This is a genomic window from Pseudomonas sp. 50_B (assembly GCF_017491625.1).
Lineage (GTDB): Bacteria > Pseudomonadota > Gammaproteobacteria > Pseudomonadales > Pseudomonadaceae > Aquipseudomonas > Aquipseudomonas danubii.
In genome coordinates, this window is sequence record NZ_JAFGYX010000026.1 from 1 (window position 1) to 89,931 (window position 89,931).

At 63.2% G+C, this 89,931-nt stretch carries 78 protein-coding genes and 1 pseudogene; 25 read left to right on the forward strand and 54 right to left on the reverse strand.

What is annotated here, in order from left to right:
* From tatB to ubiE, 7 genes are all read right to left on the reverse strand, one after another.
* Positions 1–435 (reverse strand): Sec-independent protein translocase protein TatB (tatB, locus tag J5M73_RS26565; RefSeq protein ID WP_207816486.1); only part of this gene is annotated, 435 nt, incomplete at its 3' end.
* Between the two features lie 10 nt (positions 436–445).
* On the reverse strand, positions 446–727 hold the full coding sequence (locus tag J5M73_RS26570; RefSeq protein ID WP_102862782.1) for a twin-arginine translocase TatA/TatE family subunit: 282 nt from the start codon (positions 725–727) through the stop codon (positions 446–448).
* A 25-nt stretch (positions 728–752) separates the two neighbouring features.
* Entirely contained in the window at positions 753–1,085 is a 333-nt protein-coding gene (locus J5M73_RS26575; RefSeq protein WP_011058798.1) for a phosphoribosyl-ATP diphosphatase, read from the reverse strand.
* Position 1,086: 1 nt separating this feature from the next.
* Entirely contained in the window at positions 1,087–1,479 is a 393-nt protein-coding gene (hisI, locus tag J5M73_RS26580; RefSeq protein ID WP_102862783.1) for a phosphoribosyl-AMP cyclohydrolase, read from the reverse strand.
* Between the two features lie 80 nt (positions 1,480–1,559).
* Positions 1,560–3,164 (reverse strand): ubiquinone biosynthesis regulatory protein kinase UbiB, encoded by a 1,605-nt coding sequence (gene ubiB, locus J5M73_RS26585; protein ID WP_102862784.1) that lies wholly within the window; start codon positions 3,162–3,164, stop codon positions 1,560–1,562.
* Positions 3,161–3,784 (reverse strand): SCP2 domain-containing protein, encoded by a 624-nt coding sequence (locus tag J5M73_RS26590; RefSeq protein ID WP_102882093.1) that lies wholly within the window; start codon positions 3,782–3,784, stop codon positions 3,161–3,163. Before J5M73_RS26590 ends, ubiB begins: the two co-directional genes overlap by 4 nt.
* Positions 3,784–4,554: a bifunctional demethylmenaquinone methyltransferase/2-methoxy-6-polyprenyl-1,4-benzoquinol methylase UbiE gene (ubiE, locus tag J5M73_RS26595; RefSeq protein ID WP_011058802.1), complete on the reverse strand. Its 771-nt coding sequence runs from the start codon at positions 4,552–4,554 to the stop codon at positions 3,784–3,786. The genes J5M73_RS26590 and ubiE overlap by 1 nt, the downstream gene beginning before the upstream one ends.
* A 155-nt stretch (positions 4,555–4,709) precedes the next feature.
* Here ubiE and J5M73_RS26600 point away from each other — a divergent pair, with 155 nt between their 5' ends.
* The 3 genes from J5M73_RS26600 (at position 4,710) to J5M73_RS26610 (ending at position 6,471) form a co-directional block, all read left to right on the forward strand.
* Positions 4,710–4,985 (forward strand): polyhydroxyalkanoic acid system family protein, encoded by a 276-nt coding sequence (locus tag J5M73_RS26600; RefSeq protein WP_102862786.1) that lies wholly within the window; start codon positions 4,710–4,712, stop codon positions 4,983–4,985.
* A 198-nt stretch (positions 4,986–5,183) separates the two neighbouring features.
* Positions 5,184–5,606, forward strand: coding sequence for a phasin family protein (locus J5M73_RS26605; protein WP_102862787.1), 423 nt, complete (start codon positions 5,184–5,186; stop codon positions 5,604–5,606).
* Positions 5,607–5,616: 10 nt separating this feature from the next.
* The gene (locus J5M73_RS26610; RefSeq protein WP_102862788.1) at positions 5,617–6,471 is read left to right on the forward strand and encodes a phasin family protein; all 855 of its coding nucleotides are present in this window, start codon (positions 5,617–5,619) and stop codon (positions 6,469–6,471) included.
* Between the two features lie 67 nt (positions 6,472–6,538).
* On the opposite strand, the gene J5M73_RS26615 is transcribed toward J5M73_RS26610, so the two are convergent.
* The 10 genes from J5M73_RS26615 to J5M73_RS26660 form a co-directional block, all read right to left on the reverse strand.
* A complete protein-coding gene (locus J5M73_RS26615) occupies positions 6,539–7,159 on the reverse strand; it encodes a TetR/AcrR family transcriptional regulator (protein WP_102862789.1) in 621 nt (206 codons plus the stop codon).
* A gap of 65 nt (positions 7,160–7,224) precedes the next feature.
* Positions 7,225–8,907 (reverse strand): class II poly(R)-hydroxyalkanoic acid synthase, encoded by a 1,683-nt coding sequence (phaC, locus tag J5M73_RS26620; RefSeq protein WP_102862790.1) that lies wholly within the window; start codon positions 8,905–8,907, stop codon positions 7,225–7,227.
* Between the two features lie 108 nt (positions 8,908–9,015).
* Positions 9,016–9,876, reverse strand: a complete 861-nt coding sequence (gene phaZ / locus J5M73_RS26625; RefSeq protein WP_102862791.1) for a poly(3-hydroxyalkanoate) depolymerase — start codon at positions 9,874–9,876, stop codon at positions 9,016–9,018.
* 130 nt (positions 9,877–10,006) lie between these two features.
* Positions 10,007–11,686 carry a class II poly(R)-hydroxyalkanoic acid synthase gene (phaC, locus tag J5M73_RS26630; RefSeq protein WP_102862792.1) on the reverse strand — a complete coding sequence of 560 codons (1,680 nt, stop codon included), beginning with the start codon at positions 11,684–11,686 and terminating at the stop codon, positions 10,007–10,009.
* 258 nt (positions 11,687–11,944) lie between these two features.
* Positions 11,945–12,322: a DUF971 domain-containing protein gene (locus tag J5M73_RS26635; protein ID WP_102862793.1), complete on the reverse strand. Its 378-nt coding sequence runs from the start codon at positions 12,320–12,322 to the stop codon at positions 11,945–11,947.
* A gap of 91 nt (positions 12,323–12,413) precedes the next feature.
* Positions 12,414–13,751 (reverse strand): ATP-dependent protease ATPase subunit HslU, encoded by a 1,338-nt coding sequence (hslU, locus tag J5M73_RS26640; protein ID WP_102862794.1) that lies wholly within the window; start codon positions 13,749–13,751, stop codon positions 12,414–12,416.
* 57 nt (positions 13,752–13,808) lie between these two features.
* Complete coding sequence (hslV, locus tag J5M73_RS26645; RefSeq protein ID WP_003186641.1) at positions 13,809–14,339, reverse strand: ATP-dependent protease subunit HslV; 531 nt, start codon at positions 14,337–14,339, stop codon at positions 13,809–13,811.
* Between the two features lie 198 nt (positions 14,340–14,537).
* A complete protein-coding gene (locus J5M73_RS26650; protein ID WP_016962745.1) occupies positions 14,538–15,245 on the reverse strand; it encodes an SPOR domain-containing protein in 708 nt (235 codons plus the stop codon).
* Between the two features lies 1 nt (position 15,246).
* On the reverse strand, positions 15,247–16,983 hold the full coding sequence (gene argS, locus J5M73_RS26655) for an arginine--tRNA ligase (RefSeq protein WP_102862795.1): 1,737 nt from the start codon (positions 16,981–16,983) through the stop codon (positions 15,247–15,249).
* Positions 16,984–17,194: 211 nt separating this feature from the next.
* Entirely contained in the window at positions 17,195–19,414 is a 2,220-nt protein-coding gene (locus tag J5M73_RS26660; RefSeq protein WP_207816487.1) for a primosomal protein N', read from the reverse strand.
* 299 nt (positions 19,415–19,713) lie between these two features.
* Here J5M73_RS26660 and rpmE point away from each other — a divergent pair, with 299 nt between their 5' ends.
* The 3 genes from rpmE (at position 19,714) to J5M73_RS26675 (ending at position 22,212) form a co-directional block, all read left to right on the forward strand.
* Positions 19,714–19,935 carry a 50S ribosomal protein L31 gene (gene rpmE / locus J5M73_RS26665; protein ID WP_011058815.1) on the forward strand — a complete coding sequence of 74 codons (222 nt, stop codon included), beginning with the start codon at positions 19,714–19,716 and terminating at the stop codon, positions 19,933–19,935.
* Between the two features lie 41 nt (positions 19,936–19,976).
* Entirely contained in the window at positions 19,977–20,756 is a 780-nt protein-coding gene (locus tag J5M73_RS26670) for a thermonuclease family protein (RefSeq protein WP_102862797.1), read from the forward strand.
* A 187-nt stretch (positions 20,757–20,943) separates the two neighbouring features.
* Positions 20,944–22,212 (forward strand): malic enzyme-like NAD(P)-binding protein, encoded by a 1,269-nt coding sequence (locus tag J5M73_RS26675; protein WP_102862798.1) that lies wholly within the window; start codon positions 20,944–20,946, stop codon positions 22,210–22,212.
* Between the two features lie 169 nt (positions 22,213–22,381).
* Here J5M73_RS26675 and J5M73_RS26680 read toward each other — a convergent pair whose 3' ends face one another.
* The gene (locus tag J5M73_RS26680; protein ID WP_207816491.1) at positions 22,382–24,814 is read right to left on the reverse strand and encodes a penicillin-binding protein 1A; all 2,433 of its coding nucleotides are present in this window, start codon (positions 24,812–24,814) and stop codon (positions 22,382–22,384) included.
* A 218-nt stretch (positions 24,815–25,032) separates the two neighbouring features.
* Between J5M73_RS26680 and pilM the strand changes: the two genes are divergently transcribed.
* The 11 genes and pseudogenes from pilM to hemE all read left to right on the forward strand — a co-directional run bounded on the left by pilM (position 25,033) and on the right by hemE (position 40,254).
* Entirely contained in the window at positions 25,033–26,082 is a 1,050-nt protein-coding gene (gene pilM, locus J5M73_RS26685; RefSeq protein ID WP_207166955.1) for a type IV pilus assembly protein PilM, read from the forward strand.
* Complete coding sequence (locus J5M73_RS26690; RefSeq protein WP_207166956.1) at positions 26,082–26,648, forward strand: PilN domain-containing protein; 567 nt, start codon at positions 26,082–26,084, stop codon at positions 26,646–26,648. Before pilM ends, J5M73_RS26690 begins: the two co-directional genes overlap by 1 nt.
* Positions 26,645–27,268 carry a type 4a pilus biogenesis protein PilO gene (gene pilO / locus J5M73_RS26695; RefSeq protein ID WP_115581442.1) on the forward strand — a complete coding sequence of 208 codons (624 nt, stop codon included), beginning with the start codon at positions 26,645–26,647 and terminating at the stop codon, positions 27,266–27,268. The genes J5M73_RS26690 and pilO overlap by 4 nt, the downstream gene beginning before the upstream one ends.
* The gene (locus tag J5M73_RS26700; protein ID WP_102862802.1) at positions 27,265–27,792 is read left to right on the forward strand and encodes a pilus assembly protein PilP; all 528 of its coding nucleotides are present in this window, start codon (positions 27,265–27,267) and stop codon (positions 27,790–27,792) included. The genes pilO and J5M73_RS26700 overlap by 4 nt, the downstream gene beginning before the upstream one ends.
* 191 nt (positions 27,793–27,983) lie before the next feature.
* Positions 27,984–29,243, forward strand: a pseudogene (locus J5M73_RS26705) (type IV pilus secretin PilQ family protein); the annotation flags it as partial.
* 4 nt (positions 29,244–29,247) lie between these two features.
* A complete protein-coding gene (aroK, locus tag J5M73_RS26710; RefSeq protein WP_011058824.1) occupies positions 29,248–29,766 on the forward strand; it encodes a shikimate kinase AroK in 519 nt (172 codons plus the stop codon).
* Between the two features lie 146 nt (positions 29,767–29,912).
* A complete protein-coding gene (aroB, locus tag J5M73_RS26715; RefSeq protein WP_102862804.1) occupies positions 29,913–31,013 on the forward strand; it encodes a 3-dehydroquinate synthase in 1,101 nt (366 codons plus the stop codon).
* A 10-nt stretch (positions 31,014–31,023) separates the two neighbouring features.
* Positions 31,024–32,595: an AAA family ATPase gene (locus tag J5M73_RS26720; protein ID WP_207166958.1), complete on the forward strand. Its 1,572-nt coding sequence runs from the start codon at positions 31,024–31,026 to the stop codon at positions 32,593–32,595.
* A gap of 348 nt (positions 32,596–32,943) precedes the next feature.
* Positions 32,944–37,392 (forward strand): glutamate synthase large subunit, encoded by a 4,449-nt coding sequence (gene gltB / locus J5M73_RS26725; RefSeq protein ID WP_207816489.1) that lies wholly within the window; start codon positions 32,944–32,946, stop codon positions 37,390–37,392.
* A 124-nt stretch (positions 37,393–37,516) separates the two neighbouring features.
* Positions 37,517–38,935, forward strand: a complete 1,419-nt coding sequence (locus tag J5M73_RS26730; RefSeq protein ID WP_102862807.1) for an FAD-dependent oxidoreductase — start codon at positions 37,517–37,519, stop codon at positions 38,933–38,935.
* A gap of 251 nt (positions 38,936–39,186) precedes the next feature.
* Entirely contained in the window at positions 39,187–40,254 is a 1,068-nt protein-coding gene (hemE, locus tag J5M73_RS26735) for a uroporphyrinogen decarboxylase (RefSeq protein ID WP_102862808.1), read from the forward strand.
* Between the two features lie 209 nt (positions 40,255–40,463).
* Here hemE and J5M73_RS26740 read toward each other — a convergent pair whose 3' ends face one another.
* Complete coding sequence (locus tag J5M73_RS26740; protein ID WP_102862809.1) at positions 40,464–41,741, reverse strand: MFS transporter; 1,278 nt, start codon at positions 41,739–41,741, stop codon at positions 40,464–40,466.
* Positions 41,742–41,861: 120 nt separating this feature from the next.
* Between J5M73_RS26740 and J5M73_RS26745 the strand changes: the two genes are divergently transcribed.
* On the forward strand, positions 41,862–42,761 hold the full coding sequence (locus J5M73_RS26745; protein ID WP_102863059.1) for a LysR family transcriptional regulator: 900 nt from the start codon (positions 41,862–41,864) through the stop codon (positions 42,759–42,761).
* Here the strand turns inward: J5M73_RS26745 and J5M73_RS26750 are convergent.
* The 23 genes from J5M73_RS26750 to J5M73_RS26860 form a co-directional block, all read right to left on the reverse strand.
* A complete protein-coding gene (locus tag J5M73_RS26750; protein ID WP_102862810.1) occupies positions 42,729–43,220 on the reverse strand; it encodes an excinuclease in 492 nt (163 codons plus the stop codon). The genes J5M73_RS26745 and J5M73_RS26750 overlap by 33 nt on opposite strands.
* A gap of 205 nt (positions 43,221–43,425) precedes the next feature.
* Positions 43,426–43,872: an excinuclease gene (locus J5M73_RS26755; protein ID WP_102862811.1), complete on the reverse strand. Its 447-nt coding sequence runs from the start codon at positions 43,870–43,872 to the stop codon at positions 43,426–43,428.
* A 62-nt stretch (positions 43,873–43,934) separates the two neighbouring features.
* On the reverse strand, positions 43,935–44,384 hold the full coding sequence (locus J5M73_RS26760) for a hypothetical protein (protein WP_102862812.1): 450 nt from the start codon (positions 44,382–44,384) through the stop codon (positions 43,935–43,937).
* 25 nt (positions 44,385–44,409) lie between these two features.
* Positions 44,410–45,636 carry a beta-ketoacyl-ACP synthase gene (locus J5M73_RS26765; RefSeq protein WP_102862813.1) on the reverse strand — a complete coding sequence of 409 codons (1,227 nt, stop codon included), beginning with the start codon at positions 45,634–45,636 and terminating at the stop codon, positions 44,410–44,412.
* Complete coding sequence (gene fabG, locus J5M73_RS26770; RefSeq protein WP_102862814.1) at positions 45,636–46,364, reverse strand: 3-oxoacyl-ACP reductase FabG; 729 nt, start codon at positions 46,362–46,364, stop codon at positions 45,636–45,638. Before fabG ends, J5M73_RS26765 begins: the two co-directional genes overlap by 1 nt.
* Complete coding sequence (locus tag J5M73_RS26775; RefSeq protein ID WP_102862815.1) at positions 46,361–46,834, reverse strand: hotdog family protein; 474 nt, start codon at positions 46,832–46,834, stop codon at positions 46,361–46,363. The genes fabG and J5M73_RS26775 overlap by 4 nt, the downstream gene beginning before the upstream one ends.
* Entirely contained in the window at positions 46,831–48,027 is a 1,197-nt protein-coding gene (locus tag J5M73_RS26780; protein ID WP_102862816.1) for a beta-ketoacyl-[acyl-carrier-protein] synthase family protein, read from the reverse strand. Before J5M73_RS26780 ends, J5M73_RS26775 begins: the two co-directional genes overlap by 4 nt.
* A complete protein-coding gene (locus tag J5M73_RS26785) occupies positions 48,024–48,509 on the reverse strand; it encodes a DUF3261 domain-containing protein (protein WP_102862817.1) in 486 nt (161 codons plus the stop codon). Before J5M73_RS26785 ends, J5M73_RS26780 begins: the two co-directional genes overlap by 4 nt.
* Positions 48,506–49,267 carry a class I SAM-dependent methyltransferase gene (locus tag J5M73_RS26790; RefSeq protein WP_102862818.1) on the reverse strand — a complete coding sequence of 254 codons (762 nt, stop codon included), beginning with the start codon at positions 49,265–49,267 and terminating at the stop codon, positions 48,506–48,508. The genes J5M73_RS26785 and J5M73_RS26790 overlap by 4 nt, the downstream gene beginning before the upstream one ends.
* A complete protein-coding gene (locus J5M73_RS26795) occupies positions 49,264–50,511 on the reverse strand; it encodes an NAD(P)/FAD-dependent oxidoreductase (RefSeq protein WP_102862819.1) in 1,248 nt (415 codons plus the stop codon). The genes J5M73_RS26790 and J5M73_RS26795 overlap by 4 nt, the downstream gene beginning before the upstream one ends.
* Positions 50,498–51,688: a sodium:proton antiporter gene (locus tag J5M73_RS26800; protein ID WP_102862820.1), complete on the reverse strand. Its 1,191-nt coding sequence runs from the start codon at positions 51,686–51,688 to the stop codon at positions 50,498–50,500. The genes J5M73_RS26795 and J5M73_RS26800 overlap by 14 nt, the downstream gene beginning before the upstream one ends.
* Entirely contained in the window at positions 51,682–54,024 is a 2,343-nt protein-coding gene (locus J5M73_RS26805) for a hypothetical protein (RefSeq protein WP_102862821.1), read from the reverse strand. The genes J5M73_RS26800 and J5M73_RS26805 overlap by 7 nt, the downstream gene beginning before the upstream one ends.
* Positions 54,008–54,634 (reverse strand): outer membrane lipoprotein carrier protein LolA, encoded by a 627-nt coding sequence (locus J5M73_RS26810; protein ID WP_240322068.1) that lies wholly within the window; start codon positions 54,632–54,634, stop codon positions 54,008–54,010. Before J5M73_RS26810 ends, J5M73_RS26805 begins: the two co-directional genes overlap by 17 nt.
* A gap of 50 nt (positions 54,635–54,684) precedes the next feature.
* The gene (locus tag J5M73_RS26815; protein WP_102862823.1) at positions 54,685–55,110 is read right to left on the reverse strand and encodes an acyl-CoA thioesterase; all 426 of its coding nucleotides are present in this window, start codon (positions 55,108–55,110) and stop codon (positions 54,685–54,687) included.
* Positions 55,100–56,647 (reverse strand): aromatic amino acid ammonia-lyase, encoded by a 1,548-nt coding sequence (locus J5M73_RS26820; RefSeq protein WP_102862824.1) that lies wholly within the window; start codon positions 56,645–56,647, stop codon positions 55,100–55,102. Before J5M73_RS26820 ends, J5M73_RS26815 begins: the two co-directional genes overlap by 11 nt.
* On the reverse strand, positions 56,628–57,584 hold the full coding sequence (locus J5M73_RS26825) for a glycosyl transferase (protein WP_102862825.1): 957 nt from the start codon (positions 57,582–57,584) through the stop codon (positions 56,628–56,630). The genes J5M73_RS26820 and J5M73_RS26825 overlap by 20 nt, the downstream gene beginning before the upstream one ends.
* Positions 57,581–58,339, reverse strand: a complete 759-nt coding sequence (locus tag J5M73_RS26830) for a glycosyltransferase family 2 protein (RefSeq protein ID WP_102863060.1) — start codon at positions 58,337–58,339, stop codon at positions 57,581–57,583. Before J5M73_RS26830 ends, J5M73_RS26825 begins: the two co-directional genes overlap by 4 nt.
* 31 nt (positions 58,340–58,370) lie before the next feature.
* Entirely contained in the window at positions 58,371–60,044 is a 1,674-nt protein-coding gene (locus J5M73_RS26835) for an AMP-binding protein (RefSeq protein WP_102862826.1), read from the reverse strand.
* A complete protein-coding gene (locus J5M73_RS26840; protein WP_102862827.1) occupies positions 60,041–60,586 on the reverse strand; it encodes a hypothetical protein in 546 nt (181 codons plus the stop codon). The genes J5M73_RS26835 and J5M73_RS26840 overlap by 4 nt, the downstream gene beginning before the upstream one ends.
* Positions 60,583–60,837, reverse strand: coding sequence for an acyl carrier protein (locus J5M73_RS26845; protein ID WP_016962653.1), 255 nt, complete (start codon positions 60,835–60,837; stop codon positions 60,583–60,585). Before J5M73_RS26845 ends, J5M73_RS26840 begins: the two co-directional genes overlap by 4 nt.
* 9 nt (positions 60,838–60,846) lie before the next feature.
* The gene (locus J5M73_RS26850) at positions 60,847–61,119 is read right to left on the reverse strand and encodes a phosphopantetheine-binding protein (RefSeq protein ID WP_011058851.1); all 273 of its coding nucleotides are present in this window, start codon (positions 61,117–61,119) and stop codon (positions 60,847–60,849) included.
* Entirely contained in the window at positions 61,088–61,909 is an 822-nt protein-coding gene (locus tag J5M73_RS26855; RefSeq protein WP_102862828.1) for a lysophospholipid acyltransferase family protein, read from the reverse strand. The genes J5M73_RS26850 and J5M73_RS26855 overlap by 32 nt, the downstream gene beginning before the upstream one ends.
* Positions 61,885–62,604: a beta-ketoacyl synthase chain length factor gene (locus J5M73_RS26860; RefSeq protein WP_102862829.1), complete on the reverse strand. Its 720-nt coding sequence runs from the start codon at positions 62,602–62,604 to the stop codon at positions 61,885–61,887. Before J5M73_RS26860 ends, J5M73_RS26855 begins: the two co-directional genes overlap by 25 nt.
* A 345-nt stretch (positions 62,605–62,949) precedes the next feature.
* Between J5M73_RS26860 and J5M73_RS26865 the strand changes: the two genes are divergently transcribed.
* Positions 62,950–63,720, forward strand: coding sequence for a ParA family protein (locus tag J5M73_RS26865; RefSeq protein ID WP_102862830.1), 771 nt, complete (start codon positions 62,950–62,952; stop codon positions 63,718–63,720).
* A gap of 47 nt (positions 63,721–63,767) precedes the next feature.
* Here the strand turns inward: J5M73_RS26865 and trxC are convergent, their stop codons facing one another.
* The 4 genes from trxC to J5M73_RS26885 all read right to left on the reverse strand — a co-directional run bounded on the left by trxC (position 63,768) and on the right by J5M73_RS26885 (position 66,719).
* The gene (gene trxC / locus J5M73_RS26870) at positions 63,768–64,202 is read right to left on the reverse strand and encodes a thioredoxin TrxC (RefSeq protein WP_102862831.1); all 435 of its coding nucleotides are present in this window, start codon (positions 64,200–64,202) and stop codon (positions 63,768–63,770) included.
* A gap of 78 nt (positions 64,203–64,280) precedes the next feature.
* Positions 64,281–65,231, reverse strand: coding sequence for a hypothetical protein (locus J5M73_RS26875; RefSeq protein ID WP_102862832.1), 951 nt, complete (start codon positions 65,229–65,231; stop codon positions 64,281–64,283).
* 26 nt (positions 65,232–65,257) lie between these two features.
* On the reverse strand, positions 65,258–66,202 hold the full coding sequence (locus tag J5M73_RS26880) for a hypothetical protein (protein WP_102862833.1): 945 nt from the start codon (positions 66,200–66,202) through the stop codon (positions 65,258–65,260).
* A gap of 76 nt (positions 66,203–66,278) precedes the next feature.
* Positions 66,279–66,719 (reverse strand): IgaA/UmoB family intracellular growth attenuator, encoded by a 441-nt coding sequence (locus tag J5M73_RS26885; RefSeq protein WP_102862834.1) that lies wholly within the window; start codon positions 66,717–66,719, stop codon positions 66,279–66,281.
* 284 nt (positions 66,720–67,003) lie between these two features.
* On the opposite strand from J5M73_RS26885, the gene J5M73_RS26890 reads away from it, so the two are divergent.
* Both J5M73_RS26890 and J5M73_RS26895 read left to right on the forward strand, forming a co-directional pair.
* Positions 67,004–67,300 carry a type II toxin-antitoxin system HigB family toxin gene (locus J5M73_RS26890; RefSeq protein ID WP_102862835.1) on the forward strand — a complete coding sequence of 99 codons (297 nt, stop codon included), beginning with the start codon at positions 67,004–67,006 and terminating at the stop codon, positions 67,298–67,300.
* Positions 67,297–67,698 (forward strand): transcriptional regulator, encoded by a 402-nt coding sequence (locus J5M73_RS26895; protein ID WP_102862836.1) that lies wholly within the window; start codon positions 67,297–67,299, stop codon positions 67,696–67,698. Before J5M73_RS26890 ends, J5M73_RS26895 begins: the two co-directional genes overlap by 4 nt.
* Before the next feature lies 1 nt (position 67,699).
* On the opposite strand, the gene selO is transcribed toward J5M73_RS26895, so the two are convergent.
* From selO to J5M73_RS26920, 5 genes are all read right to left on the reverse strand, one after another.
* Positions 67,700–69,163, reverse strand: coding sequence for a protein adenylyltransferase SelO (gene selO, locus J5M73_RS26900; protein WP_102862837.1), 1,464 nt, complete (start codon positions 69,161–69,163; stop codon positions 67,700–67,702).
* Between the two features lie 49 nt (positions 69,164–69,212).
* A complete protein-coding gene (gene mscK / locus J5M73_RS26905; RefSeq protein WP_102862838.1) occupies positions 69,213–72,566 on the reverse strand; it encodes a mechanosensitive channel MscK in 3,354 nt (1,117 codons plus the stop codon).
* Between the two features lie 67 nt (positions 72,567–72,633).
* Complete coding sequence (locus tag J5M73_RS26910; RefSeq protein WP_102862839.1) at positions 72,634–74,376, reverse strand: potassium/proton antiporter; 1,743 nt, start codon at positions 74,374–74,376, stop codon at positions 72,634–72,636.
* Positions 74,377–74,552: 176 nt separating this feature from the next.
* Positions 74,553–76,178 (reverse strand): methyl-accepting chemotaxis protein, encoded by a 1,626-nt coding sequence (locus J5M73_RS26915; protein WP_102862840.1) that lies wholly within the window; start codon positions 76,176–76,178, stop codon positions 74,553–74,555.
* A 192-nt stretch (positions 76,179–76,370) separates the two neighbouring features.
* A complete protein-coding gene (locus J5M73_RS26920) occupies positions 76,371–77,996 on the reverse strand; it encodes a methyl-accepting chemotaxis protein (protein ID WP_207816490.1) in 1,626 nt (541 codons plus the stop codon).
* Between the two features lie 311 nt (positions 77,997–78,307).
* On the opposite strand from J5M73_RS26920, the gene J5M73_RS26925 reads away from it, so the two are divergent.
* From J5M73_RS26925 to J5M73_RS26935, 3 genes are all read left to right on the forward strand, one after another.
* Positions 78,308–78,538 (forward strand): hypothetical protein, encoded by a 231-nt coding sequence (locus J5M73_RS26925; protein WP_102862842.1) that lies wholly within the window; start codon positions 78,308–78,310, stop codon positions 78,536–78,538.
* Complete coding sequence (locus J5M73_RS26930; RefSeq protein WP_102862843.1) at positions 78,535–78,837, forward strand: cell division protein ZapA; 303 nt, start codon at positions 78,535–78,537, stop codon at positions 78,835–78,837. Before J5M73_RS26925 ends, J5M73_RS26930 begins: the two co-directional genes overlap by 4 nt.
* 118 nt (positions 78,838–78,955) lie before the next feature.
* Positions 78,956–80,893, forward strand: coding sequence for a methyl-accepting chemotaxis protein (locus J5M73_RS26935; protein WP_115581457.1), 1,938 nt, complete (start codon positions 78,956–78,958; stop codon positions 80,891–80,893).
* A 155-nt stretch (positions 80,894–81,048) separates the two neighbouring features.
* Here J5M73_RS26935 and J5M73_RS26940 read toward each other — a convergent pair whose 3' ends face one another.
* Positions 81,049–82,851, reverse strand: coding sequence for an acyl-CoA dehydrogenase (locus J5M73_RS26940; RefSeq protein WP_102862845.1), 1,803 nt, complete (start codon positions 82,849–82,851; stop codon positions 81,049–81,051).
* Positions 82,852–83,129: 278 nt separating this feature from the next.
* Positions 83,130–87,083, reverse strand: a complete 3,954-nt coding sequence (gene putA / locus J5M73_RS26945) for a trifunctional transcriptional regulator/proline dehydrogenase/L-glutamate gamma-semialdehyde dehydrogenase (RefSeq protein ID WP_102882051.1) — start codon at positions 87,081–87,083, stop codon at positions 83,130–83,132.
* Positions 87,084–87,549: 466 nt separating this feature from the next.
* Between putA and putP the strand changes: the two genes are divergently transcribed.
* The gene (gene putP / locus J5M73_RS26950; RefSeq protein ID WP_102862847.1) at positions 87,550–89,034 is read left to right on the forward strand and encodes a sodium/proline symporter PutP; all 1,485 of its coding nucleotides are present in this window, start codon (positions 87,550–87,552) and stop codon (positions 89,032–89,034) included.
* Between the two features lie 354 nt (positions 89,035–89,388).
* On the opposite strand, the gene J5M73_RS26955 is transcribed toward putP, so the two are convergent.
* Positions 89,389–89,883 (reverse strand): DUF2165 domain-containing protein, encoded by a 495-nt coding sequence (locus J5M73_RS26955; protein WP_102862848.1) that lies wholly within the window; start codon positions 89,881–89,883, stop codon positions 89,389–89,391.
* Between the last annotated feature and the right edge of the window lie 48 nt (positions 89,884–89,931).

Sequence of the window (89,931 nt, forward strand, 5' to 3'; positions counted from 1 at the left end):
GGCTCGCGGCGGCAAAGTGGGGTCGTGGGGGGCCGTGGTGGCGGGTGTCGCCACTGGGGCCGCAGGCTCGGCAATCGGAGTCGTTGGCAGCGGCGCTTCGGTCACCGGGGCCGTTCCAGCTACCGGCGCAGAGCTTGGCGAGTGAATCGTCTGCTCGGCAATCGGTTCGACCGGAGTCGGTTGCTGCTGGGTCGGAGCGAGGATCTTCCGCGCTTCCTGCTCCAGGGACAGAATGTGCTCGTTGTGCAGTTGCCGGCGAATTTCGTCGGCCCCGATTTCACGTTCAACTTCCTGTTTTATCGCGTTGAAGCTGCGCTTCAGGCGCCCGACCCACAGGCCGGCGGTACGCGCCGCGCCAGGCAGGCGCTCGGGGCCGAGCACCAGCAGGGCCACCAGGCCCACCAGCAGCAGTTCAGAGAAGCTGATACCAAACATTAGTCAGTGCTCACGAGTCTTTGCGGGTCGGCTCTTCGACTTTTTGTGCCTGCACATCGATGGTGTGCGGCTGGTTCAGCGGAGCGCTTTGTTGTGGCTGAACCGGTGGCACGGGCTGTGCCGCTGGGGGTACTACGGGCTCGGCGGGCTTTTCGTCGTCGTTCATGGCCTTGCGAAAGCCCTTGATCGATTCGCCAACGTCGGTGCCCAGGTTCTTGAGCTTCTTGGTGCCAAATACCAGTACCACGACCACCAGGATGACGACCCAGTGTTTCCAGTCAAAAATGCCCATGCTGCGTTTCCTCTTAGAAAGTTGTTCAGGCGGACGGACGCGAGGCTTTCTCGGCGTGTCCAGACAGACCGAAGCGGCGATCCAGTTCATCGAGCACGGCCTGGGGGTGCTGACCCAACTGCGCCAGCATGACCAGGGTATGGAACCACAGGTCTGCGGTTTCATAGATCACATCGCTGCAGTCACCGCTGATGGCGGCGTCCTTGGCGGCGATGATGGTTTCCACCGATTCTTCACCGACTTTTTCCAGAATCTTGTTCAGCCCCTTGTGATACAGGCTGGCCACATAGGAGCTGTCGGCTGCGGCGTCTTTACGCTCTTCCAGCACTTGGGCCAGACGGGTGAGGGTATCGCTCATGTCAGTGTCCTGCAGAATAAATCGCGTGCGGGTCCTTGAGGACCGGTTCGACGGTTTTCCACTCGCCGTCTTCGTAGACGCGGTAGAAACAGCTGTGGCGGCCGGTGTGACAGGCAATGTCGCCGATCTGCTCGACCATCAGGATGATCACGTCAGCGTCGCAGTCCAGGCGCATTTCATGCAGCTTCTGCACGTGCCCGGACTCTTCGCCCTTGCGCCATAGCTTGCCACGGGAACGTGACCAATAGATGGCGCGGTTTTCGGCAGCGGTCAGGCTCAGGGCCTCGCGGTTCATCCAGGCCATCATCAGCACGCGCCCGGTCTTGTGATCCTGGGCGATGGCCGGCACCAGGCCGTGCGCATCCCATTTGATCTGGTCCAGCCAATCTTTCATTTTCGACTCCGACAACCGGGCTCAACCCGCTGGTGACGCCTCGGCGATTTCGACAGTTTGCCAGCAGGTCGCGCCACTGGCTATCGGCGAACGATCAGATACAAACCCACCGCAATCATGATGCCGGCAGGCCAGTGGCCCAGCTCATGCAGCGGACCACCGGCGGCCAGAACGGCGCCGCCACCCAGATGGGCGGTGCCCAGCAGGCGCAGGAACCAGTCGTCTTTGCGCTTGTGCCAGGGCGCCGGAGGGTTGGCTGCATGGGGCTGCGACATGCGTTCCAGCAGGTCGCGGGTCATGTTGGCCAGGTGGGGGAGCTGTTCGATCTGGTTGTGGATATTGCCGAACACGGCTTTCGGACTGACCCGTTCGCGCATCCAGCGTTCGAGGAAAGGTTGCGCGGTGTTCCACAGGTCCAGGTCCGGGTACAGCTGGCGGCCCAGGCCCTCGATGTTGAGCAGGGTCTTCTGCAGCAGCACCAGCTGCGGCTGCACTTCCATGTTGAAGCGCCGGGCGGTCTGGAACAGGCGCATCAGTACCTGGCCAAAGGAAATGTCCTTCAACGGCTTTTCGAAGATCGGCTCGCACACGGTGCGAATCGCCGCCTCGAATTCGTTGAGCTTGGTTTCCGCCGGGACCCAGCCGGAATCAATGTGCAACTGGGCCACGCGGCGGTAGTCGCGCTTGAAGAAGGCGAACAGGTTGCGCGCCAGGTAGTCCTGGTCTTCCGGGGTCAGGCTGCCGACGATGCCGCAGTCGATGGCGATGTACTGCGGGCTCCAGGGCTGCACGGTGCTGACGAAGATGTTGCCCGGGTGCATGTCGGCGTGGAAGAAACTGTCGCGGAACACCTGGGTGAAGAAGATCTCCACACCGCGCTCGGCGAGCATCTTCATGTCGGTGCGCTGGTCGGCCAGGGTTGCCAGATCGGTCACCTGGATGCCGTAGATGCGCTCCATCACCAGTACTTTCGGCCGGCACCAGTCCCAGTAGACCTGGGGCACATACAGCAGCGGCGAGCCTTCGAAGTTGCGCTTGAGCTGGCTGGCGTTGGCCGCCTCACGCAGCAGGTCGAGCTCGTCGTAGATGGTTTTCTCGTAGTCGCTGACCACGTCCACCGGGTGCAGCAGGCGCGCGTCGGCCGAAAGCTTTTCCGCGGCGCGGGCGAGAATGAATAGCCACGCCAGGTCTTGGGCGATGATTGGCTTGAGCCCGGGGCGGATCACCTTGACCACCACTTCTTCACCGGTCTTGAGCTTGGCGGCGTGGACCTGGGCCACCGAGGCCGAGGCCAGCGGCTCGATGTCGAAGCGGCTGAACACGTCGCTGATCTTTTTGCCCAGTTGCTCTTCGATCAGGGCCACGGATTTCTGTGAATCGAACGGTGGCACCCGGTCCTGCAGCAGCATCAGTTCGTCGGCGATGTCTTCCGGCAGCAGGTCGCGGCGGGTGGAGAGGATCTGCCCGAACTTGATGAAGATCGGCCCCAGGTCCTGCAGCGCCAGGCGCAGCCGGGCGCCGCGGCTCAGTTCCAGCGGCTTGCGCGGGAACCAGCGCCAGGGCAGGGCGAAGCGCAGGGCCAGGAGAAACCAGGGCAGAGGCAGGGCAAACAGCAGGTCATCGAGGCGGTAACGGATCACGACGCGCTGGATGCGCAACAGACGGCGGACGGCAAGCAGCTTCATGCGTTATCGCTTGGGTCAAGGGAGCGGGAAAGGCGCTCGAAGCGCGCCTCGAGACGTTCCAGGTCGAGTTTGGCCTGATCCAGCTCACGAAAGCGCGCTTCGGCTTCGCGCTGGCCCACCAGGGTGCGCGATTCTTCGGCGAGGAATTCGGCGAGGTTCTGATTCAGGCTGGCAAATCCTTGCTGATACCAGCGGGCGCGGCTGCGCACATGGCCACTGAACAGTTGGGTGGCCACGGGGCCCAGCCACCGGGACAGTTCGTATTCCCAGTCCAGCTCCAGGTCCTGGAGGATGGCCGCCAGGTCCAGCAGCACGCCGCTGTCGCCTTCCAGCTCTACTTCGGGGCTGTGCAGGATCGCGGTCTTGTCCTTGCTCAGTGCCAGGCGCATCAGGCTTGAAGCCGGTGCGCGGAGGGTGCAGTCAGGGTCCGCAGCCCACTGGGAGGCCAGCATCAGGCCTTCGTCGCTGGGCAGGATGAACAGCTGCAATGCCGGGTTGCGGCAATCCACTGCGATCACCTTGCCATTGAGGTGCTGCAGGCGCGGCAGGGCCGTACTGTCCAGACGCAACACCCGATTGATGCCGGTCTCGACGCTGGCGAGCAAGCCGCTGAGCAACATCAGGGCTTGATGCCGCGGTGCAGGGCGACGATGCCTGCGGTCATGTTGTGATAGGTCACGCGGTCGAAACCGGCCTCGACCATCATCGACTTCAGGGTTTCCTGGTTGGGGTGCATGCGGATCGATTCGGCCAGGTAGCGATAGCTCTCCGAGTCGTTGGTGATCAGCTTGCCGGCCAGGGGCATGAAGGCGAACGAATAGGCGTCGTAGACCTTGGACATCAGCGCGTTGGTCGGCTTGGAGAACTCCAGCACCAACAGCCGGCCGCCGGGCTTGAGCACTCGCAGCATGGAGCGCAGGGCGTCTTCTTTATGGGTGACGTTGCGCAGGCCGAAGGCGATGGTCACGCAGTCGAAATGGTTGTCCGGGAAGGGCAGTTTTTCCGCATCGGCCTGGACGAATTCGACGTTGCCGGCCACACCCAGGTCCAGCAGGCGGTCGCGACCGACCTTGAGCATGGACTCGTTGATGTCGGCCAGTACCACTTGGCCAGTAGGGCCTACCAGGTGGGAGAAGCGCTTGGTCAGGTCGCCAGTGCCGCCCGCGATGTCCAGTACGCGATTGCCGGCGCGTACGCCCGACAGCTCGATGGTGAAGCGTTTCCACAAACGGTGCATGCCGCCGGACAGTACGTCATTCATCAGGTCGTACTTGGCCGCTACCGAGTGGAACACTTCTGCGACTTTTTCCGCCTTCTGGCTTTCAGGAACGTTCTTGAAGCCGAAGTGCGTGGTGGGTTCGGCATCGCTGCCTTTGCGCTGATCAGTCATATCGCTGTCACCAAAAGAGAATGCGCGACATTCTAATGCCGGTGGCGGTCTTTGTCTTGGCAAGGCTGAATGTAAGATAGCGATCCGCCGGGACGTTTTGACGCACTCAGGGTCAAGATGCTTCAGGCAAGTCCCGAAACAGCAGGAGTCCTTCAATGGCCCGTATTAGTGTTGAACGTGCCCATGGCCTGGGTAAGCAGGTGGCCCGTGAAAAGGCTGACAAACTGGCGCAGAAACTCGCCGATCAATATGGCCTGGAGCCGCAATGGGCAGGGGATACCCTGAATCTCAAGCGCTCAGGCGTCAAAGGCGCGGTGCATGTGGGCGAAGAATCGATCCGTATCGATGTGGAACTGGGGCTGTTGATGTCCGCCATGAGCGGCACCATCAAGTCGGAAATCGAAAAGGCCCTGGACAAGGCCCTGACCTGAGTCCACCCGCAGGAGCCGGTTTGTCGGCGCATCGCAGGCACTGCAAGGGTGCCAGGCAAAGCGCCTCGCCGGCCAGCAGGCTCCTACATGATTTGATGACATTCGTTAGGGTGCCGATTCTAATTTTTCTCTTTAGGTTGTGCCTCAGGTCCTCTTTTCGAGGGCAGTTCCTCAAACCTTCTGCGCGTGAGGTGCACCATGGCCAAAGTAATTCTGAAGAAAAAAGTTGATGTTCAATCAACTGCTCTGAGCGAAGTCAAATCCTATGCCCGCAAGATCTGGCTGGCAGGCCTGGGTGCCTACGCCAAAGTTGGCCAGGAGGGCAGCGACTACTTCCAGGAGTTGATCAAGGCTGGTCAATCCGTTGAAAAGAAAGGCAAAAAAGTTGTCACTGAACAACTTGAAGCGGCCAACAGTCAGATTGATAGCGTTAAAGGGGATGTCAGCACTCTTAAAGGCAAAGTCGAAGTGCAACTGGATAAAGTCGAGAAGGCTTTTGACACGCGCGTCGCCAGTGCCTTGAATCGTATCGGCATTCCGTCTAAACATGACGTTGAGACACTCTCTGCTAAGCTCGATGAGCTGACGGCGTTGCTCGAACGTGTCGCGCGTAAACATTAAGGAGAACGGGATGGCTGGTAAAAAGAATACTGAAAAAGAAGGCAGCTCGTGGATCGGGAAAGTCGAAGAGTACTCCCGTAAAATTTGGCTTGCTGGTTTAGGCGTGTACTCGAAAATCGACTCTGACGGCAGCAAGCTTTTCGAGACACTGGTCAAGGACGGTGAGAAAGCCGAGAAACTGACCAAGAGCGTAGTTGGCAAGAAAGTGGATGCTGCCAAAGACTCCGCAAGTTCCGCCAAGTCGCGCATCAGCGACGTCAAGGACCGCGCCCTGGGCAAGTGGGATGAACTGGAAGGCGCTTTCGACAAGCGTTTGAACAGTGCCATCTCGCGTCTGGGCGTACCGAGCCGCAATGAGGTCAAGGCGCTGCACGACAAGGTCGATACCCTGACCAAGCAGATCGAGAAACTCACAGGTGCCAAGGTCGCGCCGGTTGCGGCCAAGACCGCTGCCGCCAAACCGGCGGCAAAACCTGCTGCCAAACCACTGGCCAAGCCTGCCGCCAAACCGGCAGTCAAGGCCGGCGCAAAACCTGCCGCCAAGCCAGCAGCGAAAACAGCGGCCGCCAAACCGGCAACCAAACCCGCCGCCAAGCCCGTTGCCGCCAAGCCAGCGGCCAAACCCGCTGCCAAGCCAGCGGTGAAAGCGGCCGCCAAACCTGCTGCGAAGCCGGCCGTGGCGAAAAAACCTGTAGCCAAGAAGCCTGTAGCAGCCAAACCGGCAGCCAAGCCCGCTGTAGCAGCCAAGCCTGCAACTGCGGCACCAGTGGCCTCGGCCAGCTCGGCGAACTCCGCCGCAGCACCTGGCCCGGCTGTAACTCCAACTGCAGCGCCGGCTCCAGCGACGCCAAGCAGCCAGTCCTGATTACATCAGGCACACAAAAAACGCCCGGCCTGCGAAGGTCGGGCGTTTTTTTATGGCGCGCTGCTGGCTATCCCTGTTCATCCAGGTAACGCAGGGCCATCTGTTCCGTGGCCAGCTTTGCCGGTGGCAGCAAGTGCGGCGCCACCAGCATCATGATCTGGTAGACCACCAGGCGCACTTCCCCTTCGCGATCGAGAATCCGTTGGTAATCCAGTGAGAACAGCAAGGTCATGGTGATCTGTTCCACCAGTTGGCCCAGGGCTTGGGTGCCGCTGACCAGTTGGCCTAGGGCCTTGAGCCGAGCCAGCAGGGAAGCCAGGGTGCGCTTGAGGGCGTTGAGCAGATTGCGAATGCCCTTGGCCAGTTTCGGCAGGCGTCCCGCAAGGTTGGAGAGGTCCTGGAACAGAAAGCGGTAGTGGGCCAGGCGCTCGACAATCAAGTGTAGGAACAACCAATAGTCTTCCGGCGCCAGTTGGGCATCGGACGGAGGGTCCAGCAGCGGTGTCAGCTCGTTCTGGAAACGCTCGAACAAGCCGAGCACCAGAGGTTCCTTGCCATGGAAGTGGTAGTAGAGGTTGCCGGGGCTGATCCCCATTTCATTGGCCACCTCCATGGTGGAGACATTGGGCTCGCCCTTCTGGTTGAACAGTTGCAGGGCACATTCGAGTATCCGGTCGCGGGTCTTCATCCTGACTTCTTGTCGGTCCATTGAGGGGTACGACTCCAGCGGCGGAGTCGTGGTGCAAAGTGTCTTCAGCGCACGCGCACGTAGGTGCCTGGAGCAGCCTCCATCGGTGGGTAGTTCTGGTTGCCCAGGGTGGTCAGGGTTTCCCGCTGCGCTCCGGAGTGTTCCTGAACCCAGGTCAGCCATTGGCTCCACCAACTACCGTCGACGTGTTTGGCGTCGTAGTACCAGGCTCGAGGGTCGCTGCTGAGCTTGTGGTTCTCCACGTAGTTGGCCTTGGGGTTGCTTGGTGGGTTGAGGATGCTCTGCACGTGCCCGCTGTTGGACAGTACAAAACGTTTCTCGCCTCCCAGCAGCAGGGTCGAGCGGTACACCGCGTCCCAGGGCGTGATGTGGTCGTTGATCCCGGCCACGCTGAAGCTGTCCACCGTGACCTTCTGCAAGTCGATCGGTGTGCCGCAGACTTCCAGTCCACCCTCGTGGCTCAGCGGGTTGTGCTTGAAGAAGTCCAGCAGATCGCCGTGCAAGGCGGCGGGCAAGCGGGTGCTGTCGTTGTTCCAGTACAGGATGTCGAAGACCGGCGGCTCCTTGCCCAGCAGGTAGTTGTTGACCCAGTAGTTCCAGATCAGGTCGTTGGGGCGCATCCAGGCAAACACCTTGGCCATGTCGCGGCCGTCCAGCACCCCTTGCTGGTAGGAGCGACGCTTGGCTGCCTCCAGGGTTTTCTCATCGGCAAACAAGGTGGCCGGGCTGTCCAGCTGGCTGTCCAGCAGACTCACCAGGTAGGTGGCGCTGGCGACCCGGCGCAGTTGCCGCTTGGCCTGCAGATGGCCTTGCAGGGCGGCGATGGTCAGGCCGCCGGCGCAGGCGCCCACCAGATTGACTTCCCGACTGCCGGTAATGGCGCGAGCGACATTCAGTGCCTCTTCGGCTGCTTCCACATAGCTCGACAGGCCCCATTCGCGATGACGCACGTCCGGGTTGCGCCAGCTGATCATGAACACCTGCAGGCCGTTCTTCAGCGCGTACTGAACGAAGCTGTTGGCCGGGCTGAGGTCGAAAATGTAGTACTTGTTGATCTGTGGCGGCACGATCAGCACTGGCTTGGCGTACTGTTTTTCGCTCATGGGGCTGTACTGGATCAGTTCCAGCAATTCATTGCGAAACACCACCGAACCCGGGGTTACGGCCAGGTTTCGGCCGACTTCGAAGGCGTGTTTGGTCACCTGGCTGGGCAATCCGTTGTTGTGCAGCAGGTCATCCACCAGGTTGCTGATGCCGCGCACCACGCTGTTGCCACCGGTGTTGAAAATCTCCTTGAGGGCCAGTGGGTTGAGCAGGGTGTTGGAGGGTGCCACGGCGTCATTGAGCAGGGAAAAGGCAAAGTGCGCCCGGGCCCGGTCGTCCTCGCTCATTGTGCTGTCGTCGATCCAGTTCCGCACTTGCTTCTGCCAGCTCAGGTAAGCCTGCAGACCCCGTTTGTAAAAAGGGTTGAGGGTCCAGGCCGGGTCGGCGAAACGGTTGTCCTTGGGGTTGGGTTTGTGCAGGGTTTCCCCCAGCAGCACGCGTCCCAGCTGGCCGCCCAGCGCTAAGGTATGACGGGCGCTGTGCAACGGATTACGTAGACTGTGGGCCGCGAGGCTGCGCAACGTGGAAAGCAGATCCCGGCCGCGCAGACCGGTGATCGCACTCTGTGCGTTGATATAGGCTGCGGGGGAGGGCAGCGAGCCCTGCGCAGGTTTGTCTTGCATGAGTCAACACTCCTTCGTCAAACCACTAACAAGCAGACCAATCCAAGACAGACAACATAGTCGGTCCTGGCCCTTCTTGCGCGCGACGATCCTGTCGACAGGTATCTTTTACTTCACGGGACGCAAAGGCTGGGGATGCGGATGCATCACTGCCCTTTGTCGTTCCTCCTGGAGGAACTTCATGATGATGGGGGCAACGGCCTCGGCCCGGGTGATCAGGAACAGGTGGCCGTCATCGATGATGTGCAGTTGGGCGTTGGGAATTCGCCAGGCCAGCATACGCATGTTGACCAAGGGGATCAGCGGATCGTCATCACCGGCCAGCACCAGGGTCGGCTGGCGGATCTTGTGCAGCCAGTGAATGCTGGTCCAGCCCAGGCCGGCGAACAGCTGCCAGTAATAGCCCAGCTTGCCGGCCGAGCGCACCTTGGCCGCGTGTTCAGCGGCCAGGTTCGGGTCGCGGCGGAAGGAGCCACCGTAGATCAGCGGGGCGATGCGCATTACGTGGGAGGGCTGCACGTAGCGCCGCGGACTGGCCATCATCCACAGCACTTTGGGCTTGCCGGGGACCATGAAAGCGCCGGCGGCGGTGGCTGCCAGCACCAGCTTCTTGCAGCGCTCCGGGTAGTCGTAGGCGAATTGCTGGGCCAGTGCCCCGCCCCATGAAACGCCCACCGCGTTGACCTGGCCATAGTCCAGGTAATCGAGCATGCGTGCGGTCAGCTTGGCCAGGCCCGGGAAACGATAAGGCCGGCTTGGGGTCGAGGAACCGCCAACTCCCGGGACGTCGAAGGCAATGACCTCCAGGTCCGGGTCCAGGGCTTGGACGAAGGGGAACACCAGCTCCAGGTTGGCACCGATACCGTTGAAGATCAGCAGCGGCGTCAAGTGAGGCTTGCCGGGGCGTACCGCAGTGCGGATGGTCTGGCCGTCCAGATCAACGGTACGGAAGATGAAAGAGTGTGGCATGCCGTAGCCCTGTGAATTGAACCATTGGAGGCGCCTTCCCGGGCGTCCTCCGGATTTCCTGAGGCCAGGCCTCGTACCAAGAATAGGGCTTGGCGGCACCTCCTGGCGCCGCGTCGTTTACTACCTGGGCTCAACGTTCGTGGACGTAGGTCCCCGGCGCAGCCTCGGCGGCTGGGTATTTCTTGTTGCCCAGAACACTGGGTGCGGCTTTCAGTTCGCCTGAGCGCTCGGCTTGCCAGGCTTGCCAGTGCAACCACCAGGAGTCGGTGTGCTTGACCGAGTTTTCCTGCCACTGATCGGGACAGGCAGGGATATCGCTGCTGGTCATGTAACGCGCTTTCGGGTTGCCTGGCGGATTGAGGATGCTCTGGATATGACCGCTGCTGGACAGCACGAACTCCACATTGCCGCCGAACAGTTGTGCCGACTTGTAGCAGGACTTCCACGGGGTGATGTGATCGTTGGTGCCGGCCAGGGAGAAAATGTCGGCCGTGACCTGCTTCAGGTCGATCGGCGTCCCGCACACTTCCAGTGCATTGGGGCGGATCAGCGGATTGTTCTTGAACATCTCGATCAGGTCGCCGTGGAACGCGGCAGGCAGGCGGGTGGTGTCGTTGTTCCAGAACAGGATGTCGAACACCGGCGGCTCATTGCCCAGCAGGTAGTTGTTGACCCAGTAGTTCCAGATCAGATCGTTGGGGCGCATCCAGGCGAACACCTTGGCCATGTCCCGGCCTTCGAGGACGCCGGCCTGATAGGAGTGGCGCTTGGCCGCTTCCAGAGTCTGCTCGTCGACGAACAGGGCTACCTGGGTATCCAGGGTGGTGTCGAGCACGCTGACCAGCAGGGTCAGGGCATTGACCTTCTTCTCCCCCAGCGCTGCATAGTGGCCCAGCAAGGCCGTGCAGGTGATGCCGCCGGAGCAGGCACCGAGCATGTTCACGTCTTTGCTGCCGGTGATCGCGGTCACCACGTCGACGGCCTCTTTCAGGGCCTCGATATAGGTGGACAGGCCCCATTCCCGCTGTGCCTTGGTGGGGTTGCGCCAGCTGACGATGAAGGTCTGCACATTGTTGCGCAGGCAGAACCGCGCCAGGCTCTTGTCCGGGCTGAGGTCGAAGACATAGAACTTGTTGATCTGCGGCGGCACCACCAGCAGTGGGCGTTCATGCACCTGCTCGGTTATTGGCCGGTACTGGATCAGTTCCAGGACATCGTTGCGAAACACCACAGCCCCTTCGCTGGTGCCCAGGTTCTTGCCGACTTCGAAGGCGTCCATATTCACCTGGCTGGGCATGCCGCCGTTGTGCACCAGGTCCTTGGCCAGGTGGGACAGGCCGTCGAGCAGGCTCTTGCCGCCGGTTTCGAAGAAGCGTTTGACTGCGGCAGGGTTGGCCGCGCTGTTGGTCGGGGCCATGGCCTCGGTCATCAGGTTGATCACGAAGTGGCCGCGGCTGATGTCCTGTTCCGACAGGCTGCTGTCGCCGATCCAGTCGTGGAGCTCTTTGCGCCATGCCAGATAGGTTTGCAGGTAGCGTTTGTACAGCGGGTTCTGGCTCCAGGCCGGATCGTTGAAGCGACGGTCGTCGCTCTCCGGTTGCAGCGTCGACTTGCCGAACATCACGTTCTTCAGTTCGAGGCCGAAATGCGCAACGTGCTTGACGCTGTGGATGGGTTGTTTGATGGCCTGGGCAAGCACCATTCGAGCAGAGGTAAGCAGATCCTTTCTACGCAAGCCGATGACCGGATTGAGCCCCAGGGTGTTTTCCGAGGCTTGGCGTTTCAGGTCATCGTTATTCTTGTTACTCATCTACGACGCTCCATTGTCCTGAGACGAGTACCGGACCTGCTGTGCAGTCACACAGCACGATGCCAGGTACTACTGCTCGGGTGACCGTTAATTGCGCACCGCTGCCTTACAGGCTCGCAAAACTCTGCAGGGAACTTGCCAGCTCCATTGGTTACCCGAGTTTAATTTTTTTCGCAAGCAGGCCATTCATTGGCCATACAGCCCAGCATTCAAACAGATGGAATTAGAAAATGCCCTCTAAACAGTCGGAGGCTTGAGTTAGAGCATCAGCTTGATGACGGACTGATTCGGGTCGCGGGTTTTTCCGGCGGCTTTGAGCTCCGCCAGATAATCGTTCCACAGATCGTCCTGGCGCAGCGCCAACTGATACAGGTATTCCCAGGTGAACAATCCGCTGTCATGGCCATCATCGAAGGTCAATTTCAGTGCGTACTGGCCAGCCGGTTCAACCTTGCTCAGGCCCACGCCTAGCTTGCCGAACTGGAGGATGGGTTTGCCGTGGCCCTGGACCTCGGCGGAGGGGGAGTGCACCCGCAGGAATTCTGCGGGCAGCTGATAGACCTCGTCTGGCCCATAGGTCAGGGTCAGGGTTTTCGAGGCTTTATGCAGGTTGATGCCGGTAGGGAGTTTGCTCATGACCTGTAGTCCTTCCGGTAGCAGCCGGCCTGCCGGCGATCGGGTTTGGCCCTATCGCCGACAGGCCGGATCCTACGTGGGTAGTGAAGGCTTACAGGATATAACGGGACAGGTCTTCGTTCTGCGCCAATTCGCCCAGGTGGCTGTTGACGTAGGCAGCATCGATGCGGATCGGCTCTTCGTTATGAGCGCTGGCCAGGTCACCGGCGCTGAACGATACCTCTTCCAGCAGGCGCTCAAGCAGGGTGTGCAGGCGACGGGCACCGATGTTCTCGGTCTTCTCGTTGACCTGCCAGGCAATCTCCGCCAGGCGCTTGATGCCGTCGGGCAGGAACTCGATATTCAGGCCCTCGGTCTTCAGCAGCTCTCGGTACTGCTCGGTCAGCGAAGCATGGGGCTCGCTGAGGATGCGCTCGAAGTCTTCCGGCGACAGTGCCTTGAGCTCCACACGGATCGGCAGGCGGCCTTGCAGCTCTGGCACCAGATCGCTGGGCTTGCTCAGGTGGAAGGCGCCGGAGGCAATGAACAGGATGTGGTCGGTCTTGACCATGCCCAGCTTGGTGTTGACGGTGCAGCCCTCGATCAGCGGCAGCAGGTCGCGCTGTACACCTTCGCGGGACACGTCGACGCCGCCGGAATTGCCGCGCTTGGCCACCTTGTCGATCTCGTCGATGAACACGATGCCATGCTGCTCGACGGCCTCCAGGGCCTTGGCTTTGAGTTCCTCATCGTTGACCAGGCGGCTGGCTTCTTCGTCGCGCACCAGTTTCAGCGCTTCCTTGACCTTGAGCTTGCGGCTCTTGCGCTTGCCCTTGCCCATGTTGGCGAACAGGCTTTGCAGCTGGTTGGTCATTTCTTCCATGCCCGGTGGCGCAGAGATGTCGACACCGCTGACTTCCGCCACTTCGATCTCGATTTCCTTGTCGTCCAGTTGGCCTTCGCGCAGGCGCTTGCGGAACAGCTGGCGGGTGTTGGAGTCCTGGGCTGGCGCTTCATCGCCGCCAAAACCGGTGCGTGCCGGTGGCAGCAGGGCATCGAGGATACGTTCTTCGGCGGCGTCTTCGGCGCGGTGGCGAACCCGGATCATCTCCTGCTCGCGGAACATCTTGATCGCCGCGTCGGCCAGGTCACGAATGATCGATTCAACGTCGCGGCCGACATAGCCGACCTCGGTGAATTTAGTGGCTTCGACCTTGATAAAGGGGGCATTGGCCAGTTTGGCCAGGCGCCGGGCGATTTCGGTCTTGCCGACACCGGTCGGGCCGATCATCAGGATGTTCTTGGGGGTTACTTCAACGCGCAGCTCGGCCGGTAGCTGCATGCGGCGCCAGCGGTTACGCAGAGCGATAGCGACGGCGCGCTTGGCATCGTCCTGGCCGATGATATGGCGGTTGAGTTCGTGGACGATTTCGCGGGGTGTCATGGACATAGTAATTGGCGGTCCTCAAGCAAGAATGAATGCCGTGGCGCGAGCGCCGTAACAGGCTTATTCCGCGAGATCCTGCTCCTCGATGGTTTGAGTGTGGTTGGTGAATACACAGATGTCGCCGGCGATGCCCAGGGCGGTCTCGACGATTTCACGGGCCGACAGGTCGGTCTTCTTCAGCAAGGCGCTGGCTGCGGCCTGGGCGTAGGCGCCACCGGAACCCATGGCGATCAGGCCGTCTTCGGGCTCAACCACGTCGCCGTTGCCGGTGATGATCAAGGAAGCGTCCTTGTTGGCGACAGCCAGCATGGCTTCCAGGCGGCTCAGGGAGCGATCGGTGCGCCATTCCTTGGCCAGTTCAACAGCAGCTCGCACCAAGTGACCCTGATGTTTCTCCAGCTGGCCTTCGAAGCGTTCGAACAGGGTGAAGGCGTCAGCGGTGGCCCCGGCAAAACCGGCGATCACCTGGCCGTGGTACAGGCGACGGACTTTTTTCGCGTTGCCTTTCATCACGGTGTTGCCGAGAGATACCTGGCCGTCGCCGCCCATGACGACTTTGCCGTGGCGGCGGACTGAAACGATGGTGGTCAAGGGGAAGTCTCCACACAGCGGGGCGAAAGTGCCCTGATGGAAACTCATATGGGGGTGGCTGAGCGTTTTTCAACTGGAGGCTGTAGCGGGGGACCGGCGGTCTTTGTTGCAAGCTGCAAGAGCTTCGCGGGCAAGCCCGCTCCTACCGCGCGTTGTGCAGGAGTGGGCTTGTTCGCGATCAATCGGGTAGCCGTCGGCTTAGCGGCTCTGGCGCTGTTGTAACAGCAGGTTGCTGAAGCCGGCGCCGGCCAGTTGTTTCTGGGCCACGGTCAGTTGTTCACGGTTGCTGAACGGCCCCACCAATACCCGGTACCAGGTTTCGTCCTTCACCGTGCCGGATTCCACCGCCACCGACTGGCCCAGCAGGATGATCTGCGCCCGTACCTTGTCGGCATCGGCCTGCTTGCGGAACGAGCCGGCCTGGAGGAAGAACTTGGTCACCGGCGCCGCCTTGGCCACCGGTGGCGCGGGCGGTGGGGTGATGCCGGCCAGGGCCGCCTGGGCCCGGGCGGTGTCGATCTTCGCCGCTTCCGCCGGGGTCACCGGGGTGGTGGGCACCGGTGGCACTTGCGGCGTCGGCAGGGTTTTCTCCGGCACGGCCTCGGGCGGCACTATCACTTCCGATTCCGGCAACAGGGTATAGAAGTCGTACTTGGGCTTCACCGGTTGCTGCGGGCTCGGCGGGGTCTTGTTGGCCTCGGCGATCTTGCTGGCTTTCTGCTGTTCGATCTTCTCGCGCTTGACGCTGTCGCCGCCCTTGCCTGGTTCGAGCTTCATCAGGAATACGATGAAGGCGCCAATGGTCAGGCCGATGGCCAGCCACAACCAGCCCGGAATCGGCTTCTTGGCCGGGGCCTGGTAACGGCTGGCGCCACGCTTGGGTGCAGGTTTTTTCTTGGCAGCCAACTTACATTTGCTCCAGGACTTTGAGGCCCAGCAGTTCCAGACCTTGCTTGAGGGTGCGACGGGTCAGTTCGGTGAGGCGCAGGCGGCTATGCATCTGCGTCGGCGTCTCGGCCGCCAGGATCGGGCAGTTCTCGTAGAAGCTGGAGAACAGCCCGGCCACGTCGTACAGGTAGGTGCAGAGGATGTGCGGCGTGCCCTTGTCGGCGACGTTGTTGAGGATCTCGCCGAACTGCGCCAGCTTGGCCGCCAGCTCCAGTTCCTGGGCCGCGTGCAGTTCGATCTGGCCACCGACTTCGCTGAAGTCCTTGCCCAGCTTGCGGAACACACCGGCGGCGCGGGTGTAGGCGTACAACAGGTAAGGGGCGGTGTTGCCTTCGAAGTTGAGCATCAGGTCGAAGTTGAAGCTGTAGTCGCTGGTGCGGTGCTTGGACAGGTCGGCGTATTTCACCGAGTCGATGCCCACTACCTTGGCGATGCTGCGCAGGTCGGCTTCCGGCAGTTGCGGGTTCTTCTCTTTGACCAGGGCATAGGCGCGCTCTTCGGCTTCGGTCAGCAGGTCGATGAGTTTTACGGTGCCGCCGTCGCGGGTCTTGAACGGACGACCGTCAGCGCCGTTCATGGTGCCAAAGCCCATGTGTTCCATCTCCATCGGATGGGTCACGAAGCCGGCCTTGCGGGCGACGGCGAACACTTGCTGGAAGTGCAGGGCCTGGCGCTGGTCGACGAAGTACAGGGCGCGATCGGCCTTGAGCTTGCCACTGCGGTAGCGCACGGCGGCCAGGTCGGTGGTGGCGTACAGGTAGCCGCCGTCGGCCTTGACGATGATCACTGGCAGCGGCTCGCCTTCGGCGTTCTTGAACTCGTCGAGGAACACGCACTGGGCGCCGTTGCTCTCCACCAGCATGCCCTTGGCCTTGAGGTCGTTGACCACATTGATCAGGTCGTCGTTATAGGCGCTTTCGCCCATGACGTCGGCCATGGTCAGCTTGACGTTCAGCAGCTCGTAGATCTTCTGGCAGTGGGACAGGGAGATGTCCTTGAACTTGGTCCACAGCTCCAGGCAGTCCGGATCGCCGGCTTGCAGCTTGACCACCAGGCTGCGGGCGCGATCGGCAAAGGCTTCAGATTCGTCAAAGCGTTGCTTGGCGGCGCGGTAGAAGTTCTCCAGGTCCGACAGCTCGTCGCTGGTAATCGGGTTTTCTTCCAGGTACGCCATCAGCATGCCGAACTGGGTGCCCCAGTCGCCGACGTGGTTCTGGCGGATCACGGTGTCGCCGAGGAACTCCAGGACCCGCGCCACGCCGTCGCCGATGATGGTGGAGCGCAGATGGCCGACGTGCATCTCTTTGGCCAGGTTTGGCGCCGACATGTCGACCACGGTGCGTTGTGCCGGGCTGGCCTTGCGCACGCCCAGGTGTTCGTCGCCAAGGGCGGCGTCCAGGCGCGCGGCCAGGGCCTGGGTGTTCTGGAAGAAGTTGATGAAGCCCGGGCCGGCGATTTCTGCCTTGCTCAGGTCTTCATGGGCCGGCAATGCGGCAATGATTTTTTCCGCCAGGTCGCGAGGCTTCATGCCGGCGGGCTTGGCCAGCATCATGGCGATATTGCTGGCGAAGTCACCGTGGGTCTTGTCGCGAGTGTTTTCGACCTGGATCGCCGGCGTCAGGCCTTCTGGCAACACACCTTCGGTGACGAGTTGGGTGATGGCTTGCTGGATGAGCTGGCGAATGGTGTCTTTCATGGTCTTCTCGTTCGACCGCTGGCGCGGCGGCGCTTTGGTGCGCGGGTGGAAAAACTGGGCATTATCCGTTGCTGAAGCGGGCTTGCCAACTATAGAGGGCTGCTGAGGGATCGGTGGTGGCTACTGGGTCCCGTCCGCGGGCGAGCCTGCTCTTGTGGGTGGGTGGCTATCTATCGTGGGAGCCGGCCTGCTCGCAAAGGCGCGATGTTGATCAATACAAATCCACCGGGTCCACATCCAGCGACCAGCGCACCTGGCGCCCGCTGGGCATCTGCTCCAGCACCAGCAGCCAGCTGCTGAGTAGCCGGTGCAGCGGTGCCCGGGCGTTGGCCTGCAGCAGCAATTGCGCACGGTAACGTCCGGCGCGCCGCTCCATCGGCGCTGGCACCGGGCCCAACAGTTCGATGCCGCCCAGGTTCTGTTCCGTCAGCAAGCGCTCGGCTTCGCCGCAGGCTTCGTCCAGAAAACCTTCGGCCTGGCCTGGCTTGTGGGCTTCGGCCCGCAGCAGCGCCAGATGGGCGAAGGGTGGCAGGCCGGCGGCGCGGCGCTCGCTCAGGGCCTGCTCGGCAAAGGCGAAGTAGCCCTGTTCGGTCAGTTGCACCAGTAGCGGGTGGTCGGCGAGGTGAGTCTGGATGATCACCTTGCCCGGTTCTTCGGCGCGTCCCGCGCGCCCGGCCACCTGGACGATCAGTTGCGCCATGCGCTCGCTGGCACGGAAGTCGCCGGAGAACAGGCCGCCGTCGGCATCGAGGATCGATACCAGGGTGACCCGGGGGAAGTGGTGCCCCTTGGCCAGCATCTGGGTGCCCACCAGGATGCACGGATGACCTTTCTGGATGGTGGCGAACAGTTGGTTCATCGCGTCCTTACGTGAGGTGCTGTCGCGGTCCACCCGTAGTACCGGGTAGTCGGGGAAGAGTATTCCCAGGCGTTCTTCCGCCCGCTCGGTTCCGGCGCCCACGGGGCGCAGGTCGACCTTGCCGCATTGCGGGCAGTGCCGGGGCACGCGCTCGACGTGGCCACAATGGTGGCAGCGCAACTCGCCGGAGCGCTGGTGCACGGTCATCCGGGCATCGCAGCGCTGACATTCAGACATCCAGCCGCAGTCATGGCAGAGCAGGGTCGGAGCGAAGCCCCGGCGGTTGAGAAACACCAGCACTTGCTGCCCGGCGGCCAGGGTCTGACCGATGGCTTGTTGCATGGGGCCTGAAATACCGCTGTCCAAGGGGCGACTCTTCACATCCAGGCGCAGGAAGCGTGGCTGTTTGGCGCCACCGGCCCGCTCGTTCAGGCGCAGCAGGCCATAGCGACCGGTGTAGGCGTTGTGCAGGCTTTCCAGGGATGGGGTGGCCGAGCCCAGGACAATCGGGATGTTTTCCTGGCGTGCCCGCACCAGTGCCAGGTCCCGGGCGTGGTAGCGCAGGCCTTCCTGCTGTTTATAGGAGCCATCGTGCTCCTCGTCGATGATGATCAGCCCGGGATTTTTCATCGGGGTGAACAGGGCCGAGCGGGTGCCGATGATGATATCGGCTTCGCCATCGCGGGCGGCGAGCCAGGCATCCAGGCGTTCGCGGTCATTGACCGCCGAGTGCAGCAGGGCGATGCGGGCGTTGAAGCGCTGTTCGAAGCGCGCCAGGGTTTGCGGCCCCAGGTTGATCTCCGGGATCAGCACCAGCGCCTGCTTGCCGGCTTCCAGGGTCTCGCGGATCAGTTGTAGGTAGACCTCGGTCTTGCCGCTGCCGGTGACGCCAGCCAGGAGAAAGGCGTGATAACTGTCGAACCCGGCGCGGATGGCCTCGTAGGCGGCGCGCTGTTCGCTGTTGAGCGGCAACTCGGGCTGGGCCAGCCAGTGTTCGTGGCGCACGCCTGGCGCGTGCTTGCGCACTTCCACCTGCACCAGGTCCTTGGCCAGAAGCAGATCCAGGCTGTCCTTGCTCAGCATCAGCTTGCTCAGCAATGCATGGGGCACGCCATGGGGATGCTGGGCCAGGGTTGCCAGGGCTTCACGCTGGCGCGGTGCACGGGCGATGCGTGGGTCATCAAGGCGGGCGCCAGGGGCAATCGACCAGAAACGCTCCTGGCGGGCCTCGGCCAGCTCACCCTGGCGCAGTAGCACCGGCAGCGCCCAGCTCAGGGTGTCGCCCAGGCTGTGCTGATAATACTGGGCGGTCCACAGGCACAGCTTGAACAGGGCGGTTGGCAGTGGTGGGGTGGGGTCCAGCAAGGCCAGCGCCGGCTTGAGTTTCTCGGCCGGGACTTCGCTGTGATCCGCCACTTCCACCAGAATGCCGATCATTTCCCGACGGCCGAACGGCACCCGCAGGCGCATGCCCGGATGCAGCTGGGCGCGCAGCACTCCGGCGGGTGCACGGTAGTCGAACAAGCGGCGCAGAGGCGAAGGCAGGGCGAGGCGCAGGATGGCGTCGGGCACGCGGGAAAATCTCGTTGAGCGGACAGTAAATAAGCCCCGGAGCCTAACAGAGGCGCTCTGGAGTGTCCTGCACAAGCGTGTACGGCTCCGGTTCCTGCGAGCTTTGAGCTGTACCGGGACGGCTGTCGTCGCTCACGGAACGGCAAACCGGGTGCTGTCAAGGCTGCTCGGGGTTTTTCTGATGGAGTGCAGTCAGGATCTCTTGCGCGATTGATGGGGTCTGGTAGAATTCGCGCCCTAATTCGTGCGGTATTCAACAATAGTGTTGGGTGGCGGCACGCTAGCCTGAGGAATACACCATGAAAGCCGATATCCATCCAGTATACGAAGCCATTACCGCCACTTGCAGCTGCGGTAACGTCATCGAAACTCGCTCCACCCTGGCCAAGCCTCTGAGCCTGGACGTGTGCAACGAGTGCCACCCGTTCTACACCGGTAAGCAAAAGACTCTGGACGTTGGCGGTCGTGTCGACAAGTTCAAGTCGCGCTTTGGTGCTTTCGGCGCAACGAAGAAGGCCTGAGGCTGATCGTTCTGGAAAGCCGTTACCGACTTTCCTCGCTGATGAAAAAGGCGTCCCTAGTGGGCGCCTTTTTTGTGTCTGCGATTTGGCTGACCACCGCTCAGGCGTTTTGCCCGGTACCAAAGGGACTGATTCCTGCAACCGTGCAGCGGGTGGTGGATGGCGACACGCTGCGCCTCAAGGATGGCCGCAGCGTACGCATGATCGGCCTCAATGCGCCGGAGCTGGCCGGTAAGGGGCGGTCGGCCGAGCCTTTCGCGGTGGCGGCGCGGCAACGCTTGCAGCAATTGGTGACGCAGAGCGGTGGTCGAGTCGGTTTGTTGCCCGGGCGTGAGCGGCGTGATCGCTATGGCCGGACCCTGGCTCATGTCTATGGTGCCAATGGCATCAACTTTGAGGCGCGCTTGATCGCTGAAGGGCTGGCCTACCAGATTGCACTGGCGCCGAACGTCGCCCTGGTGGCTTGTCAGCAAGCCGCTGAAAAACATGCGCGCCGAGCCGGGCTGGGGCTCTGGCGGCGTTCACCTGTACTGAAAGCGGAGCAGATTCGCGGTTCGGGTTTTGTTGTGCTTGAGGGGCGTGTGAGCAAGGTGCAGCGCAATCGCGGGGGTGTTTGGATTACATTGCGGGGCGCGGTTGTATTGCGCATTGCACCCAATGTCCTGGAGCGTTTTGATCGTCGCTGGCTCAAGGGGCTTTCGGGGCAGCGAATCGAGGCTCGCGGCTGGGTGGTGGAGCGCTCCCGTCGAGAGGGTTCCACATCGGGCGGGGTGCGCTGGATGTTGTCAGTGACCGACACTTCCATGGTCAGACGTCTCTGATAAAGAAAAATTGTAGACATTTTTTAATTGGATTGTGAACAGTTGAAAGCCTTGTGCACCGTGGCTCTTGGCCCAAAGTCATACGCTACAGGCCTTGACAGGGGTGACTGGGCAGTCTTGTAGGGACTATGCGACACGCGTATCCTCGGCGGTCCGTCTGTCCAACAGTAAAAAGCGGAATGCCCACATGTCTGATTTGAAAACTGCCGCTCTCGAATATCATGCCAATCCTCGTCCAGGAAAGCTGAGTGTCGAGCTCACCAAGGCCACTGCTACCGCTCGTGATCTGGCGCTGGCCTACAGCCCCGGCGTAGCCGAACCGGTACGCGAAATCGCTCGCGATCCGGAACTGGCCTACAAGTACACCGGCAAAGGCAACCTGGTTGCCGTCATTTCCGATGGCACCGCGATTCTCGGCCTGGGTAACCTCGGCCCACTGGCCTCCAAGCCTGTGATGGAAGGCAAGGGCGTACTGTTCAAGCGTTTCGCCGGCATCGATGTATTCGACATCGAAGTCGACTCCGAAAGCCCGCAAGCCTTCATCGACACCGTCAAGCGCATCTCCATCACCTTCGGTGGCATCAACCTGGAAGACATCAAGGCTCCAGAGTGCTTTGAGATCGAGCGCGCTCTGATCGAGCAGTGCGACATTCCGGTCTTCCACGATGACCAGCACGGCACCGCGATCGTGACCGCAGCCGGCATGATCAACGCCCTGGAAATCGCTGGCAAAACCCTGTCCGACGCCAAGATCGTCTGCCTGGGTGCCGGTGCTGCCGCCATCTCCTGCATGAAACTGCTGGTGAGCATGGGTGCGCAGATCGAGAACATTTTCATGGTTGACCGTACCGGTGTGATCCACTCCGGCCGTGATGACCTGAATCAGTACAAGGCCGTGTTTGCCCACGCGACCGACAAGCGCACCCTGGCCGATGCCCTGCAAGGCGCCGACGTGTTCGTGGGTCTGTCCGGTCCGAACCTGCTGAGCGCTGAAGGCCTGAAGTCCATGGCGCCGAACCCGATCGTGTTCGCCTGCTCGAACCCTGATCCGGAAATCGCTCCAGAGCTGGCTCACGCCACCCGTGATGACGTGATCATGGCCACTGGCCGTTCGGACTACCCGAACCAGGTGAACAACGTTCTGGGCTTCCCGTTCATCTTCCGTGGTGCCCTGGACGTTCGCGCCAAGCGCATCAACGAAGAAATGAAGATCGCTGCAGCCAACGCCCTGCGTGAACTGGCCAAGCTGCCAGTGCCTCAGGAAGTGTGCGACGCCTACGGCGGCATCAAGCTGGAATTCGGTCGTGAGTACATCATTCCGAAGCCAATGGATGCCCGCCTGATCACCGTGATCTCCGATGCCGTGGCCAAGGCTGCCATCGAGACCGGCGTTGCGACCCTGCCGTATCCGAAGAACTACCCGCTCAAAAGCGTGGATGATGTGTTCAACGGCTAAGCTGTTGTAGCGTCATGCAAAAAGCCCCGGCTCTCGCGAGCCGGGGCTTTTTTGTGGGCGCTTTGTGCCCTGTCATGGCCTTGCCGTAGGAGCGGGCTCGCCCGCGAAGAGGCCGGTAAACCAGGTAAGACACCCATCGACCTTCGCTGGCCAGCCGGCTCCTGCAGGCTTAGAACAGATCGATCGGTGCCGCTTCGTCCGCCGGCAACGGGCTGCCCGGAGCGACCCCATTGCCCAGCTCGTTGACTGAGGGCGGAGTGTCTTCGCTCTTGAACAGCTCGAAATAGGCATTCGGTGTGCCTGGGGTGGCCGCGCGGCCGCTGACCGGGTCGACCCGCAGGCTGAGGATGCCTTCCGGCTCCGCCTGGGTGTGCGCCGGCTTGTCCTTGAGGGCGGCGCCCATGAAGTTAATCCAGATCGGCAGAGCCACAGTGCCGCCGTACTCACGGCGTCCCAGGCTTTCCGGCTGGTCAAAGCCGGTCCACACGGTGGTCACGTAGTCAGCGTTGTAGCCGGAGAACCAAGCGTCCTTGGATTCGTTGGTAGTACCGGTCTTGCCGGCCAGGTCCGTACGGCCCAGGGACAGGGCCCGGCGTCCGGTGCCCAGCTTGATCACGTCCTGGAGCATGCTGTTGAGGATGTAGGTGGTGCGCCCGTCGATGATCCGCTCGGCGACCGCGGGGGTCTGCACGGGGGCCTGGATCGGATTTTCGCCCGCCACGGTATTGACCGTGAAGCTGTGTTCCGGCGCCGCAATGCCGCTGCTGGTGGTATCCCCGGTGGGGACGCTGGGCGGGTTGGCGCTGAACAGCATCTCGCCGTTGCGGCTTTCGATCTTGTCGATGATGTATGGGGTGATCTTGTAGCCGCCGTTGGCAAAGGTGCTCCAGCCAGTGGCGATCTCCATGGGCGTCAGGGTCGCGGTGCCCAGTGCCAGGGACAGGTTGCGCGGCAGGTCCTGCTTGTTGAAGCCGAACTTGCTGATGTAGTCGATGGTGTGGTCCACACCCATGCTCTGTAGCAGGCGGATCGATACCAGGTTGCGCGACTTGTACAACGCTTCACGCATGCGGATCGGGCCGAGGAAGGTGTTGGTGTCGTTCTTCGGACGCCAGACCTTGTCCAGGTACTCATCGACAAACACGATCGGGGCGTCATTGACCAGGCTGGCCGCGGTGTAGCCATTGTCCAGGGCTGCGCTATAGACGAACGGCTTGAAGCTCGAGCCGGGTTGGCGCTTGGCCTGCATCGCACGGTTGTAGTTGCTCTGCTCGAAGGCAAAGCCCCCCACCAGCGCACGGATCGCGCCGTTTTTCGGGTCCAGGGTCACCAAGGCGCCTTGGGCGACCGGGATCTGGCTGAACTTCAGCGAATTGTCCGCCTGACGCTGTACGCGAATCAGGTCGCCGACCTGAGCCACGTCCGCCGGCTGGCGAGGGACGGCGCCCATGCTGTTGGTGTTGAGGAACGGCCGGGCCCATTTCATGGTGTCCCAGGCCACATGCTCCTCGCCGTTGCGAGTCAGCACTTGTACGCCTTTCTTCTCGACCTGGGTGACGATCGCCGGCTCCAGGCCGCTGATGGTCCGCTGCTTGGTCAGTTCGGTGGCCCAGGCCGCCTGAGTCTTGCCTGGCAGGCGGGACTCAGGCCCGCGATAGCCGTGGCGCTGGTCGTAGGTCATCAAGCCTTCATGGACTGCGGTGTTGGCCATTTCCTGCAGATCGCTGGGCACCGTGGTGGTGACTCGGAAACCTTCGGTATAAGCGTCGCTGCCATAGCGGCCAACCATCTCGGCACGGGCCATCTCGGCGATGTACGGCGCGCTCACTTCCGGTGTCGGCACGTGATAGCTGGCGTTGAGCGGCTCGTTGATGGCTTCGGTGTAGGCCGCTTCGGTGATCTTGCCGAGCTTGTACATGCGCCCCAGGATCCAGTCACGACGCTCCTTGCTGCGCGCCGGGTTGGCCAGGGGGTTGAAGCGCGATGGGGCCTTGGGCAGGCCGGCGATCATCGCCATCTGCGCCAGGCTCACGTCGCGAATGGACTTGCCGTAATACACCTGGGCCGCAGCCTCGATGCCATAGGCGCGGTTGCCCAGATAGATCTTGTTGACGTACAGCTCGAGGATCTCGTCCTTGGTCAACTGCCGCTCGATCTGCAGGGCCAGGAGGATTTCTGTGGTCTTGCGCGAGAAGCTGCGCTCGCTGCTGAGGAAGAAGTTTTTCGCCACCTGCATGGTGATGGTGCTGCCGCCGGACTGGATGTGTCCGCTTTTGACCAATTGGGTCGCAGCGCGCATCAGGCTGCTGGGGTCAACTCCGTAATGGTTAGCGAAGTTGTCGTCTTCAGCACTTAGTAACGCATTGATGAAGTTGGGGGGAATTTCGGCGAAACGTATAGGGGTACGGCGCATTTCGCCAAATTCTGCGATCAACTTGCCGTCGCTGCTGTACACCCGCAGAGGAATCTGCAACTGGATACTTCTCAAGGCCTCAACCGAGGGAAGGCCGGGACTAAGATAGAGAAACGCACCGGAGAGGGCGAGAAGCAGCCCGCAGAACACAGCGACGATGGACCACCCGAAAAACTTCAGCAGACGAATCAAGGCTTTTGGATTTCCAGAGAAAGGAATGAATTAGGCGTCAGGGCATTCAAGGTATTCAGGGACCGACCTACGCAGCAGGAAAGCGGAAAAAAAACGCTGCGCATTATAAGCATTTTCCGCCGAGAGCGTCATTTGCCCGTCTGTCAAGACGTGGCGAACGAGTGCAATTGAGCTCAGGAAGTTCGTAAGTTACGGATAGTCATAGGGAAATGATCGTGCTTGGACTCTTCAGCAAAAAGTCGGGTTCCCTGCTGGGGATCGACATCAGTGCGACATCGGTCACGCTTCTGGCTCTGAGTCACCAGCGGCGCAGCTATCGAGTCGAGGCTTATGCCAGGGAAGACCTGGCTTCGGACCCGTTCGGGACCGATCCCGAGGCGCTGGCCAGGGTGTTGTCCCGGGCCTGGCTCAAGAGCGGCAGCCGTAGCCGGGATGTGGCTGTGGCGGTGTCGGGCGAGGCAGTGATCAGCAAGCTGATCGAGATGCCGGCCGGGCTCGGCGACGATGAGCTGGAACATCAGCTCCAGCTGGAGGCGGCCCAGTACATTCCTTATCCCCTTGAGGACGTGGCCATTGATTTCGAGGTCCAGGGCGCCGTGCCCGGTGATCCCCAGCGGGTTCAGGTGCTGCTGGTGGCCTGTCGCAACGAGGATGTCGAAGCCCTGGAAGCGCCAATGACCCTGGCAGGCCTGACGCCAAGGGTGGTGGATACCGCGCCCCTTGCCCTGCAGCGTTGTCTGGCAATGCTGACGGAGTCGTTGCCGTCTGCATCGCCCTTGGCCGTGGCGCTGTTGGACATAGGTGCGGATATGACCACGTTCTGCGTGATGCACGGCCAGCGAATCATCTATAGCCAGGAGCAGTTGTTTGGCAGTCGACAGCTGACCCAGGCGTTGGAGCGCCGCTACGCGCTGACCCTGGATCAGGCGTTGCTGGCCGAGCGCCAGGGCTGTTTGCCCCAAGGTTGTGCCGAGGACACGCTGCGGCCGTTCGAGCAAGCGTTGTTGCAGCAGGCGCATCGTTCCTTGCAACTGTTTGCCGAGTCGCCGCAACAACAGCCTGTTGAGCGGTTGCTGCTGGCCGGTGACGGCAGCCGCTTGACCGGTCTTGATGGTCGGCTAGCAGAACAAGTGGGAATCGTCACAGTCATCGCCGATCCGTTCGTCAGCATGTCCATTGCTCCCCATGTGGATGCCCGAGCGCTTGCTGAACAGGCGCCGTACCTGCTGCGTGCCTGCGGTCTGGCCCTGCGAGGGTTTGATTGATGGCCGGCATCAACCTTCTTCCCTGGCGCGAGGCCGCACGAGCGTTGCGCCGCCGACGTTTCCTCCAGGCATTGGCGGCAATGCTGGTGCTGGGTGTAGGGCTTGTGCTCCTGGCCGATGCCTGCATCGACCGGCTGATCGGTCGGCAACAGGCTCGCAACCAATATCTGAGGCAGGCGACGGTTGGCCTGGATAACCAAATTGCCACCATTCACCAACTCAAGGTCCAGCGTCAGCAACTGGTGGAGCGCATGGGGGTCATTGAGGATCTGCAAGGCAGCCGCTCGGCCAGTGTGCGGATTTTTCAGCAATTGGCCCGCAGCCTGCCCGCTGGCTTGTACTTTACCGAGGTGGGTCTGCTGGGGCAGAGCCTGAGCATTAGTGGGGCCGCGGAGTCCAATCAGCGGGTGTCCGAGTTGATGCGCAATCTGCAGTCCGCCGAGGGGTTTGCCGCACCCAGTCTGACCGAGGTGAAGCATGTTGTGGCGGCGGATCAGGGGTTGGGCAATCTGTTTCGGCTCAACGTTGGGTGGATGCCCTTGCTGCCGCAGGAGGCCCCGCGATGAGCCTGGGACATTGGTTGGCGCAGTTGCGTAGTACCGATCTACGGGAGCTGGAACTGAGCAACCTCGGTTGCTGGCCCGGGCCGATCAAGGCGCTGCTGGCGGTCTTGCTTCTGCTACTGCCCCAGGTGGCGGGCTATAGCTTTTACCTGAGTCCGCATCTGGAGACGCTGGGGCAACTGCGCCGGGAGGAGCATCGATTCAAGCTGCAGTTCGCTGACAAAGCTGGAAAGGTCGCCAATCTTGAGCGCTACCGTGAGCAGCTTGGGGCCCTGCAGGACAGCTTCTCTCTGGTGGTGCGCCAGTTGCCCAGCGAGACCGAGGTCCCAGGACTGCTGGAAGACATCAGTCGCATGGGGCAGGACAGCAGCCTGGTGTTCGAGGAAATCAAGCTGCAACCGGAGGTGGTCCGGGAGTTTTATGTCGAGCTGCCAATTCAGATCGCGGTCACTGGTGCCTATCACGACCTGGCGACTTTCGTCAGTGGCGTCGCCGGTCTGCCGAGAGTCGTCACCTTGCATGATTTTCAGATCAAGCCCGTGGACAGGGGCAATTCCACACAACTGCGCATGAGCATCGAGGCGCGGACCTACAGGTATGACAGTCGGGAGCCTCACTCATGATCGGTTCGCGTTGCTGGGTGCTCGGTTGTTTCTGTGTGGCACTGCTGGGATGTGAAGGTGGCGCTGACTTTGCCGACCTGGATGCCTACATGAGTGAGGTGCACCTGCAATCACCGGGGGCGATTGATCCGCCTCCGGTCATGCGCTCCTACCCCTCGGTCACTTATGGCGCCAGCGCGCTGCGCAGCCCATTTCAGCCACCCCAAAGAGTCGAGCAGATCACTGCTCGACAGGGCGCGAGTGCTGTCCGGCCCAATTCGCGGCGGGTCCGGCAACATCTTGAGGGCTTCGATATCGAGCAGTTGCAAATGGTCGGGACTCTGTCCCGTGCCTCCGGCCGCTTTGCGCTGTTGCGCAGCGCAGGCGGTGTCTTTCCCTTGCAGGTCGGTGATTACCTGGGGCGAAACGAGGGCCGGATCGTGGCCATCAGCGAGTCCCGGGTGGACGTGGTGGAAATTGTCGCCGATGGAGCGGGAGCCTGGCAGGAGCGGCCGCGAACACTGTCTCTGAAAAAACACTCTTAAGTGGAATCTGCAAAATGAACAGGACTGTTTCAGCCTTCGGTGTGGCGCTATGGATAGTGCTGCTGGCATCGCTGGTTGGCGCCACCGCGCTCAGGGCCTTCGCCTCTGAAGAGCACAATCGATTTGCCAGCAGCCCCCCGCTTGAGCCGGAAAACATTGGGGTTTCAGGTGAGGGCGCAACGCGTCTGCCCGGTGAAAGGCTTTCGCTGAATTTCCAGGACATCGAGGTGCGCGCGGTGCTGCAACTGATCGCCGATTTCACCGGGCTCAATCTGGTGGCCAGTGACACCGTGCAAGGCAATATCACCTTGCGCTTGCAGAGCGTGCCCTGGGACCAGGCTCTGGATCTGGTACTCAAGACCAAGGGGCTGGATAAGCGCAAGGTCGGGAACGTTTTGCTGGTGGCTCCGGCGGATGAGATCGCGGCCCGCGAGCGCCAGGAGCTGGAGTTGCAGACGCAGTTGGAAAACCTGGCGCCCTTGCGCCGGGATCTGCTGCAGGTCAATTACGCCAGGGCTGCGGATATCGCCAGGCTGTTCCAGTCCGTGACCGGTACCGAGGAGAAGGTTGGCGAACGTGGCTCCATCACCGTGGATGAGCGCACCAACAACATCATTGCCTACCAGACCCAGGAGCGCCTCGATGAGCTGCGGCGCATGGTCATTCAGCTGGACGTCCCGGTGCGTCAGGTGATGATCGAGGCGCGAATCGTCGAGGCCAACATCGACTACGACAAGAGCCTGGGCGTGCGCTGGGGCGGCTCGGTGCAAAACAGGGGCAACTGGAATGCTTCCGGGGTGCAGAGCGGCGCCAAAGGCTCTTCGACCATCGGCACCCCGGGCAGCAGTGGCAGCAATTCGCCCTTCGTCGATCTGGGTGTCACGGCCAACACCTCGGGCATCGGCGTTGCCTACATCACTGACAGCGTGCTGCTGGACCTGGAGCTGACCGCCATGGAGAAGACCGGCAATGGTGAAATCGTGTCCCAGCCCAAGGTGGTCACTTCCGACAAGGAAACCGCGAGGATTCTCAAGGGCACCGAAATTCCCTACCAGGAAGCCAGTTCCAGTGGCGCCACTTCAGTGTCGTTCAAGGAGGCCTCGCTGTCTCTTGAGGTGACGCCGCAGATCACCCCGGACAACCGCATCATCATGGACGTCAAGGTCACCAAGGATGAGCCGGATTACCTGAACAAGGTTCAGGATGTGCCGCCGATCAAGAAGAACGAGGTCAATGCCAAGGTCCTGGTCACTGATGGCGAGACCATCGTCATCGGTGGGGTTTTCTCCAATACCCAAAGCAAGGTTGTAGATAAAGTGCCATTTCTTGGCGATGTGCCGTATCTTGGCCGCCTTTTCCGGCGTGACGTGGTGTCGGAGAAAAAATCCGAGCTGCTGGTATTTCTCACTCCGCGTATCATGAACAACCAGGCGATTGCTGTGAGTCGTTGATTCTGTGCGAAATTTGATTCTTGTTGGGCCGATGGGGGCTGGAAAAAGCACCATAGGCCGCTTACTGGCCAAAGAGCTGCGCCTGCCATTCAAAGATTCCGATAAGGAAATTGAACTGCGTACAGGCGCGAATATTCCGTGGATCTTCGATAAAGAAGGCGAGCCGGGCTTTCGCGATCGTGAGCAGGCGATGATCGCCGAGCTCTGTGGCACCGACGGCGTGGTCCTGGCTACCGGCGGTGGTGCGGTGATGCGCGAAGCCAATCGTCGGGCGCTGCATGCCGGTGGACGAGTGGTCTATCTGCACGCTTCGGTGGAACAGCAGGTAGGGCGCACCGCCCGGGACCGCAATCGTCCCTTGCTGCGCACCGCCGATCCGGCCAAGACCCTGCGCGACCTGTTGGAAATCCGTGATCCGCTTTATCGGGAAATCGCCGACCTGGTGGTGGAAACCGATGAGCGGCCGCCACGAATGGTGGTGCTGGACATACTCGAGCGCCTGCAGCAGCTGCCACCCCGTTAATGCGTCGAGCGAAATGCGCTATTCTCGGCGTCGCGCCACGACCGCCAAGGTGTGGCGCAGAGCTATCGGGCAGCGTCAGAAGACCAGACGAGGCCCATCGTCAATACAAGGCACAACGCCTGCTTCCATCTTCACTGTGGGGACACATGCAGACACTTAAGGTCGATCTAGGCGAGCGCAGCTACCCGATTCACATTGGTGAAGGACTGTTGGACCGGCCCGAGCTGCTGGTGCCCCATATCGCCGGGCGGCAAGTGGCGATCATTTCCAATGCGACCGTTGCGCCGCTGTACCTTGAGCGTTTGACCCGCAGTCTGGCGCAGTTTTCGGTGATTTCGGTGGTCCTGCCCGATGGCGAGGCCTACAAGAACTGGGAAACCCTGCAACTGATCTTCGACGGCCTGCTCACTGCGCGCCACGACCGTCGGACCACCATCATTGCCCTCGGCGGCGGAGTGATCGGCGACATGGCCGGCTTTGCCGCCGCCTGCTATCAGCGCGGCGTGGACTTTATCCAGATTCCTACCACCCTGTTGTCCCAGGTGGACTCCTCGGTGGGGGGCAAGACGGGCATCAACCACCCCCTAGGCAAGAACATGGTTGGCGCTTTCTATCAGCCGAACGTGGTGCTGATCGATACCACCAGCCTCAATACCCTGCCGAACCGTGAACTGTCGGCGGGCCTGGCGGAAGTGATCAAGTACGGCCTGATCTGCGACGAGCCGTTCCTGACCTGGCTGGAAGAGAATGTCGATCGCCTGCGGTCCCTGGACCAGCAGGCGCTGACCTATGCCATCGAACGCTCCTGCGCGGCCAAGGCTGCGGTGGTCGGTGCCGACGAGCGTGAATCGGGGGTGCGTGCCACCCTCAACCTGGGCCATACCTTCGGCCATGCGATCGAGACTCATATGGGCTACGGTGTCTGGCTGCATGGTGAGGCGGTAGCTGCTGGCACCGTAATGGCCTTGGAAATGTCCGCGCGCCTGGGCTGGATCACCAGCCAGGAGCGTGACCGCGGTATTCGTCTGTTCCAGCGCGCGGGCTTGCCGGTCATCCCGCCTGAAGAGATGACCGAAGCGGACTTCCTCGAACATATGGCAATTGACAAGAAAGTGATCGACGGTCGTTTGCGTCTGGTGCTGTTGCGCCGCATGGGCGAAGCCGTAGTGACCGACGATTATCCGAAAGAGATTTTACAGGCCACGCTGGGAGCGGATTACCGCGCCCTGGCTCAGCTTAAAGGTTAATAAGATCCCGATGACTAGTTTGCACGCCGACGAGGCTTTCCTCGGCCATTACCAGTTGAGCCATGATCCTTTCGCTCCCCGGGTCCCTGGCTTCAAATTCTTTCCTGCCCAACGCAAGCCTGTGCTGGGGCAGTTGCATCACCTGGCACGTTACAGTCAGCTGCTGCTGGTAGTCACCGGCCCTCAGGGCAGTGGCAAGACGCTGTTGCGTCAGGCTCTGGTCGCCAGTACCAACAAGCAATCGGTGCAAAGCGTGGTGGTTTCCGCCCGTGGCGCCAGCGATGCTGCCGGAGTGTTGCACCAGGTAGCCCAGGCCTTGAACGTGGCCCAGGCCGAGATCGGCGCAATCCTCGCCCAAGTGGTGCAACTGGCCCTGACCGGTCAGGAAGTCTACCTGCTGGTGGATGATGCCGAGCAGCTTGACGAGTCTGCACTTGAGGCCCTGCTGGCCCTGGCGGCGGGCGCTCCGGAAGGTCGCCCTCATGTATTCCTGTTCGGCGAGTCGTCGCTGATCGCGTCCCTGGATCAGTTGAGCGCCGAGGAAGAGCGCTTCCACGTCATCGAATTGCAGCCATACACCGAAGAGGAAACCCGTGAATATCTGGCTCAGCGCCTCGAGGGCGCGGGTCAGGGCATCGAACTTTTCTCCGCAGATCAGATCAGTGATATTCACGAAAGCTCCGATGGCTGGCCGGGCAACATCAACCAGGTCGCCAGGGATGCAATGATCGAAGCCATGATCGCCAGCCGCTCCGCGGTCAAGCGTCCAAGTATGGGGTTCAACATGCCGAAGAAACACGTATTGGCCATTTCCGCTGTAGTGGTTGTGGCCGTGGCTGCAGCCTGGTTGATGCCGGGTCGCAGCAAGGCGCCAACCACCGGGGCTCCGGCCAGCGAGCAAGCGCAACTGCCCCTCGGGCAGACACCGACACCGAATGCCAATGGCAGTCCATCGGTGGAATTTGCCGGCTCGTCTCAGCCGATGCCGCTGCCGTTGGTCGGCCAGTCGCAACCGGTCATGCGCGGTCCTCTGGCTGAAGCCGCAGGCGGTATCACCGAGGGCGACGATGGGGTTCCTGTGGAAGGCTCCAGTGCCGTTCCGCCAACCGTGACCACCACCGCGCCGCCTGCTGGTGCAGTGGCCAGCCCTGCACCGACTCCGACTCCGGCCCCGACCCAGGTCGCCACCGCCAAGCCGACCCCTGCGCCCAAGCCGGTAGAGAAACCGGTTGCTGCCAAGCCGGCTCCGGCCGCCAAGCCAGCGGAAAAGCCGGTCACTGTAGCCAAGGCTGCCGGTGGCAGTTGGTACGCCGGACAAGCGCCAGGCAACTACGTGGTGCAGATTCTCGGCACCAGCTCGGAAGCCGCCGCGCAGAATTTTGTTAAGGAACAGGGCGGTGAATACCGCTACTTCAAGAAAGTCCTCAACGGCAAGCCGCTGTATGTGATCACCTACGGCAACTTCGCAAGCCGCGATGCAGCGGTCAGCGCCATCAAATCCTTGCCAGCGAAGGTTCAGGCTGGTAAACCTTGGCCTCGCACTGTCGCTAGCGTTCAACAAGAACTGGCAACAACTCGCTGAAGATTCGGCGGCCTTACCCAGGCCGCCTCTCCCGGCAACCTCAAATTTCCGCATCGGCATGCTGCCTTACCGGCCGCGTGCCTTGTGGTGTCTGCGTCACAGTAGTTTTTGAGTCGCGGCAGTCAAAAGCAAAACTTTTTGACTAGCACAGCATATCGCTTTAAAACGTTCATAAATGCGACATGAATTTGCGACAGATCGTCGTCAAATTTGTGGGGCTTTGTGTCGGTGTGTACAATGACCTCCCTTTTGCCCCCGCAAAGCTGGCGTACGTTCGGCGTGGACGGTAAGTGGTTGAATTGAAAAGAAATTTGTCTCGATAAGAGGCAGCCTGGTGAGAAAGTGTCTATGAAAGCAGGTCTGTACCAACCAGATGAGTTTAAGGATAACTGTGGTTTCGGCCTGATAGCCCATATGCAGGGCGAACCCAGTCATACCCTGTTGAAAACGGCCATTGAGGCCCTGACCTGCATGACCCACCGCGGTGGGATCAACGCGGACGGCAAGACCGGCGACGGTTGCGGTCTGCTGATGCAAAAGCCCGACCTGTTCCTGCGCGCCGTCGCCACGGAGCATTTCGGCGTCGAACTGCCCAAGCAATATGCAGTGGGCATGGTGTTCTTCAACCAGGACCCGGTGAAAGCCGAAGCCGCTCGCGAAAACATGAACCGCGAGATCCTGGCCGCCGGCCTGCAGCTGGTGGGCTGGCGCAAAGTACCGATCGATACCAGTGTGCTCGGGCGTCTGGCCCTGGAGCGCCTGCCACAGATCGAACAAGTGTTCATCGGCGGCCAGGGTCTGAGCGACCAGGACTTTGCCATCAAGCTGTTCAGTTCCCGTCGTCGCTCCTCGGTGGCCAACGCCGCCGACACCGACCACTACATCTGCAGCTTTTCCCACAAGACCATCATTTATAAAGGCCTGATGATGCCGGCGGACCTCGCCGCCTTCTATCCGGACCTGGGTGATCCGCGCCTGCAGACCGCGATCTGCGTGTTCCACCAGCGCTTCTCCACCAACACCCTGCCGAAATGGCCGCTGGCCCAGCCATTCCGCTTCCTCGCCCACAACGGCGAGATCAACACCATCACCGGCAACCGCAACTGGGCCGTGGCCCGGCGTACCAAGTTCGCCAACGACCTGATCCCGGACCTGGAAGAGCTCGGCCCGCTGGTCAACCGCGTGGGCTCCGACTCCTCGAGCATGGACAACATGCTGGAGCTGATGGTCACCGGCGGCATCGACCTGTTCCGCGGCGTGCGCATGATCATTCCGCCAGCGTGGCAGAACGTCGAGACCATGGACGCCGACCTGCGCGCGTTCTACGAATACAACTCCATGCACATGGAGCCGTGGGACGGCCCGGCCGGCGTGGTCATGACCGACGGTCGCTACGCCGTCTGCCTGCTGGACCGCAATGGCCTGCGCCCGGCGCGCTGGGTCACCACCAAGAACGGCTTCATCACCCTGGCTTCGGAAATCGGCGTGTGGAACTACCAGCCCGAGGACGTGATCGCCAAGGGCCGTGTGGGGCCAGGGCAGATCTTTGCCGTGGACACCGAAACCGGGCAGATCCTCGACACTGACGCCATCGACAACCGCTTGAAATCCCGTCATCCATACAAGCAATGGCTGCGCAAGAACGCTCTGCGCATCCAGGCCACCATGGAAGACAACGACCACGGTTCGGCCTTCTACGATGTCGACCAGCTCAAGCAGTACATGAAGATGTACCAGGTCACCTTCGAAGAGCGTGACCAGGTGCTGCGTCCGCTGGGCGAACAGGGCTACGAGGCGGTGGGCTCCATGGGCGATGACACGCCGATGGCGGTGCTGTCCCAGCGCGTGCGTACCCCTTACGACTACTTCCGCCAGCAGTTCGCCCAGGTCACCAACCCGCCGATCGACCCGCTGCGCGAAGCCATCGTCATGTCCCTGGAGATCTGCCTCGGTGCCGAGCGCAACATCTTCCAGGAGTCGCCTGAGCACGCTTCGCGGGTGATCCTCAGCTCGCCAGTGATCTCCCCGGCCAAGTGGCGTTCGCTGATGAACCTCGATCGCCCGGGCTTCGAGCGCCAGGTCATCGACCTCAACTACGACGAGAGCGTCGGTCTGGAAGCGGCAATCCGCAATGTCGCCGACCAGGCTGAAGAAGCCGCGCGCGCCGGCCGCACCCAGATCGTCCTCAGCGACCGTCATATCGCGCCGGGCAAGCTGCCGATCCACGCCTCCCTGGCCACGGGCGCAGTGCACCATCGCCTGACCGAAAAAGGCCTGCGTTGCGACTCCAACATCCTGGTGGAAACCGCCACCGCCCGCGATCCGCACCACTTTGCGGTGCTGATCGGTTTTGGTGCTTCGGCGGTCTATCCGTTCCTGGCCTATGAAGTGCTGGGGGACCTGATCCGTACCGGCGAAGTGCTGGGCGACCTCTACGAGGTGTTCAAGAACTACCGCAAGGGCATTACCAAGGGCCTGTTGAAGATCCTGTCGAAGATGGGCATCTCCACCATCGCCTCCTACCGTGGCGCGCAGCTGTTCGAAGCCATCGGCCTGTCCGAGGAAGTTTGCAACCTGAGCTTCCGTGGCGTGCCGAGCCGGATCAAGGGCGCACGTTTCGTCGACATCGAAGCCGAGCAGAAAGCCCTGGCGGCCGAAGCCTGGAGCCCGCGCAAGCCGATCCAGCAAGGCGGCCTGCTGAAGTTCGTCCACGGCGGCGAATACCACGCCTACAACCCGGACGTGGTCAACACCCTGCAAGCCGCCGTGCAGCAGGGCGACTACGCCAAGTTCAAGGAATACACCGCGCTGGTGGATAACCGCCCGGTGTCGATGATCCGTGACCTGTTCCAAGTGAAGATCCTGGACACGCCGATGGACATCAGCGAAGTCGAGCCCCTGGAGTCGATCCTCAAGCGCTTCGACTCCGCGGGCATTTCCCTGGGCGCCTTGTCCCCCGAGGCCCACGAAGCCCTGGCCGAAGCCATGAACCGCCTCGGTGCGCGTTCCAACTCCGGTGAAGGCGGCGAAGATCCGGCGCGCTACGGCACCATCAAGAGCTCCAAGATCAAGCAAGTGGCCACTGGCCGGTTCGGTGTGACCCCGGAATACCTGGTCAACGCCGAAGTGCTGCAGATCAAGGTGGCCCAGGGCGCCAAGCCCGGCGAAGGCGGCCAACTGCCCGGCGGCAAGGTCAACGGCCTGATCGCCAAGCTGCGTTACGCCGTGCCCGGCGTGACCCTGATCTCGCCACCGCCGCACCACGACATCTACTCCATCGAAGACCTGTCGCAGCTGATCTTCGACCTCAAGCAGGTCAACCCTCAGGCCCTGGTTTCGGTGAAGCTGGTGGCGGAAGCCGGTGTCGGCACCATCGCTGCCGGTGTGGCCAAGGCCTATGCCGACCTGATCACCATCTCCGGCTATGACGGCGGCACCGGCGCTTCGCCGCTGACCTCGATCAAGTACGCCGGTGCGCCGTGGGAACTGGGCCTGGCGGAAACCCACCAGACCCTGCGCGGCAACGACCTGCGCGGCAAGGTCCGGGTGCAGACCGACGGCGGCCTGAAAACCGGCATCGACGTGATCAAGGCGGCCATCCTCGGCGCTGAAAGCTTCGGCTTCGGCACCGCGCCGATGATCGCCCTGGGCTGCAAGTACTTGCGCATCTGCCACCTGAACAACTGCGCCACTGGCGTGGCGACGCAGAACGAGAAGCTGCGCAAGGATCACTACATCGGCACCGTCGACATGGTGGTGAACTTCTTCACCTACGTCGCCGAGGAAACCCGTGAGTGGCTGGCCAAGCTCGGCGTGCGCTCCCTGGAGGAACTGATCGGTCGTACCGATCTGTTGGAAATCCTCGAAGGCCAGACCGCCAAGCAGCACCACCTGGATCTGACCCCGTTGCTGGGCAGCGACCATATCCCGGCGGACAAACCGCAGTTCTGCCAGGTGGACCGCAACCCGCCCTTCGACAAGGGCCTGCTGGCCGAGAAAATGGTCGAGATGGCGCGTTCGGCGATCAACGACAAGAGCGGTGCCGACTTCGCCCTGGATATCTGCAACTGCGACCGTTCCATCGGTGCGCGGATCTCCGGTGAAATTGCCAAGCTGCACGGCAACCAGGGCATGGCCCAGGCACCGATCACGTTCCGCTTCAAGGGCACTGCGGGGCAGAGCTTCGGCGTGTGGAACGCCGGGGGCCTGAACCTCTACCTGGAAGGCGATGCCAACGACTACGTGGGCAAGGGCATGACCGGCGGCAAGCTGGTGATCGTTCCGCCCAAGGGCAGCGTCTACAAGACTCAGGACAGCGCGATTATCGGCAACACCTGCCTGTATGGCGCCACTGGCGGCAAGCTGTTCGCCGCCGGCACCGCGGGCGAGCGTTTCGCCGTGCGTAACTCCGGTGCCCACACCGTGGTGGAAGGCACTGGCGATCACTGCTGCGAGTACATGACCGGTGGCTTTGTCTGCGTCCTGGGCAAGACCGGTTACAACTTCGGCTCAGGCATGACCGGCGGATTCGCCTACGTGCTCGACCAGGACAACACTTTCGTTGACCGGGTCAACCACGAACTGGTGGAAATCCAGCGGATCAGCGGCGAAGCGATGGAAGCCTATCGCAGCCACCTGCAGCGTGTGCTGAACGAGTATGTCGAGGAAACCGACAGCGAATGGGGTCGTAACCTCGCTGAGAACCTCGACGACTACTTGCGTCGCTTCTGGCTGGTCAAGCCCAAGGCGGCGAGCTTGAAGTCTCTGCTCTCCAGTACTCGTGCGAATCCGCAGTAACGCAGCTGCAGACTACGAGCCTCAAGCGGCAAGCTTGAAGCTCGTGCGCGGTGTGCCGACTTAATGTGATTGTCTTGCAGCTTGAAGCTCGTCGCTTGAGGCTGTCGTAAAGAGGTTCCTGAACATGGCCGAACGTCTCAATAACGACTTCCAGTTCATCGAGGTCGGGCGCAAAGACCCGAAGAAGAAACTGTTGCGTCAACGCAAGAAAGAGTTCGTGGAGATCTACGAACCCTTCAAACCCCAGCAGTCGGCCGACCAGGCCCACCGCTGCCTGGGTTGCGGCAACCCGTACTGCGAATGGAAGTGCCCGGTGCACAACTTCATTCCCAACTGGCTCAAGCTGGTGGCCGAGGGCAACATCCTCGCCGCCGCCGAGCTGTCGCATCAGACCAACACCCTGCCGGAAGTCTGCGGCCGGGTCTGCCCCCAGGACCGGCTGTGCGAGGGTGCCTGCACCCTCAACGACGGCTTTGGCGCGGTGACCATCGGCTCGGTGGAGAAGTACATCACCGACACCGCCTTCGCCATGGGCTGGCGCCCGGACATGTCCAAGGTCAAGCCCACTGGCAAGCGCGTGGCGATCATCGGTGCGGGCCCGGCGGGCCTGGGCTGTGCCGACGTGCTGGTGCGTGGCGGCGTGACCCCGGTGGTGTTCGACAAGAACCCGGAAATCGGCGGTCTGCTGACCTTCGGCATTCCCGAGTTCAAGCTGGAAAAGACCGTGCTGAGCAATCGTCGCGAAGTCTTCAGCGGCATGGGCATCGAGTTCCGCCTCAACACCGAGGTGGGCAAGGACGTGACCATGGAGCAACTGCTTGCCGAATACGATGCGGTGTTCATGGGCATGGGCACCTACACCTACATGAAGGGCGGCTTTGCCGGTGAGGACCTGCCGGGTGTGTACGACGCCCTGGATTTCCTGATCGCCAACGTCAACCGCAACCTGGGCTTTGAAAAGTCGCCGGAAGACTTTGTCGACATGAAGGGCAAGAAGGTGGTGGTACTGGGCGGTGGCGACACCGCGATGGACTGCAACCGCACCTCGATCCGCCAGGGCGCCAAGTCGGTGACCTGCGCCTATCGTCGTGACGAAGCCAACATGCCCGGCTCGCGCAAAGAGGTGAAGAACGCCAAGGAAGAAGGCGTGAAGTTCCTCTACAACCGCCAGCCGATCGCCATCGTCGGTGAAGACAAGGTCGAAGGCGTGAAGGTGGTCGAGACCCGTCTCGGCGAACCGGACGCCCGTGGCCGCCGCAGCCCCGAGCCGATTCCCGGCTCCGAAGAGATCATCCCGGCCGACGCCGTGGTCATCGCCTTCGGTTTCCGCCCGAGCCCGGCGCCGTGGTTCGAGCAGTTCAGCATCCAGACCGACAGCCAGGGCCGCGTCGTGGCGCCGGAGCAAGGCCAGTACAAGCACCAGACCAGCAACCCGAAAATCTTTGCCGGTGGCGACATGGTCCGCGGTTCCGATCTCGTGGTGACGGCGATCTTCGAAGGGCGTAACGCCGCCGAAGGCATCCTCGACTACCTGGGCGTTTAAGCTGCTGCGCTCGGCAATGCTGCGCGCTGCACGCCTGCGGCGCTACGCAGAAACAGACTCGGAATGCTCATTGACAGCAGTCAACTCCGCTTCCTCGTCTGTTTTCGCCTTGCCTTGCCTTCGCTCGCGACGCTTAAACAACTGCTTGTAGTCCGCGACAAATTGACCTGATACATAAAAGGCACGGCTCTTGCCGTGCCTTTTGTGTCGCGCTCTGAGAAAATGCCCCCACTTTTTTTCCGGATGCCGACATGACTGCCCTGAAGAACGACCGTTTCCTTCGTGCCCTGCTCAAGCAACCCGTAGACGTCACCCCGGTGTGGATGATGCGGCAAGCCGGGCGCTACCTGCCTGAATACCGCGCCAGCCGTGCCAATGCCGGTGACTTCATGAGCCTGTGCATGAACCCGGCGTTCGCCTGCGAAGTCACGCTGCAGCCTCTGGACCGCTATCCACAGCTGGATGCGGCGATCCTCTTCTCCGACATCCTCACCATCCCCGACGCCATGGGCCAAGGCCTGTACTTCGAGACCGGTGAAGGCCCGCGCTTCAAGAAAGTGGTCAGCACCCTGGCCGACATCGAAGCCCTGCCGATCCCCGATCCGCAAAAGGACCTGGGCTACGTGATGGACGCGGTCAGCACCATTCGTCGCGAACTCAATGGCCGCGTGCCGCTGATCGGTTTTGCCGGCAGCCCCTGGACCCTGGCCACCTACATGGTCGAAGGCGGTTCGTCGAAAGACTTCCGCAAGTCCAAGGCCATGCTCTACGACAACCCGCAAGCCATGCACCTGCTGCTGGACAAGCTGGCGCAGTCGGTCACTTCCTACCTCAACGGGCAGATCCTGGCCGGTGCCCAGGCGGTGCAGATTTTCGATAGCTGGGGCGGCAGCCTTTCGTCGGCGGCCTATCAGGAATTCTCCCTGGCCTACATGCGCAAGATCGTCAGCGGCCTGATCCGCGAGCACGAGGGGCGCAAGGTGCCGGTGATCCTGTTCACCAAGGGCGGCGGCCTGTGGCTGGAAAGCATTGCCGATGCTGGCGCCGACGCCCTGGGCCTGGACTGGACCTGCGACATTGGCGAAGCCCGTCGACGTGTCGGCAGCAAGGTTTCCCTGCAAGGCAACATGGACCCTACCGTGCTCTACGCCAATCCGCAGGCGATCCGCAGCGAAGTCGCGCGCATCCTCGCCAGCTACGGCACCGGCAGCGGCCACGTGTTCAACCTGGGTCACGGCATCACCCCGGAAGTGAAGCCGGAGCATGCCGGTGCTTTCCTGGAAGCGGTGCACGAGTTGTCTGCGCAATACCACGTGTAAGCGCCACCCCATCAAAAACGCCCGGTCAATGCAGGCTGTGTGAAAACGTCACGAGTGAAGGCAAGACAAGGCAAAAACAGGCGAGGAAGCGGCGTTTACTGGCTGTAAATGAGCATTCCGAGCCTGTTTTTAACGCAGTATTGCCAAACGCAGTAGTTTTCACACAGCCTGCAATGCCGGGCGTTTTCGTTGCTGAAGCTTTGGCGCGCTCAGGCCGCTTCGCTGCGGGTCAGAGGGGGAAGTTTTGCGAGCTTCATGGCGATCAGTAACGCGCCTAGCAACAGCGCACTGATGAACAGGCCGATGCCGTTCCACCCCGCCAGGTGCCAGAACACCCCGCCAGCGGTGCCGGCAATGCTCGAACCGGCGTAGTAGCTGAACAGGTACAGCGATGAGGCCTGGCCCTTGGCCTTGGTGGCCCGGCGGCCGATCCAGCTGCTGGCCACCGAGTGGGCACCGAAGAAGCCGAAGGTGAACAGCAGCATGCCGATCAGCACCAGGGACAGCGGCGTCAGCAGGGTCAGGGCGATCCCCGCCAGCATCAGCACGATGGTGGCCCAGAGCACTCGGCGTCGGCCCAGTTGGTCCGCCAGGGCGCCGATCTTCGCCGAGCTGTAGATCCCCGAGAGGTAGACCACCGACAGCATCCCGACCCAGGCCTGGCTCAGCTGATAGGGATCGGCCAGCAGGCGGTAGCCGATGTAGTTGAACAGGGTGACGAAGGCCCCCATCAGCAGGAAACCTTCAAGAAACAGCCAGGGCAGACCGGCGTCGCGAAAGTGCATGGTAAAGCCGTCCAGCAGGCTGCGTGGGTGCAGCGAGCGGGGGCGGAAGTTGCGCGACTCGGGAAGGATGCGCCAGAACACCGCGGCGGCGATCAATGCCAGGCCGCCGATCACCAGCATCGCTGTGTGCCAGCTGACGAAGTCGATCAGCACCCCGGTGATCAGTCGCCCGCTCATGCCGCCAATGGCATTGCCGCCGATGTACAGGCCCATGGCCAGGCCGATGTGCTGGGGGTGAATCTCTTCGCTGAGGTAGGTCATGGCCACCGCTGCCAGCCCGCTCAGGGACAGCCCCACCAGCGCCCGCATCACCAGCACTGCGTGCCAGCTGGGCATCAGTGCGCTGGCGATGGTGCACAGGGCGGCGGCGAGCAAGGCCGCCACCATCACCGGCTTGCGGCCGATGCGGTCGGAAATGGGCCCGGTGATCAGCAGACCGATGGCCAGCATGCCCGTCGACACCGAGAGAATCAGGCTGCTCTGGGCCGCATTGATGGAAAACTCCCGGGACAGCAGCGGCATCATCGGTTGCACGCAGTACAGCAGGGCGAAGGTGGCAAAGCCCCCGGAGAACAGCGCCAGCACCGTGCGCATGAACAGCGGTGTGCCTTTCTCGATGTAGACCTCGTTGAGTTGGGCGACCACCTCGTCCAGGGGCGTAGCGGCGAGGGTGTGGGCAAGGGGGGCAACAGCGGTTTTCACGGGGACCTCGGGGGGACGCAGCCGGTCAGGCAATGGAAAAAAGCATATAGCTGGCTAATGATCATTTCCAATATATTGTTCGACCTGTTTGATAGCTTTAACGACTCAATGGAATCGCCCATGGAATTGCGTCACTTGCGCTACTTCATCGCCGTCGCCGAAGAGCTGCACTTCGGCCGCGCGGCCCAGGTGCTGGGTATCTCCCAGCCACCGCTGAGCCAGCAGATCCAGGCCCTGGAGCAGGAGGTGGGCGCCCGGCTGTTCGAGCGTACCAATCGTCGGGTCGAGCTTAGCGAGGCCGGGCGCCTGTTCCTCGAAGAGGCGCGCCTGGTGCTGGCTCAGGTGGACAAGGCGGCAGACGTGGCCCGGCGCGCGCAGTTGGGCGAACTGGGCGAACTGAAGATCGGCTTCACCTCGTCAGCCCCCTTCAACTCGACCATTCCCCAGGCCATCTTTGCCTTTCGCCAGCGCTTTCCCGCGGTGCACCTCAAGCTCAAGGAAATGAGCAGCACCCAGGTGGCCGAAGCCTTGGTGGACCAGACGATCCAGGTGGGCATCATGCGGCCCTTGCCCTTGCCGGACTCCTTGTCGGTGGTGGAGCTGCTGCGCGAGCCGCTGGTGGCGGTGCTCAGCGCCAAGCATCCGCTGGCCAGCGGCAGTGAAGAGGGCTTGCACCTGGCGGCGCTGGCCCAGGAGCCTTTTGTGTTCTTCCCTCGCAGCTATGGCAGCGGCCTGTATGCCCAGTTGCTGAGCCTGTCCCGGGAGGCCGGGTTTACCCCGCATTTCGCCCAGGAGGCGGGTGAAGCCATGACCATCATCGGCCTGGTCGCAGCAGGGCTGGGGGTCTCGGTACTGCCGGCGTCCTACCAGCGCATGCGCATCGACGGCGTGGTCTATCGTCGGCTGCTGGACCCGGAGGCCATGTCGGCGGTGTGGCTGGTACAGCGCCAGGACCAGGCCTCGCCCATGGCCAAGGCCTTTGTCGAGCTACTGACGCGCAAGACCGGGGCCACGTCCTGAGGGGCTGTTGGGGCGCACCGGGGGCTGCAGGATGACCAGGTCGCCGCGCAGGGCGACGCCCGCCATCAGCACCCCGGCGCGGCATTCGTAGGTGTTGAGGTCCTTGCGTACGTGGCGCTTGTAGTAGCTGACGATGTTGGTCACCGCGTTGGCGCCGACCCGCTTGGCTGCGGCTTGCAGGGTGATCAGCGCCGACTGCAAGGCCCACTCGCAGGCGGCGATATCGCTCTTGTTGGAGGCATTGGTCTTCTTGTGGGTAGTCACTTCGGTGAGCCGCACCTGGAGCACCGGTGGCAGCGGGTTGCCGGCCAGGTGGAAGCTCACGCTGCCATCCAGGCGCCCGGCGCGCTCGGCGTCGGCCACGACTTTTTCGAAGGGCATGTACATCAGGTTGGTGGCCTGGCTGGTGGGGCTCAGGACGGCTAGCAGGGCCAGGGCAATCAGCGCTTTCACTTGCATGGTCGGCTCCTTGACGGACGTGAAAGAAGAGCCAGCGTCGCACCGGCCCAGGTCCAGTCGCAGCGCTTGGCTCCCGCAGGCGACGGTGGCCCGGCCTGCTGTTGCGAGTGTAGACGGCGCTGGCCGGGCTCCCGAAAAAATCCCGGAAACAAAAAGGGCGCCCCACCAGGCTGTGTGGGGCGCCCTTTTCATTGTCAGCCGCAGCTCACTGGACCTTAGACAGATCCCCGCGCAGCGCGACACCAGCCATGATGGCGCCAGCATGGCACTCATAGGTGGTGGCGTCCTTGCGCTCACGGCTCTTGTAGAAACTGGCGATGTCGGTCACGGCGTTGGCGCCGACTTTCTTCGCCGCTTCATGCAGGGTGATCAGCGCCGACTGCAAGGCCCACTCGCAGGCCACCTGGTCGGCCTTGCCGAAGGCATTGGTCTTCTTGTTGGTCACGGCGCCCGGGCTCAGCACACTGACCTTGCCGGCCGGCTTGTTGCCCGCCAGGTAGAACTTCACGCTGCCATCGATCTTGCCGGTGCTGATGGCCTCGGCCACCACCTTGTCGAAAGGCAGGAACAGGGTGGTATCGCGGGCCTGGCTGATGCCGGGCAGGGTGCACAGCAGCAGGGTGGCGGTGGCCGCCAGTGTCTTCAAACGCATCGCATTCTCCATGACATTAAAGGGGGTGAAGCAGCCCTGTGACCGGGGTCACAGGGAGAGGCTCATTGCGCGGTCGGGAAGCTCTTGGCCGCGGCGTCGGACAGCTGTTGCGCGGTCCGCTCGTTCTGGTTGTCCCGCAGCTCGCGCAGGATGCCCTTGTCCAGCAGGCGTACCCAGCGGATGTAGTTCTTGTGGATCTTGCCGTCCTTGTAATCCAGGTCGCGGCTGTCGCGGTAGACGATCTTGTAGTAGCTGGCGGAGTACTGGATATCGATCTCGGCGTGGAACTGCTCACGCACGGTGATCTCGGCCTGAATCAGCTCCGGGCTGATGCGCTGCACGGTCCACTTGCGGGCCACCAGGTTCTTCAGGATCGCCTGTTTGACCTGCTCCTGGTCGGCCTGGATGGTGGCCGGGATCACTCGGTTGGGGGTGTACATGCGCTTGCTGGTGCAGGCGGTGACGCTCAGCAGGGCGAGGACGATGAGGGTGGCGCGAAACAGGGAAGACATTCCATTTCTCCAGTGAGGTGAGGCATCAGGACCAGCGGCGGAAGATCAACGAGGTGTTGACGCCGCCAAAGGCAAAGTTGTTGTTCATCACGTATTCGTGGCTCATGGCCCGGAAACCGCCCTGCAGGTAGTCCAGCTCGCCGCAGCGCGGGTCGACCTGATCCAGGTTGCAGGTGTGCACGTACAGGTCGCGGTTGAGCATCTCGATGCTGAACCAGGATTCCAGCGCGCCGCAGGCGCCCAGGGTGTGGCCGAGAAAGCTCTTCTGCGAGCTGATGGGCATGCGATTGCCGAACAGGCTGCTGGTGGCCTGGGTCTCGGCGATATCGCCCTGTTCGGTGGCCGTGCCATGGCCGTTGACGTAGCCGATGGCCGCCGGGAACAGGGCCGCATCCTCCAGCGCCAGCTCCATGGCCCGGCGCATGGTGCTCTGCTCGGGACGGGTGGTGTGCTGGCCGTCGGCGTTGCTGCCGAAGCCGACGATTTCCGCGTGAATGCGCGCGCCGCGGGCCAGGGCATGTTCCAGTTCTTCGAGCACCAGCATGCCGCCGCCCTCACCAATCACCAGACCGTCGCGGTCGGTGTCGTAGGGCCGCGGGCTGGTGTGGGGCGCATCGTTTTTCAGGCTGGTGGCATACAGCGCGTCGAACACCATGGCCTCGGTGGGGCACAACTCTTCGGCACCACCGGCAAGCATCAGCGGCAAACGCCCGAACTTGATCGCTTCATAGGCGTAGCCGATGCCCTGGCTGCCGCTGGTGCAGGCGCTGGAGGTGGGAATCAGGCGCCCGGTGAGGCCGAAGAAGATGCTGATATTGGCCGCGGTGGTGTGGGGCATCATGCGCACGTAGGAGTTGGCGTTGAGCCCTTCGGCCACCGAGTTCAGCAGCATGTTGCCGAAGGCCTTGATCTCGTCGGTGCTGCCGGTGGAAGAACCGCAGGCCACGCCCATGCGCCCGTCCTTGATCGACGGGTCGCCCAGCAGCCCGGCGTCGGCCAGGGCCTGCTCGGCGGCGCCCACGGCCAGGCGCGAAACCCGGCCCATGCTGCGCAGTTGCTTGCGGGTCCAGTGGCCGGGCACCTGGAAGTCGTCGATAGGGCCGGCCAGGCGGGTATTGAGTTCGCTGAACCTGTCCCACTCGTCCATGCGCCGGATGCCGCTGCGGTTGGCGGCGAAGCGCTCGGCGATGCTGGCCCAGTCGCTGCCCAGGGAGGTGATGCCGGCCATGCCGGTGACGACCACGCGTTTCATCAGCACAGGCCCCCGTTCACCGCCAGCACCTGGCGGGTGATGTAGGCGGCCTCGGCGGACATCAGGAAGTTCACCGCGCCGGCGACTTCTTCCGGGGTGCCCATGCGCTGGGCGGGGATCATCTTCATCAGCTCGTCCACCGGCACGTTCTCGTCGAGCATGGCGGTGTCGATCAGGCCCGGGGCCACGCAGTTGACAGTGATCTTGCGCTTGCCCAGCTCGATGGCCAGAGCTTTGGCGGCGCCGATCAACCCGGCCTTGGAAGCGCTGTAGTTGACCTGGCCACGGTTGCCGATCAGCCCCGATACCGAGGTGATGCAGACAATGCGCCCGGCGGCGCGGCGGCGGATCATCGGCATCATCACCGGGTGCAGGACGTTGTAGAAACCGTCGAGATTGGTGCGCAGCACCTGATCCCAGTCCTCTTCGCTGAGGGCCGGAAAGGCGCCGTCGCGGGTCAGCCCGGCATTGAGCACCACGCCGTAATAGGCGCCATGAGTCTCAACGTCAGCTTCCAGCGCGGCCTTGCAGGCCGCTCGGTCCGACACGTCGAATTGCAGGATGCGGGCGCTGCGGCCCAGGGCCTCGACTTCGCCCTTGACGGCTTCGGCTTCGCTGCGGCCGCTGCGGCAATGCAGCACCAGGTCATAGCCAGCCTGGGCCAGACGCAGGGCGATGGCACGGCCGATGCCACGGCTGGAGCCGGTGACCAGTACGGAGTCAGTCATGACGGGGTTCCTGTAGAAGAGGCAGGTGTTTCATGCAGATAGTCGGCGGCCTGGGGCGGACGGAACACATTCAGGCGCGCGCTGGCGGCAATGCCAGGGCCGCTGAGGTGGCACTCGAACACGCCCATGCCGTTGTCGTCTTCGAGGGAGCGCAGGGCGTGGATCTCCAGGGTGCTGCCGACGGGGAAATGTTCAACGTTGCACTCGAATTTACGGGTGCCCAGAAGAAAACCCAGCTCCACCGGCAAGCCCTGCTGGCGGGCGCGGCAACCGGCGTAGGCGGCGACGCTCTGGGCCATCAGTTCGATGCCGACCCAGGCCGGCAGGCTGCCATCGGCGCGGTTGAACAGGCCGCCGGGGCGAACTTGGAGGCGAGTGCGGATCTGTTCTTCATCAAAAGCCAGGACCTGATCGATGAGGATCATGTCCCCGGCATGGGGCAGCAACTCGGCGAGCGGCCAGTCAATCATGGGGCGTCTCCGATAATCAGGCTGACGTTGTTGCCGCCGAAGGCGAAGGAGTTGCTCATCAGGCGGCGCGGGGCATGCGGGTCCAGGCGGTCGGCCGGGGTGACCCAGCGCAGTGCCGGCAGGGCCGGGTCGGCCTGGGCGTCCCAGAGGTGCGGCGGCAGTGCCTGGGCGGGGTTCTCGGCGCTCAGGCTGAGCCAGCAGAACGCGGCCTCCAGAGCACCAGCGGCCCCCAGGGTATGGCCGCTCATGGGCTTGGTCGATGAGCAGGGCACGCCTTCGGGGAACAGCTGCGCCACCGCCAGGCTCTCCATGGCGTCGTTGTGCTGGGTGGCGGTGCCGTGCAGGTTCAGGTAGCCGATCTGTTGTGGCTGCAAGCCGGCACTGTGCAGGGCCAGTTTCATGGCCTGCAAGGCTCCTCGACCGTCGGGGGCCGGGGCGGAAATATGGTAGGCATCGGAACTGGCACCGCCGCCCAGCAGGGCAATGGGCGAGTCACGGCCCGGTTCCTTGCTCATCAGGAACAGCACCGCCGCTTCACCGATGTTGATGCCGTCGCGGTGGCGGGAAAACGGATTGCAGCGCTGAGCGGACACCGCCTCCAGGGCGGTGAAGCCGTTCAGGGTGAGCTGGCACAGGCTGTCGACCCCGCCGCACAGCACCGCGTCGCACAGGCCCAGGTCCAGCAGGCGCCGGGCGCTGATCAGGGCCCGGGCGCTGGAGGTGCAGGCGGTGGAAATCACATAGGCCGGGCCGCACAGTTGCAGCCAGTCGGCGAGGAAGTTTGCCGGCGCGCTGAGCTCCTGCTGGCGGTAGTCGTAATCCGCCGGGAATTGCCGGTCCTGCAGATAACGGGCAATGCCGCGACTGGCTTCGTCGATGCCCGAGGTGCTGGTGCCCAGGACGATACCGATGCGGCCACGGCCATAGCGTTGGATCGCCTGGCGGATGTCGTCCTCGATCTGCAGCGTGGCCTCCAGCAGCAATTGGTTGTTGCGGCTGTTTTGCGCTTGGAAGCCACTGGGCATGGGGGCCAGTGGACCGCGCACCGCCGCCACCGGCAAGGTGCGCTCGGGCACCCAGTGGCTTTCGTCGCGCATGCCTGAACAGTCGCCGGCAAACAGGCTGCGGGCGACTTCCTGGCGATTGCGGCCCAGGGCGCAAATCACCCCGAGGGCATTGAGGTAGGCCGTCATGGGGTGGCCTCGGTACTCAGTGCAGTGATGTGGTAGTGCGGGCCTTGAGGCAGGTTCAACTCGAAATCCAGAAGTTGTTGATAGTCAATCCGCCAGCGTGGGCCGAGGGTACGTTGGGCGCCTTGCTGACGAGCGCCCGGGTAGTTGGCGGCCAGTTCCGCCTCGGGTGTGAGGGCGAACAGCAGCGCTGCGAACAGCTCCCGGGCCTCCGGGTTGGGGGGCAGCAGGCCATCGGCCTGCCACTGGCCATGCACCAGGCGCTGACGGGCCTGGGGAATGCCCAATGGGTCCATCAGCGACCAGCGCAGGTCCGCGCCTTCAGCCTGGATCACCAGCAGCCAGTCCTGGCGTTGGCCATCCGCCTGGCGCTGCACATGCAACTGCAACGGCAACACCAGGGAAGGCGTGCGCTCGGGCAGCGGAGCCTGACTGACGCAAGCGCTCAGCAACAGGACACAACCGAGCAGCAGAGCGCGGATCATGCGGGCAGACCTTCCTCGGTGACCGGGGGATTCAGGGGCTTGCGGGCCACCACATTGACCAGGGTTTCCTCGCGCTGGCCCACCGGCGGCGGCTGGCGCAGGCCGAAGCGCTCCAACAGGCCGAAGTCTTTGGCGCGGCTCCACCACAGGTAAGGATAAGACACGTTCTGCGGGCCGAACTCAAAGCCCTGCCGACGAATCATCTGCAGATACTCGGCGGCGCTTTTCTGTACCTGCATCGGATGGCGGAACAGCCAGCGGATCACCCAGGTATCGATGTAGGCCTCGGTGGATTCGGCGAACAGCAGGTAGCCTCCCGGCTTGAGCACCCGGTAGAACTCGGCCAGGGCCTTTTCCTGCTCCACCAGGTGATGGAAGGTCTGGTGGCAGAACAACAGGTCGACGCTGGCGTCCGCCAGCTCCAGGGTCGCGCAGTCGCTGCCGATCAGTTCCACCTGCAGTTGCTGGCGCCGGGCTTCCTCGGCGCTGAGCTCGAGGCTGTGGGGGTCGGCGTCGAGGCCGATCAGGCGCTGCGGAGCGAACACCTGGCGCAGGTACTGGAACGACTTGCCCTGGCCGCAGCCGGCATCCAGCAGCACCGGATGGGCGGGCGGCTCGCCATCGAACAGCGAGCGCAGGTCGTTGATCGCCACCCGCAGCACATGGTGCTGCCAGGTGTGGCTGCGCAGGAACCAGAAGCCGAAGCGGGTTTCCTCGACGTAGCTGGCGCTCAGGTACTGGCTGGATGGTTCGCTCATGCCACGTCCCTCGCACAGACTTGCGACAGGGCCTTGAGCCGGCGCTTGGGCTCGCTGACGAAGGGGTTGCGCTCATCCCAGGCGTAGCCGGCGAGGATCGAGCTGATCATGCGGCGGATTTCCGGCGAGCTGCCCGGGTGGTAGATCACGTCCTGGAAAGTGCCGGCGTACCAGCCTTCGACGTAGCAGCGGAAGGTGTCGACGCCACGCTTGAGCGGTTCGGCGAACTCGCTCTGCCAATCGACGCTCTGGCCTTGCAACTGACGGTGCAGCACCGCGGCGGCCATGCTCGATGAACGCATGGCGATGGTCACGCCGGAGGAGAACACCGGGTCGAGGAATTCCGCGGCATTGCCCAGCAGGGCGAAGCCCGGGCCGTGCAGGGTGGTGACGTTGGCCGAGTAGCCGCCGATGGTCCGCGCCGGGGTGTCCCACTCGGCGTTTTCCAGGACCTTGGCCAGGCTCGGGGTTTCGTTGATGAAGCCGCGCAAGCAGGCGTCCAGGTCGCCATCGCGCCCGGCGAAGTGTTCGTCGGCGGCCACCACCCCCACCGAGCAGCGGCCGTTGCTGAAGGGGATGCTCCAGAACCAGATGTCGCGGTGTTCCGGGTGGGTGGTGATAAGGATCTTGTTGCGGTCGAAATGCTCGCAGTCGATGCGATCCTCGACATGGGTGAACACCGCCCGGCGCACCGGGAAGTTCGACGGTGCTTCCAGTTCCAGCAGGCGTGGCAGGACCCGGCCGTAGCCGCTGGCGTCGAGGATGAAGTCGGCTTCGATGCGGTACTGGCTGCCGTCCTCGCGGCGGCAGTCGAGCTGCGGCAACGGCCGCGCCACGTCCACCGCGATGATCTCCTCGCCGTAGCGGATCTCGACCCCTTGCAGGGCGGCCTGGTCGGCCAGCAGCTTGTCGAAGTCGGCGCGCTGCACCTGGAAGGTGGTGGGCTTGCCGTTACTGAAGGTGTCACCAAAATCGAAGGCGCTGTAGTGCTCGCCCCAGGCGAAGGCTGCGCCGTTCTTGAGCTGGAAACCGGCGGCTTGCACTGCCTCCAGCATGCCGGCTTCCTCGACGAAATCCAGGCAGTGGGACAGCAGGCTTTCACCGATGGAGAAACGCGGGAAATGTTGCCGCTCGACGATCAGCACGTCGTGGCCCTGGCGCTTGAGCAGCGCGGCCGCGATGGCCCCCGAGGGGCCGGCACCAATCACCACGACCTGGCGACGTTGCATTTCAACTGTTGGCACTGGGGCTCCTTGCCGGTTCGGCGATGTTCAGGTTCAGGGGGGCCGCGTTTACCGCGGCCGCAGGCGTTCGGTGCATCCCGGCCAGGGCCGGCAGCAGGGTGGCGATCAGGCCCATGAGCATCAGCGCGAAGTACAGCGCCGGGCTGATCAACTGTTGTTGCAGCAGCAGGTTGAGAAAGACGATCTCGCTCAAGCCGCGAATGTTCAGCAGCAGGCTTTCCCGCCAGCGGCTGGCGCCCTCGAAAGAGGCGCCGGCCCAGCTCAGGCCGAGCCAGTTGCCCAGCAGCTTGCTGGCAATCGGCAGCAACAGCAGCGCCGCCAGTTGCACCCAGCCGAGGCTGTCCATGGCGCTGTGCACGTTGATCTGCACGATGCCGAACGTGAGGATCAGCGGAATGGCAACCAAGGTCTGCAAGCGGTTCATCCAGGCAGCCTTTAACGGCAGCACCAGCGGCAGCTTGAGGGCGGCCATGCACAACAGGTAGCCGATGCCAAAGATCAGCGCATTGAGCTTGTAGTGCTCGGCCAGCACCAGCAGGCCGAAGAACCCCAGGCTGTGCAGCAGGGGCTGGCGCAGGCCGAGGACCCGCAGCACCAGGGGCAGGCAGGCGCCCGCCAGGGGCAGCAGCAGGCTGCTCACCTGCAGGCTGCCCTGGGCCAGGGCGAACAGGGTCCAGCAGGTCAGGTCGATGAGGATCGCGGTCTGCACCAGGCGCCGGGTAGCGGCGGGCGGGTACTGGATGTGTCGCAGGTACAGGTAAAGCACCGGGATTGCGGTAATGGCGAACAGCAGGCCCACCGCCAGGGAGCTGATCCAGGGTTGTGCCGGCAGCAGCCAGAAGGCCGTGGCCAGGCCACAGGCAAAGGGAATGCAGAAGCTCGGCACGGCGATCTTCAGGCTCTGACGGTCCAGGCGCAGGTCGATCACATCACTGAGGATGTGCCCCAGCAGCAGGGCGAAGCTCAGGCCGTAGAGGAACTTGAGCCATTGCGGCGATACCAGCTGCGCGCCGCCCAGCTGCCAGTGCGGCTCGATCCACAGCAGCATCAGTAACGGCAGGCCGAAGGTCGCCAGCAGCAGTTGGCTGACAATCGGAATCAGGCCCAGGTGGCGCCCGATGTAGGTGGCCAGGGCGAACAGGGCCAGGGCCAGCAGCCAGAACAGCAGGATCAGCATGGCGGGTTCTCTGCGGCTGGCGTCGGATGCGGCGTGTGGCCGGCCCAGGGCGCGAGGATAAAGCTGAAGGCCAGCCCCAGGCTCACCGCCAGACCGAAGTTGCTCACCGCCGGGGTGCTGGACACCGCCAGCAGACCGAACGACAGCCAGGTGGTCAGGGCCGCCAGCAAGGTGCCCAGCAGGCTCACGGCGGCGCCACCGATCTGCTCGCGCATGAGGATCGCGTAGTCGACGCTGATGGCCGTCACCAGCAGCAGGCCGAACAGGCTGAACAGGGTCAGCGGCTGGCCCAGCCAGCCGAGGCTGGCCAGGCTGCACAAGGCTGCCAGCAGCGGCAGGGCCACCAGGCGCAAGGCGCCACCGAAACCGAAGGGCAGGATCAGCAGCAGCACGATCAGCACGCAGGACGCCAGCTTGAGTTCGGCGGCGCTGACCTGGGTTGCGGCGAACACGCGGTTCAGCTCGCCCAGGCGATCCACCAGTTGCACCCCTGGCAGGTCATCGGCCTGGACCCGCAGCAGGGCAGCGTCGTTCAAGCCTTGCAGGCTGACCATGGCCGCTACGCCGCTGGCGTTGCTGCCCAGCCACAGCGGGCGATAAGGCTCGGCCAGGGGGCCGATGAGCGCGGTATCAATGTCGGCCACGGGCAGGTCCTGCAGTTGTTTCAACTCCGCTTGCAGGGCCGGCAGGGGCACCCCCAGCGCCAGCAGCGGCTGCCAGACGCCCGGCAGTTGCTTGAGGGCCTCGCGCACTTGTTGCTGCTCGGTGGGTTGGCTCACCAGTTGGTCCAGGGACAGGTAGCCCTTGAGCTTGCCCAGGCTCACCAGTTGTTGCAGGCGCAGGTCCAGGGCGCGCAGGCGTTCCAGCAATTGCTGCTGATCGGTCGCGCGCACCAGGAAGAACTGGCTGGTGGGTTGATAGCCGGTGATCCGGGCAATGGCCTGGGCCTCTTGCATCAGTTGCGGCGGTGCGCCGACCCATTGGCGAATGTCGTTCTTGCTCTCGAGCTGCCACAAACCAGCGGCGCAGAACAGCGCCAACAGGGCCAGCAACGCCGGGCTCGGCACACGCTTGAGCAGCGCGGCACGCACCCCGAGCAAGGCTTCGGCGACCCGCAGCGGCCATTGCGCCGGACGCAGTTCGACGCCCTTGAGCAGGGCCGGCAGCAGGCACACCGCCGACAGGTAGGCCCCCAGCAGGCCGGCGGCGGAGAACACGGCGATCTGGGTCAGCGCCGGGAATGGGGTCCAGGCCAGGGCCAGGTAGCCGATGCAACTGGTGATCAGGCTCAGGCTCAGCCCGGGCAGGGTCAGGCGCAGGGCCGGCCAGCTGCGCCAGGGTTTCAGGCTCCAGCTCTTGGACAGGTAATGCAGGGGGTAGTCGACGGCCACGCCAATCAGGCTTGAGCCCAGCACCAGGGTCATGACGTGCATGCGCCCGAACAGCGCGACGCAGGCCACGGCGCCGAACAGCATGCCCACCAGCACCGGGACGAAGGCCAGCAAGGCGCGCCAGCGGCGGAAGGCCAGGAGCAGCAGCAAGAGGATGCCCAGGGTGGCGCCTCCGCCAACCCAGGTGATTTCCCGGCTGGCCTGCTGCTGGCCGTTGGCGGCGTACAGCAAGCCGCTGGCGGCCAGCAGTTGTACATCGCTGTGGCCGGCCTGTTCGCGGCTGTGGTCCAGCAGTTCGGCCACCTGCAAGGGCAATTGCATGTCGAAGGCATTGCCGTTGGTGCGGGCCCGCAGGAGTACCCATTGTTTGCCATCGGCGTCGGCCACCAGGGCGCCGCTGCCGATGTCCAATTGCACCGCGCCGTGTTGCGGCTGGCTGTTCTGAATACGTCCGGTCAGGCCCAGCCAGTCATCCTGGCTCGGCACCAGGGAGAAGCCGGCAAAGGGGTCGAAGAGGCTTTGCACGCGCTGCTCGATGAACGCCTGGGGCTGGCTGATCAACTGCTCGCGGTCAGGGGCCGAGAGCATGGCCAGGCGGCCTTGCAGCAGTTGCTTGCGCAAGGCCGGCAGGTCGGCCTGCAGGTTCCACTGGACCTTCTCGAACAGCCCGCTGGCCTGCCATTGCTCGGCCAGTTGCCGGGCCATGGCCACGGCTTTTTCGCGCTCGGCATGCCCCACCAGCACCAGGATTTCCCGGTTCAGCGGTTCCTGCATGCGCTGTTCGGCCAGCAGCTCCAGGGCGTCCGGGGCGGTGCCGGGCACCAGTTCCATCAGGTTGGCGGACAGGGGCGCACCGTGGCGCCATTGCCAGGCGCCCAAGGCCAGCACCAGGGCCAGCAGGATCAGGAAGGATCGCGGCAGCCAGCGTTCACTCGGCAAAGTCATGTTGCTCCGCTTCACTCAAGGGTTGGGCACTGCTGCTGTCCTGCATGATCAGCAAGGTACGGTCGCCCTGGGCTTCCAGCAGTTCGATGCGTTGCACCAGCTCGCCGCCGTCGATGTTGATCTGGTTGAAGATCTGTTTCAGCAGCAGGGAGCGGGGGATCAGTTGCAACTGCCAGTTCTGCGCGCTGCCTTGCAGCTTGAGTTCGAAGTCACGCTGCAGGCCACTGCTGTCGCCTTGCAGCACGGCGAGGAACAGGCGGTTCTGTTCGGCACCGGCACTCTTGCCCGGAAGCATCTGCCAGCCGCCGGCATCGCGCCGGGCAATGCCGGCGGCGGTGATGCGGTAGTCCTGCTGCAACGGGGTCTGCAGCAGCCACAGCAGGCCATGGTTTTTCGCCAGGACGAAGTGGCCCTTGCTGGTCAAAGGCTGGGGCAGGGCGCGCAGGTGTTTTTCCTGGATGAAGCGACCGTGGATCACCTCCGGCCGCGACAGCTGGTCGCTCAGTTGTTGCAGATCGAAGGCCTGGGCCAACCCCGGTATCACCAGCAATACCAGTAGCGCAGGAGCGAGCTTGCTCGCGAACCGCCGCACCAGGGTGCCTGGCATCATGCAATTGGCCGACAGACCCACGATCTTCGCGAGCAAGCTCGCTCCTACCCTCATGGCAGGGCCCTGGCAACGGCGTCGGTGAAGACTTTGGGCGAGGCCAGCTGCATCTCCCGGCTGGCGATCTCCACGGCCACCTGCACCGAGCTGGCGCGGGTCAGGCGCTCGCCACTGGCCAGGTCGGTGATCAGGTAGTTGATCTTCAGGCGGTTCTCCCATTCCACCAGGCTGGCGCGCACGTTCAGGGTCTGGCCGAACACCGCGCCGCGCACGTAGCGCAGTTGCAGGTCGATCACCGGCCAGGCGTAGCCGGATTCGAGCATCTGGTTGTAGTTGTGGCCGAGCTTGTCCAGCAGGGCGCAGCGGGCGACTTCCAGGTACTTGACGTAGTGCCCGTGCCAGACGACATGCATGGTGTCGACGTCGAAGAACGGCACCTGGACCTGGGTGTCGGCGTGGATCACTCCCTTACTGCGCATGCAGCCTCCAGTGTTGTTCGGCGATACGTTGCAGGCACAGGCGCAGCTCGCGCTCCAGGGCGCGGTCCTCGATCACCGGTGGGAAGTCTGCGGCCAGTTGCTGGTGCATGGCATCCAGGGCCGGCGGCAACGGCCGGGCGTCGGCTTCCTGGCGGCGCAGCCAGACGCCCTGGTTGGCTGCGAGCAAGGTGGCGGCGGCCACTTGCTCGGTGAGCTCCAGCACGCGGATCGCGTCGCGGGCGGCGATGGTGCCCATGCTCACCTTGTCCTGGTTGTGGCACTCGGTAGAACGGGAGAACACGCTGGCCGGCAGGGTGTTTTTCAGGGCTTCGGCAGTCCAGGCGCTGGCGCCGATCTGCACCGCCTTGAACCCGTGATTGAGCATGGCGCGTTCGGCGCTGGCGCCGGACAGGTTGCTCGGCAGGCCGTGGTTGTAGCGCACGTCCACCAGCAGCGCCAACTGCCGGTCCAGCAGGTCGGCGACGTTGGCCACCAGGTTCTTCAGGCTGTCCATGGCGAAGGCGATATGCCCGCCATAAAAGTGCCCACCGTGCAGCACGCGTTCGGCCTCGGCGTCGATGATCGGGTTGTCGTTGGCGCTGTTGAGTTCCGTTTCGATAAAGCCCCGCAGCCAGTTCAGGCTGTCGGCCAGCACGCCGAGCACATGGGGCGCGCAGCGCAGCGAGTAACGGTCCTGCAGGCGGTGCAGGGGCGCGGTCGGCGCATCGATGGCCAGGTCCTGGCGCAGCCACGCGGCCACTTGCATCTGCCCCGGGTGCGGCTTGGCGGCGAACAGGCGTTCGTCGAAGTGCTCCGGGTTGCCTTGCAGGGCCACCACGTTGAGGGCGGTGATGCGGGTGGCCAGGTGCAGCAGGTAATCGGCCCGGGCAAAGGCCAGGCAGGCCAGCCCGGTCATCACTGCGGTGCCGTTCATCAGCGCCAGGGCTTCCTTGGGCCGCAGCACCAGGGGCTCCCAGCCCAGCTCGCGGTGCACGTCGGCGGACTCACGACGCTCGCCGCGGAACAGCACCTCGCGTTCGCCGGACAGGGTGGCCGCCACGTAGGACAGCGGCGTCAGGTCGCCGCTGGCGCCCACCGAGCCCTCTTCCGGGATCAGCGGCAGGATGTCCTGGTCGAGGAAGGCCTGCAGGCGCTCCAGCAGTTCCACCCGGACCCCGGAAACCCCATGGCACAGCGACTGCAGGCGTGCGGCCAATACAGCGCGGGTGGCCTGGGCGTCCAGCAGCTTGCCCAGGCCGCAGCCGTGGAAGGTGTACAGATGACGCGGCAGGGCTTCGACATGCTGCAGCGGCACCGCCACCACGCAGGAGTCGCCGTAGCCGGTGGTCACGCCGTAGATCACCCCTTCCTTGTCCAGCAGGGAGTCGAGGAACTGCGCACCCTTGGCAATCCGCTGGCGCCAGGCGGCGTCGTCTTGCAGGCGGGTCGGCACCTGGCGGTTGGCCAGGGCCAGCACGTCTTCGATGCGCAGGGGGTGTTCGCCGAAGGTTACCGGCTCATGGGTCGAGGTCGTCATCGGTCTTCCAGAATGGGTAAAAGTTGAACCATTGTTGCGGTGCCTGCAGGCAGTACTGGCCCAGGTGCTCGGCGTAGCGGGCGGTCCACTGGGCGATCACCTGCTGGCGGTCATTGCGCTTCCACTGCACGGCCTCGGCGAAGGGCTCGAGGATCACCTGGTAACGGCCCTGCTGTTTCAGGCACAGCAGCAGGTTGACCGGGCACTTGAGCAGCCCGGCCAGCAGCCAGGGGCCCTGGGGAAAAGCGGCCTGATGGCCGAGGAAATCCACCCGCACGTTGCGCCCGCCGTGCAGCGGTACGCGGTCGCCGGCAATCGCCAGCCACTCGCCGCGATCCAGGCGCTGGCTCAGTTGCAGCATGATCGCCGGGTCCAGCTCGCTGACCTGGATCAGCCGAAGGTTGCTGGCCCCGGCCTCGCCCAGCAGGCGGTTGAAGCGTTCGGCGTGCTTGGTGTGCACCAGCACGTTCATGGTCACTTGCTCGCCCAGCTCGGCCAGGGCCCGGCAGACTTCCAGGTTGCCCAGGTGCGCGCCCACCAGCAGTTGTCCGCGTTCCCCGCGCAGCTGATGGCGCAGCTGCGCCGGGTCGACGATTTCGATCTGTTCGATGCGCAACTTGCCGTTCCACACATCGAGCTTGTCCAGCAGGGCATCGGCAAAGGCCATGAACTGGCCGAACACCCGCCAGTGGCTGGGGCGCAATTCGTCGCGCCCGCTCCATTGGGCCAGGCGCTGCTGGTACTGCCAGATGCTGCGGCGGGCGCGGCGGCCGAACAGGAAGAAGTAGAAGACTATGGCGTACAGCACCGGGCTCAGCACCCGGCGCCCCAGCACTCGTACACCGAAGGCGGTGAGCTTCATCAGCCAGAAGCTGCCGCGCTCCTGATGGCCGGCCCAGTGTTCGCTGCCGGGCTCCTTGGGTTGCTCCAGGCTCATGAACGCCACCGGCGCCAGAGAATCAGCGGCAGGCGCAGCAACATGCCGAAGAACAGCTTGGCGTGCATCTTGGAAATCAGCGCGTTGTCGTGGAACAGGCGAAAGTGCGACAGGCCGTCCTGGGGGTAGTGCACCCGGGTCGGCAGCCAGTGCATGGGCTGGTTGCGCCAGGACAGGCGCACCAGGATCTCCGGGTCGAAGTCCATGCGCCGCCCCAGTTGCACCGAGTCCAGCAGGGCCAACGTGGCGGGCAGGGGATAGACCCGGAAGCCACACATGGAGTCCGGGATCTGCAGCGACAGGCTGTTGATCCAGACCCAGACGTGAGTCAGGTAGCGGGCGTACAGGCGCCCCTTGGGCACGCTGGCGTCGTACTGCGGATAACCGCAGATCAGCGCCTCGGGATGGGCCTGTGAGCGTTGGATGAAGTGATCCACATCCGCCAGGTCGTGCTGGCCGTCGGCATCGACCTGCAAGGCGTGGCTGAAGCCCAACTGAGCGGCTTCGCGCAGGCCGGCCATGACCGCGCCGCCCTTGCCCTGGTTGATGGCCAGGCGAATCAGGAATACCTGCTCGCGCTCGGCCAGTTGTTCCAGCACCGCCGCACAGGCCGGGCTGCTGGCGTCGTCCACCAATACGCAGGGCAGGCCCCGGGCCAGGAGCGCGTCGACCACGGCGGGCACGGCAGTTTCATGGTTGTAGACCGGAATGACGGCGCAGGGCTTGTGGGTCGGCGCTGAACCCTTGGCTGGCAAGCCAGCGCCTACAACCGCGAAGAGGGAAGCGTTATCCACAGTTGGCCTCCAGGATGATCCGCCCGCTGGAGCAGGGGGCGCCGTCATTCAGGAAGGCGAAATACAGTTTCTGGCGCTGGACGTCGAAGCGCAGGTTGAGCTGGATGCAGTCGCCGGGGCGCACCAGTTGCTGGAACTTCAGCACTTCCATGCCGGCGAAGCGGCCCGGCAGATCGAGCAACTGCTGACCCAGGGCCAGGGCCCAGTCCACTTGCACCACCCCCGGCAGCACCGGTGTGGCGGGGAAGTGCCCGCTGAAGTAGGCCAGGTCTGGTGGAATTGCCAGTTGCAGTTGCCATTCGTCGGCGTGCTGCACTTGCTCCAGCACTTCCGGGGCTTGTGGGCGTGGCGCCAGCAGCAGGGCCTGCACTTCGGCCTGGGGCAGCTTGCCCTGGTTGTTCAGGGGCATCTGCCGCAGCAGGCGCCAGCGCCGGGGCAGGGCCAGGGCTTCGCAATGCCCGGCCAGGTGCTGGCGCAGGGCCTGGGTCAGGTGGCGTCGGCCCTGGTTGCGCAGGGCATGCAGGCCGGACTCACTGAGTACCAGCAGGGCGCCAAGGTAGGCGCGGTTGTCTTCAATCACCCCCAGGCGTGCTTCCGCGACCCAGTCGTGCTGCTCCAGGGCCTGTTCGAGCATGGGCAGGGAGATGCGTTTTTCTTCCAGCTTGACGATGCGGTCCAGGCGGCCCAACAGCTCGAAACGGCCGTCGGCGGCGATGCGCGCGGCATCGGCCGTGTGTTCGACATGCCCGGGCGGCAGGTAGGGCGAGGCGATCAGCAGTGCGCCGTCGCTGTCCTGGCTCAGGTGCACCTCGGCAAAGGGCTGCCACAGCTCTGGCCCTTGGCGCCAGGCGATACCACCGGTTTCCGAACTGCCGAGGATCTCCGTCGGCCATTGCTGCAGGCGCTGTTGCAGCCCGCTGGCGGCCTCGGCAGGCAAGGCGCCGCCGGAGGAGAACACCCGGCGCACCGGGCTCAGGGCCGGCCAGTCGAGGTTGTCGCCCATGCGCTTGAGCAGGGCCGGGCTGGCCACCCAGGCGAATGCCGGGCATTCGCGGCTGGCCCGTTGCAGGTCTTCGGGGAACGGCAATTGACGGCGCACGAAAGGACGCCCGGCGCACAGCGGCCAGAGCACGCGGAACAGCAGGCCATAGATGTGCTGGGTGGCGACGCTGCCGATGATCCAGGCCGGGCCCAGGTCGGTGCCCCAGAGCTGTTCCAGGGCGCTGACCTCGTTGGCCAGCTGGCGCAGGTTTTTCTCGATGCGCTTGGGTTCGCCGCTGGAGCCTGAGGTGCACAGGCTCAGTTGGCAGGCGTCCAGGTCCAGCTCCGCCGGTTCCAGCGGCGCAGCCTGCAGTGGCTGCAAGGGCGGGTCCTGGTCGGTCAGCCACAGGTCGACGTCCGTCGCCCAGCGCTGGCGGGTCTGGGCCTGCAGGTCGGCGGGCAGCAACACACTGACCCCGGCGCGCCAGGCACCCAGCAGGGCTACGGCCAGGTCGACGGCATCTTCCAGGTGCAGCGCCAGGCGTCGCACGCCGCGCGCTTGCAAGGCCGCGGCCAGGCCCAGGGCCCGGGTCTGCAAGCCTTCCAGGTGGATATCGGGATGGGCGCTGACCACCCGCGGTGCTTGGGTCCTGAGCAATAGCCGCTCAAGGGCAATCCAGTTCATCTACGGCCTCGTACCCGTTGTCGTAAAAGCCACTCAATGGCAAACAGCAAACCCATCAGCCCGTAGGCGATCAGGCCGTTGTACAACGTCCACCAGCTCAGCGGCGCCCAGAGGGTCAGGGCCGCGGCGATTACTCCGTTACAAAGGAAAAACACACTCCAGGCGATGGTCACCTGGCGGGTATAACGTATGGCTTTTTCCGGCAGGTCCGGCTCGCCAAGGCGCGCCAGGCGCTCCGCCACCGGCGGGCCGTACTTCAGGCTCAGGCCGAACAGGCCGAGCATGAAGCTGCTGATCAGCACCGGGTACCAGCGCAGCAGCGCCGGGTGGTCGAACCACGCCAGCAGCAGGCAGAAGACGAGCGCCGCGGCTGCCATCCACAAGCTGCCGGGACGACGTTCCCCGGTCAGCGCCCGGGCCAGCCACAGGCCGCCCAGCAGCAGGCCGAATTGCCACGGAGCGAAGTGCTCCATACCGAAATACACCGCAAAGGGGTAAAGCAGGCCGGCCAGCAACAAGCCCAGGCCGATCAGCCGGCTCATGCGGCCGGCTGGACCAGACGGTAGACCGCCTCGACCACGTCATTGACGGTACGCACCGACTTGAATTCCTCGGCGGCGATTTTCTTGCCGGTCTGACGCTTGATGTGGTCGATCAGGTCGACGGCGTCGATGCTGTCGATTTCCAGGTCCTGGTACAGGTTGGAATCCAGGCTGATGCTGTCAGGCTCAAGCTCGAAGAGTTCGACCAGGGCATCGCGCAGAGTATTGAAGATGTCGTCACGGGTTTGCATGGTCGGTTCTCAAGCTGCCTGTTTTGCAGTGACGAACGCCGCAAGGCTCGCCACGTTACTGAAGTGGTTGCGGGTGTCCTTGGCGTCGGCATCGATCTTGATGCCGTACTTTTTCTGGATCGCCAGCCCCAGTTCCAGGGCGTCCACCGAGTCCAGGCCGAGGCCTTCGCCGAACAGGGTCTGATCGTTGCCGATGTCCTGGGCACTGATGTCTTCGAGGCCCAGGGCGTCGATGATCAGCAGTTTGATTTCAAGCATCAGATCCGGGTGTGTATCGCTCATCTCTGGCGAGCTCCTTGATGAAATAGTGGTGCAAGTGCTCATTGAGCTTGCGCGACGCCTGAGGCGCGGGGCCTTGGGCGGCAAAGGTCTGTGGGTCTATATCGGCACCGACGTGAAAACTGAAGTGCACACGGCGTTGCGGAATGCGATACCAGGGCTCGGCCTTGGTCAGGGTGGTGGGGCTGACCTTGATCACCACCGGGGTAATGATTTTCGCACCCCGCAGGGCAATCGCCGCGGCCCCCCGATGAAAGGCGGGAGCGGCGCCCGGCTGGGTACGGGTGCCTTCGGGAAAGACGATCAGGGTCTGGCCTGCTTGCAGCGCCCCGGAGGCGCTGTCGAGCATGTCCATGCTGCCGTCGTTGCTGATGTACTGGGTGGCGCGCACCGGGCTGCGGGTGAAGGGGTTGTCCCACAGGCTTTGCTTCACCACGCAGTTGGCATCGCGCACCAGGCCGATCAGGAACACCACGTCGATCAGCGACGGGTGATTGGCAATGATCATCTGCCCCGGACGGCCGAGCAGGTGGGCGCCCTGGACTTCGTAGGTGAGCACGCCGCTCTTGGCCATGAAACGGATGAACAGCCAGAACAGCCGACTGACGGTCCGGCGTGCGCGCCGGCTATGGCTCGCGGCGTCGCCAGGCAGGCAGGCCAGGAGCGGGAAAATCACCAGGCGCAGGCACAAACCACCTATTCCGAACAGTGCAAAGCTCAGACCGGTGGCCAGCAGGCGCCAGTAGTAGGCATTGCGGCCCTTGGCGCTCAGTGGTTGCGTTGCCAGGTCCATACACGATTCATCCAGGCATGTTGGCAAAAGGTCTGCGAGCCGAGCAGGGTTCGCAGCAGGTTCAGGGCATGGGGCCACTGGGTCTTGGGGATTTGACCGTCGTGGCTGTCCAGGGACAGTTGCCAGTCGTCGCCTGGGGTCAGCAACAGGCCCAGGGCATAGGGAAACGGCACGTCGTCGATCCAGCTGGCGTAGGCCTCGGGCGGCTGTTCCTCGGTGATCACCAGCAGTACATGGGGAGCGCCGTCCGCCAGCAGGGTGGCGGCTTCCAGCAGGCCGTGTTCCAGGCCGTCGCCGGCGGCGGCCAGGGCAGTCATTTCACTGGTTTCGCCGCGCATGATCGACCACAGGCCGATCACCGCGTTGTGCACCGAGAGGCTGAACTGGGTGGGCGACAGCGGCTGCTCGGCGGCCAGGTCGCTGAGGATCTCGAAGGTTCGCGGGGTTTCGCCGTGCCGGGAAATGAACACCAGCGGCAATTGCTCGAGGCCTTCGGCCAGGGGCCAGCCAACGCTGAAAGCCATGCGCGCCAGGCGACTGAGACGGCGGCGCTGCATGGCGGGCAGAAAAGACACATCGGGAGCGGCATCGCTGCTCTCGGGCAGGGTCGGCTGACGGCTCCAGGCCTGCCAGGCGTCCACGCTTTCGAGCCCAGGGGCCCATGCACGCCATTGAGCGATGTTGAACTTGATCACTTGATTTCATCCCGCCCCTGCGGGCTTCCTTGACGCGGTGTATCGCTTCGATTGGCGATTGACCTGGATGACGCGAAGGCGTCAGTGGCGCGCATTATCCCGGTGCGACTGGCTTGTAGCAAATGCTGCTTGGGCTGTTGGTCGCAAAAGCGTCGAATCTGCCGCGATCATGGGTGTCTATTTGCCACTATCGAGTTTCCTTTGCGCCCCGATCCCCCGGCGCCGAGGCTTTGCGTCGCCTGTTCCAGGGGGGGCGGAGGTTGGGAAACTCTTGTGTTGCCGAGGTAGCTAACGGGCGCACAGGACTACTACACTCGGTGATCTTTGATACACGGAGGTTTAGACATGCGGCGAGTGGTGTTCAATCAGAAAGGTGGCGTGGGCAAGTCCAGTATTGCCTGCAATCTGGCGGCGGTCAGCGCCAGCGAGGGGTATCGCACCTTGCTGGTGGATCTGGATGCCCAGGCCAACTCGACCCAGTACCTCACCGGCCTGACCGGCGATGACATTCCCATGGGCATTGCCGATTTCTTCAAGCAGACCTTGTCTTCCGGGCCCTTCTCGAAAAAGAACCAGGTGGATATCTACGAGACGCCGTTCGACAACCTGCATGTGGTGACCGCCACCGCCGAGTTGGCGGATCTGCAGCCCAAGCTTGAGGCCAAGCACAAGATCAACAAGCTGCGTAAGTTGCTGGACGAATTGGCCGAGGACTATGACCGGATCTATCTCGACACCCCGCCGGCCCTGAATTTCTATGCGGTTTCGGCGTTGATCGCTGCTGATCGGGTATTGATTCCTTTCGACTGCGACAGCTTCTCCCGTCAGGCGCTGTACGGCCTGCTGGCGGAGATCGAAGAGTTGAAGGAAGACCACAACGAGGACCTGCAGGTCGAGGGGATCGTGGTCAATCAGTTCCAGGCGCGGGCCAGCCTGCCGCAACAGATGCTCGACGAACTGATCAGCGAGGGGTTGCCGGTGCTGCCGGTGTACCTGGCCAGCTCGGTGCGCATGCGTGAATCCCACCAGGCCAGCCTGCCGCTGATCTATCTCGATTCGCGACACAAGCTGACCCAGCAATTCGTCGATCTGCACAACCTGCTGGAAAACGCCTGAACTCGGCGCCGCGGTGGCAGGAGTGCAAGTCTCCTGTCAGGGCGTGTTCAGATGCCCTGGCTGCGCAACCAGCCCAAGAGTTGCGGCAAGGGCAGGGCGCCGCTCTGGCGGGCCACTTCCCGGCCGTTCTTGAACAGGATCAGGCTGGGAATCGAGCGAATGCCCAATTGCCCCGAGAGCTGAGGGTTGGCTTCACTGTCCAGCTTGGCCAGCCGGCACTTGCCACTCAGTTGCGCGGCGGCCTGCGCAAAGATCGGCGCAAAGGATTTGCACGGTCCGCACCAGTCAGCCCACACATCCACCAGCAACGGCAGGTCGCCCTTGATCTGGCTGGCGTAGTCGCCCTGTTGCAAGTCAAAGGGTTTGCTCAGCAACACCTCACCCTTGCAGCGCCCGCACTTGGGCTGATCGCCCAGGCGCTCGCCGGGGATACGGTTCAGACCGTTGCAGTGCGGGCAGGGAATCAGCAGTGGCTCGGACATGGTTGGGCTCCGCAAACAGGGTAGAGCGCCTTAAATGGCGGCGCCCAGGGTGAATATCAAGTCGGCGCCGCCATGGCTTCACGTGCTGGGCGGGGCCAGCTCGACGCTGACCAGACGATCCATGGAGCGGCCGATGTAAAAGGTAAAGGGCCGGCCCAGGTCCATGGCCATGCCCTCGCACTTGCCCATGAAGCCTATGTGTTGCAACGGAGAAATCTCTCCATCCTCGTGGTACTGCAAGCCCAGGGAACCGACACTGAAGCCGACGCGGTCGGCCCGGCGATCCACTCGCGTGCCCCAGGAGGTCTTGATCGCGGACAGTTGGATGCGGTTGTCGAACAGCATCTGGTTGAGCGTGGGGTTGGCGAACCTGATGTTGCCGAACAAGAACTGCGCCGGTTCGCGCTTGTTGTCTTTCCACTCCAGATACACGTTGTAATCCCCTGGTCCGCTCCCGGCCTTGCTGCCCATCTGGCTGAACGGCATGCCCGGTGCCTGGAGGGTGGCCTGGTATTGGCAAAACGCCTCGTTGGGCGTGCCGGTGGCCGAGAGCTTGCCGCTGATCAATTCCTCCATCGAGTAATGAAACAGCACATCGGCGTATTTCACCGGCTCCAGCGCCAGCGAGAAGCGCCGCGGCAAGGCCATGGCTCTTTTGCGGTACTCGGGGTTGGTGTATTTCCCGATTTCCGGGGCGATCTCCAGAACGGCCTCGAAGGTGCCGGCTGCGCGCGCCTCGACAATCTCGCTGAACAGCTCCTGCAGGCGTTGGCGCTGGGTTTCGGGCACGTCGCTGTCCAGGCTGATATGCAAGGTCTTGTCGTCCTTGCGGTCCATCTCCAGGCCGATCTGGTCAGGCTCGATGCCGATCCCGGCGGCCATCTGAGTGATGGTTTCGGCGAAGTACGGCACGATCTGGGCCTGCTTGGGGTTACCCACGGTGTCCTGGAAGTGCAGGGTGAGGTAGGTCTGCTTGCAGCCGGTCAGCAGCATCAGCAGCAGGGCTGCGGTGTAGAGGCGTCGGTTCAATGGAGGTCCTTGTTACGCAATGGCGCTTAGCGGTAGTCGACGCGGGTCAAGCGATCCAGGGTCCGGCCTATTTGAAAGGTGAATGGCCGACCCAGGGCCTGCATCTTTTGATCGCACAGCGCTTGCAGCTCGTCCTTGCGGGTGTCGAAGGGCAGGGCTGAGGTCAGGGTCTGGACACCGATGGAACCGATGACGATGGCGAATTCGTCAAGGGGCACCGGCGCGGGCTGGGTGCTTTTCGAGCTGGAAGGCCAGGCCTGGATGGTTTTTTGCTGCATGTGCCGGTTCAGGTCCGGGTCATCGAAATGCACCTTGAGCGGTACCTTGGCGATGCTGCCGCTGCGGGTCAGCAAGGAGATCAGGCCACGCTCGCTGTTGTCCTGTTCAAGGGCTTCGTAGCCGATCAATTTCAAGCGCGTGGGCATTGTCAGGTGTGCGGTGATCTTGCAACTGACCGGGCCTTCGATTTCGCTGCGGTTGACGATGGCACGCAGGCTGTCGTCGTAGCTGCGGTCCAGCAGCATCTCGAACGTCGGGTCGAACTTGAGGGTGGCATCGATGCTGTCCGGCAGTCCGCTGGGGCCGGATGGGGTAACGCTGGCCTGGGCGTTGTCCAACTCCAGGTGCAGGTTCATGGAACTGGCATTGCGCGCGCGGGTGACCTGCTCGAAGACGGCCTTGAGGCGGCCCCGTTGTTCCGGGCTCAGGGAGTAGTCCAGCAGGCGCAGGTGGATCACTTTGTCATCCTCCTTGTCGCGCTCCAGGGCGATGGCATCCGGGTCCAGGCCCTGGGCGCTGAGCGCCGTGTAAATACTCTGCTTGTACGCCTCGTGCACCAACTGGTCGGAGAATTGCGGGCCGGCCTTGGGATCGGAGCGCACCGAGTCCTGGAAGTGCAGGGTGGCGAAGTCTTCCTTGCACCCGGTCAGCCAGAGCAGCAGGGGTAACAGCAGCAGGTAGCGAGTTTTCATGGTGGACTCTTGCAGGGCATCGACGGGGTTAGTGGCAGGGGCGAGCGGTGAAAGTGGCAGCCAGGCCTTCTGTGTGTCATTGGGCCAGGCGATGCCCGTTGAGGGCGATGACCACGGCGAACTTCTTGGCGATCACCACTTCGGCCTGGTTCTTGGTGGCCAGGAAATTTTCCATCGGGTAGGGGAATTCCACGGGGATGCCGCCGATCGACATGTGCTTCAGCGTCTGGGACTGCAGCTCGATGCTGTCGCTCCCGGCGCCGCCGCCAATCAGGTAGACGTGGTCGCTGACCGGCTGGTAAGACATGCCGCCGCGGCCCTGGATTCGCTGCAGGCTGGCGGTCTGTTTGGCCAGTTCGTCCAGTTCGACCTGGGTGATGGTGCGGTGCGGTTTGCCGTGCAGGCGCAGGTCCTGCAGGTTCATGCGGTACTTGGCGCGGCGGCTCAGGTAGATGATCGCCGACACCAGGCCAATGGCGGTGAAGACTCCGGCGACCAGGGTCAGGAACAGGTTCATGCGCATCCTTGCAGGTACTGGAAGTCAGGGTTGCGCATTATCCGTATCCGCTGTCGACGGGTCCATGCGCAATCTTGTGTTTGGCGTTTTTGTGCACGACGGCTGAGGCGTTGGTCGAAGCTCATGAGTCCGTCGCAATCGCTCACACACTGCTCGGCAAGCCCGTTCGTTGGCTGTCTAGGCTTGAAGCACGTGAGCACCGCTGGACTGACCGCGGATATAGCATCTTGAGATATCTAATGCTCGCATCTAACGTTAATAGCACTATGCGATAGGGACATTGCATGCACATCGTCACCGCAAAACGTATCCGGCAGGCCAAGGAGCAATGGCCGCAAGTCGCGCGGGCGCTGGATACCTGGTATCGCAAGGCCAAAGGCGCCAGGCCGGCTGATTTCGCCGACATGAAGGCCTTGTTCCCGGCGCTAGACAAGGTCGGGGGCTTTCATGTTTTCGACCTTGGCGGCAACAAACTGAGGCTGATCGCAATCGTGCGCTATGGGGGGCAGCGCCTCTGTATCAGGCATGTGCTGGATCACGGCGAATACGACAAGGGGCTGTGGAAGGAGGAATCACAATGAGTCTTCAGGTTAAGCAAGCGGCGGAGCACTGGCCGTTCGTTGCGCCCATATTGCGCAAACCCAAGAGCGAGGCCGATTACGACGCGCTGGCCCTGGCACTCGATGAGCTGTTGGACATCATGGGCGAAGACGAATCGCACCCACTGGCTTCGCTGGTGGACATCATGGGTGACTGGATCGAGGCCTACGACGAAGAGCACCATCCGATGCCGGCGGTCAGCGCAGTGGAGGTTCTACGTTCGTTGATGCGTGAACATGGCCTGACTCAAAGCGACCTGCCCGGTGTGGGCGCGCAGTCGGTGGTCTCGGAAGTACTCAGCGGCAAGCGCCAGCTCAACCTGCGGCAGATCCGCTGGCTGGCCGAGCGCTTCAAGCTGTCGATGGAGACCTTCGCCTGAGTCAGGACGAGCAGCTGATTTCCAGGTGCTTGCCCCACTCTGGCGGACGTTCGGCATACCCTTGCATGCCCTCTTGCTCCTCAAAAGGCCGGCTCAGCACCTGATGCAGGCGACGCACCTCCGAGTAATCGCCTGACTCGGCGGCGTCGATGGCCTTCTGCGCCAGATAGTTGCGCAGGATGTACAGCGGGTTGACCGCGTGCATGCGCTCCCGGCGCAGGTCCTGGCCCTGGATCGGATCGCGGGCGACCCGTTGCCGATATTGCTCGGCCCAGGCATCGAAGCCGTCGCGGTCGACGAAGTCGTCCCGCAGCCGGGCCAGCGCCTGGTCCGGCGCTTGCTCCCCCAGGCGGCGGAAGAACAGGCTGTAGTCGACGCCGCTGTTCTGCATCAGTTGCAGCAGGCGTTCCACCAGCTTCTGGTCGTCGTCCTCGGCCTGAGTGAAGCCCAGGCGCCGACGCATCAGGTCCAGGTAATGGGCCTGGTACAGCGGCAGGAACAGGCCCAGGGCCTCACGCAGCGCCTCGACGCTGATGAATGGCGTCAGGGCCTGGGCCAGGGCGCTGAGGTTCCACTGGCCGACGGGCACTTGGTTGCTGAAGGAGTAGCGGCCCTGGTCATCGGAGTGGTTGCAGATGAAGTGGGCGTCGAAATCATCGAGAAAGGCGAACGGGCCGAAGTCAAAGGTGATGCCCAGGATCGACATGTTGTCGGTGTTCATCACCCCGTGGCAGAAACCGTAGGCCTGCCATTTGGCGATCAGTTCGGCGTTGCGTTCGACGATCTCGCGGAACATCGCCAGATAGGGTTCAGGCTGCTCCAGGCACTCGGGGAAATGCAGGGCCAGCACATGCTCTCCCAACTGCTTCTGCTGTTCGGGTTTCTTGGTGTAGTAGAAGTACTCGAAATGCCCGAAGCGGACATGGCTCGGCGCCAGGCGCAGGACCATCGCCCCGCGCTCCTGTTTCTCGCGCCATACCGGGGTGTCCGAGCCGATCACGCACAGGGCGCGGCTGCTGGGGATGCCCAGGGCATGCAGGGCCTCGGAGGCGAGGAATTCACGGATCGACGAGCGCAATACGGCACGTCCATCGCCCATGCGGGAATACGGCGTCTGCCCGGCGCCCTTCAGGTGCAGGTCCCAGTGTTCTCCCGCCTGGTTGTAGACCTCGCCCAGTAGCAGTCCGCGACCGTCCCCCAGTTGCGGGTTGTAGGAACCGAACTGATGCCCGGAATAGACCATGGCCCGGGGCTCGGCCTCGGCCCACAGCTTGTGCCCGCCGAACAGTTCGGCGAACACCGGGCTTTCGGCCACGGCCGGGTCCAGGTCCAGCAGCGCCATGGCCGCCGGGCTGGCGGCCACCAGCCTGGGGTTGTCGAGGGGTTCGGGCAGTACGTGGGTCGAGAAGGCGTCGCCCAGGCGGGCGAAGCGGTTGTCGAAGGTCAGTTCGTCGAGGGCTTTCAACGGCCATCTCCCAGCAGAATGTCCGAGCATTCTGCTAGGGATAGGGGCCTTAGTCGAGTTTGCCGGGCGGCGGTTCCTGCAGCGGCTTGCCCCCGGGCACCGGGACGATGGTCTTGGCCTCCGGCTCGATGGGCACCATCTTGTATTCCTGGCCGTGGAGGTTTTTCAGGTAGACCTCCATCTGCCGGAACGAGATGTTGATGTGCTGCTTCTTGAACTCGCGGTTGATGAAGCGGTTGACCTCGTCCACCACCGGGTTGCGGTCCCCCAGCTCGCGCACGTGCATGCGCAGTTCGTGGTCCAGGGTGCTTTCACCGAAGTTGAGGAAGTACACCTGAGGCTCCGGTTCCTTGAGCACCCGCGGGTTGTCCCGGGCGGCCTTGAGCAGCAGCTCCTTGACCAGGTCCAGGTCCGAGCCGTAGTCGACGCCGAGCTTGAGGGTCACCCGGGTCACGGTGTCGGTCAGCGACCAGTTGATCAGTTGCCCGGTGATGAAGGTCTGGTTGGGGACGATGATGTCCTTGCGGTCGAAGTCGGTGATGGTGGTGGCGCGGATGCGGATCTTGCTCACCGTGCCCGACAGGTTGCCGATGGTGATGGTGTCGCCGATGCGCACCGGCCGCTCGAACAGGATGATGATGCCGGAGATGAAGTTGGCGAAGATCGCCTGCATGCCGAAACCCAAACCCACCGACAAGGCCGCCACCAGCCACTGCAGCTTGTCCCAACTGACGCCGAGGGTGGCCAGGGTCGAGACGAAACCTATTCCGGCAATGGCGTAGGACAGCAGGGTGGTGGTGGCGTAGGCGCTGCCCTGGGCCAGATTCAGCTTGGACAGCACCAGCACTTCCAAGAGGCCTGGCAGGTTGCGCGCCAGGGCTAGGGTGATGCCGACAATGATCAGCGCACCGATCACGTCGCCGATGCTGATGGGCACCATGCTCATGTTGGCGCCGGTGCCGCTGGTGTATTCGTAGAGGGTGATGTTGTCCAGGTAGGAGAACACCGTGATCAGGTCCGACCAGACCCAGTACAGCGCGGCGATGAAGCCGCCCAGCAGGGCCAGGCGGATCAGGCGCAGGGATTGTTCGTTGACCTTCTCGATGTCCATGGTCGGCTCTTCGACCACTGCGTCGCCGCTTTCCCCGGCTTCCTTGGCCGCCTGGCGTTTGCTCAGGGCCCGCTGGTAGGCCAGGCGCCGTGCTGCAACGCCGAGTCCGCGGACGAAGGTAGCCTCGATCACCAGCCAGAACATCAGCAGGTACAGGGTGTTGATCAGGCGGTCGCTGAGCTTCAGCGCGGTGTAGTAGTAGCCGAAGCACACGGCGATGAACAAGGCGATTGGCAGCAGGGTGAATAGCAGGCCCAACGCCTTGCGGAACAGCGAGGCATTCTCGTGGGCCGGGCTGCTCAGCAACAGGCGGCTCAGCAGCCAGGCCATCAGCCCGTAGCAGGTCAGCACCACGGCGATGCCGAGCACGTCATCGGCCAGGGCTGCGGGCTGGTGCTCGGCCACCGCCACCACGGCCACCAGCGCCAGGACCACCAGCCCCAGGCGCCGGACCCAGCCCTGGAGGAATTCCACCTGGGGTTTTTCCCAGCGGAAATGCAGTTCGGCCACGCCGCCGGGGGCGAGTATCCGATAGGCGGTGTAGAACACCAGCCAGGCCTGGGCGATCTGCAGCAGCGCCGCACCGAGGTTGGCGTTCTGCCCCCGGGCATCGATCTGCAGGGCATAGCCGCACAGCGCCAGGGCCAGGGTGACCGGCATCGCCAGAAGAATGTTCACCAGGATCGCCAGGGGCGTGTGCCACTGGCTGTCGCGTTTGAAGTGGCCGATGTCCTTGTGCACCTTGTTCAGGCGCGCATAGAGGTTCTTGCGCCGCCACAGCAGGGCGCCAATCAGCAGCGCCAGGGGCAGGAACAGCAGCGGCCGCTGCGCCAGACCGTCGGTCAGCTCACTGAGGCTGGAGGCCCAGGGCAGGGTGGTGACCTGTTTCTCCAGGCGCTGAGGGACGTCCTGCAGCCACTCGGCGTCCAGAGGCTTGTTGCTGGGAATCCAGAACATCTGCTCGTCGAGGGTCGCCCGCAGGCTCTGGGACGTGCTCAACAGTTGTTTCTGGTTCAGTTGCAGGGTGATGGATTCATTGAGCAGGGCGCTGAGCTCGCGGTTCAGGCGCTCCAGCAGATCGACGCGGGTCATGGCCAGCTCGATCAGGGTCCGGCGCAGTTGCGGCGTGACCTGCTCCGGCGGCTGGCTCTTGAGCAGGTTGTCGACGTAGGTGCTGGGGCTGCCCAGCAATTCGCGCTGCTGGTTGACCTCGAATTGATAAAGGCGGATATCGGCGATTTCGTCCGCCAGGTCGCGATCCAGCTTCAGGCGTGGCAAGGCCTGTTTCTGCTTGTAGAGAATCTTCGACAGCAGCAGGCTGCCCTTGAGCACGTTGATCTGCTCGTCCAGGGCCGCGTCGCTTTGGGTCACGCTGTCCAGTTGCTGTCGGGTCTGCAGGTTCTGCTGGGTCAGTTCGTTGAGGCGGTCGGTGCTCTTGAGCAGGTAGTCGGAGAGCTTGAGGTTGGTGGCGCTTTCGGTGGTCAGCAGGCTGCTGCTGCCGGCCTTCTGCGCCTCGATGGACTGCTGGGTCACGGTTTCCTGGGACTGGGCCAGGCGCTTCTGGTTGATCAGGGTTTGCAGGTCCTGGATTTCCTGCTCCAGGCGCGCGGTCTTTTCCATCAGCAGGTCATGCTGGCTGCTGCCCAGGTCCTGCAACTGGCTGTTGCCCGCCAGTTCCTGGCGGCGCAGGGGAATCAGGGCGTTGATCGCCGCCAGTTCGGCATTCAGCAGATTGCGTTGATCGGCGCCGAGCAGCTTGCCGCCGTCCTTGCCGGACTTGAGTGCGGCGTTGATCTGCAGGATGCGGGTCTGGCTGCTGCTGATTTCCGCCTGGGCCCGTTCGGGACGGGTCTGGGCGGTGATGGTCAGGGTGTTGGCGTCGGCCAGGGCCTTTTGCAGCTCGCCTTGCAAGGTGGTGCGTTCGCTCAGCAGTTGCTCCAGTTGCGACACCGCCAGCGAGCCATAGCGCTGGGCCACCGGTACGACTTTACTGGCCTTCAGGCGTGCCAGCTCGCGCTGGTTTTCCGTGGTCTGGCGCGGCGCGTTGCTCAATTGCTGGCGCAGGTCGTTGAGGCGCCGCTCGTAGTCCTGCTTGTTGTTCAGGTGATTCAGGGTGTTTTGCAGCAGGGTCTGCAGGGCCTTCTGATCGGCTTCCGGCAATTTGCGTTCGGCGATCTTGTCCAGGCTTTGCTGGACCGACTCGGCACTGGGCGGATCGCCGCCCTGTGCGGCGCCGACAGAGAGACTCAGGCCCAGCAGGGCAACAGCGAAAAATTTACGCAAGTTAGGCATAGAAGTCGGTCAAGCAACTAGAAATGGGGGGGGACGCGTCGCGACCAGGTCTGACGCGCTCCGCAGTTTAGAGGAAGAGGCCGGGGCCGGGGCGACTTCCTTCGGGGAATCTGACGCCCACTTTGCCGATCTTGTTCCCGTCCATCACCGCCACGGTCCAGATGGTGTTGTTCCACTCCACCTGGTCGCCGACCACCGGTGCACCGCCGACCTTCTGGGCGATGAACGCGCCCAGGGGCATGTCCGCGTCCTGGCCGTCGAGCTTGAGCCCGTAGAGCGCCGACACCGCGCCCAGCTGGGCGTCGCCTTCAAGAACGAAGTCGCCGAAGAAGCGCAGGTCCAGCCCGCGCTCCGGCGCCTGGCTGAAGAGTTTGCCCAGGGCTGGAAGGTTGTGTTCATGGCCGATCACGCACAGCAGGTCATCGGCCTCAAGCACGGTACTACCCGACGGATGGAGCAGTTGCTGGCCGCGAAACAGGGCCGCGATCCGTGTGCCTTCGGGCATTTTCAGCTCCCGCAGGGCGGCGCCGATGCACCATTTTTCCGCCCCCAGGCGGTAGACGAACAGTTCCCACTCGCTGGTGACGTGAACCTCCAGGGCCGCCCGGGAAATCGGTGCTGGCTCCGGCGGCACCGTGACCTTGAGCCACTTGGCCACCCACGGCAGGCTGGTGCCCTGGACCAGCAGCGAGATCAGCACGATAAAGAACGCCAGGTTGAAGTACAGCTGGGCGTTGGGCAGCCCGGCCATCAACGGGAACACCGCGAGAATGATCGGCACCGCGCCACGCAGGCCGACCCAGGAGATAAAGGCCTTTTCCCGGCCGTGGAAGGCCTTGAACGGCGCCAGGCCCACCAGCACCGACAGCGGCCGGGCGAACAGGATCATCCACAGCGCCAGGCCCAGGGCCGGCAGGGCGATGGGCAGCAGATCGTGTGGGGTGACCAGCAGCCCCAGCACCAGGAACATGCCGATCTGTGCCAGCCAGGCCATGCCGTCGAGCATGTGCAGGATGCCGTGGCGGCTGCGCACCGGGCGGTTGCCGATCACCAGGCCGCACAGGTACACGGCGAGGAAACCGCTACCGTGCAGGGCGTTGGTCAGGGCGAACACCACCAGACCGCCGGCCACCACCAGGATCGGGTACAGGCCGTTGGCCAGATGAATGCGATTGACCAGTTGCAGCATCAGCCAGCCGCCCCCCAGGCCGATTAACGCGCCGATACCGAATTCGCGGATCAGGTCCCCCAGCAGGCTCCAGTGCAAGCCGGTGTGGCCCTTGGCGAGCATGTCGATCAGGGTCACGGTGAGAAACACCGCCATCGGGTCGTTACTGCCGGACTCAATCTCCAGGGTGGCGGTGACCCGCTCGTTGAGGCCCTTGCCCCCCAGCAGGGAGAACACCGCCGCGGCGTCGGTGGAGCCGACGATGGCACCGATCAGCAGCCCCTGGATCAGGTTCAGGTCGAACAGCCAGGCGGCAGCCATGCCGGTCAGCCCAGTGGTGATCAACACCCCCACCGTGGCCAGGGACAGCGCCGGCCACAGGGCCACGCGGAAACTCGCGACCCGGGTGCGCAGGCCGCCGTCCAGCAGGATCACGGCCAGGGCCAGGTTGCCCACCAGGTAGGCGGTCGGGTAGTTGTTGAAGATGATGCCGCCGCCGTCGACTCCGGCGCTCATGCCCACGGCGAGGATGATCACCAGGATCGGGATGCCGAGACGGGATGAAAGTGAGCTCACCAGAATGCTCGCACCTACCAGCAACGCGCCGATCAAGAACAGGCTGTTGATGGTCGTCGCATTCAAAGGCAGTACTCCAGAGCGAAAAAGGCGGGCGCAAACTGACCATGCAGTCTGCGTGCCAGCGATTCTAACCTGTTGAAATGCGCCACTGTCAAAAAGCTTTTGATGACAGTGGCGGATTTTTCTGGTGTGAATTCCGGCGCCGATTTACCGGCGTGTTGCGGGGCTGGCGAGCGGCTTCAGAGGCTGAAGCGCGCGACCATGCTGTTGAGGTCCACGGCCAGTCGCGACAGCTCGTTGCTGGCTGCACTGGTCTGGTTGGCGCCGGTGGCCGACTGCACCGACAAGTCGCGGATGTTCACCAGGTTGCGGTCCACTTCCCGGGCCACCTGGGCCTGTTCTTCGGCGGCGCTGGCGATCACCAGGTTGCGTTCGTTGATCTCGATGATGGCGCTGTTGATGGTGTCCAGCGACAGGCCGGCGCCACGGGCGATGTTCAGGGTCGACTCGGCGCGCTCGGTGCTGTTGCGCATGGAGTCCACGGCGTGCTCGGTGCCGCTCTGGATGCTGCCGATCATGCGTTCGATTTCGCTGGTGGACTGCTGGGTGCGGTGCGCCAGGGCACGCACTTCGTCGGCGACCACGGCAAAGCCACGACCGGCCTCACCAGCACGGGCGGCTTCGATGGCGGCGTTGAGGGCCAGCAGGTTGGTCTGGTCGGCCAGGCCGCGAATCACGTCCAGTACCTTGCCGATGTCCCGCGACTCGTTGGCCAGGTCGCCGATCAGGCTGGCGGTGCCTTGCACGTCGGAACTCATGCGCTCGATGGCGGACACGGTTTCCTGCACCAGATCGCGACCGTCGCCGGCGGAGGAGGTGGCGTTCTTCGAGGCTTCCGAGGTGCTCACGGCGTTGCGTGCCACTTCTTCCACGGCGCTGGTCATTTCATTGACTGCGGTGGCGGCTTGCTCGATTTCGTTGTTCTGCTGGGTCAGGCCACGGGCACTTTCCTCGGTGACGCAATTGAGCTCTTCGGCTGCCGATGCCAGTTGGGTGGCGGAACCGGAAATGCGCTGCAGGGTGTCCCGCAGTTTTTCCTGCATCTTGGCCATGGCGCGCAGCAGGCGTCCGGCTTCGTCATTGCCGTCGACCTTGATCGGCCGGGTCAGGTTGCCTTCGGCGATTTCTTCGGCGGCGCTCAAGGCGTTGGCGATCGGTACGGTGATGCTGCGGGTCAGCAACCAGGCGAACAGCAGGGTCAGGCCGGTGGCCAGCACCAGCAGGGCCACCACCAGGTTGAAGGCCGAGGAGTACTGTTCGGCGGCCTGCTGGTTGGTGTCGACGGTCTGCTGGGTGTTGATCTCCATCAGGCGGTTGAGCACGGTGTTCATGGCTTCCGAGTTGTTCAGCAGGTCGGTGTTGAGCAGGTTGCGCAGCTCTTCCACCTGATTGCCGCGGGACAGGGACCTCATCCGCTCTTCGATCTGCCGGTACTGTGTCAGCAACTGGACGTACTGCTCGTAGGCGGTCTTTTCCTCGGGGCTCGTGATGAACTTCTCGTAGGTGACCTGGGCGGCGCGGATCTGCTGGTTGCGCATGTCCAGCAGTTCGATGGTCTTTTGCTGGACATCGGGTTCACGGTTGACCAGCAAACGATAGGACAGCACCCGCAGACGCAGGGTCAGCTGGGTGAACTCGTCGAGGCTCTTGATGCTCGGCACGCTGTTCTGGGTGATGTCCTCGGCGGCGCCGCGGATCTTGCTCATCTGGTTCAGGGCGAACACCCCCAGGATCAGCATCAAGCCGCCGATCATGGCAAAGCCGAGGAAGGCCCGCGGAGCGATATTCATATTGCGTAGGGACATGGTGAGTACCAAAAAGGGCGCATCCGTGCGGGGGCTTGAGACTGATCTACCGTGACTTATCGGTCGTACGACTAAAGTCTTGAGTCGCGCCGTGGATTTAGCCTTTTGGCTACGCACCGGGCCGGGAGTGTCAATGGCTGACTGCATCGGCCCCAGGCCCGTAATAGAGCCCTGGAGCCGGGAGAAGGGCGTTTACAGCTGGAAGCGGGTCACCAGATTGTTCAGGTCAGCGGCCAGGATCGACAGTTCACTGCTGGCGGAGCGGGTCTGGTTGGCACCCGTGGTGGACTGCACCGACAGGTCGCGGATGTTCACCAGATTGCGATCCACTTCCCGAGCCACCTGGGCCTGTTCTTCGGCGGCGCTGGCAATGACCAGGTTGCGCTGGTTGATTTCGTTGATGGCGCTGTTGATGGTGTCCAGGGACTGGCCGGCGCTGCGGGCGATGTTCAGGGTCGAATCGGCACGTTCGGTGCTGTTGCGCATCGACTCCACCGCCTGCTCGGTGCCGCTCTGGATGCTGCCGATCATGCGTTCGATTTCACTGGTGGACTGTTGGGTGCGGTGCGCCAGGGCACGGACTTCGTCGGCGACCACGGCAAAGCCGCGGCCGGCCTCGCCGGCACGGGCGGCTTCGATGGCGGCGTTGAGGGCCAGCAGGTTGGTCTGGTCGGCCAGGCCGCGAATCACGTCCAGTACCTTGCCGATGTCCCGCGACTCGTTGGCCAGCTCGCCGATCAGGCTGGCAGTGTCTTGCACGTCACCGGTCATGCGTTCGATGGCCGAGACGGTTTCTTGCACCTTGTCCCGTCCGTCCCCGGCGGATTGGGTGGCGTTTTGCGAAGCTTCGGAAGTGCTCACAGCATTGCGCGCGACTTCTTCCACGGCGCTGGTCATTTCATTGACCGCGGTAGCCGCCTGCTCGATTTCATTGTCCTGTCGAGTCAGGCCACGAGCACTTTCGTCGGTGACGCTGTTGAGCTCCTCGGCGGCCGAGGCCAGTTGGCCGGCGGAACCGGAAATGCGCTGCAGGGTGTCCCGCAGTTTTTCCTGCATGGTCAACATGGCCTGCAGCAGGCGGCCGGCTTCGTCGCGGCCATCCACGGTGATCGGCTGGGTCAGGTTGCCTTCGGCGATCGCTTCGGCCGCATGCAGGGCGTTGTCGATCGGCAGGGTAATGCTGCGAATCAGCCGCCAGGCAAACACCAGGGTCAGGGCGGTGGCCATTACCAGCAGTGTCACCACCAGATTGAAGGCGGTGGCGTATTGCTCGGCCGCCTCTTGATCGGCGGCGCTGGAGTAGTGGGTGTTGATGTCCACCAGTTGATTGAGAAGGGCGTTGATCTTTTCGGCGCTGGCCATCAGCTCGGTGTTCAGCAGCTGCTGCATGCTTTCGAGCTGGTTGTTGTGCGACAGCTCGATCAACTGGCCTTCCAGTTGGCGGTGGTGGGTCAGCAGTTCCATGTACTGATCGTAAGCGGCCTGCTCCTCCGGGCTGCTGATGAGCTTCTGGTAGCGGGCCCGGGTTTCATCGATTTTCTGGTTGCGCTGGCTGATGGAGTCCAGGGTCTTTTGCTGTTCCTCAGGGTCGCGGTTGAGCAGCAGCCGGTAGGCCTGGACCCGCAGGCGCAGGCTCAGTTGGGTGAAATCGTCGACGCTCTTGATGCTGGGAATGGTGTCCTGGGTGATGCGTTCGGTGGCTGCGCGGATCTTGCTCATTTGACTCAGAGCGAAGATCCCGAGAAACAGCATCAAGCAACCGATCACGGCAAAGCCGAGGAATGCTCTCGGAGCGATATTCAGGGTGCGCAGGGACATTGAATCTACCTCGGATGTGCGCGGCTTGCGCGATTGGGTCTGGGAAGTACCTGTGCTATCGCGTTGAAAAAACGCTTCTTGAATCGCCGGGAGTGATTTCAGAAAAGTCTGATCACATGTTGGGATAATTCGTAAAAGTCCGAAGCATCCGACCGAACGTCAGGAACCCGAGGCGCGAATGACAGTCTCTAACAGCTCTCGCGTGAGGGTCATCGCCAGTAAAATCAAGGCCTTGCGCCTGGATATCCCTGGTATCCAAGGTGACTTTTCTTTATCGTACGCGCCCTTTGCAAACAGCCCGGAAGATCAAAATGTTGGAAGCATCCCTCAGCCAATTGGAACAGTTGGTCAGTGACCTGGTGGTACAGAACCAGGAGCTGCTCGGCACGAACGAAACCCTCAAGGAGCAACTGGCCCAGGCCAAGGATGAAAACGAAAGCCTGCAGTTGAGCCTCATGGAACAGGAAGAAAAACAGGGCGCTACCGCCGCCCGCATCCAGGCTCTGGTTGAGCGCGTCAGTGCGAGCCCGGCCAACCCATGAGACATCACATCGATGGGGTGAAGGTGGTCTCGATCCTGGGCGAGGATTACTCGATCAAGGCGCCGGCCGGTGAGGAACAGACCCTCATGGACGCCGCGCTGATGCTCAAGGCGGCCCTGGCCGACACCAAGAAAAAATACCCGACGCTGATTGGCGAGCGCCTGCTGGTGCTGGCAGCGATGAACCTGTGTTCGCAGCAGATCGAAATGAAAAAGCAGCACGCCCAGGCGCTTGAGCGTTATCAGGAGCAGGTGAGCGCCACCGTCGAGGTGATCGCCAAGACCATTCAACAGAATTGATGGAAGTGCACACAGCTGACGGGTAATGGGTTGGACAAGCAGAAGCATTGTTTGTATACAACTTCCCGCGGCTGGCGCGGTATCTCAGCCTCTTATAACCATAAGAAAGAGGTGTTCCATGCAATTCTGGCGACGCAGTATTCAATGGCAACTGATCCTCAGCATGGGTTCGGCCCTGCTGGTCAGTCTGCTGGTGGTCGTAGCGATCTACACGGTGCTGATCAATCACCTGACCCAGAGCTACTTGGTGGACAGGGCGCTGCCTTCGAGCATCGAAGCCATGCGCAACGATATCGAGCGCATTCTGACCCAGCCTCTGACCGCCGCCCGTGACCTGGCCGGCAACGGCATGCTGCGCGACTGGCTGGCGGCAGGCGAAGACCCGGCCCGGGCGCAGAGCTTCATCAGCTACCTGGAAGACATCCGCGCCGAGAACCAGGCCTTCACCACCATGATGGCCAGCCCGCTCAGCCATCACTATTACAACCAGAAAGGCCTGGACCGGACCCTGAGTCGGGATAATCCGAAGGATGTCTGGTTCTATCGCTTTATCGACAGCGGCAAGCCGCGGGTGCTGAACATCGATGTCGATGTTGCCAGTGGCGAGCTGGCGCTGTTCATCAACTACCGGGTCGAGAAAGACGGTGAGCTGGTGGGGGTCACCGGCCTGGGCTTGCGCATGACCGAGCTGTCGCAACTGATTCACGACTACAGCTTTGGCGAGCGTGGCCGGGTGTTCCTGGTGCGCAACGATGGTTTGATCCAGGTGCATCCGGACGCTGAATTCAGTGGCAAGCGACAGTTGTCCGAGCAGATCGGCGCGAGCGCCGCCGAGGCGCTGATGGGACACGAGGGGCTGACCAGCAGTCATTTCGAGCGTGACGGCGAAGACTACCTGGCCCTGAGCCTGCCGCTGCGCGGCTTTGGCTGGAGCCTGGTGGCCGAGGTACCGCAGGCGCAGATTTACGCCGAGGCGCACCGGGCGATCTGGCTCACCAGTCTGATCGGCCTGGGCATCGCCGGCGTCTGCCTACTGCTGGTTGTACTGCTGGCCCGTGGCCTGGTACGTCCGGTGCGACAGGTGACCGAAGGGCTGGTGGCCATCGGCAGCGGCGGTGGCGACCTGACCCTGCGCCTGGATGCCAGCCGTGCCGACGAGCTGGGGGATCTGGCCCGGGGTTTCAACCGTTTTCTCGACAGCCAGCGCGGCATGATCGGTGAGGTGTTGGCCACCACCGAACGCCTGCGTTCCTCAGTGAGCCAGGTGGCGGCGGTGGTGGAGAACACCGCCGAGCGCTCCGGCCGGCAGCAGGAAATGACCGACATGGTGGCCACTGCGGTACATGAGATGGGGCTTACCGTGCAGGACATTGCGCGCAATGCCGGGCAGGCGGCGGACGCTTCCCAGGCGGCCCGGGATGAAGCCCAGCAGGCCCAGGACGTGGTAGGCGGTTCGATTCGGCATATCGAGAGCATGTCCGGTGAAATCGCTCTGGCCGCCGGTGCCGTGGGCGAACTGGCGGAACAGGTGGCCTCCATCGATCAGGTGCTGGCGGTGATCCGCGGGGTTTCCGAACAGACCAACCTGCTGGCCCTCAACGCTGCCATCGAGGCGGCTCGGGCCGGGGAAATGGGCCGTGGCTTTGCGGTGGTGGCCGATGAAGTCCGGACCCTGGCCCAGCGTACCCAGACCTCCACCGATGAGATCCAGCAGATGATCCAGGGCCTCAAGCAGGGGGCGGAGAACGCCGTGTCCTCGATGCATGCGGGGCAATCGGCCACCGGCACCGGGGTTCAGTCCAGCCAGCAGACCGGGGCCTCACTGACGGCGATCACCGGGCAGGTGGAGCGTATCAGCGACATGAATCAGCAGGTCGCCACTGCCACGGAAGAACAGTCGGCGGTGACCGAAGAGATCAACCGCAATGTTCAGGGCATTTCCGAACTGGCCCGGGCCACCGCGGCTGAAGTGCACACCTGTCGTGAGGATTGCCAGACCCTGCAGCGCCTGGCCGAAGACCTGGCGCGCCAGGTGGGTGGTTTCAAGCTGCACTGAGCGAAGGGGCGCGGGCCTGGCAGCGAACCGCCTGTGCGCTGTGCCAGGCCTGAGGCTTGCGCCGGCAAGCCGGCTCCTACAGGTGTGGAGTGAGCCTTCTGCTAGAAGCTGGCTTGCCAGCGAATAGCGCTGCGGTGTGACAGGCCGCCTCGGCCTCAGAACCAGGCGTCCTGCATCTCCAGGCAGGTGGCGTCCCGTGCTTCCAGCAGGGTCAGTTCATGCTGGCAGCCCGGCACTTCCCAGGTCAGGAAGTAGCGCGCGGCCTGCAGTTTGCCGTGATAGAAATCCCGGTCCCCGGCATGGCCTCGCGCCAGTCCTTCTTCGGCCTTGATGGCCTGTTCCAGCCAGCGCCAGCCGATCACCGCGTGGCCGAAGGCCTTCAGATACAGCGCCGAGTTGGCCAGGGTCGCCGTGACCTTGCCGCTGGCCAGGTCGCCCAGCAGACCCAGGGTCACGCTCTGCAGGCGCGTCACCAGCTGCTCCAGAGGCAGGCGCAGGGCATCCAGCGACGCATGGGCGCGGGCCCGCTCGCCCGTCTCGGCGATCAGGCGGATCAGGCGCTTGAGCCCGGCGCCGCCGTTCTGCGCCAGCTTGCGCCCCAGCAGGTCCAGGGACTGGATGCCGTGGGTGCCTTCATGGATCGGATTCAGGCGATTGTCGCGGTAGTACTGCTCCACCGGGTATTCCCGGGTGTAGCCGTGACCACCGAGGATCTGGATCGCCAGCTCGTTGGCCTTGAGGCAGAACTCCGAAGGCCAGGACTTGACGATGGGCGTCAGCAGGTCCAGCAGTTCATGGGCCTGCTGGCGCTCGGCCTCGCTGGCCAGGGTGGTGGTGTCATCGAACAGCCGCGCCGCATACAGCCCCAGGTCGAAGGCGCCTTCAACATAGGCCTTCTGGGTCAGCAGCATGCGGCGCACATCGGCGTGCTGGATGATGGCAACCGGTGCGGTGGTCGGGTCCTTGCTGTCCGGCAGGCGACCTTGCGGACGCTCGCGAGCGTATTCCAATGAATACAGATAGCCGGCATAACCCAGCATCACCGCGCCCATGCCGACGCCGATCCGTGCTTCGTTCATCATCTGGAACATGTAGCTCAGGCCGTGATGGGGCTTGCCCACCAGGTAGCCCACGCAATTACCGTTATCGCCGAAGTTCAGCGCGGTGGAAGTGGTGCCGCGCCAGCCCATCTTGTGGAACAGCCCGGCCAGCAGCACGTCGTTGCGCGGCCCCAGGCTGCCGTCATCGTTGACCAGGAACTTGGGCACGATAAACAGGGAAATGCCCTTCACCCCGGGCGGCGCGTCCGGCAGCTTGGCCAGGACCATGTGCACGATGTTTTCCGACAGCGGGTGGTCGCCGCCGGAGATGAAGATCTTGTTGCCCTTGAGCCGGTAGCTGCCGTCGGCAGCCGGTTCGGCGCGGGTGCGGATATCAGACAGCGACGAACCGGCATGGGGCTCGGTCAGGGCCATGGTGCCGAAGAAGCGGCCATCGATCATGGGCTGCAGGAAGCGGTGTTTCTGTTCGTCGGTGCCGAAGCTCTCGATCAGGTTGGCCGCGCCCATGGTCAGGAACGGGTAGGAAGTTGTGGCCGCGTTGGCCGCCTGGAAGTGGGCGAAGCAGGCCTGGGACAACAGGGTCGGCAGCTGCATGCCGCCCGCGTCGAAACTGCGCGCGGCGTTGAGGAAGCCGGCTTCGAGGAAGGCGTCCACCGCCGGTTTCACTTCAGGGATCAGCACCGCCTGGCCATCCTCGTAGCGCGGCTCGTGTTCATCGCCCTTGCGGTTGTGCGGGGCGAAGTACTTCTCGGCGATGTTGCGCGCGGTGCCCAGGGCGGCATCGAAGGTTTCGCGATTGTGCTCGGCAAACCGCTCGCGCTGGGTCAGACCTTCGGCGTCGAGCACCTCATACAGTTCGAAAGCCAGATTGCGGGAACTGAGCAGCGTCTCGGACATGGCGGCATACCTGTTGGCTAGGGAATGGGCCGAGTCTAGGCGCGTGAATAAAGGCTGAATAGCAAGATTGATCTGGGTGATAAAGATGCCAAACAGGCGCAGCCCCTGTCGCCGCTGCCGAAGGCTGCGATAAGTCCCGCCGGGACTTTGGCTGCAATGAAATTGCTACGGCCGTTGCGGCCGATCGCAGCCTGCGGCAGCGGCTACAGGACATTGCATCGGGCAAAAAAAAAGAGCGCCGCTGAGGGCGCTCTTTTCCATGGTGCTGACTATCGGCTTCAGCCGATGGTCATCAGGCTGGCGTTGCCGCCGGCCGCTGCGGTGTTGACGCTCAGGGCGCGCTCGATCACCAGGCGTTCCAGGGCAATCGCCGTCTCGCCCTGGGACAGGCCCTGGACGCCGACGATGGCGCCGGCACGCTGGGCCACTTGCTGGCAAACGCCGCGCAGTTGGTCAGAGTCGCCGTGATGCAGGACCGCGTCGAATACCACGTCGTCCTTGGTCCAATCCGCCACCCGCTGGATGCGTGCTTGCACGTCCTTGGGCAGACGGGCGAACAGCGCCTTGCTGAGGTCGCTTTCCGGCCAGACTGCCGAACCGCCTACGGCCAGTACGGCCGCCAGTTGGGTCAGCAGGTCGCCCTCGACCTCCGCCAGGCACAGGACGTGCTCGCGGGGCAGGATGGCGTAGCTGTTGCGCTCGCCGGTCGGGCCGTTCAGCTGGCGGGTGATACCGCTTTGCGACTGGCTGGCGAACTGTTTGCACAGGGTCGCCAGTTCCACCAGTTTGCTGCTCTCGGCCCAGGCTTGCAGGGCGTTGAGCGGCTTGCCGAGGGCTTCGCGCAGGCGCAGGTCCGGGGCGTTGGCGGCATCGGCGCGAACGAAGGATTGCTCGATGGCATCCACCGGACGGGTCGACAGCAGGCGGTACAGGTACAACGGACCGCCGGCTTTCGGGCCGGTGCCCGACAGGCCTTCGCCGCCGAACGGCTGCACGCCGACCACGGCACCGACGATGTTGCGGTTGACGTAGACGTTACCGGCGTTGACGTTGTCCACCACCTTGGCAATGGTTTCGTCGATCCGGGTGTGCACACCCAGGGTCAGGCCGTAGCCGGAAGCGTTGATCTGGGCGATCAGTTGGTCGATGTCTTTGCGCTTGTAGCGCACTACGTGCAACACCGGACCGAAGATCTCGCGCTGCAGTTCATCGAAGCTTTCCAGTTCGATCAGGGTCGGCATGACAAAGGTGCCACGCTTGCATTCTTCGCTGTCGGCGATGGCCATCTGGTACACGCTGCGACCTTTGTCGCGCATGGCCTGGATGTGCTTCTCGATGCCGGCCTTGGCTTCGGCGTCGATTACCGGGCCGATGTCCACCGACAGGCGCTCCGGGTTGCCCAGGCGGTTTTCGGCCATGGCGCCCTTGAGCATTTCGATCACGCGGTCGGCGGAATCTTCCTGCAGGCACAGCACGCGCAGGGCCGAGCAACGCTGGCCGGCACTGTCGAAGGCCGAGGACACCACATCGATGACCACTTGTTCGGTCAGGGCCGAGGAGTCGACGATCATGGCGTTCTGGCCACCGGTTTCGGCGATCAGCGGGATCGGCCGACCCTGGTTGTCCAGGCGCCCGGCGATGTTGCGCTGCAGCAGGCGCGCGACTTCGGTGGAACCGGTGAACATCACGCCCTTGACGCGCTCGTCACCGACCAGGCGGGCACCGACGCTTTCGCCCTGGCCCGGCAGCAGTTGCAGCACGCCTTCAGGAATCCCGGCTTCGAGCAGCAGGCGCACGGCCTGGGCCGCCACCAGCGGGGTCTGTTCGGCCGGCTTGGCCAGTACCGGGTTGCCGGCGGCGAGGGCGGCGGCGACCTGGCCGCTGAAGATCGCCAGCGGGAAGTTCCACGGGCTGATGCACACCACAGGACCCAGCGGACGGTGGGCGTCGTTGCTGAAGTCATTGCGGGCCTGCACCGCGTAATAACGCAGGAAGTCCACGGCTTCACGCACTTCGGCGATGGCGTTGGCGAAGGTCTTGCCGGCCTCGCGGGCCAACAGGCCCATCAGCGGCTGGATCTCGGCTTCCATCAGGTCGGCGGCGCGTTCCAGGATCGCGGCGCGTTCGGCCGGCGGCGTGGCCTGCCAGATCGGCGCGGCGTTCAGCGCGCACTGGATGGCGTTGTCGACGTCTTCGATCGTGGCTTCCTGGACGTGACCGACCACATCGCGATGATCCGACGGGTTGAGGACCGGCGCCGGGGTTTCGCTGCTGGCGGCGCAACCGAGCATTGGCGCGGCTTTCCAGTGGTTGTGAGCGCTGGCCAGCAGGGCGCAGGACAACGACGCCAGGCGGTGTTCGTTGGCCATGTCGATGCCGGCGGAGTTGGCGCGCTCGCTGCCATACAGGTCACGCGGCAGCGGAATGCGTGGGTGCGGCAGGCCGAAGCCGCCTTCCAGGGTGGCCATCTGCTCGATCTGCGCCACCGGGTCGGCCACCAGCTCTTGAATCGAGATCGACTGGTCGGCGATGCGGTTGACGAAGGAGGTGTTGGCGCCGTTTTCCAGCAGGCGGCGTACCAGGTAGGCCAGCAGGGTTTCGTGGGTGCCGACCGGTGCGTACACGCGGCACGGACGGTTCAGCTTGCCATCGGCAACCTTGCCCACCACTTGCTCGTACAGCGGTTCGCCCATGCCGTGCAGGCACTGGAACTCGTACTGGCCGGGGTAATAGTTCTGACCGGCAATGTGGTAGATCGCCGACAGGGTGTGGGCGTTGTGGGTGGCGAACTGCGGGTAGATGACTTCCGGCACCGACAGCAGCTTGCGTGCGCAGGCGATGTAGGAAACGTCGGTGTACACCTTGCGGGTGTAGACCGGATAGCCTTCCAGGCCTTCGACCTGGGCGCGCTTGATCTCGCTGTCCCAGTAGGCGCCCTTCACCAGGCGGATCATCAGGCGGTGACGGCTGCGGCGGGCCAGATCGATGACGTAGTCGATGACGTACGGGCAGCGCTTCTGGTAGGCCTGGATCACGAAGCCGATGCCGTTCCAGCCGGTCAGCTGCGGCTCGAAGCACAGGCGCTCCAGCAGGTCCAGGGACAGCTCCAGGCGGTCTGCTTCCTCGGCGTCGATGTTCAGGCCGATGTCGTATTGCTTGGCCAGCAGGGTCAGGGATAGCAGGCGCGGGTACAGCTCTTCCATCACCCGCTCGTACTGAGCGCGGCTGTAGCGCGGGTGCAGCGCCGAGAGCTTGATGGAGATGCCCGGGCCTTCATAGATGCCGCGGCCGTGGGAGGCCTTGCCGATGGAATGGATGGCCTGCTCGTAGGACGCCAGGTATTTCTGCGCGTCGTGCTCGGTCAGCGCCGCTTCGCCGAGCATGTCGTAGGAGTAGCGGAAGCCCTTGGCTTCGAACTTGCTGGCGTTGGCCAGGGCTTCGGCGATGGTTTCGCCGGTGACGAACTGCTCGCCCATCAGGCGCATGGCCATGTCCACGCCCTTGCGGATCATCGGCTCGCCGCTCTTGCCGATGATGCGGCTCAGGGATGAGGTCAGGCCGGCTTCGTTGTGGGTCGACACCAGCTTGCCGGTGAGCAACAGGCCCCAAGTGGCGGCGTTGACGAACAGCGACGGGCTGTTGCCCAGGTGCGGCTGCCAGTTGCCGGTGCTGATCTTGTCGCGGATCAGCGCGTCACGGGTGCCCTTGTCGGGGATGCGCAGCAGGGCCTCGGCCAGGCACATCAGTGCCACGCCTTCCTGGGACGACAGGGAGAACTCCTGCAGCAGGCCCTGGACGATACCGGCACGGCCACCGGCGCTCTTCTGGTTACGCAGCTTCTCGGCGATCGAGGCGGCCAGCTTGTTGGCGGCTTCGGCGGTGGCGGCCGGCAGACGCGCCTGCTCCAGCAGCATCGGCACCACTTCCGGTTCCGGGCGGCGGTAGGCAGCGGTGATCGAGGCGCGCAGCACCGATTGCGGGAGGATGCTCTCGGCAAATTCGAGGAAGCATTGGTGAGCGTGATCGGTCAGCACATCGCCGGCGTCGTCGCCGTCCTTGGTGGTGACACTGCTCAGCTCGGTCAGGGTTGCACCACCCTCGAGTTTTTCCAGGTAATTGAAAATCGCCTGCTTGATCAGCCAGTGCGGCGTACGATCGATCGAGGTCGCAGCGGCCTTGAGGCGCTCGCGGGTTGGGTCGTCGAGTTTGACCCCGAGGGTGGTGGTAGCCATATTTTTATCCTCATGTTTGCCACGCACGTGTGGCATCAGCTGGCGGCAAGATTATCCGTGCGCCGAAATAGGTGCAACCGGGTGCAACCCTTTTTTCGCTGGAATAAATAGCAGCTCGTCAGGAAATCAATATTGCCTCCTGGCTCCCGTATTGCCTTGGTGCATTTAATTCTGGCGGGTGGATTTCTTGCTCCAAAAAGGAGCAAAAAAGTTGTCGTCGTCGGTAAATGCGACAAGGTGCAACTTAATTGGATGAAACTGGTTGCACCTTGTTTAATTTGTTGAATAGGATTCGCGCCCAAGGTGCAACCTGTCTTTTGCGACTCGGTTCATCGGCCAATGGCTTTCCTGGGGAAACATTGGTCATAAAACGTGCGCGATGGCCGATCGTCTTCCAAACTGTAAAAGCTGGGTGACGGTACTGCTGACCGCCGCTACATAAAAACAAAGCCAGGGCGTAACTCAAATGAGTGCAAGCAATCCAACCTTGATCACGTTCGTGATCTACATCGCAGCAATGGTGCTGATCGGCTTCATGGCCTATCGCTCCACCAACAACCTTTCCGACTACATTCTTGGCGGCCGCAGCCTGGGCAGCGTGGTGACCGCGCTTTCCGCTGGTGCTTCCGACATGAGTGGCTGGCTGCTGATGGGCCTTCCGGGCGCTATCTACATGTCGGGTCTGTCGGAGAGCTGGATCGCCATCGGACTGATCGTCGGTGCCTACCTGAACTGGCTGTTCGTTGCCGGTCGTCTGCGGGTGCAGACCGAGCACAACGGTGATGCTCTGACCTTGCCGGACTACTTCTCCAGCCGTTTCGAAGATAAAAGCGGCCTGCTGCGCATCATCTCCGCAGTGGTGATCCTGGTGTTCTTCACCATCTACTGTGCCTCCGGCATCGTGGCCGGTGCCCGTCTGTTCGAAAGCACCTTCGGCATGCCTTACGAGACGGCGCTGTGGGCTGGCGCGGCGGCGACCATTGCTTACACCTTTGTTGGTGGCTTCCTGGCGGTGAGCTGGACCGATACCGTGCAGGCCACGCTGATGATCTTCGCGTTGATCCTGACCCCGATCATCGTGCTGTTGGCCACCGGTGGCGTCGATACCACCTTCCTGGCGATCGAAGCCAAGGACCCGACCAGCTTCGACATGCTCAAGAACACCACCTTTATCGGCGTGATCTCGCTGATGGGCTGGGGCCTGGGCTACTTTGGTCAGCCACACATCCTGGCGCGTTTCATGGCGGCGGATTCGGTGAAGTCGATCGCCAATGCCCGTCGTATCTCCATGACCTGGATGATCCTGTGCCTGGGCGGCACCGTGGCCGTGGGCTTCTTCGGTATCGCCTACTTCTCGGCGCATCCTGAAGTGGCCGGTCCGGTGACCGAGAACCCTGAGCGTGTGTTCATCGAACTGGCCAAGCTGCTGTTCAACCCGTGGGTAGCCGGCGTGTTGCTGTCGGCCATTCTGGCGGCGGTGATGAGTACCCTGAGCTGCCAGTTGCTGGTGTGCTCCAGCGCCCTGACCGAAGACTTCTATAAAGCCTTCCTGCGCAAGCACGCCTCTCAAGTTGAGCTGGTATGGGTCGGTCGCGCCATGGTGCTGGTGGTGGCGCTGGTCGCCATCGCCATGGCCGCCAACCCGGAAAACCGCGTGCTGGGCCTGGTGAGCTACGCCTGGGCCGGCTTCGGTGCGGCGTTCGGTCCTGTGGTGCTGATCTCGGTGCTCTGGAAGGGCATGACCCGTGACGGCGCGCTGGCCGGGATCATCGTCGGTGCCGTCACCGTGATCCTGTGGAAACACTTCGCTCTGCTGGGGCTGTACGAAATCATCCCGGGCTTCATCTTCGCCAGCCTGGCAATCGTGCTGGTGAGCAAGATGGGTGCTCCAAGCGCTGGCATGGTTCAGCGTTTTGAAGCGGCCGAGAAGGATTTCAAGCTCAACCACTGAGTGCGCAAATCCTGCCTTGATCGTTCGGGGCAATGAAAACGGCCCGCTGCGTCACCGCAGCGGGCCGTTTTTTTTGCGGTTCGGGTAGCCGCTGCCGCAGGCTGCGAACGGCCCGTAGGGCCGCGGCGCTCTCAAGGTCGATGAGCTCCGATGGGGGATCGCCAGGCAAGGCCCTGCGGGCCTTTGCGCAGCCTCGCCATGGCTCGGCAGCGGCTACAGACCAATGCCGATCCGAGAGTGGTGTAGCCGCTGCCGCAGGCTGCGAACGGCCCTTAGGGACGCCGCGCTCTCAAGGCCGATGAGCTCCGACGGGGGATCGCCAAGCAAGGCCTTGCAGGCTCGGCAGCGGTAGGGTCAGTGCAGTTCTGCGTCCGGCTGGTTGAGGAAGATCAACACGCCAAGGATCGCCATGTAGAACTTGAAGGCCGCGTCCTGGCCATTCCAGGTCTGGGATTGCCACATCATGAACCACTCGCCACCCACCACCATGAAGCCGAAGAACCAGACGCAGAAGCCCAGGCAGAAGCCGGCAATGGCCCAGCCTTTGCGCCGGTTGAAGTAGCTGGCGACACCGTGTCGCGCCAGCCACAGGCGCAAGGCGCCAACGGCCAGCAATACCCCGGTCAGGGCCTCGCCGGTAATGATCAGCCAGTAGCCGACATTCCACAGCAGAGGCAGGGTCAGGGCGCGGTCGGTGGCGGTGTTGCCGGGGAAGACGCTGTCCATGCTCAGTACGTGCTGGACAAAGGCGAAGTTGGAGTCGTAGTCGCTGATGTTGTTGTAAGCCACCAGCAAGGCGAACGCCGCCACTGCCAGGGTCATGGTGATTTTTACGTAACGCACAATCATGTTGGGTTCCTTTGAGGGTGAGTAATGATCCTGGGGGCTGGTTGGGGG

What these genes read in the sequence shown, in the direction of transcription:
- J5M73_RS26570 (WP_102862782.1), bottom strand. Translation starts at nt 727, where the DNA reads ATGGGCATTTTTGACTGGAAACACTGGGTCGTCATCCTGGTGGTCGTG.
- J5M73_RS26575 (WP_011058798.1), bottom strand. Translation starts at nt 1,085, where the DNA reads ATGAGCGATACCCTCACCCGTCTGGCCCAAGTGCTGGAAGAGCGTAAA.
- hisI (WP_102862783.1), bottom strand. Translation starts at nt 1,479, where the DNA reads ATGAAAGATTGGCTGGACCAGATCAAATGGGATGCGCACGGCCTGGTG.
- ubiB (WP_102862784.1), bottom strand. Translation starts at nt 3,164, where the DNA reads ATGAAGCTGCTTGCCGTCCGCCGTCTGTTGCGCATCCAGCGCGTCGTG.
- J5M73_RS26590 (WP_102882093.1), bottom strand. Translation starts at nt 3,784, where the DNA reads ATGTTGCTCAGCGGCTTGCTCGCCAGCGTCGAGACCGGCATCAATCGG.
- ubiE (WP_011058802.1), bottom strand. Translation starts at nt 4,554, where the DNA reads ATGACTGATCAGCGCAAAGGCAGCGATGCCGAACCCACCACGCACTTC.
- J5M73_RS26600 (WP_102862786.1), top strand. Translation starts at nt 4,710, where the DNA reads ATGGCCCGTATTAGTGTTGAACGTGCCCATGGCCTGGGTAAGCAGGTG.
- J5M73_RS26605 (WP_102862787.1), top strand. Translation starts at nt 5,184, where the DNA reads ATGGCCAAAGTAATTCTGAAGAAAAAAGTTGATGTTCAATCAACTGCT.
- J5M73_RS26610 (WP_102862788.1), top strand. Translation starts at nt 5,617, where the DNA reads ATGGCTGGTAAAAAGAATACTGAAAAAGAAGGCAGCTCGTGGATCGGG.
- J5M73_RS26615 (WP_102862789.1), bottom strand. Translation starts at nt 7,159, where the DNA reads ATGAAGACCCGCGACCGGATACTCGAATGTGCCCTGCAACTGTTCAAC.
- phaC (WP_102862790.1), bottom strand. Translation starts at nt 8,907, where the DNA reads ATGCAAGACAAACCTGCGCAGGGCTCGCTGCCCTCCCCCGCAGCCTAT.
- phaZ (WP_102862791.1), bottom strand. Translation starts at nt 9,876, where the DNA reads ATGCCACACTCTTTCATCTTCCGTACCGTTGATCTGGACGGCCAGACC.
- phaC (WP_102862792.1), bottom strand. Translation starts at nt 11,686, where the DNA reads ATGAGTAACAAGAATAACGATGACCTGAAACGCCAAGCCTCGGAAAAC.
- J5M73_RS26635 (WP_102862793.1), bottom strand. Translation starts at nt 12,322, where the DNA reads ATGAGCAAACTCCCTACCGGCATCAACCTGCATAAAGCCTCGAAAACC.
- hslU (WP_102862794.1), bottom strand. Translation starts at nt 13,751, where the DNA reads ATGTCCATGACACCCCGCGAAATCGTCCACGAACTCAACCGCCATATC.
- argS (WP_102862795.1), bottom strand. Translation starts at nt 16,983, where the DNA reads ATGAAAGACACCATTCGCCAGCTCATCCAGCAAGCCATCACCCAACTC.
- rpmE (WP_011058815.1), top strand. Translation starts at nt 19,714, where the DNA reads ATGAAAGCCGATATCCATCCAGTATACGAAGCCATTACCGCCACTTGC.
- J5M73_RS26670 (WP_102862797.1), top strand. Translation starts at nt 19,977, where the DNA reads ATGAAAAAGGCGTCCCTAGTGGGCGCCTTTTTTGTGTCTGCGATTTGG.
- J5M73_RS26675 (WP_102862798.1), top strand. Translation starts at nt 20,944, where the DNA reads ATGTCTGATTTGAAAACTGCCGCTCTCGAATATCATGCCAATCCTCGT.
- J5M73_RS26690 (WP_207166956.1), top strand. Translation starts at nt 26,082, where the DNA reads ATGGCCGGCATCAACCTTCTTCCCTGGCGCGAGGCCGCACGAGCGTTG.
- pilO (WP_115581442.1), top strand. Translation starts at nt 26,645, where the DNA reads ATGAGCCTGGGACATTGGTTGGCGCAGTTGCGTAGTACCGATCTACGG.
- J5M73_RS26700 (WP_102862802.1), top strand. Translation starts at nt 27,265, where the DNA reads ATGATCGGTTCGCGTTGCTGGGTGCTCGGTTGTTTCTGTGTGGCACTG.
- aroB (WP_102862804.1), top strand. Translation starts at nt 29,913, where the DNA reads ATGCAGACACTTAAGGTCGATCTAGGCGAGCGCAGCTACCCGATTCAC.
- J5M73_RS26720 (WP_207166958.1), top strand. Translation starts at nt 31,024, where the DNA reads ATGACTAGTTTGCACGCCGACGAGGCTTTCCTCGGCCATTACCAGTTG.
- gltB (WP_207816489.1), top strand. Translation starts at nt 32,944, where the DNA reads ATGAAAGCAGGTCTGTACCAACCAGATGAGTTTAAGGATAACTGTGGT.
- J5M73_RS26730 (WP_102862807.1), top strand. Translation starts at nt 37,517, where the DNA reads ATGGCCGAACGTCTCAATAACGACTTCCAGTTCATCGAGGTCGGGCGC.
- hemE (WP_102862808.1), top strand. Translation starts at nt 39,187, where the DNA reads ATGACTGCCCTGAAGAACGACCGTTTCCTTCGTGCCCTGCTCAAGCAA.
- J5M73_RS26745 (WP_102863059.1), top strand. Translation starts at nt 41,862, where the DNA reads ATGGAATTGCGTCACTTGCGCTACTTCATCGCCGTCGCCGAAGAGCTG.
- J5M73_RS26750 (WP_102862810.1), bottom strand. Translation starts at nt 43,220, where the DNA reads ATGCAAGTGAAAGCGCTGATTGCCCTGGCCCTGCTAGCCGTCCTGAGC.
- J5M73_RS26755 (WP_102862811.1), bottom strand. Translation starts at nt 43,872, where the DNA reads ATGCGTTTGAAGACACTGGCGGCCACCGCCACCCTGCTGCTGTGCACC.
- J5M73_RS26760 (WP_102862812.1), bottom strand. Translation starts at nt 44,384, where the DNA reads ATGTCTTCCCTGTTTCGCGCCACCCTCATCGTCCTCGCCCTGCTGAGC.
- J5M73_RS26765 (WP_102862813.1), bottom strand. Translation starts at nt 45,636, where the DNA reads ATGAAACGCGTGGTCGTCACCGGCATGGCCGGCATCACCTCCCTGGGC.
- fabG (WP_102862814.1), bottom strand. Translation starts at nt 46,364, where the DNA reads ATGACTGACTCCGTACTGGTCACCGGCTCCAGCCGTGGCATCGGCCGT.
- J5M73_RS26775 (WP_102862815.1), bottom strand. Translation starts at nt 46,834, where the DNA reads ATGATTGACTGGCCGCTCGCCGAGTTGCTGCCCCATGCCGGGGACATG.
- J5M73_RS26780 (WP_102862816.1), bottom strand. Translation starts at nt 48,027, where the DNA reads ATGACGGCCTACCTCAATGCCCTCGGGGTGATTTGCGCCCTGGGCCGC.
- J5M73_RS26785 (WP_102862817.1), bottom strand. Translation starts at nt 48,509, where the DNA reads ATGATCCGCGCTCTGCTGCTCGGTTGTGTCCTGTTGCTGAGCGCTTGC.
- J5M73_RS26790 (WP_102862818.1), bottom strand. Translation starts at nt 49,267, where the DNA reads ATGAGCGAACCATCCAGCCAGTACCTGAGCGCCAGCTACGTCGAGGAA.
- J5M73_RS26800 (WP_102862820.1), bottom strand. Translation starts at nt 51,688, where the DNA reads ATGCTGATCCTGCTGTTCTGGCTGCTGGCCCTGGCCCTGTTCGCCCTG.
- J5M73_RS26805 (WP_102862821.1), bottom strand. Translation starts at nt 54,024, where the DNA reads ATGACTTTGCCGAGTGAACGCTGGCTGCCGCGATCCTTCCTGATCCTG.
- J5M73_RS26810 (WP_240322068.1), bottom strand. Translation starts at nt 54,634, where the DNA reads ATGATGCCAGGCACCCTGGTGCGGCGGTTCGCGAGCAAGCTCGCTCCT.
- J5M73_RS26815 (WP_102862823.1), bottom strand. Translation starts at nt 55,110, where the DNA reads ATGCGCAGTAAGGGAGTGATCCACGCCGACACCCAGGTCCAGGTGCCG.
- J5M73_RS26820 (WP_102862824.1), bottom strand. Translation starts at nt 56,647, where the DNA reads ATGACGACCTCGACCCATGAGCCGGTAACCTTCGGCGAACACCCCCTG.
- J5M73_RS26825 (WP_102862825.1), bottom strand. Translation starts at nt 57,584, where the DNA reads ATGAGCCTGGAGCAACCCAAGGAGCCCGGCAGCGAACACTGGGCCGGC.
- J5M73_RS26835 (WP_102862826.1), bottom strand. Translation starts at nt 60,044, where the DNA reads ATGAACTGGATTGCCCTTGAGCGGCTATTGCTCAGGACCCAAGCACCG.
- J5M73_RS26840 (WP_102862827.1), bottom strand. Translation starts at nt 60,586, where the DNA reads ATGAGCCGGCTGATCGGCCTGGGCTTGTTGCTGGCCGGCCTGCTTTAC.
- J5M73_RS26845 (WP_016962653.1), bottom strand. Translation starts at nt 60,837, where the DNA reads ATGCAAACCCGTGACGACATCTTCAATACTCTGCGCGATGCCCTGGTC.
- J5M73_RS26850 (WP_011058851.1), bottom strand. Translation starts at nt 61,119, where the DNA reads ATGAGCGATACACACCCGGATCTGATGCTTGAAATCAAACTGCTGATC.
- J5M73_RS26855 (WP_102862828.1), bottom strand. Translation starts at nt 61,909, where the DNA reads ATGGACCTGGCAACGCAACCACTGAGCGCCAAGGGCCGCAATGCCTAC.
- J5M73_RS26865 (WP_102862830.1), top strand. Translation starts at nt 62,950, where the DNA reads ATGCGGCGAGTGGTGTTCAATCAGAAAGGTGGCGTGGGCAAGTCCAGT.
- trxC (WP_102862831.1), bottom strand. Translation starts at nt 64,202, where the DNA reads ATGTCCGAGCCACTGCTGATTCCCTGCCCGCACTGCAACGGTCTGAAC.
- J5M73_RS26880 (WP_102862833.1), bottom strand. Translation starts at nt 66,202, where the DNA reads ATGAAAACTCGCTACCTGCTGCTGTTACCCCTGCTGCTCTGGCTGACC.
- J5M73_RS26885 (WP_102862834.1), bottom strand. Translation starts at nt 66,719, where the DNA reads ATGAACCTGTTCCTGACCCTGGTCGCCGGAGTCTTCACCGCCATTGGC.
- J5M73_RS26890 (WP_102862835.1), top strand. Translation starts at nt 67,004, where the DNA reads ATGCACATCGTCACCGCAAAACGTATCCGGCAGGCCAAGGAGCAATGG.
- J5M73_RS26895 (WP_102862836.1), top strand. Translation starts at nt 67,297, where the DNA reads ATGAGTCTTCAGGTTAAGCAAGCGGCGGAGCACTGGCCGTTCGTTGCG.
- mscK (WP_102862838.1), bottom strand. Translation starts at nt 72,566, where the DNA reads ATGCCTAACTTGCGTAAATTTTTCGCTGTTGCCCTGCTGGGCCTGAGT.
- J5M73_RS26915 (WP_102862840.1), bottom strand. Translation starts at nt 76,178, where the DNA reads ATGTCCCTACGCAATATGAATATCGCTCCGCGGGCCTTCCTCGGCTTT.
- J5M73_RS26920 (WP_207816490.1), bottom strand. Translation starts at nt 77,996, where the DNA reads ATGTCCCTGCGCACCCTGAATATCGCTCCGAGAGCATTCCTCGGCTTT.
- J5M73_RS26925 (WP_102862842.1), top strand. Translation starts at nt 78,308, where the DNA reads ATGTTGGAAGCATCCCTCAGCCAATTGGAACAGTTGGTCAGTGACCTG.
- J5M73_RS26930 (WP_102862843.1), top strand. Translation starts at nt 78,535, where the DNA reads ATGAGACATCACATCGATGGGGTGAAGGTGGTCTCGATCCTGGGCGAG.
- J5M73_RS26935 (WP_115581457.1), top strand. Translation starts at nt 78,956, where the DNA reads ATGCAATTCTGGCGACGCAGTATTCAATGGCAACTGATCCTCAGCATG.
- J5M73_RS26940 (WP_102862845.1), bottom strand. Translation starts at nt 82,851, where the DNA reads ATGTCCGAGACGCTGCTCAGTTCCCGCAATCTGGCTTTCGAACTGTAT.
- putA (WP_102882051.1), bottom strand. Translation starts at nt 87,083, where the DNA reads ATGGCTACCACCACCCTCGGGGTCAAACTCGACGACCCAACCCGCGAG.
- putP (WP_102862847.1), top strand. Translation starts at nt 87,550, where the DNA reads ATGAGTGCAAGCAATCCAACCTTGATCACGTTCGTGATCTACATCGCA.
- J5M73_RS26955 (WP_102862848.1), bottom strand. Translation starts at nt 89,883, where the DNA reads ATGATTGTGCGTTACGTAAAAATCACCATGACCCTGGCAGTGGCGGCG.